104 protein-coding genes and 1 pseudogene (1 of these 105 cut by a window edge) are annotated in these 113,685 nt (G+C 72.7%); 54 read left to right on the top strand and 51 right to left on the bottom strand.

The features are described from left to right. Nucleotides 1-167: 167 nt before the first annotated feature. Both IO39_RS09585 and IO39_RS55995 read left to right on the top strand, forming a co-directional pair. Complete coding sequence (locus IO39_RS09585; RefSeq protein ID WP_043619166.1) at nt 168-671, top strand: hypothetical protein; 504 nt, start codon at nt 168-170, stop codon at nt 669-671. A gap of 82 nt (nt 672-753) precedes the next feature. After that, nucleotides 754-903, top strand: a complete 150-nt coding sequence (locus IO39_RS55995) for a hypothetical protein (RefSeq protein ID WP_169789038.1) — start codon at nt 754-756, stop codon at nt 901-903. An 87-nt stretch (nt 904-990) separates the two neighbouring features. Here the strand turns inward: IO39_RS55995 and IO39_RS09580 are convergent, their stop codons facing one another. From IO39_RS09580 to IO39_RS09555, 6 genes are read right to left on the bottom strand one after another with little or no spacing between them, the layout of a single operon-like run. Then, nucleotides 991-1,932 carry a fumarylacetoacetate hydrolase family protein gene (locus tag IO39_RS09580; RefSeq protein ID WP_043619163.1) on the bottom strand — a complete coding sequence of 314 codons (942 nt, stop codon included), beginning with the start codon at nt 1,930-1,932 and terminating at the stop codon, nt 991-993. Next, nucleotides 1,932-2,864, bottom strand: a complete 933-nt coding sequence (locus IO39_RS09575) for a VOC family protein (RefSeq protein WP_043619160.1) — start codon at nt 2,862-2,864, stop codon at nt 1,932-1,934. The genes IO39_RS09580 and IO39_RS09575 overlap by 1 nt, the downstream gene beginning before the upstream one ends. Further along, complete coding sequence (locus IO39_RS09570; RefSeq protein WP_043619157.1) at nt 2,861-3,850, bottom strand: amidohydrolase family protein; 990 nt, start codon at nt 3,848-3,850, stop codon at nt 2,861-2,863. Before IO39_RS09570 ends, IO39_RS09575 begins: the two co-directional genes overlap by 4 nt. Further along, entirely contained in the window at nt 3,847-4,959 is a 1,113-nt protein-coding gene (locus tag IO39_RS09565; RefSeq protein ID WP_043619156.1) for an FAD-dependent monooxygenase, read from the bottom strand. The genes IO39_RS09570 and IO39_RS09565 overlap by 4 nt, the downstream gene beginning before the upstream one ends. Before the next feature lie 7 nt (nt 4,960-4,966). Beyond that, a complete protein-coding gene (locus tag IO39_RS09560) occupies nt 4,967-5,905 on the bottom strand; it encodes a cyclase family protein (RefSeq protein WP_043619154.1) in 939 nt (312 codons plus the stop codon). After that, nucleotides 5,895-6,857: a fumarylacetoacetate hydrolase family protein gene (locus tag IO39_RS09555; protein ID WP_043619152.1), complete on the bottom strand. Its 963-nt coding sequence runs from the start codon at nt 6,855-6,857 to the stop codon at nt 5,895-5,897. The genes IO39_RS09560 and IO39_RS09555 overlap by 11 nt, the downstream gene beginning before the upstream one ends. 98 nt (nt 6,858-6,955) lie before the next feature. Here IO39_RS09555 and IO39_RS09550 point away from each other — a divergent pair, with 98 nt between their 5' ends. After that, on the top strand, nt 6,956-7,867 hold the full coding sequence (locus IO39_RS09550) for a LysR family transcriptional regulator (RefSeq protein ID WP_043619151.1): 912 nt from the start codon (nt 6,956-6,958) through the stop codon (nt 7,865-7,867). A gap of 40 nt (nt 7,868-7,907) precedes the next feature. On the opposite strand, the gene IO39_RS09545 is transcribed toward IO39_RS09550, so the two are convergent. The 6 genes from IO39_RS09545 to IO39_RS09520 form a co-directional block, all read right to left on the bottom strand. After that, complete coding sequence (locus tag IO39_RS09545) at nt 7,908-9,608, bottom strand: ABC transporter ATP-binding protein (protein WP_043619452.1); 1,701 nt, start codon at nt 9,606-9,608, stop codon at nt 7,908-7,910. A 21-nt stretch (nt 9,609-9,629) separates the two neighbouring features. Next, nucleotides 9,630-11,531 (bottom strand): ABC transporter ATP-binding protein, encoded by a 1,902-nt coding sequence (locus IO39_RS09540; RefSeq protein ID WP_043619149.1) that lies wholly within the window; start codon nt 11,529-11,531, stop codon nt 9,630-9,632. Nucleotides 11,532-11,577: 46 nt separating this feature from the next. Further along, entirely contained in the window at nt 11,578-12,633 is a 1,056-nt protein-coding gene (locus tag IO39_RS09535) for an iron-siderophore ABC transporter substrate-binding protein (RefSeq protein WP_043619146.1), read from the bottom strand. Nucleotides 12,634-12,737: 104 nt separating this feature from the next. Beyond that, nucleotides 12,738-13,613 (bottom strand): ABC transporter ATP-binding protein, encoded by an 876-nt coding sequence (locus IO39_RS09530; protein WP_052422650.1) that lies wholly within the window; start codon nt 13,611-13,613, stop codon nt 12,738-12,740. Nucleotides 13,614-13,637: 24 nt separating this feature from the next. After that, entirely contained in the window at nt 13,638-14,714 is a 1,077-nt protein-coding gene (locus IO39_RS09525; RefSeq protein ID WP_043619143.1) for a FecCD family ABC transporter permease, read from the bottom strand. Further along, nucleotides 14,711-15,784, bottom strand: a complete 1,074-nt coding sequence (locus IO39_RS09520) for a FecCD family ABC transporter permease (protein WP_043619140.1) — start codon at nt 15,782-15,784, stop codon at nt 14,711-14,713. Before IO39_RS09520 ends, IO39_RS09525 begins: the two co-directional genes overlap by 4 nt. 431 nt (nt 15,785-16,215) lie before the next feature. Here IO39_RS09520 and IO39_RS09515 point away from each other — a divergent pair, with 431 nt between their 5' ends. Together IO39_RS09515 and IO39_RS09510 are read left to right on the top strand one after the other, a co-directional pair. Next, nucleotides 16,216-18,177, top strand: coding sequence for a rhamnogalacturonan lyase family protein (locus tag IO39_RS09515; protein ID WP_052422649.1), 1,962 nt, complete (start codon nt 16,216-16,218; stop codon nt 18,175-18,177). A gap of 832 nt (nt 18,178-19,009) precedes the next feature. Beyond that, entirely contained in the window at nt 19,010-20,461 is a 1,452-nt protein-coding gene (locus tag IO39_RS09510) for an MDR family MFS transporter (RefSeq protein ID WP_245641881.1), read from the top strand. 419 nt (nt 20,462-20,880) lie between these two features. Here IO39_RS09510 and IO39_RS09505 read toward each other — a convergent pair whose 3' ends face one another. Continuing rightward, nucleotides 20,881-21,657 carry a DUF8094 domain-containing protein gene (locus IO39_RS09505; RefSeq protein WP_157548100.1) on the bottom strand — a complete coding sequence of 259 codons (777 nt, stop codon included), beginning with the start codon at nt 21,655-21,657 and terminating at the stop codon, nt 20,881-20,883. 820 nt (nt 21,658-22,477) lie between these two features. On the opposite strand from IO39_RS09505, the gene IO39_RS54245 reads away from it, so the two are divergent. Further along, nucleotides 22,478-22,831: a hypothetical protein gene (locus IO39_RS54245; protein WP_157548098.1), complete on the top strand. Its 354-nt coding sequence runs from the start codon at nt 22,478-22,480 to the stop codon at nt 22,829-22,831. A gap of 66 nt (nt 22,832-22,897) precedes the next feature. On the opposite strand, the gene IO39_RS09500 is transcribed toward IO39_RS54245, so the two are convergent. The 3 genes from IO39_RS09500 to IO39_RS09490 form a co-directional block, all read right to left on the bottom strand. After that, nucleotides 22,898-24,454: a sensor histidine kinase gene (locus tag IO39_RS09500; protein WP_169789037.1), complete on the bottom strand. Its 1,557-nt coding sequence runs from the start codon at nt 24,452-24,454 to the stop codon at nt 22,898-22,900. Nucleotides 24,455-24,921: 467 nt separating this feature from the next. Beyond that, nucleotides 24,922-27,639, bottom strand: coding sequence for an ABC transporter permease (locus IO39_RS50420; RefSeq protein ID WP_052422647.1), 2,718 nt, complete (start codon nt 27,637-27,639; stop codon nt 24,922-24,924). 7 nt (nt 27,640-27,646) lie between these two features. Further along, nucleotides 27,647-28,378 (bottom strand): ABC transporter ATP-binding protein, encoded by a 732-nt coding sequence (locus tag IO39_RS09490; protein ID WP_245641880.1) that lies wholly within the window; start codon nt 28,376-28,378, stop codon nt 27,647-27,649. 477 nt (nt 28,379-28,855) lie between these two features. On the opposite strand from IO39_RS09490, the gene IO39_RS09485 reads away from it, so the two are divergent. Then, complete coding sequence (locus IO39_RS09485; protein ID WP_043619132.1) at nt 28,856-29,479, top strand: haloacid dehalogenase-like hydrolase; 624 nt, start codon at nt 28,856-28,858, stop codon at nt 29,477-29,479. Nucleotides 29,480-29,490: 11 nt separating this feature from the next. On the opposite strand, the gene IO39_RS09480 is transcribed toward IO39_RS09485, so the two are convergent. From IO39_RS09480 to IO39_RS09450, 10 genes are all read right to left on the bottom strand, one after another. Then, on the bottom strand, nt 29,491-30,156 hold the full coding sequence (locus IO39_RS09480) for a response regulator transcription factor (protein ID WP_043619131.1): 666 nt from the start codon (nt 30,154-30,156) through the stop codon (nt 29,491-29,493). A gap of 96 nt (nt 30,157-30,252) precedes the next feature. After that, nucleotides 30,253-31,065 (bottom strand): ABC transporter permease, encoded by an 813-nt coding sequence (locus tag IO39_RS09475; protein WP_245641879.1) that lies wholly within the window; start codon nt 31,063-31,065, stop codon nt 30,253-30,255. 70 nt (nt 31,066-31,135) lie between these two features. Next, complete coding sequence (locus IO39_RS09470; protein ID WP_043619129.1) at nt 31,136-32,008, bottom strand: ABC transporter ATP-binding protein; 873 nt, start codon at nt 32,006-32,008, stop codon at nt 31,136-31,138. A gap of 352 nt (nt 32,009-32,360) precedes the next feature. Continuing rightward, entirely contained in the window at nt 32,361-32,492 is a 132-nt protein-coding gene (locus IO39_RS58825; protein WP_281200064.1) for a hypothetical protein, read from the bottom strand. A 47-nt stretch (nt 32,493-32,539) separates the two neighbouring features. Then, nucleotides 32,540-32,662: a lasso RiPP family leader peptide-containing protein gene (locus IO39_RS54240; protein ID WP_157548094.1), complete on the bottom strand. Its 123-nt coding sequence runs from the start codon at nt 32,660-32,662 to the stop codon at nt 32,540-32,542. Between the two features lie 46 nt (nt 32,663-32,708). After that, nucleotides 32,709-32,831: a hypothetical protein gene (locus IO39_RS58820; RefSeq protein WP_281200063.1), complete on the bottom strand. Its 123-nt coding sequence runs from the start codon at nt 32,829-32,831 to the stop codon at nt 32,709-32,711. Beyond that, the gene (locus IO39_RS09465) at nt 32,828-33,313 is read right to left on the bottom strand and encodes a lasso peptide biosynthesis B2 protein (protein ID WP_052422646.1); all 486 of its coding nucleotides are present in this window, start codon (nt 33,311-33,313) and stop codon (nt 32,828-32,830) included. The genes IO39_RS58820 and IO39_RS09465 overlap by 4 nt, the downstream gene beginning before the upstream one ends. Then, nucleotides 33,310-33,567 carry a lasso peptide biosynthesis PqqD family chaperone gene (locus tag IO39_RS09460; RefSeq protein ID WP_043619128.1) on the bottom strand — a complete coding sequence of 86 codons (258 nt, stop codon included), beginning with the start codon at nt 33,565-33,567 and terminating at the stop codon, nt 33,310-33,312. Before IO39_RS09460 ends, IO39_RS09465 begins: the two co-directional genes overlap by 4 nt. Further along, nucleotides 33,564-35,423, bottom strand: a complete 1,860-nt coding sequence (locus IO39_RS09455) for an asparagine synthase-related protein (protein ID WP_052422645.1) — start codon at nt 35,421-35,423, stop codon at nt 33,564-33,566. The genes IO39_RS09460 and IO39_RS09455 overlap by 4 nt, the downstream gene beginning before the upstream one ends. A 462-nt stretch (nt 35,424-35,885) precedes the next feature. Then, nucleotides 35,886-36,071, bottom strand: a complete 186-nt coding sequence (locus IO39_RS09450; RefSeq protein WP_043619127.1) for a DUF4236 domain-containing protein — start codon at nt 36,069-36,071, stop codon at nt 35,886-35,888. Nucleotides 36,072-36,216: 145 nt separating this feature from the next. Between IO39_RS09450 and IO39_RS09445 the strand changes: the two genes are divergently transcribed. Beyond that, complete coding sequence (locus IO39_RS09445) at nt 36,217-37,011, top strand: histidine phosphatase family protein (protein ID WP_084772602.1); 795 nt, start codon at nt 36,217-36,219, stop codon at nt 37,009-37,011. Here IO39_RS09445 and IO39_RS09440 read toward each other — a convergent pair. Beyond that, nucleotides 36,910-37,479 (bottom strand): NUDIX hydrolase, encoded by a 570-nt coding sequence (locus tag IO39_RS09440; RefSeq protein ID WP_043619126.1) that lies wholly within the window; start codon nt 37,477-37,479, stop codon nt 36,910-36,912. The two genes, IO39_RS09445 and IO39_RS09440, sit on opposite strands and share 102 nt — an antisense overlap. Before the next feature lie 110 nt (nt 37,480-37,589). Continuing rightward, nucleotides 37,590-38,624 (bottom strand): LacI family DNA-binding transcriptional regulator, encoded by a 1,035-nt coding sequence (locus IO39_RS09435; RefSeq protein WP_084772563.1) that lies wholly within the window; start codon nt 38,622-38,624, stop codon nt 37,590-37,592. A 229-nt stretch (nt 38,625-38,853) separates the two neighbouring features. Between IO39_RS09435 and IO39_RS09430 the strand changes: the two genes are divergently transcribed. Genes IO39_RS09430 through IO39_RS09415 form a run of 4 tightly spaced genes read left to right on the top strand, consistent with a single transcriptional unit; the run spans nt 38,854 to nt 44,487 of the window. Then, nucleotides 38,854-40,158 (top strand): ABC transporter substrate-binding protein, encoded by a 1,305-nt coding sequence (locus IO39_RS09430; RefSeq protein WP_211266952.1) that lies wholly within the window; start codon nt 38,854-38,856, stop codon nt 40,156-40,158. Further along, nucleotides 40,152-41,090: a carbohydrate ABC transporter permease gene (locus IO39_RS09425; RefSeq protein WP_211266951.1), complete on the top strand. Its 939-nt coding sequence runs from the start codon at nt 40,152-40,154 to the stop codon at nt 41,088-41,090. The genes IO39_RS09430 and IO39_RS09425 overlap by 7 nt, the downstream gene beginning before the upstream one ends. After that, the gene (locus IO39_RS09420; protein WP_043619124.1) at nt 41,087-41,914 is read left to right on the top strand and encodes a carbohydrate ABC transporter permease; all 828 of its coding nucleotides are present in this window, start codon (nt 41,087-41,089) and stop codon (nt 41,912-41,914) included. The genes IO39_RS09425 and IO39_RS09420 overlap by 4 nt, the downstream gene beginning before the upstream one ends. Nucleotides 41,915-41,922: 8 nt before the next feature. Beyond that, entirely contained in the window at nt 41,923-44,487 is a 2,565-nt protein-coding gene (locus IO39_RS09415; protein ID WP_043619121.1) for an alpha-L-rhamnosidase, read from the top strand. Between the two features lie 5 nt (nt 44,488-44,492). On the opposite strand, the gene IO39_RS09410 is transcribed toward IO39_RS09415, so the two are convergent. The 6 genes from IO39_RS09410 to IO39_RS09385 all read right to left on the bottom strand — a co-directional run bounded on the left by IO39_RS09410 (nt 44,493) and on the right by IO39_RS09385 (nt 49,839). Continuing rightward, nucleotides 44,493-45,644: a SagB/ThcOx family dehydrogenase gene (locus tag IO39_RS09410; RefSeq protein ID WP_157548092.1), complete on the bottom strand. Its 1,152-nt coding sequence runs from the start codon at nt 45,642-45,644 to the stop codon at nt 44,493-44,495. Nucleotides 45,645-45,754: 110 nt separating this feature from the next. Beyond that, nucleotides 45,755-46,786, bottom strand: a complete 1,032-nt coding sequence (locus IO39_RS09405; protein WP_052422643.1) for an ABC transporter ATP-binding protein — start codon at nt 46,784-46,786, stop codon at nt 45,755-45,757. Then, nucleotides 46,783-47,634, bottom strand: a complete 852-nt coding sequence (locus tag IO39_RS09400; protein ID WP_052422642.1) for an ABC transporter permease — start codon at nt 47,632-47,634, stop codon at nt 46,783-46,785. The genes IO39_RS09405 and IO39_RS09400 overlap by 4 nt, the downstream gene beginning before the upstream one ends. 5 nt (nt 47,635-47,639) lie before the next feature. After that, complete coding sequence (gene modA / locus IO39_RS09395) at nt 47,640-48,440, bottom strand: molybdate ABC transporter substrate-binding protein (RefSeq protein ID WP_439331471.1); 801 nt, start codon at nt 48,438-48,440, stop codon at nt 47,640-47,642. A 13-nt stretch (nt 48,441-48,453) separates the two neighbouring features. Beyond that, complete coding sequence (locus IO39_RS09390) at nt 48,454-48,867, bottom strand: TOBE domain-containing protein (RefSeq protein ID WP_052422641.1); 414 nt, start codon at nt 48,865-48,867, stop codon at nt 48,454-48,456. 99 nt (nt 48,868-48,966) lie between these two features. Next, nucleotides 48,967-49,839, bottom strand: a complete 873-nt coding sequence (locus tag IO39_RS09385; RefSeq protein WP_043619112.1) for a LysR family transcriptional regulator — start codon at nt 49,837-49,839, stop codon at nt 48,967-48,969. Nucleotides 49,840-49,918: 79 nt separating this feature from the next. Here IO39_RS09385 and IO39_RS09380 point away from each other — a divergent pair, with 79 nt between their 5' ends. The 4 genes from IO39_RS09380 to IO39_RS09365 all read left to right on the top strand — a co-directional run bounded on the left by IO39_RS09380 (nt 49,919) and on the right by IO39_RS09365 (nt 54,499). Continuing rightward, complete coding sequence (locus tag IO39_RS09380) at nt 49,919-51,148, top strand: MFS transporter (RefSeq protein WP_052422669.1); 1,230 nt, start codon at nt 49,919-49,921, stop codon at nt 51,146-51,148. Next, on the top strand, nt 51,148-52,044 hold the full coding sequence (locus IO39_RS09375) for an SDR family oxidoreductase (RefSeq protein ID WP_245641877.1): 897 nt from the start codon (nt 51,148-51,150) through the stop codon (nt 52,042-52,044). The genes IO39_RS09380 and IO39_RS09375 overlap by 1 nt, the downstream gene beginning before the upstream one ends. Nucleotides 52,045-52,258: 214 nt before the next feature. Further along, nucleotides 52,259-53,059: a substrate-binding periplasmic protein gene (locus IO39_RS09370; protein WP_052422668.1), complete on the top strand. Its 801-nt coding sequence runs from the start codon at nt 52,259-52,261 to the stop codon at nt 53,057-53,059. A 111-nt stretch (nt 53,060-53,170) separates the two neighbouring features. Further along, nucleotides 53,171-54,499 (top strand): PP2C family protein-serine/threonine phosphatase, encoded by a 1,329-nt coding sequence (locus IO39_RS09365; protein WP_052422640.1) that lies wholly within the window; start codon nt 53,171-53,173, stop codon nt 54,497-54,499. 16 nt (nt 54,500-54,515) lie between these two features. Here IO39_RS09365 and IO39_RS09360 read toward each other — a convergent pair whose 3' ends face one another. Beyond that, nucleotides 54,516-54,836: a hypothetical protein gene (locus tag IO39_RS09360; protein ID WP_043619109.1), complete on the bottom strand. Its 321-nt coding sequence runs from the start codon at nt 54,834-54,836 to the stop codon at nt 54,516-54,518. 29 nt (nt 54,837-54,865) lie between these two features. Further along, a complete protein-coding gene (locus IO39_RS50415; RefSeq protein WP_084772561.1) occupies nt 54,866-56,317 on the bottom strand; it encodes a serine/threonine-protein kinase in 1,452 nt (483 codons plus the stop codon). A gap of 348 nt (nt 56,318-56,665) precedes the next feature. Between IO39_RS50415 and IO39_RS09350 the strand changes: the two genes are divergently transcribed. Then, nucleotides 56,666-57,043: a hypothetical protein gene (locus IO39_RS09350; protein ID WP_157548090.1), complete on the top strand. Its 378-nt coding sequence runs from the start codon at nt 56,666-56,668 to the stop codon at nt 57,041-57,043. 163 nt (nt 57,044-57,206) lie between these two features. Further along, the gene (locus IO39_RS09345; protein ID WP_043619103.1) at nt 57,207-57,815 is read left to right on the top strand and encodes a dihydrofolate reductase family protein; all 609 of its coding nucleotides are present in this window, start codon (nt 57,207-57,209) and stop codon (nt 57,813-57,815) included. An 82-nt stretch (nt 57,816-57,897) separates the two neighbouring features. Here IO39_RS09345 and IO39_RS09340 read toward each other — a convergent pair whose 3' ends face one another. Then, nucleotides 57,898-60,615: an exo-rhamnogalacturonan lyase family protein gene (locus IO39_RS09340; protein ID WP_043619101.1), complete on the bottom strand. Its 2,718-nt coding sequence runs from the start codon at nt 60,613-60,615 to the stop codon at nt 57,898-57,900. Nucleotides 60,616-60,853: 238 nt separating this feature from the next. Between IO39_RS09340 and IO39_RS09335 the strand changes: the two genes are divergently transcribed. From IO39_RS09335 to IO39_RS09325, 3 genes are all read left to right on the top strand, one after another. Next, entirely contained in the window at nt 60,854-61,423 is a 570-nt protein-coding gene (locus tag IO39_RS09335) for a TetR/AcrR family transcriptional regulator (RefSeq protein ID WP_043619403.1), read from the top strand. A gap of 202 nt (nt 61,424-61,625) precedes the next feature. Next, nucleotides 61,626-62,813 carry an SGNH/GDSL hydrolase family protein gene (locus tag IO39_RS09330; protein ID WP_043619096.1) on the top strand — a complete coding sequence of 396 codons (1,188 nt, stop codon included), beginning with the start codon at nt 61,626-61,628 and terminating at the stop codon, nt 62,811-62,813. 184 nt (nt 62,814-62,997) lie between these two features. Then, the gene (locus IO39_RS09325; RefSeq protein WP_157548088.1) at nt 62,998-63,456 is read left to right on the top strand and encodes a hypothetical protein; all 459 of its coding nucleotides are present in this window, start codon (nt 62,998-63,000) and stop codon (nt 63,454-63,456) included. Here the strand turns inward: IO39_RS09325 and IO39_RS09320 are convergent. After that, a complete protein-coding gene (locus tag IO39_RS09320; RefSeq protein WP_043619090.1) occupies nt 63,416-64,441 on the bottom strand; it encodes a rhodanese-like domain-containing protein in 1,026 nt (341 codons plus the stop codon). The genes IO39_RS09325 and IO39_RS09320 overlap by 41 nt on opposite strands. Before the next feature lie 118 nt (nt 64,442-64,559). On the opposite strand from IO39_RS09320, the gene IO39_RS58815 reads away from it, so the two are divergent. The 5 genes from IO39_RS58815 to IO39_RS09300 all read left to right on the top strand — a co-directional run bounded on the left by IO39_RS58815 (nt 64,560) and on the right by IO39_RS09300 (nt 68,166). After that, on the top strand, nt 64,560-65,219 hold the full coding sequence (locus IO39_RS58815) for a methyltransferase family protein (protein WP_052422638.1): 660 nt from the start codon (nt 64,560-64,562) through the stop codon (nt 65,217-65,219). Beyond that, nucleotides 65,195-65,620 (top strand): methyltransferase, encoded by a 426-nt coding sequence (locus IO39_RS58810; protein ID WP_052422637.1) that lies wholly within the window; start codon nt 65,195-65,197, stop codon nt 65,618-65,620. Before IO39_RS58815 ends, IO39_RS58810 begins: the two co-directional genes overlap by 25 nt. Nucleotides 65,621-65,856: 236 nt before the next feature. After that, nucleotides 65,857-66,357, top strand: a complete 501-nt coding sequence (locus tag IO39_RS54225) for a hypothetical protein (RefSeq protein ID WP_043619087.1) — start codon at nt 65,857-65,859, stop codon at nt 66,355-66,357. An 82-nt stretch (nt 66,358-66,439) separates the two neighbouring features. Next, nucleotides 66,440-66,901: a GbsR/MarR family transcriptional regulator gene (locus IO39_RS09305; protein WP_043619085.1), complete on the top strand. Its 462-nt coding sequence runs from the start codon at nt 66,440-66,442 to the stop codon at nt 66,899-66,901. Nucleotides 66,902-66,963: 62 nt separating this feature from the next. Then, nucleotides 66,964-68,166, top strand: coding sequence for a cytochrome P450 (locus IO39_RS09300; protein WP_043619082.1), 1,203 nt, complete (start codon nt 66,964-66,966; stop codon nt 68,164-68,166). A gap of 78 nt (nt 68,167-68,244) precedes the next feature. On the opposite strand, the gene IO39_RS09295 is transcribed toward IO39_RS09300, so the two are convergent. Beyond that, nucleotides 68,245-69,774, bottom strand: a complete 1,530-nt coding sequence (locus IO39_RS09295; protein WP_043619080.1) for an alpha-N-arabinofuranosidase — start codon at nt 69,772-69,774, stop codon at nt 68,245-68,247. Between the two features lie 290 nt (nt 69,775-70,064). After that, nucleotides 70,065-70,709, bottom strand: a complete 645-nt coding sequence (locus IO39_RS09290; RefSeq protein ID WP_043619077.1) for a TetR/AcrR family transcriptional regulator — start codon at nt 70,707-70,709, stop codon at nt 70,065-70,067. 149 nt (nt 70,710-70,858) lie between these two features. Here IO39_RS09290 and IO39_RS09285 point away from each other — a divergent pair, with 149 nt between their 5' ends. Continuing rightward, entirely contained in the window at nt 70,859-72,394 is a 1,536-nt protein-coding gene (locus tag IO39_RS09285) for an MDR family MFS transporter (RefSeq protein ID WP_084772546.1), read from the top strand. Nucleotides 72,395-72,488: 94 nt separating this feature from the next. On the opposite strand, the gene IO39_RS09280 is transcribed toward IO39_RS09285, so the two are convergent. The 3 genes from IO39_RS09280 to IO39_RS09270 all read right to left on the bottom strand — a co-directional run bounded on the left by IO39_RS09280 (nt 72,489) and on the right by IO39_RS09270 (nt 74,158). After that, nucleotides 72,489-73,016, bottom strand: a complete 528-nt coding sequence (locus IO39_RS09280) for a hypothetical protein (RefSeq protein WP_043619074.1) — start codon at nt 73,014-73,016, stop codon at nt 72,489-72,491. 106 nt (nt 73,017-73,122) lie between these two features. After that, entirely contained in the window at nt 73,123-73,476 is a 354-nt protein-coding gene (locus tag IO39_RS09275; RefSeq protein WP_043619072.1) for an arsenate reductase family protein, read from the bottom strand. 85 nt (nt 73,477-73,561) lie between these two features. Further along, nucleotides 73,562-74,158 (bottom strand): TetR/AcrR family transcriptional regulator, encoded by a 597-nt coding sequence (locus IO39_RS09270; RefSeq protein WP_043619069.1) that lies wholly within the window; start codon nt 74,156-74,158, stop codon nt 73,562-73,564. Nucleotides 74,159-74,239: 81 nt separating this feature from the next. Here IO39_RS09270 and IO39_RS09265 point away from each other — a divergent pair, with 81 nt between their 5' ends. The 6 genes from IO39_RS09265 to IO39_RS09240 all read left to right on the top strand — a co-directional run bounded on the left by IO39_RS09265 (nt 74,240) and on the right by IO39_RS09240 (nt 81,042). After that, complete coding sequence (locus IO39_RS09265) at nt 74,240-75,430, top strand: DUF418 domain-containing protein (RefSeq protein WP_043619067.1); 1,191 nt, start codon at nt 74,240-74,242, stop codon at nt 75,428-75,430. Nucleotides 75,431-75,591: 161 nt separating this feature from the next. After that, entirely contained in the window at nt 75,592-77,331 is a 1,740-nt protein-coding gene (locus IO39_RS09260; protein ID WP_043619065.1) for an HAL/PAL/TAL family ammonia-lyase, read from the top strand. A 151-nt stretch (nt 77,332-77,482) separates the two neighbouring features. Then, nucleotides 77,483-78,469, top strand: a complete 987-nt coding sequence (locus tag IO39_RS09255) for a glycosyltransferase (RefSeq protein WP_245641876.1) — start codon at nt 77,483-77,485, stop codon at nt 78,467-78,469. 429 nt (nt 78,470-78,898) lie between these two features. Continuing rightward, nucleotides 78,899-79,384: a hypothetical protein gene (locus IO39_RS09250; RefSeq protein ID WP_043619393.1), complete on the top strand. Its 486-nt coding sequence runs from the start codon at nt 78,899-78,901 to the stop codon at nt 79,382-79,384. Nucleotides 79,385-79,459: 75 nt separating this feature from the next. Continuing rightward, a complete protein-coding gene (locus IO39_RS09245; protein WP_043619063.1) occupies nt 79,460-79,738 on the top strand; it encodes a recombinase family protein in 279 nt (92 codons plus the stop codon). A 419-nt stretch (nt 79,739-80,157) separates the two neighbouring features. Then, nucleotides 80,158-81,042, top strand: coding sequence for an arginase family protein (locus IO39_RS09240; protein ID WP_043619061.1), 885 nt, complete (start codon nt 80,158-80,160; stop codon nt 81,040-81,042). Between the two features lie 629 nt (nt 81,043-81,671). Here the strand turns inward: IO39_RS09240 and IO39_RS09230 are convergent. Continuing rightward, nucleotides 81,672-82,130 carry a hypothetical protein gene (locus IO39_RS09230; RefSeq protein ID WP_043619055.1) on the bottom strand — a complete coding sequence of 153 codons (459 nt, stop codon included), beginning with the start codon at nt 82,128-82,130 and terminating at the stop codon, nt 81,672-81,674. 1,115 nt (nt 82,131-83,245) lie between these two features. Continuing rightward, the gene (locus tag IO39_RS09225) at nt 83,246-83,989 is read right to left on the bottom strand and encodes a TetR/AcrR family transcriptional regulator (protein ID WP_043619391.1); all 744 of its coding nucleotides are present in this window, start codon (nt 83,987-83,989) and stop codon (nt 83,246-83,248) included. Between the two features lie 86 nt (nt 83,990-84,075). Between IO39_RS09225 and IO39_RS09220 the strand changes: the two genes are divergently transcribed. From IO39_RS09220 to IO39_RS09205, 4 genes are read left to right on the top strand one after another with little or no spacing between them, the layout of a single operon-like run. Further along, entirely contained in the window at nt 84,076-85,569 is a 1,494-nt protein-coding gene (locus IO39_RS09220; protein WP_043619051.1) for an MDR family MFS transporter, read from the top strand. A 24-nt stretch (nt 85,570-85,593) separates the two neighbouring features. After that, entirely contained in the window at nt 85,594-86,214 is a 621-nt protein-coding gene (locus IO39_RS09215) for a DsbA family protein (protein ID WP_211266949.1), read from the top strand. After that, nucleotides 86,204-86,791 (top strand): NADPH-dependent FMN reductase, encoded by a 588-nt coding sequence (locus IO39_RS09210; protein WP_043619046.1) that lies wholly within the window; start codon nt 86,204-86,206, stop codon nt 86,789-86,791. The genes IO39_RS09215 and IO39_RS09210 overlap by 11 nt, the downstream gene beginning before the upstream one ends. 17 nt (nt 86,792-86,808) lie before the next feature. After that, nucleotides 86,809-87,558 carry an SDR family oxidoreductase gene (locus tag IO39_RS09205; RefSeq protein ID WP_043619388.1) on the top strand — a complete coding sequence of 250 codons (750 nt, stop codon included), beginning with the start codon at nt 86,809-86,811 and terminating at the stop codon, nt 87,556-87,558. Nucleotides 87,559-87,809: 251 nt separating this feature from the next. On the opposite strand, the pseudogene IO39_RS57550 reads toward IO39_RS09205, so the two are convergent. Next, a pseudogene (locus tag IO39_RS57550) lies at nt 87,810-88,372 on the bottom strand (Tn3 family transposase). Continuing rightward, nucleotides 88,300-88,704, bottom strand: coding sequence for a Tn3 family transposase (locus IO39_RS59610; protein WP_052422630.1), 405 nt, complete (start codon nt 88,702-88,704; stop codon nt 88,300-88,302). The pseudogene IO39_RS57550 and the gene IO39_RS59610 overlap by 73 nt, the downstream one beginning before the upstream one ends. A gap of 439 nt (nt 88,705-89,143) precedes the next feature. Between IO39_RS59610 and IO39_RS09195 the strand changes: the two genes are divergently transcribed. After that, nucleotides 89,144-89,509: a hypothetical protein gene (locus IO39_RS09195; RefSeq protein ID WP_211266948.1), complete on the top strand. Its 366-nt coding sequence runs from the start codon at nt 89,144-89,146 to the stop codon at nt 89,507-89,509. Between the two features lie 430 nt (nt 89,510-89,939). Beyond that, complete coding sequence (locus IO39_RS09190) at nt 89,940-90,386, top strand: hypothetical protein (protein ID WP_043619040.1); 447 nt, start codon at nt 89,940-89,942, stop codon at nt 90,384-90,386. Nucleotides 90,387-90,648: 262 nt separating this feature from the next. Here IO39_RS09190 and IO39_RS54205 read toward each other — a convergent pair whose 3' ends face one another. Next, nucleotides 90,649-90,819 (bottom strand): hypothetical protein, encoded by a 171-nt coding sequence (locus IO39_RS54205; protein WP_157548076.1) that lies wholly within the window; start codon nt 90,817-90,819, stop codon nt 90,649-90,651. A gap of 415 nt (nt 90,820-91,234) precedes the next feature. On the opposite strand from IO39_RS54205, the gene IO39_RS09180 reads away from it, so the two are divergent. From IO39_RS09180 to IO39_RS09155, 6 genes are read left to right on the top strand one after another with little or no spacing between them, the layout of a single operon-like run. Continuing rightward, on the top strand, nt 91,235-93,466 hold the full coding sequence (locus IO39_RS09180) for a vWA domain-containing protein (protein ID WP_052422629.1): 2,232 nt from the start codon (nt 91,235-91,237) through the stop codon (nt 93,464-93,466). Between the two features lie 9 nt (nt 93,467-93,475). After that, entirely contained in the window at nt 93,476-96,589 is a 3,114-nt protein-coding gene (locus tag IO39_RS09175) for a tubulin-like doman-containing protein (protein WP_043619034.1), read from the top strand. A gap of 2 nt (nt 96,590-96,591) precedes the next feature. Continuing rightward, nucleotides 96,592-98,430: a hypothetical protein gene (locus IO39_RS09170; protein WP_043619031.1), complete on the top strand. Its 1,839-nt coding sequence runs from the start codon at nt 96,592-96,594 to the stop codon at nt 98,428-98,430. Then, complete coding sequence (locus IO39_RS54200; protein WP_043619028.1) at nt 98,420-99,406, top strand: protein kinase family protein; 987 nt, start codon at nt 98,420-98,422, stop codon at nt 99,404-99,406. The genes IO39_RS09170 and IO39_RS54200 overlap by 11 nt, the downstream gene beginning before the upstream one ends. Then, complete coding sequence (locus IO39_RS09160; RefSeq protein ID WP_157548074.1) at nt 99,403-100,407, top strand: hypothetical protein; 1,005 nt, start codon at nt 99,403-99,405, stop codon at nt 100,405-100,407. Before IO39_RS54200 ends, IO39_RS09160 begins: the two co-directional genes overlap by 4 nt. Further along, nucleotides 100,407-101,993: a hypothetical protein gene (locus IO39_RS09155; protein ID WP_157548072.1), complete on the top strand. Its 1,587-nt coding sequence runs from the start codon at nt 100,407-100,409 to the stop codon at nt 101,991-101,993. The genes IO39_RS09160 and IO39_RS09155 overlap by 1 nt, the downstream gene beginning before the upstream one ends. Nucleotides 101,994-102,095: 102 nt before the next feature. On the opposite strand, the gene IO39_RS09150 is transcribed toward IO39_RS09155, so the two are convergent. Beyond that, nucleotides 102,096-103,277 (bottom strand): aminotransferase class I/II-fold pyridoxal phosphate-dependent enzyme, encoded by a 1,182-nt coding sequence (locus tag IO39_RS09150; RefSeq protein WP_169789035.1) that lies wholly within the window; start codon nt 103,275-103,277, stop codon nt 102,096-102,098. A 247-nt stretch (nt 103,278-103,524) separates the two neighbouring features. Between IO39_RS09150 and IO39_RS09145 the strand changes: the two genes are divergently transcribed. The 6 genes from IO39_RS09145 (at nt 103,525) to IO39_RS09120 (ending at nt 110,397) form a co-directional block, all read left to right on the top strand. Next, the gene (locus IO39_RS09145; protein WP_084772535.1) at nt 103,525-104,700 is read left to right on the top strand and encodes an acyl-CoA dehydrogenase family protein; all 1,176 of its coding nucleotides are present in this window, start codon (nt 103,525-103,527) and stop codon (nt 104,698-104,700) included. Between the two features lie 225 nt (nt 104,701-104,925). Then, nucleotides 104,926-107,664, top strand: coding sequence for a sensor histidine kinase (locus tag IO39_RS09140; protein WP_043619019.1), 2,739 nt, complete (start codon nt 104,926-104,928; stop codon nt 107,662-107,664). Beyond that, nucleotides 107,657-108,082, top strand: coding sequence for a roadblock/LC7 domain-containing protein (locus IO39_RS09135; RefSeq protein WP_043619016.1), 426 nt, complete (start codon nt 107,657-107,659; stop codon nt 108,080-108,082). The genes IO39_RS09140 and IO39_RS09135 overlap by 8 nt, the downstream gene beginning before the upstream one ends. After that, the gene (locus tag IO39_RS09130; protein ID WP_043619013.1) at nt 108,079-108,429 is read left to right on the top strand and encodes a DUF742 domain-containing protein; all 351 of its coding nucleotides are present in this window, start codon (nt 108,079-108,081) and stop codon (nt 108,427-108,429) included. The genes IO39_RS09135 and IO39_RS09130 overlap by 4 nt, the downstream gene beginning before the upstream one ends. Continuing rightward, a complete protein-coding gene (locus tag IO39_RS09125) occupies nt 108,410-108,991 on the top strand; it encodes a GTP-binding protein (RefSeq protein WP_043619011.1) in 582 nt (193 codons plus the stop codon). Before IO39_RS09130 ends, IO39_RS09125 begins: the two co-directional genes overlap by 20 nt. A gap of 236 nt (nt 108,992-109,227) precedes the next feature. Further along, a complete protein-coding gene (locus tag IO39_RS09120) occupies nt 109,228-110,397 on the top strand; it encodes a serine hydrolase domain-containing protein (protein ID WP_043619009.1) in 1,170 nt (389 codons plus the stop codon). Between the two features lie 89 nt (nt 110,398-110,486). Here the strand turns inward: IO39_RS09120 and IO39_RS09115 are convergent, their stop codons facing one another. Both IO39_RS09115 and IO39_RS09110 read right to left on the bottom strand, forming a co-directional pair. Then, nucleotides 110,487-110,957, bottom strand: a complete 471-nt coding sequence (locus IO39_RS09115) for a proteasome activator (protein ID WP_043619376.1) — start codon at nt 110,955-110,957, stop codon at nt 110,487-110,489. Between the two features lie 105 nt (nt 110,958-111,062). Beyond that, entirely contained in the window at nt 111,063-111,920 is an 858-nt protein-coding gene (locus IO39_RS09110; RefSeq protein ID WP_245641875.1) for a PaaX family transcriptional regulator, read from the bottom strand. 245 nt (nt 111,921-112,165) lie between these two features. On the opposite strand from IO39_RS09110, the gene IO39_RS09105 reads away from it, so the two are divergent. From IO39_RS09105 to IO39_RS09095, 3 genes are all read left to right on the top strand, one after another. After that, nucleotides 112,166-113,062 carry an amidohydrolase family protein gene (locus IO39_RS09105; protein ID WP_281200062.1) on the top strand — a complete coding sequence of 299 codons (897 nt, stop codon included), beginning with the start codon at nt 112,166-112,168 and terminating at the stop codon, nt 113,060-113,062. Continuing rightward, nucleotides 113,059-113,517, top strand: coding sequence for a MaoC family dehydratase (locus IO39_RS09100; protein ID WP_043619001.1), 459 nt, complete (start codon nt 113,059-113,061; stop codon nt 113,515-113,517). Before IO39_RS09105 ends, IO39_RS09100 begins: the two co-directional genes overlap by 4 nt. Before the next feature lie 71 nt (nt 113,518-113,588). Then, on the top strand, nt 113,589-113,685 hold the beginning of the coding sequence (locus tag IO39_RS09095; RefSeq protein WP_211266947.1) for a LacI family DNA-binding transcriptional regulator. 998 nt of this gene lie beyond the right edge of the window; 97 of the gene's 1,095 nt are visible here — the first part of the coding sequence; the start codon lies at nt 113,589-113,591; its stop codon lies beyond the right edge, outside the window.

The raw sequence follows: 113,685 nt of genomic DNA, 5'->3' as shown, positions 1-113,685 counted from the left end.
ACCCCTTTCTGGGCTTTCGGGGGATTTTGCGGAGATCGCGCGTGGGGTCGTCGTACGGCAGGATCTTCCCCGCAGGGCCGAAAGTGATCCACGCGGCCGGCTCCGGCGTATCACCGGACGGGCCGCGGCGGAGACGGATTCGTCACGACCACTGAGGAGACAACCCCATGAGAAGGACGCTCGTCGCGCTGATGACCGGTGGAGCGCTGCTGGCCGCCCCCGCGCTCGCCGCCACTCCCGCGCTCGCCGCCACCGCGAAGCCCACCACGCTGGGGCCGCACGGCTACGGCTCGGTCCGGCTGGGCATGAGCGCCGCGAAGGCGAAGGCCACCGGGAAGATCGTGCTCAAGCAGGGCGGCACGGGGGCGTGTTCCGGCTGGAACCTCAAGGCCCATCCGGCCGGGAAGGGCGCGGTGGGCCTGTACATCTCGCGCAAGGTCGGCGTGGCCGTGATCTTCGCGCAGAAGGGCATGAAGACGCCGCAGGGCATCGGCCTGGGGTCGTCGGCGCAACGGGTCAAGAAGGCGTACCCGAAGCTGAAGGAATCTCCCTCCGGGATCCTGCACGTCGCCGTGCCCGGGAACTCCAAGGCCTACTACGCCTTCATCCTGGACAAGGGCAAGGTCAGCGAGCTGGCCTTCGGGCTCGACACGCAGGACTGCGTCAACTGACGGGAGGAAACTCGCGACGGCCGCCCGGATCGGGCGCCCGTCAGGGCTTTTGGCGACGGGCGCATCGGGTAGGGGCATGCCCATGGCCACACTCATGGATCGGGTGCGCGCGTATCTGCGCAGCCCCAAAGGCAGAGCGAACATGGAGAAGGCGAAACAACTCGCCCGCGACCCCCGCAACCAGCAGAAGGCCCGGCGGCTCCTGGAGCGCTTCCGGGGCCGGCGCCACTGACCGGACCGCGTCCCGGCGCCACCGACCGGGCCGGATCGCCTCCCGGTGTCACCGACACCGGGGCCGGATCGTGTCCCGGCCCGCCTGTCAGGGGCGGTGCCGGGGGCGGGGCCGGGCCTTCGGGACCGGCGCCGGCCGCACGCCTTCGACGACGGTGTTGCGGACGGAGCCGATGCCCTCGACGGTCAGCTCGACCACGTCGCCCGGCTCCAGCGGCGGCGGGTCCGGCCGGCCGCGGCGGCCCCACAGCTCCGCCAGGCAGCCGCCGTTGCCGCAGGTGCCGGAGCCGAGCACGTCACCGGGCCGGACCCAGGTGCCGCGTGAGGCGTAGGCGACCAGGTCCTCGAACGGCCAGCTCATGTTGGACAGCAGGTCGCGGCCCACCTCCTCGCCGTTGACCGCGGCCGTGAGCGCCAGGCGCAGGAACCCGTCGCCGTCCCGGCGCTCCGCCAGCTCGTCGGCGGTGACCAGCCACGGGCCGAGCGTGGTGGCGCTGTCCTTGCCCTTGGCCGGGCCGAGGTTGACCCGCATCTCGCGGGACTGGAGGTCGCGGGCCGACCAGTCGTTCATGATCAGGTAGCCGGCGATGTGCTCGCGGGCCCGCTCGGGCGTCAGGTCGCGGCCCGCCCTGCCGATCACGGCGGCGACCTCCAGCTCGAAGTCGAAGGCCCGGCAGCCGGGCGGCACCGGCACGTCGTCGTACGGCCCGACGACGGCGTAGGGGTTGGTGAAGTAGAAGGCGGGGGCGTCGTACCAGGCGTCCGGCACGCCGCCGCGGCCGTCCACGCTCTTGCGCACCCCTTCGACGTGCTCCTCGAAGGCGACGAAGTCGCGGACGGTGGGCGGCGCGAACGGGGCCAGCAGCCGCACCTCCGGCAGCGGCACCGGCTCCCCCGCCGGCTCCGGGGTGAAGCCCGGGGCGAGCTCCGGGAGCAGGGCGAGCAGGTCGCCGCGTACCGGGGTGATCGTGTCGCCCGCCACGAGGCCGGTACGGGTGCGGCCGTCGTGGCGGTAGGTGGCCAGGCGCATCAGACGGGCGGGGCGACGAACACGCCGCGGTCGACGTCGTTGAAGGACTCCTTGGCGACCAGCTCGTTCATGGGGTTGGCGGTGCCCCACTGGTCGGTGACCTCGGGCCGGGAGAAGTCGTAGACGTGCGGATGCCAGGCGTCCTCGTCCAGCTCCTCCAGCTCCGTGGTGTATTCGACGGTGTTGCCGTGCGGGTCCAGGAAGTAGGAGAAGGTGTTGTCGCCGGCGAGATGACGGCCGGGACCCCAGATCATCCTGACCCCGGCGCGCAGCAGCCTGCCCGTGCCGTACATGTACTCGTCGAGGCCGCGCAGCTCGAAGCTGATGTGGTGCAGGCTGGCGTGCGGGCCGCGGGCGATGGCCATGCTGTGGTGCTGCGGGTTGCAGCGCATGAAGTGCATGACCTGGCCCATGCGGGGGTGGGCCAGGGTGTCGGACAGGGCGAAGCCGAGGTGGGTCTCGTACCAGAGGCGGGTGGCGTCGATGTCGGGGGCGTTGAGCACGACGTGCGACAGCCGGACGGGAACCGCTTCCTTGGCCTCCAGCCTGCGGTGCGCGCGGACGGCGACGTCGGCGGAGATCTCGACCGTGCGGCCGTCGAGGTCGAAGAGGCGGAAGCCGTAGCCACCGCCGGGGGTGTCCAGCTTGCCGGGCTCGCAGATCAGCCGGACGCCGGCGGCGCGCAGCCGCTCGGCCAGCGCGTCCACGTCGCCGGGGGTCGCCGCGCCGAAGGAGATCAGGTCGAGCCTCTTCTCCTCGGCCTTGCGCAGGCGGATGATGTACTGCTCGGGCGAGCCTTCCGCGGCCAGGAACGAGATCCCGCTGTCGTCGGCCACCTCGGTCAGGCCCCAGACGCCGGCGTAGAAGTCGCGTTGCTTGTCGTAGTCGGGCACGGCCAGGTCCACGTGCCGCAGATGCGTGATGAGTCTCATGCGGGTTCCTTCAGATCGAACAGTCGGACGGCGTTGCCGCCCCTGATGGGGGTGTCCGCGAGCCCGGCCGCGCGCAGCGCGGCGAGCGGGTCGGGGTCGCCCATGTCGAAGGGGAAGTCGGAGCCGAGCAGCACCCGTTCCGGCCCGGCGACGCGAACCAGCTCGCGCAGGGCGGCCGGGTCGTGGGTGAGGGAGTCGAAGTGCAGGTCGCGCAGGTAGCTGCTCGGCTCGCGGGCGCAGGCGCGGGCGTCGGGCCGCACCCGCCAGCCGTGGTCGGCCCGGCCCAGGCAGTACGGCAGGTAGCCGCCGCCGTGCGCGGCCAGCAGCTTCAGGCCCGGATGCCGGTCGAGCACGCCGGAGAAGATCAGGTGGGCCAGCGCGACCGCGTTCTCGACCGGCTGGCCGACGAGGTTCGACAGGTAGAACCGGTCCAGCCGCTCGTCCAGCGTGCAGCCGAAGGGGTGCAGGAAGATGACCGCGCCCGTCTCGGCGGCCCGCGCCCAGAACGGCTCGTAGGCCGGGTCGGACAGCTCGCGGCCGGGGGCGTGGGAGGAGATCTCCACGCCCTTCAGCCCGCGATCGAGAGCCTCGTCCAGGGCCGCGACCAGCAGCGCCGGATGCTGGAGCGGGGCCAGGCCCAGGCCGTGCAGCCGCTCCGGCGCCTGCGCGACGTGCCCGGCCACGCCCTCGGCGGCCAGCCGGCACACCTCCGTGGCGAGCTCCGGGCCGGCCCAGTAGTGGTAATGGGAGGGCGACGGGCTGACGATCTGCACGTCCACGCCCGCCGCGTCCATCGCCGCCAGCCGGTCGGCGGCCCGCGTGAGCAGGCCCATCCGCTCGCCGATCATCGCGCCCGACACGGCGAGGGCGTCGGGGCCGTTGCGGCGCGCCTCCAGCTCCCGGTGCGCGGCGTGCCCGGGACGCCCGGCCACCGCCCGCTCGATCGCGGGCAGCAGCACGTGCGCGTGCACGTCCACGGTGGTCATGGGCGTTCGCTCACCATCGCGGCGACGCGTCCCATGAGGCCGGGCACGTCAGCGTCGCGCGCGCCGTCGAGCTGCCGGCGGGCGAGCTGGACCGACGCCTCGACCACGGCCTTCACCCGGTCATGGCGGCGGTCCATGAAGGCGTCGAACAGGTCCTGGTCGAGCCGGTCGGCGGCGAGCAGCAGCTCGGCCAGGACGGCGGCGTCCTCCAGGCACTGCGCGGCGCCCTGGGCGAGGGTGGGCGGGCAGGCGTGCGCGGCGTCGCCGATCAGCACGACCCGGCCGCGGTTCCACGGGCGGTCCACGAGCAGCGACTCGAACCAGGTGTAGTTGATCCGGGCCGGGTCGGTGATGTCGGCGCGGATCTCGTCCCAGACGCCGCCGTACCCCTCGGCGAGCGCCCGCATGTGGGCGGCCTTGTCGCCGACGTCCTCCCTGGGCCTGGCCCGCTCGACGAGGTAGGCGTACATGGTGCCGGCGCTGGTCGGGCAGTAGCCGGCGATGAAGCAGGGGCCGCCGTAGACCAGGTCGGTGCGCTCGACGTCCTTGGGGCGGCGGGTGTGGACGCGCCAGATGCCCATGCCGGTCGGCTCGGGCGCCGCCTCGACGCCGATCAGGCCGCGCACGTGCGAGCGGATGCCGTCCGCGCCGACGACCAGGTCGAACCGCCCGGTGGCGCCGTCGGAGAAGGTCACCTCGCCGGTGTCCGACACGGCCTGCACCGTCAGGCCGTACCTGACGCGGGCTCCGGCGTCGCGCACGGCGGCGGCCAGGATCTCGGCCAGTTCGGGCCGGTTCATGCCGAGCGTGGCGGGCAGGTCGGGCCCGCCGGTGCGGGCGTCGGGGATCTCGGCGAGCAGCGTGCCGTCGGGGGCGCGCAGCCCGAGCGCGTCGAACGCGAACCCGGCCGCGCTCATCCTCTCCCACACGCCCAGGTCGCGCAGCACCCGCAGGGCGTTGCCCTGCAGCGTGATGCCCGAGCCGAGCGCGGTGGGCGCCGGTTCGAGCTCCGCGACGTCCACGGTGACGCCGGCGCGGCCCAGCAGGACGGCCAGGGCCGAGCCGGCGATGCCGCCGCCGACGATGAGGACTTTCCCTACTGCGGGCATGCTCGCCTCACTTGATGGCCAGGGGGTTGACGGGGGATCCCACCGCGCCGGTGATCGGCAGCGGCGGGGCGGTGAGGAAGAACTCGTACACGCCGTCGGCGGCGCAGTCGGCGGCCAGCGCGTCCAGGTCCCACATCTCGCCGACCAGCAGGCCCAGGTGCGGGATGACGACCTGGTGCAGCGGCTGGAAGGCGTTCGCGAACTCGTTGGGGCGCACCTCGAAGCCCCACGTGTCGGTGGCGACGGCGGCGATCTCGGTGCGGTGCAGCCAGCCCGCGCTCCAGAACGACAGGCCCGGCGCGGGGCCGCCGGCGTAGTCGCCCCAGCCCTCGCGCCTGGCCCTGGCCAGCCGGCCGGTGCGCACGCACACCAGGTCGCCGCGGCGGATCTCGACGCCGTGCGCCGCGGCGGTGGCGGTCAGGTGCTCCTCGGTGATGGCGAAGCCGTCGGGCAGCTCGCCGTACACCGCCGCCACGTCCAGCAGCACCCCGCGCCCGGCCACCGGGGCGGCCAGGTGCTCGATGCCGGTGACCCGGTCGCCCTCGCTGGTGACCACCTTGTCGGCGGGGCGGCCGTTCCACGCCTTGCCGTGGTCGAAGATGTGGCCGAGGCCGTCCCACTGGGTGGAGCACTGCAGCGGCATCGCGATCACGTCGTCCGCGCCGCCGAACCCGTGCGGGAAGCCCTGGTCGCCGTGGACGGCGTCGAGGCCGGTGTCGGTCATTGTGTGGACCGGGTTCGTACGCCGCCGCCACCCCTTCTGCGGCCCGTCGGCGTCGAAGCGCTGCGACAGCGAGAACGTCACGCCCCGCCGGACCAGCGCGGCGGCGGCACGGCGCTCGGCCGGGCCGATGAAGTTGACCGTGCCCAGCACGTCGTCCGCGCCCCAGCGGCCCCAGTTGGAGTATTTCGCCGCCGCCTCGGCGATGGCCCGCTCAGCGTTCATCGCGGCACCTGTTGCGCTGCGCGCCGAGGCCGGTGATCGTGCCCTCCATGACGTCGCCGTCGCGCAGCAGCCGCCCGTGGTGCAGGCCGTTGCCCGCCGGGCTGCCGGTCAGCACCAGGTCGCCGGGCAGCAGCTCGACGGTCCGGGACACGTAGGACACCAGCCGCGCCACGTCGAAGATCATGTCCTTGGTCGACTCGTCCTGCATGACCTCGCCGTTCAGCCTGAGCGTCACCTGCAGGTCGCCCGGGTCGCCGACGAAGGCCGCCGGCACCAGGTACGGGCCCAGCGGCGTGAACGTGGGCGCGCCCTTGGCCCGCAGCCAGTCGGTGCCGATCTCCGGCATGTCACGCCGGAACACCACCTCCCGCGCGGTGACGTCGTTGGCGATCGTGTAGGCCGCGACATGATCGAGAGCATTTTCCGGATCCATCCGGAACGCCGGACGGCCGATCACCGCCGCCAGCTCCAGCTCCCAGTCCGGCTTCGTGCACCACGACGGGATGACCACGTCGTCGTACGGCCCGGTGACCGAGGACGGCAGCCCGATGAACACGTACGGCCGGTCCTCGGCCGCGCGCCGGTCCATCATCGCCGCGACCTCGGCCCGCACCTGCCCGGCGGGCCGCCCGCCGGCCGGCTCGTGCGCCACGGCCAGGTCGATGACGTGCGTGCGGTAGTTGGCGCCCGACTGGAAGATCTGCCGGGGCTCGACCGGCGCGTGCACGCGCAGCTCCGCCAGCGGGAGCCACTCGCCCGCCGTGCTCGCGGCGGCGGCGTGCAGCAGCGGCAGCACGTCGTCCCAGCGTTCGAGCAGCGCCCGGGTCGTGGGGGCGTGGACGCTCAGGTCGAGGACCCGGTCACCGGTGACCAGGCCGGGGAAGGCGGGGCCGGAGCCGGCCGAGAAGGTGCCGAGCGCGAAGGGGCCGGCGAGGGGCGGGGATGTTTCCACGAGGTTTCCTCCGATGGGATGCCTTAACCTTGAGCCATCCCGGGAGATCTGGGAAATCGATTCTTTGGATCGCCGTCATCCATGAGCTGGATACCCTCGTGAACCTCGCCACCCTCGACCTCAACCTGCTCGTTTCCCTGCGCGCCCTGCTGGAGGAGCGCAACGTCACCAGGGCGGGCCTGCGCGTCGGGCTGAGCCAGCCCGCGATGAGCGCCGCCCTGGCCCGGCTGCGCCGCCACTTCGCCGACGAGCTGCTCGTCAGGCAGGGCAACCACTACGAGCTGACCCCGCTCGGCACCGCGCTGCGCGCCCCCGTCGCCAACGCCTGCGCCGTGCTGGAGCGGCTGTTCACCAGCCGCGCCGACTTCCGGCCCGCCACCGAGCAGCGCGACTTCACGCTGCTCTCCTCCGACTACGCCATCGCCGTCTTCGGCACCGCGCTCAGCCGGGCGCTGCACGAGGCGGCGCCCGGCGTCCGGCTGCACTTCCGGCACGTGCCGCGCGACCTGGTGGAGAGCCCCGAGGTGCTACTGTCCGGCGTGGACGGCATGCTCATGCCGCACGGCGTGATCTCCGGGATGCCCGCGGTCGAGCTCTACCGCGACGAGTGGGTGTGCCTGGTCGCCGACGACCATCCCGACGTCGGCGACGCCGTCACCCTCGACGACCTGGCCCGCCTGCCGTGGGTGGTCTACCAGCGCACCTTCGACGCGCCGGTGACCCGCCAGCTCACCATGCTCGGCCTGGAGCCGTACGTGGAGGTGTCCGTGCAGAGCTTCCAGCTCCTGCCGGGCCTGGTGGCCGGCACCCGGCGGGTCGCGCTCATCCAGCGGCGGCTGGCCGACCTGCTGCGCGACCTGGCCCCCGTCCGCGCGCTGCCCTGCCCCTTCGAGGCCGTGCCGCTGCGGGAGGCCCTGTGGTGGCACCCGGTGCACACCCACGACGCCGCCCACATCTGGCTGCGCGAGACCGCCGCCCGCGTGGCCGCCGCCCTTCCCGGGCTCGCCTGACCCTCCTCCCCGGCGGCGCGCGCCACGCTCCGCCGGCGGGTCAGCGGGCCACGGCCAGGCGGTAGTTCTCGTCGGCGCCGAGGAGGTTCCGGTGCGTGTCCTGGGCGGTGACGACGCCGCCGTCCAGGACGAGGACGCGGTCGGCGACGTCCAGGAAGGCCGGACCGGCGGTGATGACGACGGTGGTGCGGCCCCGGCGCAACGCGGCGAGGTTGCGCGCGATGAGCTGCTCGGTGACGGCGTCCACCGCCGTCGTCGGGTCGTGCAGCACGAGGACGTCGCTGTCGGCGGCGAGGGCGCGGGCCAGGGACAGCCGCTGGCGCTGCCCGCCGGAGAGGTTCGCGCCGCGGTCGCGGACGCCGTGGTCGAGCCCCTCGGGGTGCAGGGCGACGACGTCGGCCAGCATCGACGCCTCGACGGCCTCGGGGACCAGCCGGCCGGTGCCGGAGGGATCGACGTTCGTGCGCAGGGTGCCCGCGAAGATCTCGCCGTCGTACGGGTTGACCAGCAGGTGCTCGCGTACCGCCTCGATGGACAGGTCCGCCGCCGCCCGGCCGCCGATGCGCATCACGCCCTCGTACGCGGCGGGCGGGACGTTCATGGCCAGCACCGCCGCGAGGTCGGCCGCCACGCGCGGCTGGTAGGCGGCGATCGCCACGAACTCGCCGGCCCGCACCCGGAACGTCAGCCCGCGCAGCGACCCGTACCGGACGCCGTCCAGTTCGAGGTCTCCCCCGGGGGACGGGCGGTCCCGCCCCGGGGTCATCACCGGCGGCGCGGCCAGCACCAGGGCCATCCCCTGCGCCGAGGCGCGCGCGGTCATCACGTACTTCGGCATCTCGGAGAACAGCTTGAGCGGCTCCATGACGAACTGCGCCAGCCCCACGGCCATGACGAGCTCCCCGATGGTGATCCGCCCCTGGAAGGCCAGCCATCCCGCCGTCAGCGTCACGGCGGTGGCGAGGATCGCGTTCATGGCCAGGGCGGCGCCCTCGTACGCGCCGTTCACCCGGGCGACGGTGATCGCCTGGTTCCGCGCCTCCGCGCTGACCCTCCGGTAGGACCGGAACGCCGCGTGGTTGCCGCCGAAGCCGTGCAGCGGGCGCAGGCCGGTGATCAGGTCGGCGACCTTCGCGCCCGCCCGCGCCACCCGCGCCTGCTGCTCGCGGGTGCTGGTGCCGATCCGCCGGGACATGACGCTCAGGACCGACAGGATGGCCACGGTGCCCACGATCACCAGCAGGCCGAGCCTGAGGTCGGCCAGGCCCAGCGCCACCGCCGCGATCGCGACCGCGACCAGCGAGCTGACCAGGAGCGGCACGACCTCGATGATGTCGGCGGTCTGGTCGGCGTCCTCGGTGGCGATGGTCAGCACCTCGCCGGACTTGAGATCGACGTCCCTGGCCACCGGCTGGAGCCCGTGGTCCGCGACCTGCACCCGCCAGCGGTGCGCCTCGGTCGTGTTGGCCTTCTGCAGGATGCGCATGCCGAACCGCCACGACAACGACACGACCGTGATGATCACGGCGAGGGCGGCGATCGACAGGCCGAGCGCGGGCAGGCTCCGCTCTCGCATGGTGTGCTCGACGATCAGGCCGAGCGCGATCGGGAAGGCGGTTTCGCCCGCCTGGTACAGGCCCATGAGCAGGGTGCCGGCGGCCATGGCGCCGACGTTGCGCCGCAGCGCGGTGCGGAGGATGGCGGAGCCGGTACGGGGGCCCCGCGGGTCAGGAGTCGTCATCGCGTTCATCCGCCCTCGCGTTCATCCGCCCTCGCGCCAGGCCCGCCACAGCCGCGCGTACCGGCCGCCCAGGCCCACGAGCTCCTCATGGGTCCCCTGCTCCACGACGCGCCCGGCGTCCAGCACGGCGATCCGGTCGGCCGCCACGGCCTGGGTCAGCCGGTGCGCGACGAACAGCGTCGTACGTCCCCGGCACGCGGCCGCCACGGCCCGTTCCAGCTCGGCGGCGCCCTGGCTGCCCGCCTCCGCGGTCGACTCGTCCAGCACCACGACCGGCGCGCGGCTCAGCGCCAGCCGGGCCAGCGCGACCTGGGCGGCCTTGGTGGTGTCGAGGCGCTCGCCGCCCTCGCCGACCATGGTGCGCAGCCCGTCGGGCAGCGCGCGGGCCCACTCCTCGGCGCCGACCGTGCGCAGCGCCTCCCACAGCTCGTCGTCGCCCGCCTGCGGCGCGGCCAGCCGCAGGTCATCGGCGAGCGGGCCGGAGAACACGTGCGTCTCCTGGGTCAGGATGCTCACCAGGGCGCGCGCCCCGGCCTCGTCCAGGCCGGCGAGATCGGTCGTGCCGATGCGCACCGTCCCCGCCTGCGGGGCGCCGATGCCGGCGATCAGCGCGGCCAGGGTGCTCTTGCCCGCGCCCGTCGCGCCCACCAGCGCCAGCGAGCCGCCGGCCGGGATCGTCAGGTCGACGTCGATGAGAACCGGCCGCTCGGACCCCGGATACCCGAACGTCAGCCCCTCGACCGTCACGGGATAGGCCACGCCGCCCACCGCCCCGGCCGCGGCGCCGTCCACCGGCCGCGCGCCCGCGGACCCGGCGTCGGCGTCGGCGTCGGCGTCGGCGGGCCGCTCCCGTCCGGTTCCGGGGGCGACGCTGCCCACCAGGCGCTCCTCCGCGGCCTCGCCCAGCACCCCGACCAGCCGGGTCAGGCTCGCGCCCGACTTCTGCGCCTCGTCGAAGGTGAACATGATCGCGCCCAGCGGGTTGAACAGCCGGTGGAACAGCAGCGGGGCGGCCGACACCTCGCCCAGGGTGGCGGCGCCGGCCTCCAGCAGCGCGTACCCCACCACGATGATCAGGACGAGCCCGATGAACTCGGCGCGGTTCTCCCTGCCGACGAACCGGCCGAAGAACCGGAACACCTCGATGCCCAGCTCCCGCACCCGCCACGACTCGGCGGAGACCCTCTCGCGGAAGGCCCCCTCCAGCCGGTACGCGCGAACGGTGTCGATCCCGTTCAGCCCGCTGATCAGCGCCTGCGCGCGGTCGGCCTGGGCCGCCCGCTGCCGCCGGTAGAGCGGGGCGGAGCGGGGCAGGTACCACCGCAGGGCCAGCGCGTACGCCGGCAGCGCCCCCGCCCCCGCCAGCCCGAGCCGCCAGTCCAGCCCGAACATGCCGGCCGTGGCGATGACGACCAGCACCCCGGCGGAGAAGACCGTGGGGACGGCCGTGCGGATGCCCTTCGACAGCACGGCCACGTCGTCGCCGACCCTGGACAGCACGTCCCCCCGGCCGACCTGCTCGATCCGCGCGCTCGGCAGGCCGAGCACCGCCCGGACGGCCGCCTCCCGCAGCCGCGCGAGCAGCTCCGCGCCCAGCCGCCCGATCAGGTACGCCGAGGCGGCGGCCGCCCCCGCGCCGAGCAGCGCGGCGGCCACCATCAGCGCCCCGACCGTGACCAGGACGGAGGGCGGCTCGCCCTGGACCACGCCGTCGACCACCCGGCCGAGCAGCAGCACCGGCAGCACCTGGAGCGCCGCCCCGGCCACCGAGGTGAGCGCGGTGGCGCCGGTCAGCCAGGGCGCCTGGCGGAAGTGCGCGGCGACCCAGCGGCCGGCCTCGCGCCCGGTCGCCGTGCGCAGGACGCCGGGGGCGGTGCGGGCGCCGGCTGTGGTGCCGGCTGTGGTGCCGGTGGTGGTGCTCACGTCCGGGTCAGGGCGGGCCGGGGGCGGGACGGGGTCATCGGGAGGGTCAGCCGACCGACTTGACGAGCTCATCGATCGCGTACGGCAGGGACAGCAGGGTGCCCTGGGACATGGCCGCGCCGACCGCCGGCCCCTCGCTGTCGAGGAGGTAGGAGACCTTCCCCTCCTTGACCGCGGGCAGGTTGGCGAACAGCTCGAACTTCTTCAGCGCCTCCTGGTCGGCCTGGTCGTTGATGACGAAGATGCGGTCGACGTCGATGAGGTCGATGCGCTCGGGGGACAGCACGGTGTAGAACTTACCGCCCGCGATCTTGTCGATCTCCGTCGCACCCTTGAAGCCGATGCCCGACACGAGCCGCCCGCGCACGTCCGTGGTGGTGAACGGCGCCACCGAGTCCTTGTACCAGGACAGCGCGACGGCGGTCTGCTCCGCGAACTCGGGGTGCGCCTTCCGGGCGGCGTCGAGCTTGTCCTGGATGCCCTGCACGAGCTTGGCGCCCTCGGCCTCCTTGCCGAGCGCCTTGGCGATGTGCACCGCGTTGTCCTGCCAGGGCGCGCTGAACGGCTCCTTCTCGGCCTTGGTGCGGCCCACGGTCGGGGCGATCTTGGAGAGCTTGTCGTAGGCGGCCTGGTCGATCTCGGAGTAGACCGCGATGATCAGGTCGGGGCGCAGCGCGGCGATCTTCTCGTAGTTGGGGCCGGAGTCGCCGTTGTTCATGATGACCTCGGGACGGGTGTCGCCCCACTTGTCCTTCACCCACGGCCACTGCGTGTTGATGTCGGGAACCTGGCCCGGCGGGTTCGGGTACTGGTCGACCATGCCGACCGGCTTGACGCCGAGCGCCAGGATGGCCTGGTCGTCGGTGTAGCCGACGGAGACGACCCGCTCCGGGGCCTTGGTGATCTGCGTGGAGCCGAAGGCGTGCTCCACGGTGACGGGGAACGCGCCGGTCGCGGCGCCCGTGCCGCCGGCACTCGGCTGTCGCTGCTCCACCGGGTCGGAGCCGCAACCCGCGAGAAGCCCGGCGCCGAGGGTGGCGGCGGACAGGATCGCCGCCAGCCGCCGCCGGGACTTCGTCAGTGTCGTTCGATGGAGGAGCATCCGAAATCCCTTGTTCCGCGCTGTCCGCTACAAACCCGTATGAAGGCAGGCGAACCCTAACACAGAGAAGTAAGGGTAGACTAACCTAACTTCGTCTGCCCTCGTCAGACCGCGCCCGCCCCTCCCCGCGCGTCCGATCCAGCTTGTACGCCGCCCCCGTCGCGTACGTGGGCGCGGCCGATCGGCACGATGAGCGGCCGGTCGCCCACCGGGTCGTCCACCACCTTGGCCCGCAGCCCGAACGCCTCGTGCAGCAGCTCGGCCGTGATCACGTCCCGCGGGTGGCCCTGCGCCAGGATCGCCCCCGCCTTCATCACGATGAGGTTGTCGCTGTAGCGGGTGGCCAGGTTGAGGTCGTGCAGCACCATGACCACGGTGTGCCCCGACTCGTGCAGGTCGTCCACCAGGTCGAGCACGTCGACCGCGTGCGCCAGGTCCAGGTACGTGGTCGGCTCGTCCAGCAGCAGCAGGTCGGTGCCCTGGGCCAGGGTCATCGAGATCCACACGCGCTGGCGCTGCCCGCCCGACAGCGCGTCCACCGGCCGGTCGGCCAGGTCGGACACCCCGGTCATGGCCAGCGCCCGCTCCACCACCGCGGCGTCGTCCGACGACCACTGCCGCAGCCAGCTCTGGTGCGGGTGGCGGCCCTGGGCGACCAGGTCGGCCACCGTCAGTCCCTCCGGCGCGACCGGCGCCTGCGGCAGCAGGCCGAGCTTCTTGGCCACGTCCTTGCTCTTCAGGCCGGCGATGTCGGCGCCGTCCAGCACGACCGTGCCCTTGACCGGCTTGAGCAGCCGCGACAGGGTCCGCAGCAGGGTCGACTTGCCGCAGCCGTTGGGGCCGATGATCGTGGTGACCACGCCGGGCGGGATGACGACGTCGAGACCGTCGATGACGGTACGCGCGCCGTATCCGACCGTCACGCCCTCGGCTGCCAGCCGGGGGGCGCCGCCGGCTGCGGTGATGTGCTGTGCGACCACAAGACCCACTTTACTTAGGTGTGCCTAACCTTGACGTCGGCCGCGGAGGTTGGCGCGTACCAGCAGATAGACCAGGAAGGGGCCGCCGATCGCGGCGGTGACCACGCCGACCGGCAGGGTGATCGGCAGCGCGGCGCGCGCCACCAGGTCCGCGCCGATCAGCAGCAGCGCGCCCACCAGGCCGGAGGCCACCAGCGGGGGCGTGGGGCGCCGCGCCAGGCGCATCGCCACCTGCGGCGCCACGAGCGCGACGAACGGCACCGGGCCGGCCGCGCTCACCGCCACCCCGGCCAGCAGCACCGCGCACAACAGCAGGACCGCGCGCACCCGCGTGTACCGGACCCCCAGGCCCGCCGCCACCTCGTCGCCGAAGCGCATCGGCTTGAACGGGAAGGCGGCGCAGGCGACCACGGCCACGAGGGCGAGCGAGCACCACAGCGCCACCTGGACCTCGTGCCACGACCGGCCGTCCAGCGAGCCGACCAGCCACGCCTGGGCCCGCGCCACGTCCCTGATGTCGGCCGTGACCAGCAGCCAGGCGGTGATCGCCTCCATCACGGCGCTCACCGAGATGCCGATGAGGATGAGCCGGAAGCCGTCGATCCCGCGCCGCCAGGCCAGGAAGTACACCAGCAGGCCCGTGCCCAGCCCGCCCGCCAGCGCCGCCGCGGACAGGCCCACGGCGCTGACGACCGCCGCGGCGGCCCCGCCCGACACGGTCACCAGGAACACCGCGACCGCGCTCGCGCCGCCGGTGATGCCGAGGATGTCCGGGCTGGCCAGCGGGTTGCGCGCGACGGACTGCGTGATCGCCCCCGACACGCCCAGCGCGACGCCCACCACGAGCCCGGCCAGGGCGCGCGGCATGCGCAGGTCCATGATGACGAACGCGTCCACCCGCTCGCCCCGGCCGAAGATCGTGGCGACCACCTGGGGCAGCCCGATGGGGAAGTCCCCGACGCCGATCGACAGGCAGAACAGCAGGAAGGTCGCCGCCGCCAGGAAGAGCGTGACGGCGACGAGCCAGGGCCGCCACACGAACGACAGGCGGCCCAGCCGCACGCCCGGCGGCACCGAGGACTTGACGTTCGTCGCGTTCATGCCTTCCTGAACTTTCCGCGCCAGACCAGGGCCGCGAAGAACGGGGCGCCGAGGAGGGCGACGACCACGCCCGCGTCCAGCTCGCCCGGGCGCACCACCACGCGCCCCACGATGTCGCAGACCAGCAGGACGACCGCGCCCAGCAGCCCCGCGTACGGCACCAGCCAGCGGTGGTCGGGCCCGGTCACGTACCGGGCGATGTGGGCCACCATGAGCCCGAGGAACGCGATGGGGCCGCACGCCGCCGTCGCCGCGCCCGCCAGCAGGGTGATGGCGACGACGCCGACGGCCCGGCTCAGCGCGACGTTCACGCCGAGGCCCCGGGCGACGTCGTCGCCCAGGTTGAGCAGGTTGACGGTGGGCAGGGTGGTCATCGCCAGCACCAGCCCGACGGCGACGAACGCGGTCACCGGCCAGATCACGTCGAACCCGACGCCGGCCACGGAGCCCGCGTTCCAGAAGCGCAGCGCGTTCAGCGCCGTCTGGTCCGCGAGCGCGACCGCCGTCGTCATCGCCGCCAGGAACACCGCGATGCCCTGCCCGGCCAGGGCGAGCGTCAGCGGGTTGCCGGCGCCCCTGCCGATGCTGGCCAGCCCGAACACGACCGCGCCCGCGGCCGCCGCGCCCAGGAAGGCGAACCAGACGTACTGGAACGGGCTGGCGAACCCGAACAGGACGATCACCAGGACCACCGCGAACGAGGCCCCGGAGTTCACCCCCAGCAGGCCCGTGTCGGCGATCGGGTTGCGCGTGTACCCCTGGATCAGCGCGCCGCCGACCCCCAGGGCGACGCCCGCCACGATCGCGAGCATGGTGCGGGGCACCCGCACGGTCTGCACGATGAGCCGGATCTCGGTGAGCCGCTGGTCGGCGCCCGGCGCGGCGAACAGGCCGTGCCAGACCTCGCCGGGGCCCAGGGCGCGCGCGCCGACGGCCAGCGACACCGCGGCGGCGGCCACGAGGACCGCCAGGAGCACGCCCAGGCCCACGGCCCGCCGCCGGCGGACGTCGGTGGCGGCGGTGGCGGCGGTGGCGGCGGTGGCGGGGCGCGTTTCGGCGGCCGTGGCCATCAGGACGCCCGCCCGCCGGGCAGTACCGCGACCGTCACGCTTCCTCCGGAACTCGGGCCTCAAAATGAGGAGAGCCTAACCTAAACGCCCAAACCCCGGACCAGCCCGGCCACCCGGTGGATAAACCGTTTACAGCAGCGACGCCACGGAGGCGTCCCAGCCTTCGATCTCCCGACATTTGTCCTGATCAGCCGAGGCCCCTTGCACCGGAGACCAGCCGTCGGCGCTATCGCACTGCAACCGCATCCATGCGGAGAACTCCACCTTGACAGGGGATGCTGCGCATGTTGCGATTCCTCCCGTAGTAAACGGTTCAACTCATGGCCGTTTCATCGATGTTTCGCCCATCCGACTGGAGCCCCCCTATGGCGATGACGTCCCGGCGTACCCCTCCTGTTGAGTCCCGAAGCACACCCGGCAAGAACCGCGCCATGAGAGCGCTGACGCTCTGCGTGCTGACCAGCCTGGCCATCGGCCCGGCGGCGGGCCCGGCGGCGGCCGCCCCCGTGACACAGCCGCAGCCGGCACGGGCCGAGACCGCCGGTCACGGTCACGGCAACGGCAACGGCAACGGCAACGGCCACGGCCACGGCGGGGACGGGCGGCTGATGGAGCGGCTCGACCGCGGCGTGGTGGCCGTGCGGTCGGGCGAGAAGGAGGTGCTGGTCAGCTGGCGCCTGCTCGGGCTCGACCCGCAGGGCATCGGCTTCGACGTCGAACGGTCCACCGACGGCGGGCCGTACCGCAAGCTCAACCGCAGGGTGCTGACCAAGGGCACCAACTACGTCGACACCACCGCCGACCTCGGCAGGACCAACCGCTACCGGGTACGCCCGGTGCTCGACCGCCGCCCGCAGCCGCCGAGCCGGCCGTTCACCCTGACGGCGGGCCACGCGACAGAGCCGGCGGTCCGCGTACCGCTGCGCGAGGGCGGGCGGATCAAGTTCGTCTGGGTCGGCGACCTCGACGGCGACGGCGCCTACGACTACGTGCTGGACCGCCAGACCGCTCCCCAGAAGCTGGAGGCCTACCGCAGCGACGGCAGGTTCCTGTGGGAGGTCGACCTGGGCCCCAACAGCGTGAACCAGAACAACATCGAGGGCGGCTCGGCCACCGTCGACGTCGGCCACAACGACGGCGTCACGGTCTACGACCTCGACGGCGACGGCCGGGCCGAGGTGGCCGTCCGGGTCGCCGACGGCGTCACGTTCGGCGACGGCAGCAAGCACACCGAGACCGACGACGTGCGCCAGTCGATCGCCATCCTCGACGGCCGTACCGGCGCGCCCAGGGCGACGGCCCCGGTGCCCGGCGACTACCTCGCCGACGGCCCCATGTACGCCCGCTTCGGCGTCGGCTACCTGGACGGGAAGACGCCGAGCCTGGTCGCGTACATGAAGAACCGGATCGGCAACGGCGGCTTCAACCTCATGTACACCGCGTGGACGTTCGACGGCCGCGCGCTGAACCAGCAGTGGAAGTTCCTGCGCGGCGACCAGGACCTGCCCGACGGCCACAACACCCGCATCGTGGACGTGGACGGCGACGGCAAGGACGAGGTCGGCGAGATCGGGTTCGTCCTCAACGGTGACGGCACCCTGCGCTACAGCCTCGCCCCGCACGGGATCATCCACGGCGACCGCTGGTTCATCGCCGACATCGACCCCGCCAGGCCGGGCCTGGAGGGGTACGGCATCCAGCAGGACCACCCCGGCGGGCTGCTCGACTACTACTACGACGCCGCCACCGGCGCCATGATCTGGCAGCACCGCACCACCGAACCCGGCGCCGACGCCGGCCGCGGCATGGTCGCCGACATCGACCCCCGCTTCCCCGGCATGGAGGTCTGGTCCATCAACGGCGAGGTCAACTACGAGCAGGGCAGGCCCACCGGCCTCTACAACGCCGCGACCAACCGGCTCGCCGAGCCCGACACCAGCAAGCAGCCGTGGCCGCACATGGGCGTGTGGTGGGACGGCGACCCGCTGCGCGAGCTGTTCAACTCCGACCCCTTCCCCGAGCGGCGCGACGCCCGCATCGAGAAGTGGGACCCCGCCAACCCGACCCCGCCGGCCACGCTCCCCCGCGTGGTGACCACCTCGGAGTACGGCGCGGTGACCGCTCTGGGCAACTCCGTCTACCCGCACCTGATCGGCGACATCCTCGGCGACTGGCGCGAGGAGGTGGTGCTGACCAACGCCACGTACGACGAGCTGATCATCTTCACCACCGACCGGCCGACCGACACCCGGCTCTACACCCTGGCCCACAACCCGGCCTACCGTAACGGCCTGACCCTCAAGGGCTACCTGCAGTCCGGCAACGTCGACTACTTCCTCGGCCACGGCATGACCACGCCGTCCCGCCCGAACATCCGCTACGCCGGCCGCTGACCCCCTCCGCCGCGGGGCCTCGACCCACGTCCGGCGCCCCGCGGCGTCCTCACGCCCGCTTCCGTACCGAACGCCTGACACCGTCAGAGGGCCAGCGCCGCCATGAAGGCCATGCTGGCCGCCATCCCGGCGGAACACGCGTCCTGGCCGAGCACCCGCCGGTCCCCGCCACCCCCGTCCAGTACCCCGGATGAGCCTCGCGCAGGTCCAGCCCAGCCCGATGACCAGCGCCACCGCACCCAGCGACCCGCCTCCGTGCGGATGCCCGGCCGAGGCGCCGCCGAGAGCGGACCCGGCGAAAGCACAGCCCGTACGGCTGTGACACCCAAACGCACTCCCTCCTTCACCACCCACACCCCGGCCCTCCTTCACCACCCACACCCCGACCCCCTTCACCGCCGCATTCCGGCCCCTTCACCACCCACACCCCGGCCCCCTTCACCGCGGCATTGCGGCCCCCTTCACCACCCACACCCCGGCCCCCTTCACCGCGGCATTGCGGCCCCCTTCACCGCCGCATTGCGGCCCCCTTCACCGCCGCACCCGCGCGATCGCTACCAACGGCCGAAGGTGACGGAGCTCGGCCGCTCACTCAACCCACCACTCAACCCGTGCAACCCGGCCAACGCATGAAACCCATGGGCCACGCCACCCGTTCACTTAGCGTGAAAATCAGGTGACATTTCGCATCACTTGCCGCAATGTGGGGAGCAGGCGATGAGTTCTGTCAGTGGTCCCGGTCAGTCTGTACATGACCGCGACTTCTTCTGAGACCCGAGTCCATGACGCCGGCCTTGACCGCGTTCCGCCCGACAATCCCGATCGAGGTGCCGTGCACAGCCCACAACTCGATGCGAATGCCAGGCCCGCGGCCGTCACGCCGGGGCGCACGCCGGCCGTGATCCGGCTGCTCGTGCTCGCCACGTTCGTGGTGATCCTCAACGAGACCATCATGATCAACGCGATCCCCGAGCTGATGGCCGCGATGCGCATCAGCGAGCAGACCGCGCAGTGGCTCTCGACCGCCTTCATGCTGACCATGGCCGCGGTCATCCCGATCACCGGCTGGTTCCTGCAACGGGTGCCCACCCGCCGCGCCTACTCGGTCGCGATGGGCCTGTTCCTGCTCGGCACGGCGGTGGCCATCGTCGCTCCGTCGTTCGAGGTGCTGCTGGGCGCGCGCATCATCCAGGCGTCCGGCACGGCCGTGATGATGCCGCTGCTGATGACCACGCTGATGCAGGTGGTGCCCGAGGAGGACCGCGGCCGGGTGATGGGCAACGTCACCCTGGCGATCTCGGTCGCGCCCGCGATGGGCCCGGCGGTCTCGGGAGTGCTCCTCCAGGTCGGGCCGTGGCGGCTGCTGTTCGCCGTGGTGCTGCCCATCGCCGCCCTGATCACGTGGCGCGGCCTGAAGCGGCTCGAGAACATCGGCGAGCCCCGGTCGAGCAGCATCGACTGGCTGAGTGTGGTGACGGCGGCGGCCGGCTTCGGCGGGCTGGTCTACGGGCTGAGCCGGTTCGAGGGCGGCGACGCGGGCGTGGCCGCCGCGATCGTGGCGGCCGGTCTGATCACCATCGCCGTCTTCGTGCTGCGCCAGTTGTCGTTGCAGAAGCGCGGGGTGCCGCTGCTCGACCTGCGCACCCTGCGCCACCGTACCTACACGGTCGCGCTGGTCATGATGTCGGTGGCGTTCATGGCGATGCTCGGCTCGATGATCCTGCTACCGCTCTACCTGCAGAGCGTGCGCCAGCTCAACGCCCTGGAGACCGGGCTCCTCGTGATGCCGGGCGGCCTGGCGATGGGTTTGCTCGGTCCGGCCGTCGGCCGCCTGTTCGACCAGTACGGCGGCCGCGTGCTCGTCATCCCCGGCGCGATCGGGATCATGCTGGCGCTCACCGGATTCACCCAGGTCTCGATGACCATGCCGTACTGGCAGATCCTCGGCCTGCACGCGCTGCTGATGGTGAGCCTGGCCCTGACGTTCACGCCGGTGTTCACCCTCGGGCTCGGCGCGGTCCCTCCGCGGCTCTACTCCCACGGCAGCTCGATCCTGAGCACGTTGCAGCAGGTCTCGGCGGCCTTCGGCACCGCGCTCGTGGTCACCGTGATGAGCGTGCGCGCCGACGCGCTCCGGTCCACGGGCCTCACCGACACGCTCGCCGCGCTGGGCGGCATGCGACTGGCCTTCGTCATCGGCGCGGTGCTGTCGGTGGCCGTGGTCGCCACCGCCCTGCTGCTTCCGGCACGGGCAGCCAGAACCATCGAACCGGGCCCGGCGTAACGCGGGCACGGCGGGACGTACCCGTCCAACCGAACCCGGCGCAAGAACGGCAGGGCGGCCCACCCACGCAACCGAACCCGGCGTAAGAACGGCAAGGCGGCACACAGTCCACCCAACGGAACCCTGTGCAAGAACGGCAAGGCGGCCCATAGCCCACTCAACCGAACCAGCGTGACAACGACGCAGCAAGGCGCCGCCCACCGATCCCCGCCCTGTCCAGACGCCGGCACAGCCAAACGCGCGCTCAATCCGGACCAGCGTGACAACGACGCAGCAGAACGCCGCCCTCCACACCGAACCCAACCAGGCACCACCCGGGGTGCCGAACCCAGACCAGGCACCACCCGCGAACCGAGCGCAACCAGCCGGCGGCCAGGCGGGGGCCGCCGGCTGGCCAAGGGCGTTGGCCGGGTCGCCGGCTAGGAGAACCAGTTGGCGCCCAGTTCCTGAATGGTCTTGCTGCCCTTGGGCACCAGCAGCGCCTCGCTCAGCACCTGGTTGACGCTCTTGGAGTCATTGATCATGGCGAAGAGGAAGAACGAGCCGCCGTCCGCCGTACGGAAGCCGAAGACCGAGCCATGTCCGGCGAACCTGACGTACAACCCCTTGTACACCTCGGGAAACGCCTTACGGCTAAAGCTGTTCTTGGCCAGCCGGTAGCCGGAGGCGCCCTCCTTCTTCTCGTTGTTCCAGAAGTTCAGGTACTCCTTGGCCACGGCGCGGGCCATGTCGTTGTCCATGTCCGTGACGTAACCGTCGGCGTCGAGCTGCGGCCTGGGCATCCGCTGCCCCCAGTGGATGGGAGCAGCGACGGCCAGCCGGAAGGACTCCCCGGGCGTGCGAAGAAACGCGAGCACGTGCGGACGTGAGTGCCCCTTGGTGTCCTTGTAAGTGGCCTGCGCGATGAACCAGTCACCGAACGAAGGCTGCTGCTCGGGCCTGGGCAGGTAGACCACCGGGGTGCCGGTCGGGTTGATCGGCTTGTGCCCCGGCTCCCACCCGAAGTCCTCGTGGTTGCGTTCGAGCACGCCCTCGTGCAACGCCCCCTCGACGAACAGCGCGTCGAGCCGGGAGTCCTCTCTCCACCACTTGCGCTTCTTGATCGTCGCGTTGTACTTGCGCACCCAATCCCGCATGGTCTGCCGCGCCCGCCCGGCCGTCAGCGCCTCCCTCGTACCGGAAGGAATAGGCGCCACACTCGCGGACGGCACGGCAGTCGCAGACGGAACCGCACCCGTAGACGGAACCGCACCCGTAGACGGAACCGCGCTCGCCGACGGAACAGCGCTGCCGGACGGAACAGCGCTGGCGGACGGATCCCCGCTCGGCGACGGCGACGCGGATTGTGACAGCGGAGGCCGTGGAGGCACACCGGGAGGCCAGTTGACCAGCGGAGGCACCACCCCGCACGCGGACAGGCTCAGCACGAGAGCCACGATCAACAGCGTTCCACGCACGAGCGACGACTCCCCCAGACCGAACATAAAGACAACCAATGAAGAACATATCCGGCACCACCCCACCATCTCCCCCAGACCCACACACCTCCCTCACCACAGCAGCCCCCACCCAGGCCTCACGCAACAGCAACCCCAGCACGCCGAGCCCATCACCATCACCCCAGACACCCAGCACCTCAAACCAGCACCGGCCCAAAGCCGCCACCACCCGAGAACCCGCCCCACCCCCAGAACCCGCACCACCTCGAAGCCCCCACCGCCCCAGAACCGGCGTCGCCCCAGAACCCCACCGCCCCCACCACCCCAGCGCCCGCACTGCCCCCAGAGCCCGCACCCTCCCAGAGCCGCACCACCCCCCAAAGCCGCACCACCCCAGGCCCCCACCACCCCAAGGCAGGCCGGAATGTAGGGCGGCGCTACGACCGTGGAGGTGTGCGCTTAGGGCGCGAGGGGCTGCCGCCACCGACGGGCCGCAAACTCTGACCTTGCCCTGTAGCAAGCCGGCAACGCCCTCGAACGCGCCCAGAAAACAAGGAATCATCCTCAGCATCAGATCGTGAGTTTTCCTGCCATCCCGAAAGCCGCCCGGAATAATGAAGGGGTGATCATTAGCACAACCCCGGAACACGGCAAATGGTTCGAACACGCGCTGGAATGGGAAACTGACCTAGAACACGGCAAACGTCCAGCACGCTGCATGATCACCCAAGTTGCCGAGCCCGTCCGAACGCTACTTCCCCAGGTGTGCTACCGGCGCATCGACGACCACGAGAATAATCACCCCAGCAGTATCGATATCGACCTGTTCCACCATCTCATACGGCGCTGGCTGACCCCCGAGGAATCCGAGCAAGCCGATCAACAAGCCAAATTCCGCCAATCCTCTCGAATCACCACAGACACCCACTAATAACCCCTCCTTGTCGGCGATCCCATCGCCGACAAGGACCCACCCTCTCCCCTGCCACAACCCCTCTCACTTCGGACTCGTCGAAGAGGACACGGATCGCGGCTGCCCAAAGCCGTCCCCGGTCTGAGCATCGAACGGCAAGACCGCGACGACCTCAAACCCTCCTCCAACCCGCGCACCACTCCGAAGAGATCCGCCATAGGCGGCAACCCGCTCCCGCATCCCCACGAGCCCATGCCCGCCGGCCATCCCCCCGGCCATGCCCGGAGCCGAATCCCCAGCCGCCCCATAGGCCCCGCCGCTGAAACCCCCACCAGCGACACTGTCCCCGCCACCAGCTACTCCCCCAAAACCGCCACCCCCTCCGCCGAACGCCCCGCTGCCCCCGCCACCGGACCCACCATCCACCACGCCACCAAGACCACCACCGCCCACGCCACCGGACGCAGCACCAGATGCAGCACCCGCAACACCGCCGAACGCACCGCCGAACAGACCGCCGGTCTCGCCCCCTGCGACGCCGCCGGCCTCGTCACCTGGGACGCCGCCGGATGAAAGGATCGGGCCACGGCCGTTGTCGGAGATGCGTGCCTCCAGTTCGCCGTTCCCGTACCGCAACACCACCCGCACCCAGCTCACTCCGGGCCCGGCGTGCTTGCGGGTGTTGGTCAGTGCCTCCTGCACGATGCGGTACACCGCGAGCTCCATACCGGCCGGCAGCTCCCGTGGAACCCCTTGCACCGTGAGCTCGACGGGCAGGCCCGAGCTCCGGGCCTCCTCCACCAGCTGACCGAGCTGCGCCACCCCTGGTTGCGGAGCGTACGGGTGGGCCACGGCCTCGCCGTTGCGCAGCACGCCCAGCATGTGCCGCATCTCGGTCAGCGCGGCGCGCCCTGTCTCACCGATCGTCAGCAGTGCCTGCTCGGCACGGTCGGGCTTGCTGCGCAGGCAGTGCGCGGCTCCGGCGGCCTGCACGACGATGACACTGAGGCTGTGGGAGACCACATCATGCATCTCCCTGGCGATACGGGCCCGCTCGGCGGCCGCGGCGAGCTGGGCCTGGTGGGCGCGCTCCCGCTCCAGGCGTACGGCGTGCTCTTGCAGGCTCGCCAGGTAAGCGCGGCGGGTGCCGATGGTGCACCCCCAGATCCACACGGAGGCGATGAAGATCGTGTGAACGACGACCGTGTTGGTGAACAGATCCAGTCCCGCCCCTGCCGTCAGGGCCGGCCCCCAGCGCAGGAAGCCGAGAACGACGCCGAGCACCATCAACGCGGCCGCCGCCACGGACACCCGCCGCTCGCACCGCGAGGCGACGTTGTAGAGCCCGAAGAAGAGCAGGTAGTTGCCCGGCATCGGCAACACGCCGCACAGCCACTGGACGAAGCACGTGAACGCGATGGCCGCGAAGCTCAGCGCGGGACGATCCCGCCGCCATACGTACGGCAAGCACAACCCCACGGACAACGCCACAGCGAGGTAGGGCAGCTCCGCCGCCGTGGCCACCGGAAAGTTGTACAGAAACGCCCCAAGGGCCACCGCACCATCGACGACCCACGGACACCCCCGCACCCATGCCAGCACCCCACCCTGTACACCCTGCACGTTCTGCACGTTCTGCATCTCCTGCAAGCCCCTCATGCCCCCGCCCGCTCCACACCGCCGGCGCGTCCCGCAAGGCCCGCCGGGCAGCAGTACCCGTGCCTCGCAGGTCTCGACCCGCTTCTGCATGCCGGGCACGCCCCGCGGACTGGACAGGCACACGAACCCCGCACTTCCCAGGTCCCGGCAGGCCCCCGTCGCACGACCCGCACCCCCTGTGTGCTCCGTATGCTGCACAGCCTTCTGAGCCGAACAGGCCACGCATGCCTCGTACGCCTTGGAGGCCCCTGCATGTCCTCACCCTAGGTAATCAGCCGACGCCGTACCCGTACGTCCGGCACCTCCGTGACAGACCGAGGCGAACGCCCAGCAGCCCACGGGACCCGGGCCGTGCCGATTGCCGCGGGCCGTGCCGATTGCCGCGGGCCGTGGCGGTGTCAGGGGGTGTGGTTTCGGGATGCGGGTGCGCCCGGGGCGGGAGGTGGTGGTCATTCGCTTGCCAGGGCGGAGACCACCGAGGCGCGGGCGGCGCGGCGGGCGGGGAGGACTGAGGCCAGCAGGCCGGCCAGGACGGCCACGGCTATGAGGCCGGCCAGGTGCAGGGCGGACACGTCGAGGACGATGCCGAAGGACGGGCCGAGCATCGAGGTGAGCCCGACCCAGCCGAAGAGCGTGCCGAGCCCCGCCCCGAGCAGTGAGCCGACGGCTGCCAGCAGTGCCGCCTCGACGGCGAGCGTGGCGCGCAACTGGCCGCGGGTCAGCCCGAGCGCGCGCAGCAGCGCCGACTCTCGGGTGCGCTCGTGGACGGACAGGGCCAGAGTGTTGGCGATCCCGACGACGGCGATGAGGACGGCCACGGCGAGCAGCGCGGTGACGACGAGCAGCAGCGTGTCGAGCAGTTCGCTGTAGGTGGCCTGGGTCTTGGCGGTGCCCGTGACCGTGACGCTGCTGCCGGTCGTGGCCCGGTCGATGGCGGCGCCTATCGCGAGGAGGTCGGCGTCGGGCTCCGCCTGGGCGTACACCCCTCCGATGGTCGCGTCGGGGTAGAGGCGGTCCAGGTCTTGGTGGGTGAGGTAGACGACGGCCGCCGACCCCTTCGTCGGGAAGATGGAGGTGATGGTGAGGCCCCTTGCCTGTCCACCACCATCCCCAATGCCGTTGCCGATTCCAGTGGTCTCTCGGTCGCCCTCGCCGTTTCCGGTGCCGTCTTGGTTGCCGGTGGCGTTGCCGGGGCCGTGTTGGTTGCCGGTGGCGTTGCCGGGGCCGTGTTGGTTGCCGGTGCTGGGGGCGGTGGCGGTGGCGGGGTCGCTGGAGTCTTGGTCGCCCTTGCCGCTACCGGTGCCGTCTTGGTGGCCGGTGTGGGTGGCGGGGGGGAGGTGCAGGGTGTCGCCTGGGGTTATGCGCAGGGTGCGGGCGAGTGGCTGGGTGATCACCGCTTGGCCTGGGCGGAGCCCGCAGATGCTGGGGAGCTGGGAGGTCACGGCGGCGAGCTGGTGCGGATCGACGCCGCTGATCGCGATCTTCTGACCGTTCAGGGACGTCGTGGTGCCGCGGACGATGGCGATGTCAGACAAGCCCGGGATGCCGCGAATGTCTTCGACGAGTGCGGGCGGGATGTTGCCCTCTCCGGAGCGGACCATGAAGTCGACCGGGAACTCCTCGTCCATCTGCGCGGTCACCGTCGCCTGCAGCGAGGCGGCGCCCACGCTCATTATGGTCATCAGGGTCACCCCGACGAGCAGCGCCGAGGCGGTGGCCGTGGCGCGCCGTGGGTTGCGTACGGCGTTGACGGCGGCCAGGCGGCCCGGTGCGCCGAGCCAGCGGCCCAGCGTGGCGCCCACCAGCCGGACCAGCGGCGGGATCAGCGCCGGGCCGGCGAGCAGGATGCCGAGGAAGGTCAGCACCCCGCCGGCGAACGCGGCGATGAACCCGGCCGTGTCCGTGCGCACCAGGGTGCCGACGGCCATGCCGGCGACGCCGGTGAGCAGGGCCGCCATCGCGAGGACGGAGCGGGTGCGCCCCCCGCGCCGGGTCGGGATGCCCTGGTCGCGCAGCGCGGCGACGGGCGGGATGCGGGTGGCGGCGCGGGCCGGCAGCAGGGCGGCGCCGATCGTGACGGCGAGGCCGACGGCGACGGGCACCACCACGGCGGTGGCCGAGAGCGCGACCGCGCCGAACGGGAAGCCCTCGAACGTCGCGCTCAGCGCGGCCCCCACCCCGTAGGCGAGCCCGAACCCGGTGAGCACCCCCACCACGGACGCCGCGAGGCCGAGCGCGGCGGACTCGGCCAGCATGGAACGGAACACCTGCCCGCGGGTCACCCCGACGCAACGCAGCAGCGCCATCTCCCTGGTGCGCTGGACGAGCAGGATGCTGAACGTGTTGGCGATCACGATGCCCGCCACGAACAGCGCGATCCCGGCGAAGGCGAGCAGCCCCGCCGTCACCCCCGCGGTCAGCCCGCCCGAGGAGACCTCCTGCTGGGCCTGCTCCTCGGCGGTACGCACCACGTAGGGGCGGCCGACCACCCGGTCGATGCGGGCGGCCAGCTCCGCCGGAGGCAGCTCGCCCGCGGCCACGGCCAGGACCGAGGCGACCTTGACCTCGTCGGTGAGCTCCCGCAGTTGCTCGTCGGTCACGCCGAGGAACGCGCCCGACGAGTAGCGGGGTGCGGAGCCGGGGTCCACGAGACCCACGACGCGCAGCTTGCGCGTCTCCCGCTCACGATCGACGACGCCCTCCCAGTGGAGCGGGACGCCGACGGTGTCGCCGATGCCGACCCCGCCGCGCTGGGCGGCGTCGTGGCCGAGGACCGTCTCGCCGGGCCGGGACGCCAACCGGCCCTGGACCACCTTCGGCCAGCCCACGGTGGAGCCGGGCGCGATGCTGACGATCGTCGCGGGCTCGAACCTGTCGCCGGAGCGCAGCGCGGCATCCCAGACGGCGCGCCGCTCGGCGTGGACGACGCCAGGGACGCGCCGCACGGCGGAGAGCACGTCGCCGGGCATGTCCCGGTCGCCTGGCGCGGTCACCACGGCGCCCGCCCGGCCGAGATCCTGGCTGAACGCGCCGAGGAGGGAGCTGCGCATGGCGTCGGTGAACACGAACGTGCCCGCGACGAACGCCGTGGCGAGCACGATGGCGGCCGACGACAGCAGCAGCCGGCCCAGGTGGGCGCGCAGGCTCGCGAGGGTGATGCTCAGCATGGTGCGGTCACCTCTCCAGCGTCTTCAGCGCCTCGAGCACCCGCTCGACGGTCGGTTCGGTCATCTCGTCCGTGCGCCGGCCGTCACGCAGGAACACCACCCGGTCGGCATAGCTCGCCGCGGCGGCGTCGTGGGTGACCATCACCACGGTCTGGCCCAGCTCGTGCACGGACATGCGCAGGAACGACAGCACCTCTCCGCTAGACCGGGAGTCGAGGTTGCCCGTCGGCTCGTCGGCGAACACGACGTCGGGGCGGGTGATCAGGGCCCGCGCGCACGCGACCCGCTGCTGCTGCCCCCCGGACAGCTCGCTCGGCAGGTGCCCGAGACGGTCGCGCAGGCCCAGCGTGTCGATCACCCGGTCGCGCCAGGCCGGATCGGCGCCGCGCCGGCCGGCGATGTCGAGCGGAAGGGTGATGTTCTGGGCCGCGGTGAGCGTGGGCAGCAGGTTGAACGCCTGGAACACGAAGCCCACCCGCTGCCGCCGCAGCAGCGTCATCTGCTTGTCGCCGAGGCCGACCAGCTCGGTGTCGCCGAGGAGCACCGAGCCCGACGTGACCGTGTCGAGGCCGGCGAGGCAGTGCATCAGCGTCGACTTGCCCGACCCGGACGGGCCCATGATCGCGGTGAAGGTGCCGGAGGCGAAGGCGACCGACACCTGTCTCAGGGCCGTGACGGAGGTCTCGCCGGCGCCGTAGACCTTGACCAGTTCGCGCGCGGAGACGGCCCACGTGCGCATGTCCTGACTGTCGGGGCGTGCTGTGACCGACACCATGCCTCCTTCCGGCACCCGTGGGCGCCCGCTCGGTGTGCTCGCTCTCGGGCGTCGGCCCGGTTGCGGTTCACACGATTGCGCAGGTCGGCGGGGTGGCGCGTCGCCCCCAGGTCTGCTCTTTTTCGTAGAACTCGCGGTGGACGACCGGGTGGGTGTACGACTCAGGTCGGACGGCCCCAGGTCCCCGCTCCCGCCCGGCCTCCATGGTCAGGACCGGCTTCGGCGCGAAGAGGCCGGTTTCAGCGCGAAGACTTCAGCAGCCTCGGCGCGAAGAGGGCGGCTTGGGCGCGAAGAGGGCGGCTTCACACCCAAATGGCGATCTCGAAGAGAGTCCCAAAAGACCTCACGCGTGGCGGGAAGCCCAAGCCCGACGCCTCATGTACAAGATCCCGACGCGAACGTGCACACTTGTCAGCTGTGCCAACTCTGCATGTCTTCGATATGGACGGAACTCTGCTGAGCGGAACGACGGCCAGCCTCCAGATCGCCCGGCATCTCGGATCGACGCGGGAGCTGGTCGAGCTGGAAGCCGGGTTCGCGGTCGGCGCGATCGACACCCGGGCTTTCGCGGCCGCCATCCATGAGCTGTGGCGAGACCTGACTCCGTCAGTGGTCGCGGCCGCGTTCGCCGGCAGTCCATGGCTGACCGGGATCCGTGAGGCCTGCGCGGACATCCGTGAGCGTGGTGAACGATCCGTGGTGATCACCATGTCGCCCGACTTCTTCGCCCGGCACCTCCTTGAGCTCGGCTTCGACGACGTGGTGGCCTCCCGGTTCCCGCCGCCGCCCTTCCTGGAGCCGCTGGATCCGGCGAACATCCTCACCCCCCGCGACAAGGTCCGCATCGTGCAGGACATGTGCGAGCGGTACGGCCTTTCGCCCGTGCAGTGCGTCGCCTACGGCGACTCGATGTCCGACGCTCCGCTCTTCCGCCGGCTGACCAGGACAGTGGCGGTGAACGCCGATCACCACCTCGCCGACCTGGCCGCTCTCAGCTACCGCGGCGACAACCTGGCCGAGGCGTACGCACTTGGCCGGGCACTCCTCACCCGCGACCCCTCCTGATCGATGCGTGGTCAGGAGTCGCGGACGCTGACCAGGCCCGTCTCGTACGCGAACACCACCGCCTGCACCCGGTTGCTCAGATCGAGCTTCGCCAGGATGCGCCCCATGTGCGTCTTGACCGTGGCCTCGGACACGTGGAGCAGCTCGCCGATCTCCAGGTTCGACAACCCGCGCGCCACCAGCGCCAGCACCTCGCGCTCACGCGGGGTGAGCCCGCCGAGCGCGGCCGGGACGGGCGGGCCGTCGCCGGTGGGCAGGTGACCGGCGACGCGGTCGAGCAGCCGCCGCGTCGTGCTGGGCGCGACGACCGCGTCACCGCTGTGCACGGCGCGGATCGCCGACAGCAGGTCCGGCGGCGGGGCGTCCTTGAGCAGGAAGCCGCTGGCGCCCGCTTTCAGCGCCGCGTACGCGTACTCGTCCAGGTCGAAGGTGGTCAGGATCAGTACGCGCGGCCCGCCCTCCATGGCGCGGATGCGGCGGGTCGCCTCCACGCCGTCCATCCGTGGCATCCGGACGTCCATGAGCACGACGTCGGCCGCCACCGTGGACAGCAGCTCCAGCGCGGCGGCGCCGTCGGCCGCCTCGCCGACCACCTCGATGTCGGGCCGTTCGTCGAGGATCATGCGGAAGCCCGCGCGCACCAGCTCCTGATCGTCGACGAGCACCACGCGGATCACGTCGCTGAGCTCCTTGTTCGGCGTCTCAATGCCGGCACTTTCCCGCGGCTCATCCTAGGCACACCGGCCCCCGAACCGGCGTCCGCCACTCACGACTCACGACTCGCGCCTCGCCATCCGGCGCAGCACGATCGGCGCGATCACGAACCCGGCGACCGCCCACGCCCCGAGCACGCCCACCGTCTCCAGGTGCCGCCAGGACGCGCCGATCTCGGCCTCGGACAGCTCGCCCGGCAGGATCGCCGAGCGCATCCCGAGCCCGATCCAGTACATCGGGAACGCCTGCCCGATCCACTGCCCCCATGCGGGCAGCGCGGCCAGCGGATGGAACACCCCCGAGACCGCCACCAGCCCCATCAGCAGCAGCGTGACGAAGCGGAAGTCGCGCGGGTTGGTGAACAGCGCGCCGATGATCGCCCCGAGCGGCAGCGTCGCGGCCATGCCGAGCGCCAGCACCCCGGCCAGCGTCAGCCACGACGACAGCGCGCCCAGCCGCAGGTCGTCGAAGAGGAACCCCGCCGGTACGAGCACGATCAGCAGCGTGGCCACGCTCATCGCGGCCTGCCCGGCCACCTTGCCGACGAGGTAGCCCAGCACCCCGTTCGGCGTCGCCTTGGCGCGCAGCAGGGTGCCGTCGTCGCGCTCCATGATCAGCGTCATGGCCAGGCCCATGAGTCCGGTGAAGACGATGTTCATCGCCAGGACGCCGGGGATCGCCCAGGTGCCGAGCGACAGGCCGGAGCCCGCGACCGTGGTGCCGCTCAGGAAGTGCAGCAGGGCCAGCGCGATGACCGGGAACAACACGTAGCCGAAGACCTGCCCGGCGTTGTGCCGGAACTCGATCCGGCCGCGCGCCAGACCCGCGCGCACCGCGACCATCCGGGCGTTCACCGGCTCGCCTCCGTCCACGGGCCGCACCGCTCGAAGCGGGCGTTCACGATCACATCCGCCCGCGCGCCACGCCGTCCGATGTGGGCGTTCACGGGCTCACGTCCGTCCACGAGGTACGCCGCCCGGACTCGAACTCGCGCACCATGGTCAGGTAGACGTCCTCCAGCCGCGCCCGGCGCACCTCCAGGTCGCTGACGGCCTCGCCGTGCCGGGCGAACAGCTCCCGGACGTAGCCGGTGGCGTCCTCGACCGTGTGCGCGTGCGACCGCCCGTCACAGGTGAACCGGACCTCCGAACGGCCCGCCACCCGCGCCGCCAGCTCGGCGGCGGTGCCCTCGATCGCGATCCGCCCGCCCAGCAGGATGAGGATGCGGTGGGCGAGCTTCTCCGCCTCGTCCAGGTCGTGGGTGGTCAGCACGATCGTGGTGTCCTCCTGGTCGCGCAGCCCGCACACCAGGTCGTGGAACTCCCTGCGGGCCTGCGGGTCGAAGCCGACGGTCGGCTCGTCGAGGAAGAGCAGCTCCGGCCGGCCCACGAGGCCGATGGCCACGTCGAGCCGGCGTCGCTGCCCGCCGGAGAGCTTGGCGAGCGCGGTGTTCGCCTGTCCGGTCAGCCCGACGCGGGCGATCAGCTCGTCGGGGTCGTGGGGGCCGGGCCGGCCGGGGCCGGTGTAGGGGGTGTAGTGGCGTGCGAGGTAGGCGAGCAGTTCGCGGACCCGCCATCGGCGGTGGTCGCGCCAGGACTGCAGCACGATGCCCAGCCGCGCGCGCCACGCCTCGTCGCCGTGCTCGGGGTCGGCCCCCAGCACGCGTACGTGGCCGGCGGAGCGTTTCCTGAGCCCTTCGAGGATCTCGATGGTGGTGGTCTTGCCGGCGCCGTTCGGCCCGAGCAGGGCCACCACTTCGCCGCGGCGGATGCTCAGGTCCACGCCCCGCAGCACCTCGGCGCCGCCGTAGCGCATGCACAGCCCGCGGGTCTCGACGACCGGCCCGCCCGCCGCACCCGGCTCCCCGCCGCCGGCCGTCTCTCGGGCCGCGCCAAGAGACGCCTCACCGGACGCGCCGGAAGTCGCCCCACGGGACACCTCCTCGGACACGCCGGAAGGCGCCTCACGAGACACCTCCTCGGACGTCTCACAAGGCGCCTCGCCGGACGCCTCGCCGGACGCCTCGCCGGATGACCGGCGGCCTCTCCCTATCCGCGACATCTCACCTGCGAAGCCTTCCGTGGGTCGTCGGCGGTGCCGGGCTTGTCGTGGGGCCGACGCGGGCCGCCCCCACGACAAGCCCGTTCACCTACTGCTCACCCGCCCTTCACGCGGGGCAGGAGTAGTCGTTGAACGGCAGCCAGGTCTCCTCGCACGGGCCGACGAACTCGCCGGTCTCCGTGCCGAAGCCACCCAGCTCGGTGATGGCCGGGGACTCGTACACGATGTGGTCGCGCATCTTGCACCTCCTCTCCTCATAGCTGGTGCGGTGTCGAACGGCCGGATTCACGGCCGGTCGGCGATCGGCCACGAGGGCTCGTACTCGTCGCCGAGCCCCACGCCGGTCTCTGCGGCGAAGTCGCCCAGCTCGGTGATGGCCGGGGACTCGTACGCGATGTGGTCGCGCATCTTGCACCTCCTCTCCTCATTGCCGGTGCGGTGAGAACGGCCGGATTCACGGCCGTCCGGTCATCGGCCACGAGGGCTCGAACTGGTCGCCGACGTCCATGCCGGTCTCTGCGGCGAAGTCGCCCAGCTCGGTGACGGACGGGGCGTTGTACGGGTGGTCGGCGGTCAATCCACACCTCCTCTCCTCCGGTCGCCTTGCGTTTCCCCGGGGCTGGTGGCGGGCCGGCGGTGCGCCGGGCCGGCGGGCACGGTGAAGAACGTGCGGTAGCAGGAGCTGTCCACGGGCTCGTCGACCATCCGGCCGTCGGCCTCGACCCACGCGTGCGCGGCGAACGGCGGCGCGGCGATCACCCCGACGCACCAGGTCGGCCACGTGCCGCGGGACCTGCACAGCAGCAGCACCGCGATCGAGCGGGTGAGGCACGCCGTGCGCCCGCGGCAGCGCGGGCTCGACGTGAGGATCTCGTCGCGCGCCCGCTTGGCCTCCGCGTATCCCGCGGGGCGGGCGCCGGCGGCCAGCCTGGCGAGCCTGCGGCGCAGCCGCCGCGGGGGCATCCGGCCGAGCAGGCCCGCCACGGGCACGATCAGCCCGATGAGCAGCCTGGTGGCCGGACCCGGCCGCACGGGCGCCTCGGGCAGCACCGCGCTCATCGCAGCATCCCCAGGTCGCGCAGGTGGCGAAGGAGCGTCTCGGCGTCGGTGCGGGCGGTGCCGCCGTCGATGCCGAACTCGGCCACGAGCCGCTCGGCCGCCTGTTCGGCGCCGCCGCCCTGCTCGACCACGTCGAGCACGAGCCCGGCCGCCCGGTTGGCGTGCCAGTAGCGTCCTTCGGTCTCGTCGAGGAGCACGTCGCCGTAGTCGGTGCGTACGCGCGAGATGCCGTCTTTGATGGAGAAGGTGGTCATCGTCCCCGTCCTTGTCCGCAGGCGCCGGCCGGACCGGCCGCCGTGACCTGATTGCGCAGGAACACCGCCATGTTCACGGCCTCGAAGACGTGGGCCGGCGGCATGGCCTTGGCGTCGGGCCGCAGCGCCGCCGCCAGTCCGTCCGGATCGACCAGCCCCGAGGCCGGCAGCCCGGACTCCTCGAAGAGCGCGAGGAGCTCCCCGTGGTGGTCGGCGATGCCGCGCACGGCCTGGGCCGACCCGCCGACCTTCGAGGTGCGGCGGAGGAACTCCGCCGGCAGCAGGCCCGTCATGGCGGCCTTCATCAGCGGCTTCCACTCGACCGGGGTGTCGCGCTCCTCGCGCCGCACGGCGAGCACGGCCTCGGCGACGTGGTCGTCGAGCAGCGGCGCGTCGTACGCGACGCCGAACGGGGGCCCGAGCTGGCCGAGGCCGCGCGCGATCCTGGCGCCCTCGCGCAGCAGGAACAGCTCCAGGTGGGCGGCGCGGTCAGGCCCGAGAGGCGTGGCGGCGCCGGCGGTCTCGCGGAAGGCCGCGGCCACCATGGCGCGGGCGTCGGCCGACAACCACGGCGGCAGCCGGGGCGGGGTGGACCAGTCGCTGATGCGCGGGATCTCGGACCTGGGCGCGCCGGCCAGCGCCCGGGCGATGTTCCTGCGCAGCCAGGTGGGGTATGAGCTGCCGTCGAGCAGCTCGCGCAGCGTGGCGGCGATGCCCAGGCCCTCGGGGGCGTGCACGGCGCGCGCCCTGCGCCAGCCGGCCAGCGGGCGGGCGCGGAACAGCGAGTGCTCCCACGGGCCCAGGCCGCGCAGCAGGTGGTCGCCGCCGACGCCGTTCAGGTGGGCCGTGATGCCCCTGGCCACGTCGTCGCCGAGCATGCACGCGACCCTCGGGCCCGCCATCGCGGCCTGGGAGGGCAGGTCGAACCGGGTGCGCACGTCGAGCAGGCCCCCGAAGAAGCCGGGCAGCCCGTCGCTCGACTGGACGAGGTGCTCGCGCACCCCCGGCATGGCCGGCAGGGCCCTGCGCGCCCAGGCGAGGTCCTCCTTGCCGCCGGGGTCGTCGTTGTACATCGTCCTGGCGAGCACGCCGCCGGGTCCGCGCGCGGCGAAGTAGCACAACGGCGTGGAGTCCATGCCGCCGGACAGGTCGCAGGTGATCGGGCCGCCGGAGGCGGTGCGGGCCCCGACCGCGGCCTCCAGCGCGTCGCGCAGCCCGGCGGCGCCCTCGGCCCGCGACGATCGCGGCTCGGGGCGGCGCCACCAGGTGCCGCGGCTCCAGCCACGGCCGTCGCGCTCCAGCGTGAGGTAGTCGCCCGGGGCGACGGGCGCCACCTCGCGCCACGGCGGGGCCTCCGGGAACGGATGCGGGAGCGAGCGCACCAGCCGCAGCGCCAGTGCCGTCTCGTCCATCGGCGCGCCGGCCAGCTCGGCCAGCACGTCCGCCCGGTCGCAGGCCACGCGCACGCCGTCGACGAGCGCGTGGAAGATCCGGTGCACGCCCATGGCGGTGCCCTGGACGTAGACCCGGCCGTCGAGCGAGCCGGCCACGCAGTAGGCGCCGGCGAACCGCGCCGACACCTCCGTCGCGTCGCCCACCGACCTGACCTCGTCGCTCACCCGGGCGAGCCGCTCGGGGGCGACCGCGAACGAGCCCAGCAGCGCCAGCCGCCGGGGCCCTTCGTCGTGCACCAGCACGTGGGCGGCGGGCAGGCACGCCAGCAGCCAGGGGCGACCCGAGGGATGGCGGCCGACCACGTCGGCGCGCGCCAGGAGCCGGTCGGCGACCGGGCCGGCCGCGTCGTGGTCGGGCAAGGCCACGAAGAACCACGCCCCGGCTCCGCCCCTCGATCGCATGATGTCCTCCCGCGTGTCGCCGGCCCGGGCGAAACGACTCCCCGGATCCCTGATCTCGATTGCGGGATCCACCCTTGACCACCAGCGAGGATCACGCTGAGTGCAAAGCTAATCACGGGGAGTGGACACGTCAAGGTAGATCAACTGAGCGCGTCCGAGAAGGTTCACCGCCCCGCAATATCGCGATAGAGGCGGTGATCAGCGACTTTATGGGGAGCCGGGAAGCAGCGTGAGGATTTGTCGTGGGTTGCGGATGCCCTCATCCCCACCCGATCACGGCTTTCCGGACTGACCACTCCAGAACAGGCCGATCGTGGACGACGCCGGACCGTTCCCGGCCGATCCGGGACGGCCGGTCCGGGACGGCGCCGGACGTTCTCGCGCCGATCCCGGACGCGCCGCTCCCGGATGGGCCGAACCCGGACGGGCGATCGGGCCCGCGCGGGGGCCGCGGCCCCCGCGTCAGCGGCTGCGGAGGGTCTTGCGCCAGTGGAAGCCGCCGGGCAGGTTGACCGAGAGCGTACGGCGGCCGTCCGCCGTACGCGTCACGCGGAAGAGCCGGTTGCCCCAGCTGTGGCCCACGCCGCGCCGGGAGAGGTTCAGCCGGAACGGGCCCATCTTCATGGATTTGCGATAGCTCCACCCCATATCGGGTTCCTCCTTGTCGTCGCGAAGGACTTCCCGCTACCCGCACGGCGCGCGACATATCGGGTTTCATCATCGGCGTGGCATTGCACGGTCAACGGTGCGCCAAGGAGACGCGGAAGAAGCGGGGGCGTTAGGTTCGGTGGTCGTGCAGCCTGACAGTGACAAGCCGACCGACGACACGCCGACCGGCAAGCCGACCGACAAGCCGACCGACAAGGCCACCGACAAGGCCACCGACAAGGCGGCCGACAAGCCGGTCGAATACCGGCAGGGCCGGTTCCGTACGCCGCCGGGAGCCACCGAGCTCCTCCTGGTCCGGCACGGCGAGTCGGAGCCCGCGCGCCCCGACCGGCCGTTCCCCCTGGTGGACGGCCAGGGCGATCCGGGGCTCGCGCCCGAGGGGCGGGAGCAGGCGGAGCGGGTGGGCCTGCGGCTCGCCGCGGAGCGCATCGACGCGATCTACGTCAGCTCGCTGCGGCGCACGGCGCAGACCGCCGCGCCGCTCGCCGCGCGGCTCGGGCTGACGCCGGTGGTCGAGCCCGGGCTGCGGGAGGTGCACCTGGGCGAGTGGGAGGGCGGGCTGTTCCGCCGCATGGTCGCGGAGGGGCACCCGACGGCGCGGCGGATGTCGGCCGAGGAGCGCTGGGACGTGATCCCGGGCGCGGAGCCCGCCGCGGCCTTCTCCGAACGGGTGCGCAAGGTGCTCGCCGGGCTGGCCGCGGCCCATCCCGGCCAGCGGGTCGTGGTGGTCACCCACGGCGGGGTGATCGCCGAGGCGCTGGCGGCGGCGACGGGGTCGCGGCCGTTCGCGTTCCTCGGGGCCGACAACGCCTCGGTGTCACATCTGGTGCTGACCGACGCCCGGTGGGTCCTGCGCCGCTTCAACGACACCGCGCACCTCGACCCGGCCTTCTCCACCACGTCCGCCCCGCTCACCTGACGCGCCGGCCGCGCCGCCGCCGGCGGACTCGATCAGCAGGCGGTGCGACTCCAGCAGGCCCTCGGGGAGGTCGTCGGGAGCGCACCAGCGGGCCTCCAGGATCTCCATGGGGTTCAGCCGCAGGGCGCCGCCCCCGCAGTGCCGGGCCGCGTACGCGACCTCGACCCTGAGCCGGAACCCGCTGCGCAGCCGCACCAGCTCGCCCACGCTCACCTCCAGCCCGGTCTCCTCGCGCACCTCGCGGGCGAGCGCCTGCTCGAAGGTCTCGCCCCGCTTGACGCCGCCCGTCGGCAGGCCCCACGGCCGGCGCGCGTCCCAGAAGCGGTGCCGCAGCAGCAGCACGTTGCCCTCGCGGTCGCGGACGACGCCGGTCACCCCGACGATGAACTTGGCCTGGGACAGATAGAGCAGCCGCCAGCGCATCGATCCGCGGAGACCGAGCCAGAGCCGGGCGAGCAGCCTCTTCACCGGCGTCCCTTCGGAAGTGATCGAATATCGGGCCGTTGCAGCGTACCGGCTGTCGCCCGCGCCGCCGCCGCCGGCGGGCGGCGGGCGGCGGCCTCAGGAGGCAACGGGGGTCACGGGGTCTTGGGCGGGGCCGTGGAGCGGCGGGGCACGAGGGTCGGGGTGACGGAGAAGCGCACCGCGGAGGTGCGGCCGCCGATGCGTTCGAGCAGCAGCCGCCCCGCGGTCTTGCCCATGAGGGCGCCGTCCTGGTCGACGCTGGTCAGCGCGATGTGCGCGAATCCGACCACCCGCGCGTTGTCGTAGCCCGCCACGGAGATGTCGCCGGGGACGGTCAGGCCCGCCTCGTGGATGGCGGCGAGCGCGCCGAAGGCGGCCTGGTCGGCGCCGGCGAAGATGGCGGTGGGGCGCGGGTCGCGGGCCAGCAGCTCGCGGGTGCCCTCGTAGCCGCCCTCCTCGGTGTAGGAGGTGGCGGCGACGGCGATGTGCTCGGCCAGGCCGTGCTCGGTCATCACCCGCTCGTAGGTGGTGGCCCTGACGGTCTGCAGCAGCACGCTGGAGCGGCCCCCGACGTCGTCGGTGATGTGCGCGATGCGGCGGTGGCCGAGCGCGATCAGGTGCTCGACCACCAGCGCGGCGCCGATCTCGTCGTCGTCGAGCACGCAGTCGTACAGGGCCGAGCGGTCGTGGCGGCCGAGCACCACGAGCGGGGTGTCGCCGGCCATCTTCTCCAGCTGCGACTTGGAGCAGAGCGGGGCGACCCAGAGGATGCCGTCGACCTGCCGGTCCACCAGCGCGTCGCTCGCGCGTCGCTCGGCGGCGGGGCCGCGGCCCCCGCTCTGGACCATGATCGCCTGGTAGCCGCTGCCGGAGATCTCCTCGGTCAGGCCGTCGAGGATGTCGGCGAAGAACGGGTTTCTGATGTGCGGCAGCAGCACCCCGATGGTGAAGGTGCGCCCGCGCATGGCCCGCGCCGCGTTGTGCGGGCGGTAGCCGAGCTCGTCGATGGCGGCCCGCACCTTGGCGCGCATGGCCTCGCTGACGCCGTAGGCGTTCTGCAGCACCTTCGACACGGCGGTGGTGGACACCTGGGCGTGCTTGGCCACGTCGGTGATTGTCACTCTGCGCTGCCGATCTCGCGTGACCATGTGCCGCCTCTCCTGGACTCGTTGCCGCCCCATTGTACGAGCTCAGCGCTCCCCCACCGTGGGGAACGTTACCCATCGCCTAGGTCAGACCTCCGTCGAAGGCCAGGTCGAGAAGAATTACGGTTGGGGACCGTTCCCCAGAGACCCCCTTGACGCCCTGCCAGGTAACGCCTACGTTAACTGCCACTGGGGGACGCTTAAAACGATTCAACGAACCCGGAGGGGCGTTGTGAAGACCTCGCACCGCATGACCGGAGCGGCCCTGGCCGTTCTGGTGACGGCGGCCCTGACCTCCTGCGGCTCGGGCTCAGGCCCGGAGTCCGGCAGCGGCACCGTCACCTTGGAGTTCCTCGTCGACAACAGCCAGGCCACCATGGACACGGCGAAGGCCCTCGCGGACGCCTTCATGCAGGCCAACCCGACCATCACGATCGAGACCGAGACGCGGCCCGGAGGCAGCGAGGGCGACAACATCGTCAAGACCCGGCTCTCGACGGGCGACATGTCGGATGTGTTCTGGTACAACTCCGGGTCGCTGCTCCAGGCGCTCAACCCGGCCCAGACCATGGTCGACCTCACCGGCGACCCGGTGCTGGCCAACGTGCAGAAGGACTTCCTGCCGGTGGTGAGCCAGGCCGGCAAGGCGTACGGCGTGCCCGCCGGCACCGCCATGGGCGGCGGCATCCTCTACAACCGCAAGGTCTACGACCAGCTCGGCCTGAAGCCCCCCAAGACGTGGGCGGAGTTCATGGCCAACAACGACAAGATCAAGGCCGCCGGGATCACGCCCGTGATCGGGACGTTCAAGGACACCTGGACCTCGCAGCTGTTCGTGCTGGGCGACTTCTACAACGTGCAGGCGGCGGTGCCGGCCTTCGCGCAGGACTACACCGCGAACAAGGCCAAGTTCGCCACCACACCGGCCGCGCTGGCGGGCTTCGAGCACCTGGCCGAGATCCACGCCAAGGGCCACATGCAGGAGGGCTTCGGCTCGGCCACCAACGACCAGGGCATGAAGATGCTGGTCGAGGGGAAGGGCGCGCACTATCCGATGCTCAGCGCCCAGCTCCCGCCGCTGGTGTCCAGCATGCCGCAGGCCGCCACCGACGTCGGCTTCTTCGGCATCCCCGGCGCCGACGCGGCCAGGAACGGCGCGACGATCTGGGAGCCGCCCGGCATCTACATCGCCAGGACCAGCGAGCACGTGGCCGAGGCCAAGAAGTTCCTCGCCTTCGTCGCCTCCCCGGCCGCGGCCGACGCGGTGAACAAGGTCGTGCAGCCGGCCGGGCCGTACCGGATCACGGGGGCGAAGCTGCCCGAGGACGCCATCCAGGTCGCCAAGGACCTCCAGGTGTACGTGGACGAGGGGCGCACGGCGCCGGCGCTGGAGTTCGTCTCGCCGGTCAAGGGCCCGTCGCTGGAGCAGATCACGGTCGCCGTCGGATCGGGCCTGACCCCGGCCGCCGAGGGCGCCGCGCAGTACGACAAGGACGTGGCGAAGCAGGCCAAGCAGCTGGGGCTCGCGGGGTGGTGACCAGGCAGGACGCCGGGCCCCGCACGGGGTCCGGCCCGGGACCCGGGCCCGGTCACGCCCGCGCCTCCCGCCGCCGCCGCGGCTCGGCCTACCCGTACGCGCTGTACCTGCCGGCCGCCGTCGTCTACCTGGTGATCTTCCTGGTGCCGACGGTCATGGCGTTCTACTTCGCGCTGACCCGCTGGACCCTGTTCGACAGCGAGTTCGTCGGCCTGCAGAACTTCCGCGACTTCCTGGCCGAGCAGAACCTGCGCATCGGCTTCCAGAACACCCTCGTCTACGCGGTCGTCACCAGCGGCCTGAAGGTCGTGCTCGGGCTGCTGCTCGGCGTGCTGCTCACCTCGAAGCTGAAGCTGCGCGGCTTCCTGCGCTCGGTGGTGTTCTTTCCCGTGCTGGTCTCCACGGTCGCGGTCGGCATCACCTTCAGCGTGCTGCTCAAGCCCGACACCGGGCTGGTCAACCAGGCCCTGGCCGTGGTGGGCGTCGACGGCGGCGACTGGCTCGGCGACGCCACCACCGCGCTGCTGTCGGTGGCGCTGGTGGACGTGTGGAAGGGCGTGGGCCTGGCCACCGTCATCTACATCGCCGGCATCATGTCGATCCCCTCGGAGTACTACCAGGCCGTCGCGGTCGACGGCGGGGGCGCCTGGCACCGCTTCCGGCACGTCACGCTGCCGCTGAGCTGGCCGGCCACCTACTCGGTGATCATCCTGTCGTTCATCGGCGGGCTGCGCTCGTTCGACCTCATCTGGACGATGACCCGCGGCGGCCCCGGCTTCACCAGCGACACCATCGCCTCGATCATCTACAAGCAGTATCAAGCCGGTTTCTTCGGCCTGTCCACCGCGGGCAACGTGCTGCTCTTCCTCATCGTCACGGCCATCGCCGTGCCCCTCAACCACTACCTCGGCAAGAGGCAGGTCACCGCATGAGAGCACTTCGCAGGCTCGGCGCGGAAACGGTCGCGCTGGTCCTGGCCACCGTGATCTTCCTGGTCCCGTTCGCGTTCATGCTGCTGACCGCCGTCAAGGACCGGACGCAGGCCACGGACCTGGACTTCTCCTGGCCGACGAGCTGGCCGGTGGTGGAGAACTTCCTGGCCGTGGTCGAGGCCCGCGACTATGTGCTGCTGCGGGCCTACGTCAACAGCACCATCCTGACCGTCGCGTCGGTGGCGCTGATCGTGGTCTTCGCCTCGATGGCCGCGTTCGTGCTGCAGCGCCGGCCCGGCAAGGTCGCCAAGCTGGCCGACTTCCTGGTGCTGTCGGGGCTGATCATCCCGCCCGCCGTGGTGCCGACCATCTGGCTGCTGCAGGCGCTGGGCCTGTTCAAGACCCTGCCCGGGCTCATCCTGGCCGAGGTGGCCTTCAACCTGTCGTTCGCGATGCTGTTGTTCCGGGCGTTCATCGCGGCCATCCCCCGCGAGCTGGACGAGGCCGCGCAGATCGACGGCTGCGGCGGCCTGCGGTTGTTCTTCCGGGTGATCTTCCCGCTGCTGCGGCCGGTCACCATCACCGTCATCCTCACCAGCTCGGTGGCCATCTTCAACGACTTCGTCAACCCGCTCTACCTGCTGCCCGGCGACGAGAACGCCACCGTGCAGGTCACCCTCTACAACTTCCAGAGCCAGTACAACACCCAGTGGAACCTGCTGTTCATGGACATCGTGCTCATCACGATCCCGCCGCTGCTGCTGTTCGTCTTCTTCAACCGCAAGATCGTCGCCGGCATGACCGCCGGCGCCATCAAGGGCTAAGGAGCACCTTGCTTAACGTCACCGCTCCCACGTTCGAGCACCACCGGGACCCCCTCGGCGTGGGAGAACCCGCCCCTCGCCTGTCGTGGACCGTCGCCACCGACACCCCCGGCTGGCTGCAGCGGGCGTACGAGATCGAGCTCGGCGACGGCACCGCCACGGGCCCCGTCGAATCGGCCGAATCGGTGCTCGTGCCCTGGCCGGGCCCGGAGCTGGGCTCGCGCGAGCGGCGCGGCGCCCGGGTGCGCGTGCACGGCGCCGACGGCTCGGTGAGCGACTGGAGCCCCTGGTCGTACGTGGAGGCCGGGCTGCTGCGCGCGGCCGACTGGCAGGCGGGGGCGGCCGCGCCCCCGGTGGAGCTGCTCGGCGCCCCCGACGGCCCCGCGCTGCTGCTGCGCCGCGGCTTCACCCTGCGCGGCCCGGTCGAGCGGGCCCGCTTGTACGTCACGGCGCACGGCACGTACGAGATCGAGCTCAACGGCCGGGTGGTCGGCGACGACGTGCTCGCCCCCGGCTGGAGCAGCTACCACCACCGCCTGCGCTACCGCACCCACGACGTCACCGGCCTGCTGCGCGAGGGCGGCAACGCCATCGGCGCCACCCTGGCCGACGGCTGGTACCGGGGCCGCCTCGGCTTCCTCGGCGGCAAGACCGGCATCTACGGCGACCGCACCGCCCTCATCGCCCAGCTGGAGATCACCTACGCCGACGGCGGCACCGACGTCGTGACCACCGACGGCACGTGGCGCTGCGCGCGCGGCCCGGTCACCGCGGCCGGCCTGTACGACGGCGAGCACCACGACGCCCGCCTCCTGCCCGCGGGCTGGTCGGAGCCCGGCTTCGACGACTCCGCCTGGCTGCCCGCCGACGCGCTCGGCCACGACGCCGCGCTGCTCGTCGCGCCCACCGGCCCGCCCGTGCGCCGCGCGGAGACGCTCGGCCCCGTCGAGGTGCTGACCGGCCCGAACGGGGAGACCATCCTCGACTTCGGCCAGAACATCGCCGGCCGCCTGCGCATCCGCGTCCAGGGCCCGGCCGGCCACACCGTCACCCTGCGCCACGCCGAGGTGCTGGAGAACGGCGCGCTCGGCGTGCGGCCCCTGCGCGCCGCCGCCGCCTGCGACCGGTACACGCTGCGCGGCGACGGCGAGCCCGAGGAGTGGGAGCCGCGCTTCACCACGCACGGCTTCCGCTACGCGCAGATCGACGACTGGCCCGGCGAGCTGGACCCCTCCGACGTGCGGGCCGTCGTGTGCCACACCGACCTGCGGCCCATCGGCGACTTCGACTGCTCCGACCCGCTGCTCAACCGGCTGCACGACAACGTCCGGTGGAGCATGCGCGGCAACTACGTGGACCTGCCCACCGACTGCCCGCAGCGCGACGAGCGGCTGGGCTGGACCGGCGACATCCAGGTGTTCGCGCCCACCGCCGCCTTCCTCTACGACTGCGCGGGCCCGCTGGCGTCGTGGCTCGCCGACCTGGCCGCCGAGCAGGCCGAGCACGGCACCGTCCCGCACTACGTGCCGTGGGTGCAGCTGCCGATGGCGTTCGAGACCTCGCCGACCGCCGCGTGGGGCGACGCCGCCGTGCTCGTCCCGTGGGTGCTCTACCAGCGCACCGGCGACCTCGGCCTGCTGTCCGCCCAGTACGCGAGCATGACCGCCTGGGTGGACCAGATCGCCTCCATCGCCGGCGCCGGCCACCTGTGGGACGAGGGCTTCCAGTTCGGCGACTGGCTCGACCCCGCCGCTCCCCCGGACGACCCCGGCAGGGCCCGCACCGACCACGCGCTGGTCGCCACCGCCTACCACGCCTGGTCGGCCGGCGTCGTGGCCGAGACGGCGGCGCTGCTCGGCCACTCCTCGGACGCGGCGCGTTACGCGGAGCTGGCCGCGCGGGTGCGCGCGGCCTTCCGGCGCGAGTTCGTCACCCCGTCGGGACGGCTGGCCTGCGACACCCAGACCGCCTACGCCCTGGCCCTCTGCCTGGACCTGCTGGACGGGCCCGAGCAGCGGGAGCGGGCCGGGCGGCGGCTGGTGCAGCTCGTCGCCGCCGACGGCCACCGCATCGGCACCGGTTTCGTCGGCACGCCGCTCATCTGCGACGCGCTCTGCTCGGTCGGCGCGTACGACACCGCCTACCGGCTCCTCACCCAGCGCGAGTGCCCCTCGTGGCTGTATCCGGTGACGATGGGCGCCACCACGATCTGGGAGCGCTGGGACAGCATGCTGCCGGACGGCACGATCAACCCCGGCGAGATGACCTCCTTCAACCACTACGCGCTCGGCGCGGTGGCCGACTTCCTGCACCGCACGGTCGCCGGTCTCGCCCCGGACGCGCCGGGTTACCGCCGCCTGCGCGTCGCGCCCCGCCCCGGTGGCGGGCTGACCCGCGCCTCGGCCCGCCTCGACACGCCGTACGGGCCGGCCGCGGTGTCCTGGAGCACGGACGGCGAGACGCTCACGGTCTCCGCCACCGTGCCGCCGGGCACGACGGCGGTGGTGGACCTGCCGGGCGCCGAGCCGCGTGAGGTGGGCTCGGGCAGCCACGAGTTCACGGTGCCCGCCTGACCCGGCTATGAGCCCTCCGGCGCCGCGGCCGCCCTCGTGCCGGGCGGGCCGGCCGCCCGGCCGGCGGTCGCGGCGGCGGTGCGCGGATGCCCGGCGCCCAGCACCGACAGCGGGGTGTGGCCGCTGCCGTCCAGGCCGAGGCGGCCGGCGACGGCGCCGTCGTGGAAGGCGCCGGTCTGCCGGGGGCCCAGGCCCAGCGCGGCGGCCGTGAGGGCGAAGAGCTGCCCCAGGTGGCCGGCGTCCAGCAGGCAGACCCGGTGGGCGCGGGCCAGGCGGTGCCGGGCGCGGGCGCGCTCGACCACCGCGGCCAGGACGACGAGGAACGCCGCCTGCCCCGCCCACTCCTGGCCGGCGCACAGGTGGACGGCCTCGGCGCCGGTGAATCCCTCGCCGAGCAGCGCCAGGCTGTGGTCGCGGGCGTCGTAGCGGTAGACGCCGGCGGGCACGCCGCTGACGTTCCAGACCGCCAGGTAGGGGTCGAGCTCCTGCCGCGCGCCGGCGTGGCACGAAGGCGCGCCGGGGTGGCCGGCCGGGCCGAAACACGTGGCCAGCAGCGCGGCGAGGGTGGTCAGGGCGACGGGGCCGGAGGCGAGGTCCCCGCGGGCGGCGCCCAGGCGGAGCACCTCCCCGAACGGCGTGGCCAGCTCGGCGGGGCGGCGCGGCAGCAGGATGCGGGCGGCGTGCGGCCGCCCGGCGAACGGCGCCGGCCCCTCCCCGGCCCCCGGGGACCGCGCCCGCCGCTGGGTCTGCGCCGTTGCGGTGTCCGGAAAGGCGGTGACAGTGTCCGGAAAGGCGGTGACAGTGTCCGGGAAGGCCGTGACGGTGTCCGGGAAGACAGCGGCTGTCTCGGGGAAGGCGGTGGCGGTGCGGGGGAAGAAGGGATCCTCGGCCTCCCAGGAGCCCCACTCCTCGGCGGCCCGGGCGTCCCGCTCGGCCTCCTCGCCGCCCTCGGCGAGCAGGATGCCGTGCTCGCGCAGCAGGGTGATGGTGCCGTCGTCGGCGTCCTCCTGGGGCGGGGCGGTCCAGTCCTCGTACGCGGCCAGCAGCGCGGCGGCGGTCGCGGGCAGGGTGACGGCTTCGCCGCCGGGGTACGGGCGGGCGACGAACGTGCCGTCGTGCCAGTAGCAGACCAGACAGCGGCGGCGGCGAAGACGCATCGGGAACTCCACCTTTCTGCTGGGATGGGAAGGCCGTTACGTCATGATGCCACTACTCTCAGTAACTCTAAGGCTACACACAGCTACCCTCCGTCACATGGGGCCGGCCGTCACGCCGCGTAGGCGTGCGTCTCGGTGGCCTTGACCGAGACCCAGATCCGCTGGCCGGCGCTCAGGTCGAGATCGGCGACAGCGGCAGGGGTGATGTCGGCGAAGGCGGTGACGGGGCCGTCGAGGTGCACCCGGACGTTGTCACCGTGGCGTTCGATGCCCTCGATGCGCGCCTGCCACAGGTTGCGCGGGCTGCCGTCGGGCCTGCTGCGGTAGAGCGCCACGGCGGCGGGCGGGAAGGCCACGAACGCGGGCCCTTCGAGCTGCTCGCAGGTGTGCAGCGCCAGCTCCCCCACGGTGACCCGGCTCCCGTCGGCCACCCCCCGATACAGGTTGAGGCCGACGAGACGGGCCACGTAGTCGGTGCGCGGGCGGCGGGCGACCTCGGCCGGGGTGCCCTGCTGGACCACGGCGCCGCCCTCGATGACGATCAACCGGTCGGCCAGCACCATGGCGTCGAGGGGATCGTGGGTGACCAGCACGGTGGCGCCGTCGAAGTCGGCCAGGTGGCGGCGCAGCTGGGAGCGGATCTCCAGCCGGGTGTGAGCGTCGAGCGCGGCCAGCGGCTCGTCCAGCAGCAGCAGCTCGGGCCGTACGGCCAGCGCGCGGGCGAGCGCCACCCGCTGGGCCTGCCCGCCGGACAGCTCGCGCGGCCGGGCGGCGGCGCGGTCGGCCAGGCCCACCCGCTCCAGCAGGACGGCGGCGGCGCGGCGCGCCTCGGCCCTGGGCACGCCCTGGCAGCGCGGCCCGAAGGCCACGTTGTCGAGCGCCGACAGGTGGGGGAAGAGCAGGTAGTCCTGAAAGACCATGCCGATCGGCCGGCCCTCGGCGGGCAGGGTGTGCAGCGGCCTGCCGCGCAGGCTGATCCGCCCGCCGGACATGGGCGTGAGGCCGGCCAGCGCGCGCAGCGCCGTGGTCTTGCCCGCGCCGTTGGGCCCGAGCAGCGCCACCACCTCCCCGGGGGCGACCCGCAGCGCGACGTCGAGGGTGAAGGCGGGCCTGGCGACCACCAGCCGGGCGTCGAGGGTCACGGCGCGCTCACCCACCGGTCGCGCAGGCTGGCCAGGATGACCACCGAGACGGCCAGCAGCACCAGGCTGAGCACGATCGCCGCCTCCGGCTCGGTCTCCAGCGCCAGGTAGACCGCCAGGGGCATGGTGCGGGTCGTGCCGGGGAAGTTGCCCGCGAACGTGATCGTCGCCCCGAACTCGCCCAGCGCCCGCGCCCAGCAGAGCACCGCCCCCGCCACCACGCCCGGCATGACCATGGGCAGCGTCACCCGCCGGAACACCGTCCACCGCGAGGCCCCGAGCGTCGCGGCGGCCTCCTCGAAACGCTGGTCGGCGCCGCGCAGCGCGCCCTCCACGCTGATCACCAGGAAGGGCATCGCGACGAAGGCCTCGGCGATGACCACGCCCGCCGTCGTGAACGGCAGCGTGACCCCGAACGTGGCCTCCAGCCACTGCCCGGCCAGGCCGCGGCGGCCCAGCACCAGCAGCAGCGCCACGCCCCCGACGACCGGCGGCAGCACCAGCGGCACGGTGACCAGGGCGCGCACCAGGCGCCGCCCCGGGAACTCGACCCGGGCCAGCAGCCAGGCCAGCGGCACGCCGAACAGCAGGCACACGGCGGTGGCGATGGTGGCGGACACCAGCGACAGCCGCAGCGCCTCCAGCACGTGCGGCTCGGCCAGCCGCTGGAGCAGCGTGGACCAGGGGGCGCGGACCAGCAGCCCGGCCAGCGGCAGGATCAGGAAGGCCAGCCCCGCCAGCGCGGGCACGACCAGCATCCACGGCGGCCGGCCGGTGACCTCGCGGCCTCGGGCCGTCCGCCCGCGCGGGCCCGGCACGTCGAGCTGTTCGGGTGCGGTGGAGCTCATGCGGATCAGGGGGCCTCGAATCCGGCCTTGGTCAGCACGCCGGCGCCCTGCGGCGACAACACCAGCTCGACGAAGCGCCGGGCCAGGTCACCGGCGGGCGCGCCGGTGACGGTGGCGATCGGGTAGTCGTTGACCGCCCGGCCGGCCTCGGGGAAGTCGATGCCGCGCACCTCGCCGCCGGCCGCGAGCACGTCGGTCCGGTAGACCAGGGCGGCGTCCACCTCGCCCAGCCGCACCTTGGTGAGGGTGGCCTTGACGTCCTGCTCCAGCGTCACGGGCGTGACGGTCAGGCCGGCGGCGGCCAGCGCCTTGACCGCCGCGGCGCCGCACGGCACCTGCTCGGCGCAGAGCGCCACCTTCACCCCGGGCGCCGCCAGGTCCTTCAGCCCGCTCACCTTGGCCGGGCCGCCGGCGGGCACCGCGATCTGCAGCCTGTTGCGCGTGAACGTGGTCGGCGAGCCCGCCAGCCCCGCGTCGGTGACCGTCTTCATCGTGGCCGGGCTCGCCGCGGCGAACACGTCGGCCGGCGCGCCCTGGGTGATCTGCTGGGCCAGCGTGGCGCTGGAGCCGAAGTTGAACCGCACCGTCGTGCCCGGATGTGCGGCCTCGAACCTCCTGCCCAGCTCGGTGAAGGTGCCGGTCAGCGAGGCCGCCGCGAACACCGTCACCTGCTTCGCGCCGCCGCCGCCGGACGCCGGCGGCGACGCGGCGGACGGGCCCGCCCCGCCGGAGCCGCAGCCGGCCAGGCCCGCCAGGGCGAGCGCGACGGGCGCGGCGATCGCCCACCGGGAAAGACGCCTGAACACCAAGGGGAGCTCCTCACGACTGGCCGGCCACGCGCTCGTGGCCCGGAATCTCCACGACGACGTTGGTGGACTTGATCACGGCGACCGCGACCACCCCCGGCTCCAGCCCCAGCTCGTCGGCGGCCTGCCGGCTCATCAGCGACACCACCCTGAACGGCCCCGCGGCGATCTCCACCTGGGCCATCACCGCGTCGCGCAGCACCTCGGTCACGATCCCGCGGAAGCGGTTGCGGGCCGACGAGCGGCCGCCGTCGGCGCCCGCGCCGACCTGCGCGCGGGCGAAGGCCGCCAGGTCGGCGCCGTTGACCAGCCGGTGGCCGTGCTCGTCGCGCTCGGCCGCGAGGCGGCCCGCGTCGACCCAGCGGCGGACGGTGTCGGAGCTGACCCCGAGCAGCGCCGCGGCCTCGCTGATCCGGAACGTCGTCACAATCCCTCACCCTACCTCGCACCTGCGAGCCCGAGCACCCGGCTCCCCTCGCGTGAGCGGCCCCCATCCGGGCCTGCCCCTGGCATTCACGAGACCGCCTCAGGCCGGGAGGTCCAGGCCGGACAGGAAGGCCGCGGCGGCGGGTGACGGCGGGAAGCGGCTCCAGACCAGGTACTCCATGCGGGCGGGCGCGTCGCGCAGCCGCAGCACGTGCAGGTCGGGAAGCTCCCGCACGAACGCCGCGGGCAACATCCCGACACCCAGGTCCTGCCGGATCAGGCGGGCCATGAAGTCCACGGTCGTCACCTCGAAGGCGACCTCGCGCCGGACCCCGGCCGCCTCGAAGGCCTGGTCGGACTGCGCCCGCGCGGCGGAGCCCGGAGGGAAGTCGACGAACGGCTCGTCCGACAGGTCGTGCAGGTCCAGCTGCGCCGCGCGGGCCAGCGGATGGGCGGGCGACACCACGGCCACGAGCTCGCCCCGGGCCAGCTCGCGGCCGCTGACGCCCTTGGGGCGCGCGTCCACCGGCAGGCCCAGGAAGGCGACGTCGAGGGTGCCCTGCCGGACGCGTTCGGCCAGCTCCTCGCTCGCCCCCGAGCGCAGGGTGATCCGCACGTGCGGGTGCCGCCGGTGGAAGCGTTTCAGCTCGCTGGGCAGATCGACCGCCACGACGGTGGGGATGGCGCCGAGGGCGAGCCGGCCCCGGATCTCGCCGGTGGCCGCCGCCACCTCGGCGCGGGCGCGCTCCGCGGCGTCGAGCGCCTGCCGCGCCGCCGGGAGGAACGCCTCGCCCGCCGGGGTCAGCCGCACCCGCCGGCTGGTGCGGTCGAACAACCGCGCGCCCAGCTCGCGTTCGAGGCGGGCGATCTGGTGGCTCAGCGCGGACTGGACGACCAGGCACTGCTCGGCGGCGCGGGTGAAGTTGCCCGTCTCGGCGACGGCGACGACGTAGCGCATCTGCTGCAGTTCCATGGATCAATCGTGGATCACGATCGTTCTCATGACAAACATGCGTTGGACTCATTGATCGTCCATGGCCGAGGCTGGGCGCATGACGGTGTTGCGAACTCCTGCCGAGAGCGGCCTGCCCCGGGGCCTGCTCCTGCTCATGTCGGTGGCGACGGGGCTGGCGGTCTCGGGCAACTACTTCGCGCAGCCGCTGCTCGACCTCATCGCCCGGGAGCTGGCGATCGAGCCCCCGCTGGCGGCGCTGGTGGTGACGGCCGCGCAGGGCGGGTACGCGCTGGGGCTGATCCTGCTGGTGCCGCTCGGCGACCTGATCGAGCGGCGCCGGCTGGCCGTGGCGCTCTACGCGGCGACCGCGCTGTTCCTGCTGGTGTCGGCCGCCGCGCCCAACGGCGCGGTGCTGCTGGCCGGCACCACGCTGACCGCGCTGACCTCGGTGGCGGCGCAGGTGGTGGTGCCGTTCGCGGCGACGCTGGCCCGCCCGGAGGAGCGCGGCCGGGTGGTCGGCACGGTGATGACCGGGCTGATGCTGGGCCTGCTGCTGGCGCGCACCGCGTCGGGGGCGCTGTCGGAGCTGGGCGGCTGGCGGACGGTCTACTGGGTGAGCGCGATCCTCATGGCGCTGATGGCGGTGCTGCTGCGGATCTTCCTGCCCCGGCTCGGCGGGGACGGCCGGCGACTGTCCTATCCGGCGCTGCTGCGCTCGACGGCGGGGATGTTCCGGCACGAGCCGCTGCTGCGGTGGCGGGCCGGCATCGCCGCCCTGAGCCTGGCCTCGTTCAGCGTGTTGTGGACGGCGCTGACCTTTCTGCTGTCGGGGGCGCCGTACCACTGGGGGGAGCCGGCGATCGGGCTGGTCGGGCTGCTCGGCGTGGCGGGCGCGCTGACCGCCACGGTGGCGGGGCGGCTGGCCGACCGCGGGCACGTCCAGCTCGTGACCGGGGCCGGGACGGCGCTGCTGGCGCTGTCCTGGGCGGCGAGCGCCGCGGGGGCGGGCTCCCTGGCCTGGCTGCTCATCGGCGTGGTCGTGCTGGACCTGGCCCACCAGGCGGTGCTCAACAGCAGCCAGAACGTCGTCTACGCGCTGCGGCCCGAGGCCCGTAACCGCATCAACTCCGCCTTCTCGACCGCCCTGTTCCTCGGCGGCGCGGCGGGGTCCGCGCTGACCTCGGCGGCCTGGGCGGTGGGCGGCTGGACCGCCGTGTGCCTCCTGGGCGCCGCCCTGGCCGCCGGGACCGTCGTGCTCTGGGTCCTGGAGCGCGTCACCGTCAACCGGGCGGCGGGCCGGGCCCGCCGTCCGTACGCGACCACCTGATGAGAACGAACGTGTCACGCACCGTGCTGATCACCGGGGCCACCGGGACCGTGTCCACCGCGCTGCTGGACGAGCTGCGCGGGGCCGGACTGCGGCTGCGGGCCCTCGTCCGCGAGGAGTCCGCCGCGCGCCGCCTGAAGGGGCAGGTCGCCGAGGCGGTCGTCGGCGACCTCGGCGAGCCCGCGTCGCTGCCGCCCGCCTTCGACGGCGTGCAGGACGTGTGGCTGCTCACGCCGAACGGGCCGCGCGCCCCCGAGCACCACATGAACGCCCTGTGGGCGGCCCGCCGGGCCGGCGTGGAGCGCGTCGTGCGCCTGTCCGTGGTCGGGGCGGCGCACGACGCGCCGAACCGCAGCGGCAGGCTGCACGCGCTGTCCGACCGGGAGATCGAGGCGTCCGGGCTGCGCTGGACGATCCTGCGCCCGCACTGGTTCATGCAGAACCTGCTGAACGAGGCCGGCGACGTCGCCGCCACCGGCACGTTCTCGCTGAACCTGGCCGCGGCGCGGATCGGCATGATCGACGTGCGCGACATCGCCGCGTGCGCCGCCCGCGTGCTCCGCGACGACCCGGACCGGCACCACGGCCGGATCCACACCCTCACCGGGCCGCGCTCGCTGTCGCTGGAGGAGGTCGCCGGCGAGCTGGGGCGCGCCGTGGGCAGGCCCGTCACGTACCGGCCGGTGGGCGACGACGTCAAGCGCGCGGCGCTGCTGGGGTACGGCGTGCCGGCGTGGATCGTGGACATGCTGGAGGAGTACGCGCGGGCGTACGCGGACGGCTGGGGCGACTTCACCACCGGCACGGTCGCCGAGCTGCTCGGCCGGCCGGCGCGCGACATCGCCGACTTCGCCCGCGACCACGCCTCCGCTTTCGCCCCGGCCGACGCCGGCTGAGCCGCCGCCCGGCCGGTCCCAGTGGCCGGTCCCAGTGGCCGGGGTCGCCGCGGCCGGGGGCGCCTCGGTGTCCTCTTGCGGAGACGCCGGGTCCATGGTCATGCTCGATCTGCCAGCCCGAGTCGATCCCTCCGGAGGCGCGGTGCCCGTCGATGATCGCCGGCAGGTCGTGACGGTGACGGGGCCCAGCCGGCTCCGGCCGGGGAGGGCGCCGGTGGGACGGCTGCTGATCTGCCTGCTGGTGCTGCTCACCGGCTGCGGCACCGGGCGGGCGGAGTCCTTCATGGACAAGGACGAGGTGGTCGTCGCCCTGCGCTCCGACGTCCCGCTGATCAGCTTCGCGGGGCGGCAGGGCGGCTATGACGGGTTCAACGTCGAGGTGGCCGAATACCTGCTGTCCCGGCTGGGCAAGCGGATCCGCTGGCTCGAGATCCAGGCCGGCGACCAGCTCAGCGTCCTCACGCGGAAGCGGGCCGACCTGGTCTTCGCGCACATGTCGATCACGGCGGAGCGGAAGAAGGTGATCGACTTCGCCGGGCCGTACCACGTGGACTTCCAGGACATCGCGGTGCGGCCGGCCGACAAGGAGGCCGTCCGCGACGTCCGCGACCTGGCGGGCCGCAGGATCTGCTGGGTGCGCGGCACGAACATCGCCCAGCGGATCATCGACGAGCGCGGGGTGAAGGCGACCGCCGTCGAGGCGCCGGACTACGACCTGTGCCTGAAGATGATCCAGGACGGCAGGATCGACGCCATCTCCACCAACGCCCAGATCCTGGCGGGCCTGCTCACCAGGCCGGGCGTGGACCTGCACCTGGTCGGCGCGACGTTCAACGAGCAGCGCACGTCGATCGGGGTGCGCAAGGGCGACGTCGCCGGGTGCGAGGCGCTCAACCGGGCCATCACCGCGATGTACCAGGACGGCACGGCGCGCAGGCTGCTGGACAAGTGGTTCGGCGCCTCGGGCATCGACCTGTCGGTGGTGGCGGTCCCCCAGTTCGAGGGCTGCTCCTGAGCCCGGCCCCGGGCCGGCGTCGGTCACGCCGTGTCACCGGCGCGTGTCACCGGCACGTGTCACCCGGACGGCGGCGGGGCATGAGGGGGGAGGGGCGTCTCGGGGGGTGAGGTGGGCGAGGAGCGTGAGGGCGGCGGGATCAGTGGCGAGCTGGGGCAACTGGGCGCCGAGGACCTGCAGCGGCTGCAGGCCGGCCTGAGGCAGATCCGCGACCTGCACGACCGGATGGAGCGCCTGCTGGAGGCGGTCCTGGCGATCAGTTCGGAGCTGGAGCTGAACGCCGCGCTCCGCACCATCGTGGAGGTCTCCGCCGACCTGGTGGACGCCCGCTACGGTGCCCTGGGCGTGCTGAACGAGGAGGGCCAGTTCTCCGACCTGTTCACGTGCGGGGTCTCGCAGGAGGTCTACGACGCCATCGGGCGCATGCCGACCACCCACGGCCTGCTCGGCGAGCTGGTGGCCCACCCCCGGCCGATGCGCGTGGACGACCTGACCGCCCACCCCGAGTTCCGCGACTTCCCCGAGGGCCACCCGGTGATGCGGACGCTGCTGGGCACGCCGCTCCTGGTGCGCGGCACGGTCTACGGCAACATGTACTTCGCCGACAAACGTTCCGGCGGCCCGTTCACCGGCGACGACGAGCGCATCATCGCGGCGCTGGCGAGCGCGGCCAGCGTGGCCATCGAGAACGCCCGCCTCTACGACCGGATCAGGCGCAGCACCGAGGAGTTCCAGCGCAGCCTGCTCCCCGAGCTGCCCGACCTGCCCGGCCTGCACTCCTGCGTGCGCTACCGCCCCTCCAGCTCCGTCCCCAACATCGGCGGCGACTGGTACGACGCGATCGTCCTGCCCGACGGCGCCCCCTGCCTGATGGTCGGCGACGTGATGGGCCACGACCTGCGCTCGGCCACCGTCATGAGCCAGATCAGCAACATGTTGCGGGTGCTCGCCTACGAGCACTGCGAGCCGCCCTCCCGCATCCTGACCCGGCTGGACGAGGTGCTGCACGGCCTGCACGGCGGCCCGATGGCCACCGTGCTGCTGGCCCGGCTGGAGGAGCGCACCGGCGAGGGCTGGCGGATGCGGTGGGCCAGCGCCGGGCATCCGCCGCCGCTGCTGGTGGCCGCCGAGGGCCCCGCCCGCTACCTGACCGTCAACGGCGGCCACCCGCTCGGCGTCGCCCCCGAGCTGCCGCGCCCCGACCACGAGCAGGTCATCCCCACCGGATCGACGCTGCTGGTCTACACCGACGGGCTCGTGGAGGACCGCGCGCACGACCTCGGCCAGGGGCTGGCGAGCCTCGCCCGTACCGCCGCCGAGCTGCGGCACCTGCCCGTCGAGGAGCTGTGCGACCGGTTGCTCTGCCATCGTGGCGGCGGCGACTTCGCCGACGACGTGGCGCTGCTCGCCGTCCGCCTGGCCGCGCCCGGCGACGGCTGACGGGGCCCTCGCGCCGTCACCATTCGTCCTCGTCGTCCTCGTCGTCGTGGAAGAGACCCCAGGCCGAGTACGCGAGCACGGCGAACCCGACCGCGCAGATCGACACGATGAACGCCTCCCTGCTCACGGTGAGCGCCACCAGGCACACGGCTCCCGAGACGATGCCGATCGCGATGATGACGCCGTTCCTGGTGACGCGCGGGCGCGCCGGCGCGGGCGGGGCCGGCGGGGCCACCGCCGCCGCGGGAAGCGGCTCCCACAGGCAGCCGCACTCGGGGCACTGCCACGGCCGCCGGTCGTCGCCGTACGCCGGGCGGGCGCACTCGTGAGGGGTCAAGGGGGGTGTCCTTCCGGGACGGGAGGCGGCTACAGGCCCTGGCCCAGGGCGACGATCAGCGAGATCAGCGCGATGGGTCCCATGACGGCCACCGACACCACGAGCGAGCGGTGCCCGGGCAGGAGGCGGGCCAGGAGGCCGGCGGCGGTGCCGCGGATCTGCCCCGCGCCCGGCACCACGAACAGCCCCAGCGTGAACGCGCCCGCCGCCAGGGCCTCGGCGTGGCTGGCGGTCAGCCGGACGGCCAGGTGCAGCAGGCCCGCGACGACGAAGCCGAACGCCAGCGACAGGAGGATGTGCCCCATCGCCATGAGCGCCTCCCTGGACCCGTCGCGCCGGGCCTCGCCGAAGAAGTGCCCGCCGGCGCGCAGGGCCAGGGCGATCGCCGCCGCCGCCAGGCCGCCGGGGACCGGCATGAGGATGGTCAGCGCGATCAGCGTGACGAGCATGAGCACCCCGACGAACCCGCTGCCGGCCACGAACCGCCGCAGGTCGAAGGGCTCCTTGGGCGCCGGGGGCGGCGCCGGGCTGGGCGGCGCGGGCCGGTCGGCGTGCAGGGTCGGCGCGGGCACGTAGGGCGGCGGCCGCTCCTCCTGGCGCCTGTGGCCGTACTCGACCGGCGGGAGCAGGTCGGAGACGCTGTCCATCATCAGCGTACGGGGCCCGCGCTGCGGGCCGCGGGGCGACGGGTCGAGCGCCCTGGCCATCCGCAGCAGCTCCCGCGCCCCCGGCCGGGCCGCCGGGTCGACCTGCATGGCCCGGCTCAGCCAGTCGCGCAGCCACCCGGGCGCCCGGTCGATCTGCGAGCGCCCCTCCATGGTGTTGAAGCAGATGGCCTCGAACGTCCCCGTGCCGAACGGCGGCAGCCCCGTCGCCGCGAAGAACACCGTCGAGGCCAGCGCGTGCACGTCGGCCGCCTGGGTGATCTGCGAGTTGCGGATGATCTCCGGCGCGAGATAGCCCGGCGTGCCGACGAACATGCCGGTCTGGGTCAGCCGGGCCGCGTCCACCAGGTGCGCGATGCCGAAGTCGATGACCAGCGGCTCGCCGCCGACCATCATGACGTTGGACGGCTTGAGGTCGCGGTGGATCACGCCGGCCGCGTGGATGTCCACCAGCGCCTGGCACAACCCCTGGGCGAGCCTGATGACCTCGTGCGCCTGCAGCGGGCCCCCGCTCAGCACGGTGTCCTCCAGCGTGCGGCCGGGCGCGAACCTGGTCACCACGTAGGGCCGGTCACCGGCCAGCTCGGCGTCGATCACCTCCGCGACGAACGGGCTGCGCACCCGGCGCATCGTCTCCACCTCGCGGAACAACCGGTCGCGCGCCTTGAGGTCGGCGGCCACGTGCGGGTGCAGCACCTTGATCGCGACCTCGCGGCCCGCGTCGTCGACGCCGAGGTGGGCGACGCCCATGCCGCCTTCGCCGATCTTCCTGATCACCCGGTAAGGGCCGAGATGCTCCTGCGTCTGAGCGCTCATTCCCGACGTCATCCTCCGTGTTTCCCCCGCTTGGCCGTGCTCGCGTCGCGCACCGGCGGGGCCATTGTCCCGCAGTGCTCCCCCGAGATGCACAGTAAGCGAAGATCCGGCCGAATGCGCCGCAAGTGCCGCTCCCACCCCTTCTCCGCAGGCCCCTTCCCGGAGCGGCCGGCGGGGTTCGTCCCGCCGGGCGGCAGTGCCGGTGTCATGGCAGGTGAGGCGGGTCCCGCGTGATCGGATGGCGGCGGCGACAGGATTCTGTCACTCTGCGTTGTCGATCGACTACTCGTTGCTGTTGAGTGAGGTGTCTGCCACTCGCAGGCGTTCCCGAACAGCAAGGAGTGAACCATGAGAACCCTCCTCCGCAGAGCCGCCGTAGTGCTGGCCGCGACCACCACCACGGCCGCGGCCGCGGCCGGGCTGGCCCTGCCCGCCTCCGCCGCCCCCGCCGCGCCCGCCGCCCAGGCCGCCGCCCCCTGGCCCTGTCCCAGGATCATCGGGGTGTGCGCCCAGACCGCGGACGGCGCGCTCCGGATGCTCCTCCACCGTGAGGAATACCTTGCGCCGCCGGTCGTGCGGGCCGCGAACAACACCCCCGAATCGTGGTGCTTCTTCGCGGAGCCGGGCTTCAACGGAGACCGCCGCGCGGTCGCGCCCTGGGAGACCGTCCTCGACTTCGGCTTCGACGTCTACTCGGCCTCCCCCGGCCGGTGCGGCCGGGCGTGAGCCTCCGGCCGCCCGCCTGACCCGCGGCCGTCGCGGCCGTGCGCCGCCGGGTCCCCGTCACGGGGGTCCGGCGGCACCCTTTCCGGCGCCGGGCGCGATGAGTTCTCGCCGCCTGCGCGGTCATACCATCGACGTCCCCGTACCGACGGAGAGGAACCCCGCCATGCCGAAGGTCATCGCCGACATCACCATGTCCCTGGACGGCTACGTGACCGGCCCCGGCGCCGACGCCGAGCACGGGCTCGGTGACGCCGAGGAGCTGCACGCCTGGGTGACCGACCGCGACGCGCTCGACGCCGAGATCCTCCGGGAGACGACCGCGGCGACCGGCGCCGTGGTGATGGGCAAGCGGCTGTTCGAGGTCATCGACGGCCCGCTCGGCTGGACCAAGGACATGGGGTACGGCGCCGACCAGGCCGGCGCGCCCCCGTTCTTCGTCGTCACCCACCACCCGCCCCGGCACGTCCGGCTGGCGGAGGAGCTGGGCCTGCGCTTCACCTTCGTCGGCGACCTGGCCTCCGCCGTGGAGCGGGCGCGGGCCGCGGCGACCACGGGCGACGTCGTGATCATGGGCGGTGGCGACGTCATCGGGCAGGCCCTGCACCAGGGACTGCCCGACGAGCTGCGCCTGCACCTCGCCCCGATGCTGCTCGGCGGCGGCACCCCGCTCTTCAAGCCCGGCACCCGGCAGCTGTACCGGCAGCGCGAGGTCCGGCCCTCGGCCAACGCCGTCCACCTCGTCTACGAGCGGCTGACCGGCCCGGCCCGCTAGGAGATCGATCCCGCCCGGACGGCCGCGCCGGTGGTGGTTCCCGGCGGGACGGCCGCCCGCACGAGGGCGGCCGTCCCGGGGTTCAGAGGTGCTCGCCGATCAGCGCGAGGCACTGGAAGGCGGCCAGGCCGAACTGGGCGCTGGCGTTCGTCGACAGGTCCGCCTCGTCGACGGGGTTGAGCACGGCGGGCCCCTCGACGCGTTTCGAGGTGAAGGCGTGGCCGTCGGGGTAGCCGGCGTGCCCGGTGCGCAACTCCTGCCAGGCGCGCCTGGCCAGGGCCTGGTCGCCCAGTTGCCGGGCCGCGTACGCGGTGGCCCGCGAGTACGCCTGGCGCAGGTTGAGGTTGCCCCAGTCCGCGCCGGTGGCCGCGCGCTGCTCGTCCTTGGTGGCGTTGTAGAGGCGGCAGAACTCCACCCACTTGGCCTTGACGGCCGCGTCGTCGATCAGGTCGATCAGCTCGGTCATGACCTCGATGAGGCCGAAGACGGAGCTGAGGCTGCCGATGCTCACCGAGCGTTCCGTCATGGGCGCGTAGCGGCCGTCGGCCAGGTTGTAGGTGACGCCGCCCTGCACCCACCCGTTGGGCAGCGCCGCGATCGTGGTGGCCCCGTTGACGAGCTTCGTGCGGGCGATCGGGTCGCCGTTGCGCTCCCACTCGGTGAGCCAGGCCATCGCCAGGGCGCTCCAGTCGGTGGTCTGCCCGACGCCCAGCGCCTTGGGGTCCGGGTCGAACGGCTGCCCACCGTTGATCTTGCGGCCGGGGTCGAGCACGAGGAAGGTGCGGTCGGAGTCGATGAGGTCGTGCAGCACGTCGCCGATGCGCTCGTCGGCGGTCAGGAAGTAGTGGAAGCGCTTGTAGCCGGCGTTGCTGATGCGCACCTGCTTGGCGCTGTCGGCCCAGTGCAGGATGCCGTGCCGGGTGCCCAGGCCGCGCCACTTGCCGAGGTGGTACATGTCCACCTCGCTGGTGTGGCGGGTCATCGCCTCGGCGAAGCGGAACGCCTTGGCGTCGCCGCTGCGCAGGTAGTGGTACCAGAGCCACAGGTCGGTCGACAGCTCGGAGTTGTCCCAGGCGTAGCCGCCGACGTCGTAGCGCCACACGTGGCGGTCGGCGTCGTAGCTGTGCATGATGTCGCCGTAGTCCCAGAAGCCGTACCAGGAGCGCTGGTCGACCTGCTCGCGGTGGTAGGCGTGCATGAGGTCGAGCTTGTCCTCCAGCGCGGCCTTGGCCGGGACCGAGCGGTCCACCGGGGCCCAGGAGCCGAAGACGCCGGCCGCGTGGTTGTGCTGCGGCGGGCTGATGAGCAGCGGCGGGGTGGCGTTGGCGGCGGCGAGCGCGGCGAAGCGCCCGGCGGTGGGGGTGGCCTCCAGGGCCCAGAAGGTCAGCTCGGTGGTGCGGGCGATGCCGTACGGGGTGCCGAAGCCGGGCTCGTAGTCCTCGTAGGTGATCTCCAGGGCGTCGAGCTGCTCGGGGTAGGTGTCCTGGCCCAGGCCGTCGTGGTAGAAGCGCAGGTCCATCGCCCCGGCGCGGGGCGACCACATCCACACCGTGGCGCGCGCCTCGTCCGTGGCGGCGCCGGAGATCTCCAGCTCGGTCGGGTGCAGCTGCCAGAAGTTGCGCATGCCGAAGGCCAGCCCGCCGGTCGGGCCGCCGAGATAGGCCAGGCCGGAGGCGCGGCGGCCGCCGTCCACCCTGATCCACGAGTGGCCCGGCTTGGTGCGCTTGTGGATCTCGAAGCCGTGCGCGTTGAGCTGGCGCAGGCTGTAGTCGCCCCAGGCCGGGATCCACTGCAGGCGGGTGGTGACGCGCTGGTCCCAGGTGGCGGGATCGGGGGTGGCCCGGCCCTCGTACTGGGCCTGCCGGACCGCCTTGCCGGGGTCGCGGCGCAGGCCGGTGATGCCGCGTACGGCTTCGGCCAGCACGCCGTCGCCCTCGCCGGCGAAGCGCACGTGCCGGTCGTGCGGCTCGCCGCGCATCGGCACGGCGAACTGCACGCCGAGGCCGTTGACGAAGTCCTTGCTCTCGTTGCCGTCGTAGACGAAGGTGTGCACGACCCGCAGGGCGTCGGAGCCGGCGTACAGGTAGAAGCGCACGGTGAACGGCAGCCACTCGCGCCGGCCCTTCTTGTGCTTGCCCTCCACCTTGACGACCGCCCGCACGGGGCCGCTCTGCTCGACCCGCACGGAGGAGACGCGGCCGGTGAACTCCTCGCTCCTGCCGGGCTCCTCGGCCTTGTCCTGCCGGGAGGCGATCAGCCGGCCGTCCTTGGCGACGACCGTCGAGCCCCGCGCGATCGACGTGACGACGTGCTCGCCGGAGCGGGCGAAGGCGACGGTGATCACGCCGGTGTCCACGGTGATCCGGCCGCCGTCGGTCCTGACGGTGACGGGCGCGGCGGGCGCCGCCGCGGCGCCGGCGCCGAGCCGGTACGTCTCCGCGCGCGGCGCGGCGCCGCTGACCGCGTGGGCCGTCCACTTGACGGACCCGTCCGGCCACCAGCCGATCGGCCACGACTGCACCGGCACCTGCGCGCCCGCCTCCGTGGTCAGCGAGAACTGCTGGTCGGGCGCGAACGCGCCGCGCGGCCAGGGCACGCCCCACGTCGTGCCGCCGGCCAGCTCGGCGGGCGCGCCGCCCTCCAGCCAGCGCAACGAGACCGGGTCGTGCCCGGCCGGCGCGACCGGAGCCGTCGCGGGCACGCTCTGCTCGGCGGCGGCGGCCGGGCTCGCGCGGAAGGGCAGCGCCGCCGCGGCGCCGGCCGTGGAGGCGAGCATGGTACGTCGGCTGATGTGAGCCACGGGGGGTCAACTCCTTGTACGCCGGGACACGGGGGGTGTGAAGACGTCACCCGACGGAAACCCCGAAGGGTTTAACCGTTTACACAGATGGGATAGGACCACGAGCCTGCTTTCAAGTCAAGATCTGAGCCATCGGAGACCCTCTTCCTCGAATACGCTTACAACCTGAATAGGTGGCCGATTTGCCTAAAGCCATTAGGGAAAAGTACGTTGTCTTCAGGCAACGGGAAGGGTGGTCATGGCACGAGCGGGATTGACGGCGGAGCGCCTCACCAGGGCGGGAGCCGAGCTGGCCGACGAGGTCGGCTTCGCACAGGTGACCGTGTCGGCGCTGGCCAGGCGGTTCGACGTCAAGGTCGCCAGCCTCTACTCCCACGTGAAGAGCTCCCACGACCTCAAGACCAGGATCGCCCTGCTCGCCCTGGAGGAGCTGGCCGACCGGGCCGCAGACGCGGTGGCGGGCCGGGCCGGCAAGGACGCGCTGGTCGCGCTGGCCGACGTCTACCGCGACTACGCCCGCGAGCATCCGGGCCGTTACGCGGCCGCCCAGTACAGGCTCGACACCGAGACGGCCAGGGCCAGCGCCGGCGTCCGGCACGCCCAGCTCACCCGCGCGATCCTGCGCGGCTACGACCTGACCGAGCCCGACCAGACCCACGCGGTGCGGCTGCTGGGCAGCGTGTTCCACGGTTACGTGTCGCTGGAGCTGGGCGGCGGGTTCAGCCACAGCGCCCCCGACACCCAGGAGACCTGGATCAGGACCCTGGACGCCCTCGACACCCTCCTGCGCAACTGGCCCGCCCCCTGACCCCACCGCGCCGCCCGGCCCCGCCCCCTTGACCGCACCGCATCCCACCCAGTCCGCCGGCGCCACCCCCTGGCCCCACCGCACCGCGCCCCTGACCCACCGCCCCCCAACCCACCGTCCCCGATCCCACCGCGCCACGCCCTGACCCCATCGCACCCTGCCCCTGGCCGGGCCGGTGGGCACGTATTTCTGGAAGAGCACCATGCAGAACGACTGGATCACCACGCCCATCACCGCCGGCCTGCTGCGCGGCGCCCTCGACCTGGAGCGCACCGAGCGCGGGGTGCTGCCGCACCGGCTGCCCGCCCGGGCCCGCGCGCAGTGCGCCGACCCGCAGCTGGTCATGGCCGAGTCCCAGCCCACCGGCGTACGCCTGGCCTTCCGCACCCGGGCCACCGCCGTCGAGCTGGACGCGCTGCGCACCAGCCGCGTCTTCCGGGGCGCGCCGCCCCGCCCCGACGGCGTGTACGACCTGCTCCTCGACGGCCGCCTGACCGCCCAGGCCGGCGTGAGCGGCGGCGACACCATCACCGTCGACCTGGCCACCGGCGCCGCCGAGCACCGTCCCGGCCCGCCCGGCACCGTGCGCTTCACCGGCCTGCCCGACCGGGTCAAGGACGTCGAGATCTGGCTCCCGCACAACGAGACCACCGAGCTGATCGCCCTGCGCACGAACGCCGCCGTCGAGCCCGTCCCGGACCGGGGCCGCCCGGTGTGGCTGCACCACGGCAGCTCGATCAGCCACGGCTCCGACGCCGCGAGCCCCACCACCACCTGGCCGGCCCGCGCCGCCGCGCTGGCCGGCGTGGAGCTGATCAACCTCGGCCTGCGCGGCAGCGCCCTGCTCGACCCCTTCACCGCCCGCGCCATCCGCGACACCCCCGCCGACCTGATCAGCCTGAAGCTCGGCATCAACGTGGTCAACGCCGACCTGATGCGCCTGCGCGCGTTCGGCCCCGCCGTGCACGGCTTCCTCGACACCGTCCGCGACGGCCACCCGGACACGCCGCTGCTGGTCGTCTCCCCGATCTACTGCCCCATCCACGAGGACACGCCGGGCCCCGGCGCCTTCGACCTCGACGCGCTGCGCGAGGGGCGGGTGCGCTTCCGTGCCACCGGTGACCCGGCGGAACGGGCCGCGGGGAAGCTGACGCTCACGGTGATCAGGCAGGAGCTGGCCCGCATCGTGGCGCAGCGCTCGGCCGAGGACCCGAACCTGCACTACCTCGACGGCCTCGGCCTCTACGGCGAGGCGGACTTCGCCGAGTTCCCGCTGCCCGACCTGCTCCACCCGGACGCCGCCACGCACCTGCGCATCGGCGACCGCTTCGCCGCCCTGGCCTTCGGCGCGGACGGCCCGTTCTCCGGCAGCAGGACCGTGACGGGGTGACGGCGGGGTGACGGCGGGGTGACGGCGGGGTGACGGCGAGGTGACGGCGGGCCGCTCTCTCCCCGATGCCCCGGTGGGACGATTCGGACAAGAGGGGCATCGTGCTGTAACGGCGGACACAGGCAGGCGGCCGAACGCCGTTCAGGATGGGGGCGGATCTTCCCGCACGACGAAAGGTGAAAACGTGCGTCTGCTCGCCGGGTTGACGATGACCGCCGCGCTCGCCGCCGGACTCCTGACCGCCCCGCCCGCCCTGGCCGCCCAGGCGGCCGAGAGCTTCTCCGCCGACTCGGGCGACTCGTGCCGCCGCGGGTTCACCGAGGGCACGCTCGAACGGTACGACGGGCCGGTCATCCGGCCGGCCATCCTCGTCGAGGGCCTGGTGTCCGACGAAGCGCTCCCGACCGTCTGCCAGCCCGACGGCATGCACACCCGGGCCACCTTCAGCGGCTACCGGGGCGCCGAACGGGTGGACACCGAGGCGTACAAGGTGGACGACGAGCAGAGCAAGTTCTCCTTCACCCTGTCCGACTCCACGGGCGTGCGCACCATCGACCGGGTGGTCGTGCAGGTGTGCCGCTTCAGCAACACGCCCATCGGGATCAGCTACTGCGGCAAGGCGCAGGAGTACAAGATCCCGTAACCGGCACGATCGGGTTGCCCGCGTAGTCCAGGACGACCCGGTCGCCCACCGGCTCCGCGAGCGAGACCGGATACTCGCCGAAGAGCGCGTACGCCGCCATGACGCACCCGCCGATCCCGTCCCCGGGATCGGTCACCTTCATGCCCACCACCACGCTCGTCGCGGACTCCACCGCGACGGCCTCCAGCACCGCAGGGCGGTCTCCGGGGCAGGCGCGCGGCACCTGGGCGGACACGGTGAGCGTCCGGCCCCCGTCCTTCAGCCCGACGCCGGGCAGGAAGGGCGAGGAGCGCAGCTCGCCCAGCCGCCAGAACGTCTCAGGCGCCGGCGCCGGCCAGGTCACGCTGCCGCCCGTGCCGAGGGCGAACCGCCAAGCCGGCAGCGCCGCCTTCCCCCGGTCGGTGAGGAAGGTGGCCGTGGTCAGCGCGGCCCCGGTGATCGTCGCGGGCCGGGACGGCGAGGGGCCCCGCGCCGCCCGCGCCATCGCCTCGAACGCGACCGCCGCGGAGACCACCGGCACGGTGGCCGCCCGGGTGGCGGGCGCAGCGACGGGCCCGGCCGCCGAGCCGGGCGCGGACGCCGAGCCGGGCGCGGACGCCGAGCCGGGCGCGGACATCAAGTCGGGCGCGGGCACCGAGCCGGGCGCGGGCACCGAGCCGGGCGCGGGCACCGAGCCGGGCGCGGGCACCGAGCCGGTCGGGGGGCCGTCGGGGAGGTCGGCCCGCATCGGTTCCGGCGCGTCGGCGGGCAGGTCCACGGCCGCCCGGAACGGGCCGGCCGGCTTCGCCTCCGCGCTGCGCAGCGGCAGCTCGTCCAGCACGACCAGGGGGCGCGGGTCGCGCCCGGCGGGGAAGTCCCGCCACCCCCGCACCGCCGCCTCGTCGACGGTCCTGGGCATGCCGAGAAGCGGGTCATCCCCGGCCCCGGTCGCCGCCCCGCAGGCGGTCGCCAGGAGTGACACGGCGATGAGCAGGCTCCGGCGCACGAAACCCAGTAGACCTCTCCCAGGGACCCGGGGCAATCAGCTCCACGCGGCGACAAGAAGAACAGGTCAGCAAAAATCATGGCCTGACACCTTCAGCGCCGAATGTCATAGTGAGTGCATGTCGTACGCCGACATCGACCGCCTGCTCCGCGAAGCCCGCGAGGCCTCGGGCGACAGGACGCCCGCCGACTACGTACACCGCCTGCTGATCAGCTCCTGGGACTCCCAGATCATCGTCATCGTCGCCCGGCTGCGCATCGCCGACGAGCTCGCCGCGGGGCCGCGCGCCGCCCGGGACGTGGCCGCGGCCGTCGGCGCCGACCCGGACGCCATGCTGCGCCTGCTGCGGGCCGCCGCCACGATCGGCATCATGACGGAGACCGAGCCGGACCACTACGCGCTGACGGCCGCGGGCGAATGCCTGCGCTCCGACTCCCCCACCGCCATGCGCGAGCTGGCCATCGCCTACGGCTCCCCCCAGGCGTGGCAGATGATCGGGGCCTTCGAGGAGTCGCTGCGCACCGGCCGGTCCAACGCCGAGACGGTGCTGGGCCGCTCGTTCTGGGAGCACCTCGCCGCCCATCCCGAGCAGGCCGAGCACTTCTCGCTGGCCATGGGCGAGCAGTCGGCCCGCACCTCCGCCGGCGTCGCGGCGGCCGTGGACCCCTCGGCGTACACGCGGATCGTCGACGTCGGCGGCGCGTACGGCGCGCTGCTCACCGCCCTGCTGGAGAAGGCGCCGCGGCGACCGGCGTGCTGCTCGACCGGCCGTCCGTGATCGAGGGGGCCCGCCGCCACCTGAGCGACTCGCCCTTCGCCGGCCGGATCGAGCTGGTCGGCGGCGACTTCCTGACGGAGGTGCCCAAGGGCGGCGACCTCTACCTGCTCAAGTGGATCCTGCACGGCTGGGACGACGAGCAGGCCGCCCGCATCCTCGCCGCCTGCCGGCGCGCCGCGGCGCCGGAAGCCCGGCTGCTGGTGATCGAGATGCTCCTGCCCGAGCCGTGGGCGCCGTCGCAGGCGCACCTGTACGACCTGGCCATGCTCGTGCTGTTCGGCGCCCGTGAGCGCACGTTGTCGCAGTACCGCGACCTCCTGCGCGCCGCCGGTTGGGAGCTGGAGTCGGTCACCCCGGTCTCCGGCGACTACAACGTGCTCCAGGCCGTCACCGCCCCCTGACCGCGCGGCGCCCCCCGTGCCCACGATGAGCCGGCGCGCGAAGCGCCCCCGCAGCGTGCCCCCGTCAGCGTGCCCCCGTCGGCGTGCCCCCGTCGGCGTGCCCCCGTCGGCGTGCCCCCGTCAGCGTGCAGGGTGGGCCGGGGCGGCACGCGCGGGTCCGGCAGGGGACGTAGGGTCCACATCAGCGACCAGTTCCCCGGCCGCCTCACCGCGGCCCCTGCGAGATGGAAGCGTGCATGACCGTCACTCCCGAGCAGTTGCGCGCCCTCGCGACCCGCGCCGAGGCGCTCACCGCCGAGGTCTGGACGCTGTGCGGAAACGTCCAGACCGGCCCGGCCGAACCCGGCGCGGACGCGTCCGCCCCCGCCGCGCCCGACCCGCTCGTGTCTGCCAGGCAGGCCGCGGGCCTGCTGGCGCGGGCCGCCGAGGAGCTGCAGCTCGCCGCCGCCGACCTGGCCAGGCTCCAGGTGCGGCCGTGCGGCCTGCCGTGGGGCGTGTGCCCGGAGCACGGCAACACGCTCTCCTCCCAGGCGGGCGTCTCGACGTGCCGCGTGTGCGGCCGTACGTGGGACCATGACCGGCTCCGCCGGCCGTGCCACGAGCCGGCGACGTGGAAGGTGATCGACCGGGCGGGGACGGTCACGAGGATGTGCGACGGACACGTCCTGGGCGCCCGCGCCGCCGCCGGCAACGCCACCTTCGTCCGCCTCGACCAGGAGGCCGGCTCCCAGCCCTGACCGGCGCGGCCCTTCCCTCCGCCGGGTTCGGGGCGTACATTTCGTCAAGTACGTACTTGACGATCGTTGCGGAGCTGACGCGGTGAACGATCAGGAGAGCGAGTTCGTCGACCGGATGGGCCTGCTCATGGAGCGGCTGGGCGGGACGCGCACCATGGGCCGCCTCTACGCGTGGCTCATGATCTGCGACCCGCCCCACCAGTCGCTCACCGGCCTGGCGGCCGACCTGGGCGTGAGCAAGACCGCGGTCAGCACCGTCGCCAGGCAGCTGGAGCTGAGCGGCATGATCGAGCGGGTGCCCACGCCCGCCCGCGGCCACCACTACCGGGTGACCGGCGGCGGCTGGGCATACGTCTTGCAGGTGCAGCTCGCCGCCCTGCGGCAGAGCCTGGAGACGCTCGACTTCGGGCTGTCGGTCGTCGGCGAGGAGCGGCCCGCGCAGCGGGCGCGGCTGGCGGAGACCCGTGACTTCTTCGCCTTCACCTTGCAGGACGCCGACGGCATGCTCCAGCGCTGGCGGGAACACCGCGAGCGATCGTCCTGACGTATGTCTCGATCCTTTCGAGGAGCGCGACACCAGAGGGATTCCCAACCCAAGGAGTGGCGATGGCCGACATCGTCGAACGGTACGACATCCCCGTACAACACTTCTGGCTGCACGGGCCGCGATCCGGCCCGCAGGTCGAGCACGATCCCCAGACCGGAATGTGGAACGTCTACGGCTACGCCGAGCTGCACGAGGTGCTCGGCGACCCGGCGACCTTCTCCTCCGACACCATGCGCGTGGCCCCGAAGGAGCTGATGCCCGACGCCGAGGGGCTGTCCCTGGAGGGCTTCATCACCCAGATCGACCCGCCCGAGCACGGCAAGCTGCGCAAGCTGGTCAGCAGCGCCTTCACCCGCAAGGTCGTCGCGGACCTGGAGCCGCGCATCGCCGAGCTGACCGGCGAGCTGCTCGACGCGGCGCGCGAGCGCGAGCGGTTCGAGCTGGTGCGGGACCTGGCCTATCCGCTGCCCGTCATCGTCATCGCCGAGCTGCTCGGGGTGCCGAGCGGCGATCGCGCCCTGTTCAAGGAGTGGGCGGACGCGCTGTTCCAGCGCGACTCCAAGACCCTGTTCGAGGACGCCGAGAAGCGCAGGGCCCAGACCGAGGTCACGCTCAAGGCGTGGCGGGAGATGGCCGCCTACCTCGCCGGCCACGCCGCCGAACGCCGCCGGCGGCCCCGCGCCGACCTGCTCACCAGGCTGGTCGAGGCCGAGGTGGACGGCGAGCGCCTGCCCGACGAGCAGGTGGTCAACTTCGCGATGGTGCTGCTGCTGGCCGGGCACATCACCACGACGATGCTGCTCGGCAACACGGTGCTCTGCCTCGACGCGTATCCCGAGCGGCAGGACGCGGTGCGCGCCGACCGGGAATCGGTCCCGGCCGTGATCGAGGAGTCGCTGCGCTTCCTGACCCCGTTCGCCGTGCTGGGGCGCGCCACCACGCGCGAGGTCGAGCTGGGCGGGGTGACGATCCCGGCCGACCAGCTGGTCATGTGCTGGCCGGCGGTGGCCAACCGGGACCCCCGGCAGTTCCCCGACCCGGAGGTCTTCGATCCGGGCCGCGACCCCAACCCGCACCTCGGGTTCGGCCGCGGCATCCACTTCTGCCTGGGCGCTCCCCTGGCCCGGTTGGAGGGGCGGGTGGCGCTGAACCTGCTGCTCGACCGGTTCGAGCGCCTGCGCACCGATCCGGCGGACCCGGTGGCGTTCATCCCGACGCCGTCCCTGACCGGGGTGAGCCGCCTTCCGCTGCTGCCGAAGTAGCGGCTCCCGCCCGGGCGTGCCCGATCAGGCCGGGTCACCGGCCTGATCGGGCCGGGGCACGCGCCCCCGCGTGTCCGTTCAGGCCAGGTCGCCCGTCACGGTGACGAAGGAGTGGGCGGGCAGGTGCACCCGCAGCCCGGTGGCCGTGGCGGTGACCTGGTCGTGGGCGCGCGGCGCGACCGTCTCGGGCGCGTCGGGGGTGTTGTGGTCCTGCAGCCGGCCGGCGGTGAGGATGCGGGCGCGCACGCCGGTCAGGGCGCCGCCGCGCAGGTCCAGCTCGACGTCGGCCGGCCGGTCGGCGTCGAGGTTGGACAGGGAGACGAGCACGCGGCCGTCCTTGCGGCTGGCCGACAGCGAGACGGTCGTGAGCGTGTCCGTCCCGACCTCGCGCGCGGGCGGCGCGGCGAGCAGGTCCACGCGCAGCGAGTCGGCGTCGTGGTGGCCCTTGTTCATCTCGAACACGTGGTAGGTGGGGGTGAGCACCAGGGCCTTGGTGTCGGGGTCGGTGAGGATCATGGCCTGCAGCACGTTCACGGTCTGGGCGATGTTGGCCATGACGAGCCGGTCGGCGTGCCGGTGGAAGACATCGAAGTGCACGCTCGCGACCAGCGCGTCGCGCAGGGTGTTCTGCTGGTAGAGGAAGCCGGGGTTGGTGCCGGGCTCGACGTTCCACCAGGTGCCCCACTCGTCCAGGACCAGGCCCACGTTCTTGCCGGGGTCGTAGCAGTCCATGACGTTGGAGTGGCCGGTGATCAGCTCGTCCACGTACGCGGCCTTGACCATCGTGCGGTAGTAGTCGTCGAGGTCGAACACCGTGGCGTCGCCCTTGTCCTGCCAGGTGCCGGGAACCGTGTAGTAGTGGAACGACAGCGCCTGCATGAACGCCGCCGGCCGGTAGGCGCAGCCCAGCTCGCCGAGCATCTTCATGAGCGTCTCGGTCCAGGCGTAGTCGCCGGAGTTCGCCCCGGCGGCGATGCGGTAGAGCTTGTTGTCGCCGTGGTCGCGGCTGTAGGTGCCGAACTTGCGGGCCTCGGCCGCATACTGCTCGGCGGTCATGTTGCCGCCGCAGCCCCACGCCTCGTTGCCCAGCCCCCAGAAGCGCACCCGCCACGGCTCCTCGCGCCCGTTGGCCTTGCGCAGCCGCACCATCGGCGAGTCGCCCTCGCGGGTGAGGTACTCCACCCACTCGCTCATCTCCCGCACGGTGCCGGAGCCGACGTTGCCGCTGATGTACGGCTCCGCCCCCAGCAGCTCGCACAGCGCCATGAACTCGTGCGTGCCGAAGTGGTTGTTCTCCTCGACGTTGCCCCAGTGGGTGTTGACCATCGCGGGCCGCCGCTCCTTGGGCCCGATGCCGTCCATCCAGTGGTATTCGTCGGCGAAGCAACCGCCCGGCCAGCGCAGGTTGGGGATGTTCAGCGCCTTGAGCGCCGCCACGACGTCCAGCCGGATGCCGCCCTCGTGCGGCAGGTCGCTGTCCTCGCCCACGTAGAACCCGCCGTAGATGCACCGCCCCAGGTGCTCGGCGAAGTGACCGTAAAGGTGCCGGCTGATCACCGGCCCCTTGACGTCGAGGTTGATCACGGCGGGCACGACTGTGGTGCTCATCTCTACCTACCTTGGCTTCAGGCGCGATCGTCGATCAGGCGAAGGAAACTGTATCGATACAACATCCTCTGTCAAGGGAGGGAGAACACCTGACGGAAACCGCGCATCCGCTGTACGGCGCCGCGCGCATCGGCCAGCATGGACGGTGTCCACGGCCGAGGGGAGACGCCCGTGCCGACCAGACTGTCCTACTCCGACGCGGTCAAGCTGCTGGGCGGCCCGCACAGCGGGCTGGTCGCGGCGCTGGACAAGCTGACCGCTCCGGCCGGACCCGCGCCCGTGGGCGGCGGTCAGGCGAAGGGGCGGGCGATCTGGTCGAGGGCCAGGGCGACGAGCTCGTGCAGGTCGCGCGTCTCGTCCTCGGCGCACCACCACTGGGTGCCCACGCGCAGCGCGGCCAGGAACGCGGCCGTGATGAGCTGCGGCTCGACACTGGCCGCCCCTCCCCCGGCCTGCCCGGCCGCCCCTCCCCCGGCCTGCCCGGTCGCCCCGGAGCCCGGCGTCACCCGCTCGGCCACCGCCCGGCTCAGCTCGCGCTCCAGCCTGACGCGGCCGGCCATCTGCCTGGCCAGTAGGCTCGGGTGGCGCAGGGCGAGGCGGGCGCGCAGGTGCCACTCCCTGTCGGCGGGGCCGGTCTCGGCGTAGAGGCCCTCCAGCGCGGCGCGCAGCGCCTGCCACGCCGTCCGGCCGGGCGGCTCCTCGCGGACCCGCCTGACCAGGGTGTTCAGGAGCTGCTCGTCGCCGTACAGCAGCGCGTCCTCCTTGCCGTCGAAGTAGTTGGAGAACGTGCGCCGCGAGATGTTGGCGGCGTCGGCGATGGCCTCGACGGTGACGTTGTCGAGGCCGTGCTCGACGGCCAGCCGCAGCGTGGCCTCGTGCACCGCCTGGCGCGTCTCGGCCTTCTTGCGCTCACGCAGACCTGCTGTGGTGCTCATGATGCGGCCAGCTTACCCAATGGGAATAAATGCTCAAAGCGCAAAGTTGCCCAATGAGCATGTAAGGTGTCCGGGTTGCATCCCTTCCATCCCTGAAACGGAGGTTGCGCGTGAGTGCACAGCCGGCAGCGCCGTCCACGGCGGAGCCGATGACCCACCGCCAAGTCCTCGAAGCTCTCAGCGGCCTGCTGCTCGTCCTGTTCGTCGCCATGATCAGCGGCACCATCGTCTCGGTGGCGCTGCCGCAGATCATCGGCGCGCTGGAGGGCAGCCAGTCGCAGTACACCTGGGTCGTCACGGCGTCACTGCTGGCCTCGACCGCCTCGACGCCCATCTGGGGCAAGCTCGCCGACCTGTTCAACAAGAAGCTGCTGCTCCAGATCGCCATCGTGATCTTCATGGTCAGCTCGCTGGCCTGCGGGCTGGCGCAGAACACCGGCCAGCTCATCGCCTTCCGCGCCGTACAGGGCCTGGGCATGGGCGCGCTGCAGATCCTCGCGCAGGTCATCATCGCCGCGATGATCTCCCCGAAGGAGCGCGGCCGCTACAACGGCTACCTCGGCGCGGTCATGGCCGTGGCCACCGTCGGCGGCCCGCTGCTCGGCGGCCTCATCGCCGACACCTCCTGGCTCGGCTGGCGCTGGTGCTTCTTCGTCGCGGTGCCCTTCACCATCGCCGCCTTCGCGCTGCTGGCCAAGACGCTGCGCCTGCCGACCGTGCGGCGCACCGACGTGAGCATCGACTACTGGGGCGCCACGCTCATCGCCGCCGGCGTCAGCGTCCTGCTCCTGTGGGTCACGTTCGTGGGCAACTCCTTCGACTGGCTGTCCTGGCAGACCGCGGCCATGGCCGGCGGCGGCGTGCTGCTGCTCGCCGTGGCGACCTGGGTCGAGTCGCGGGTCAAGGAGCCGGTCGTGCCGCTGCACGTCATCAGCCGGCGCACGCCCGCCCTGGCCATCCTGGCCAGCCTCGCCGTCGGCATGGCCATGTTCGGCGGCTCGGTCTTCCTCGGCCAGTACTTCCAGATCGGCCGGGGCTACGGCCCCACCGCCGCCGGGCTGCTGACCATCCCCATGATGGTGGGCGTCCTGCTGTCGTCCACGATCAGCGGCAGGATGGTCTCCAACAGCGGCCGCACCAAGCCCTACATCCTCGTCGGCCTGGTCGTCCTGCTGGCGGGCTTCGCCGGGCTGGCCACCATCGACCACGAGACCTCGCTGGTGCTGATCTCGGCGTACATGCTGGCCGTGGGCGTCGGCGTGGGCATGTCGATGCAGAACCTCGTGCTGGTCATCCAGAACACCGTCCCGCTCAGCGAGATCGGCGCCGCCAGCGGCGCGGTGACCTTCTTCCGCTCGCTCGGCGGCACGGTCGGCGTCTCGGTGCTCGGCGCGGTGCTCGCCAACCGGGTCGCGACCAGCATCACGGAGGGCCTGGCCAGGGCCGGCATCCTCGCCGGTGGCGACGCGGCGACCGGCAGCCTGAACATCGCCGCCCTCCCCGAGCCCGTCAAGGAGATCGTCCGGGCCGCGTACGGCGACGCGACCGGCCACATCTTCCTCATCTCGGCGGCCATCGCCGTCGTGGGCCTCGTCGCCGCGGCCTTCCTCAAGCCGGCCCGCCTCCGCGACAGCCTCGACCTGCCGGAGCAGGCCCCCAGGCAGGAGGCCGTCAGCACCGCCTGACCACCGCCTGAGCACCGACTGAGCACCGCCTGAGCCGGCGGCCGCGTGCTGCGGCTGCCGTGTCAGCCGGCGGCCGTGTCAGCCGGCGACCGTGTCAGCCGGCGGCCGTGTCGCCCGCCTCGCCGACCGCCCGGCGGGCGGTGAAGAGCAGACGCTCGAACGGGCGCCCCACGTAGCCCATCGCCCGCGGCCCGGCCGGAATGGTGGCGGGGGCCGGACGGTAGTGCAGGAAGGTGTAGCCGAGGCGCCAGGCCAGCAGCCCGTCCGTGGCGATCTGGTCACCCACGATCATCCCCGGCCGCGGGAGGCCGCGATAGTGCCGCGACCGGAACGGCTTGCCCGCGTCGGCGACGTAGCGGATCTCCAGGCCCGCCCTGGCCGGCGCGGCGGCGGGGCGGCGGCTGGAGTTGGTGGCGAAGGCCACCGCCCGCACGGACGGCATCGCCGCCATGTCGTCGAGCACGCGCGCCACCCCCGACTCCAGATCCGCGGCGCCGTTGCGCCAGTAGCTCACCAGGGGCTCCACGTCGAAGATCACGCAGGCCGGGCTCTCGTCGGCGACGTGGCGCAGGACCTCGGCCCACGACGTGATCTGCTGGGTGTGCACGCGACTGACCCACATGGCACCATCTTCCGGAATCCGCCGCGCCTCCGGCAGGTTCTCCGGAGATAGGTCACCCTCTCAGCAGCTTCTCCGGAGACCGTCCCTCGCCTCGAAGGCGGGCCGCTCACAACACCGAGCGCACGGCCTCTTCGGAGCGGCCGATCACGGCCGAGCCGTCGTCGGCCGTGATGATCGGCCGCTGGATCAGGATCGGGTTCTGCGCCAGCGCCCTGATCCACCTGTCGCGGGAGGCCGCGTCGCGCGGCCAGTCCGCCAGGCCCAGCTCCGCCGCGCGCGCCTCGCCGGTGCGCGTGATGTCCCACGGTTCGAGGCCGAGCCTGCCCAGCACCTCACGGAGTTCGGGCTCGCTCGGCGGATCCTCCAGGTAGTGGCGCACGGTGTACTTGGCGGCCTCGGCGTCCAGGATGGACAGGGCCGAGCGGCACTTCGAGCACGCGGGATTGATCCAGATCTCCATGACCCATGACCGTACCGGTAACGGAGCTTTCCTCTGGGAGATCCGATCACGGTCTACCGGAACGTGATCATCCGCCGCCGCGCCGTCACCTCTCGCCGAGTCCGAGCGCCGGCAGGATCGCCTGGTCGACGATGTCCGCCAGGTCGTCGTCGCCGGGCGGGGGCCCCGCGTCGATCAGCCGTTTGAGCACCAGCGCCTCGCCGATGTCGAGCACGACCCTGGTGAGCCGCCGGGCGGGGAAGTGGCCGCGCTCGGCGTAGTGCCGCAGCACGGTGGCGGTGAACGTGCCGCCGCGGCCGGCGAAGACCTTTTCGTACAGGGGCTCGGAGATCATCTCGTAGCCCTTGGGATCGGTGAGGCTGATCGCGACCGCCCGGCCGGCCGGGCTGCGCGCCCACTCGACCATCAGGCGCAGCGCCCGGATCAGGTCGCCGCGCAGGTCGTCGGAGCCGGGTGTCGGCTCCTCGACCGGATGCGCGTGGTAGAGCGCGTCGACGAGCACCTCGACGGGGTCCGACCAGCGGCGGTACAGCGTCGTGCGGGGCGTCGCCGCCCGCCTGGCGATGCCCTCCATGGTCAGCCGCCCGACGCCGGCCTCCGCCACCTCCTCCAGCACCGCGGCGTGGATCGCCTTGATCAGCTCCTCGCCGCGCCGCCGCGTCCGGCCGCCGCCCTCACTCATCGCGTCTCCTCTTTAGCCACAGTCATGTATCTTATCCGGGAACCTAAGCTACACCCATGTATCTAATTCCTGGGGAGTCTCATGTCCACATCCGCCCCCGCGCCCGTCTCCGCGCCGGGCCGCGCCCGGCACGCCACACCGCTCGCCGGGCGATCCCTCGCCCCCGACCTCGCGCGCGGCTTCATGCTGCTGCTCATCGCGGTGGCGCACGCGCACATGTACCTGTCGGGCCACCCCTCGGGTTTCCGCGGCTACACGCTGGACGGCACCGCGCTCGACCGGGTCGTGGCCGGGGTCCAGATCCTCCTCGTGGACGGCCGGGCGCTGCCGATGTTCGCGGCGCTGTTCGGCTACGGGCTGGTCCAGCTCGCCGCCCGGCAGGTCGCCGGCGGCGCGAGCTGGCCCGAGACGCGGCGGGTGCTGCGGCGGCGCAGCCGGTGGCTGCTGGCCTTCGGGTTCTGCCACGCGCTCCTGCTCTTCTTCGGCGACATCCTGGGCGCCTACGGCCTGGTCGGGCTGCTGTTCATCGGCTTCATCCGGCGCAGCGACCGGGCGCTGGCCTGGGCGGCCGGCGTCGGGGCCGTCCTGCACGTCGTCGTGGTCGCGCTGCTCGGGGTGCTCACCGTGACCGCCGAGAAGGGCGACACGCCCGCGGCCATGGCCGATCCCCTCGAGGCCGCGATGATGCGGATGATCGGCTGGTCCGGGATGACGCCCACGTACTTCCTGGTGAGCGTCGTGCCGGCGTTCATGCTCGGCATCTGGGCGGCGCACCGTCGGCTGCTGGAGGAGCCCGGGGCGCACCCGGCCCTGCTGGCGCGGATCGCCGGCGTGGGCACGGCGATCGCGGTCGCCGGCGCGGTGCCGATGACGCTGATCGACACCCGGCTGTGGACGGCTTCCGACGCGGTCTCCGTGTCCGCGTACGCGCTGCACAGCGTCACCGGCATCGCCGGCGGGCTGGCCTACGCCGCGCTGGTCGGGCTCGTGGTGGCCCGCTGGGAGCGCGGCAGGCGGCGGCACGGCGTGGTGGCCCGGGCGCTGGCCGCGTGCGGGCAGTGGTCGCTCACGTGCTACCTGCTCCAGTCGGTGGTGTTCGTCCTGCTGTTCGCGCCCTACCTGGGCGGCCTGTCCACCCGGGTCGGCGACGCCGCCGCCTCCGGCATCGCCGTGCTCACCTGGCTGGGCACCGTGGTCCTCGCCGCCGTGCTGTCGCGTACGGGCCGGCGCGGCCCCGCGGAGACCGCGCTGCGGCGCCTGACCTACCGCTGAGCCGCCCCCCGCGCCCCCCGCCCCTGGAAGCGGTCGAGATCGGGTCAGCAATCCGTCCCGTGCCGCCGCGCGTCGCGGGACGGCCCGCCCGCCCTCGCTATAACGATGGCGACGTTGATCCGCGCGGTCGATCTGCGTGGCAGGGCCGGGAGGGCGGGCGCATGACGAGACTCGGACGGGCGGCCACCGGCCTGGGCCTGATCGCCGCCCTGTGCACGACGGGCCAGGCGGCGGCGGAACCGGGCGCGTCGCGGCAGGCCGCCGCGCCCGGCCGGCCCGGCGGGTCGCCGGCGGTCGCGGCGTCCGCGGCCGCGGCGCCGGAGGTGTTGCGGCTGGTGCTGGACGGGGATTCCCTCTCGCTGCGGGACGCCTTCGCGATCCTCGACGGGCGTCCCGTCTCCGCGGTGCTCGCGCCCGAGGCCCGCGCCACCATGGCCAGGACGCGGGCGGGCGCGCTGGCGGCCCTGGACGACCAGCGGGTGTACGGCTGGAACCAGGCGCTGGGGCCGCTCAAGGACCGCCCGCTCTCCCTGGCCGACGCGGAGCGCTTCCAGCGCAACGTCCTGCGCTCCCACGCCGCGGGCGTCGGCGAGCCGCTGCCGGACGACGTGGTGCGGCTGGCCCTGATCATCAAGGCCAACCAGCTCGCCAGGGGCCGGATGGGCGTCCGGCCGGAGGTGCCGCAGCGGCTGCTGGACCTGGTCAACGCCGGGGTCGTGCCGCGGATGCCGCAGGTCGGCTCGCTCGGCACCGGCGATCTGCAACCGCAGGCGGCGGCCGGGCTCGCGGCGATCGGCGAGGACGCGCCCGTGCGGTATCGGGGCCAGGAGGGGCCCGCCTCCCTGATGTTGCCGCGGGCCGGGCTGGCCAGGGACTTCACCCTCCAGGCCGGGGAGGCGCTGCCGATCGTCAGCGGCAGCACGGTGGTGGCCGCCACGCTCCTGCACGCCGTGCACCGGGCCACGGCTCTGGCCGACCAGGCGGAGGCCGCCCTCGCCCTGTTCATGGAGGCGATCAGGGCCGAGCGGGGCTCGCTCGACGCGCGTACGCACCGGGAGCGCCGCATCCCCGAGCAGGACGCGGTCGCGGCGCGGCTGCGCGCGATGGTGGCGGGCTCGCGCTGGATGACGGAGGAGGGCCGCAGGCGGCTCGACCCGGCGAACTACGAGCCGCGCGTGCAGGACGCGGTGTCGGTACGGGCCGCGCCGCACATCCTGGCCGGCCTGCGGCACGCGCTCGCCGAGACCCGCACGGCGCTGGTGCGCGAGGCCAACTCCGCCACCTCCAACCCGCTGGTCTTCCGGCGCGAGGAGGGGCCGGGCTACGAGTTCGTCATGGGCGGCAACTGGGACGCCTCCGTCATGGGGCACCTCGCCGACACGCTGAACGCCGAGATCACCGACGTGGGCGTGCTGTCGCAGGAGCTGTCGGGGCGGCTGCTGTCGCCCCGGTGGAGCTACGGCCTGCCGGCGAACCTGGCCGGCGGGGAGGCCGGCCTGAACTCCGGGATGGTCCAGGTGCAGACCGTGGCCGCCGCGCTGGTCCCCGAGATGCAGGTCAGGGCCACCCCGGCGGGCACGCTGTCCCGGCCGGTCAAGGACGGGCAGGAGGACCACAACACGATGGCGATGGCCTCGGTCCGGCACCTGCACGAGAACCTCGACCGGCTGGAGGTCGTCCTGGCCGTGCAGTACCTGATGGCGGCGCAGGGCATCGACCTCATCGCGCCGCGGATGGCGCCCCTGCCGCTCGGCGCGGCCACCCGGGGGCTGCTGGCCGAGCTGCGCAGGCACGTCCCGCCGCTGGGCGACGACCGCTACCAGACCCCCGACCTGGAGCGGGTCGTCCAGCTGGTGCGCGAGCGGCGGCTGATCGCCGCTCCGGCGGCCGGCCGGCCGTGACGGGCCCGGTTTCCCGCCCCCTTCCTGAACGCATCCTGACAGGTCCGGCCTGCGGAAACACCCGGTGACCTGGGGGGTCCCAGGTTTTTCCCAGGTAAGGGTCCTACGGTAAAGGCGCTCATGACCGGGGCCGAAACCAGGGGAGGGCTGCATGGACGCGAGCGGCGGGGGTGGTGTGCCCCGGGTGCGGGGCAACGACTATCGCGTGCTGGAGCCGCCGGAGCACTTCACCCCGGAGCTGCGGGTGAGCGTGATCATCCCGGCGTACGGCGGGCAGGACAAGCTGGATCTGGTGTTGCAGGGGCTGGCGCGGCAGACGTACCCGGCCGGGCTGACCGAGATCATCGTGGTCGACAACGGCAGCTCTCCCCCGCTGCGGCTGCCCGGGGGCTCGGCGGCCCGCCTGATCGTCTGCGACCGGCCGGGCCGGGCCGCCGCGCGCAACGCCGGGCTGGCCGCGGCGACCGGCGACGTCATCCACTGGCTGGACTCCGACGTCGTGCTCACGCCGGGCGCCGTCGAGGCGCACATGCGCTGGCACCACGCCGCGCCCTACCTCTCCGTCACCGGCTACCTCCGCTTCACCCCGGCCCCGCTGCCCGCCGTCCTGCCGGAGGACCTGGAGGCGGCCTTCGAGCCCGCCGAGCCGCACGCCTGGCTGGCCGGGATGGTGGAGCGGACCGACGGGCTGACCGCCAACCCGGTGCGCCCGTTCAGCCTGCACGTGGGCGGCGCCACCTCGGTCAACGCCGCGCTCGTACGCGCCGCCGGGCCGATGGACGAGGAGCTGGTCCTGGGCCAGGACACCGAGCGCATCCGGCTGATCACCAGCATTCTCGACCCGGCCGAGGTCACCGCCGAAGAGCTGGCCCGTTGCTCCCATGATCGCTGGGAGGCCGAAACCGGCATCGATCAGCTGAAGACGCACCTGCGCGGGCCGGGCCGGATCCTCCGCTCCCGCACCCCAGAGCCGGCCTGCCAGGAAATCTGGGCCTACCTCTTGACCCACTGGGCGTTATGCACGCTGATCTGCGCCGCCGCCACCACGGCCGGGCTCGACCCCGACCGGATCAAGTTCCTGGGCACCGTCTGCATCGTGCGCCGCTCGGTCACCGGCCCCGCGGCCTTTTCCCCCTGAGCCACCCAACGCCTCCTGGACCCGGGCCCTCCACCACGTCGCGCACCGACGGAACACGAACCCGCAGCGCCGCCACCGCTCCTTCCCGCGAGCCGTCAAACGCTCCCGCAAGAGCAGCTACCGCGAGCGACGCCCCTCCGACAAGGGCATCCGATACGCAGGACCGCCGACCGTAGCGCTATTGCCCACACCATCGGTCGCGCGAGCCAAGCCATGATCATGTCTTATCTAAACGGCATTGAACCATCGAGGCAGGGCTGAAGCGTTCTCATGTTGTAAGACCGAGTAGCTGAAGGCCGTCGGTGGGGTGGCCCCGGGTGACCTGCTCAGCTGCTGAGGTCGGCCGGCAGCGAACCATTCACCGGTGGGCGGCATCAAAAGGAGGGACTTTCAACTAACTACTGGAGAAACAAGGCTATGAGGATGAACATGGCTTCACTGGTAGCGGCGCTGGCGGTCGCCGGCGCGACGCTGGTGATCGCCAGCCCGGCCGGAGCCGCCACCGCCACGTCGGGCACTTTCGGCCCGCACGGCTATGGCGGCATCAAGCTGGGGATGACCGCCAAGCAGGCCAAGGCCACCGGCAAGATTGTGCTCAAATGGCGCGACTACTGCTCCGGCTGGGACTACAAGGCCCATCGCAACGCTCGCCACGAGGTTGGGCTCTACATTTCGAAGAAGCGTGGCGTCGCCGTCATCTTCGCGCCGGCCGGGGTGCGCACCCCCAAGGGCATCGGTGCTGGCTCAACCCTCCGCCAGATCAAGAAGGCCTACTCCGGGGTCAAGGAGCAACCGAGCGGCTACTACGTCACCGCGCCCGGCAACCGAGAGGCGGACTACTACTTCGGCCTCAACCGGCAGGGCAAGGTCGAGCAACTCGGCCTCGTCCTCAAGACCCAGGACTGCGTGAACTGACTTCCCTCCGGCCGCGAGCCTGTCTGAGCCGCTGTCGGCGACCGATCTCAACCTTCTCTGGTCAGAGAGTTGAGAATGGTCGGAGAGCCGTCCTTTCGAGGACGGCCCTCCCCGATCTGGATCGAGCTCCCCCGCCCGGTCGCGGCCGATGCCGGGCCGGCCGGCCATGCGCGAATCGGCTACGCCCGCGCCTCCACCGTCCGCCAGTCCCTCGACACCCGGCTCGACGCGCTCAAGGCCGCCGGCGTCACCCGCGTCTTCGCCGAGAAGATCTCCACCCGTGTCACGGTGCGTCCCGAGCTCGCACGGTCCACCCGGTCCTCATCCGGCAAGCGACGGGCCCTCCGGTACTGATGGAGGACCGAACTTTGGCGCTGCAGAGTCCTTAACAGCGCGGCGGCGGCCGCCGCCAAGGCCCGACCACCTTCTCGCGGAACTCGCGCCAACCGTCTGTCCCTTGACTGACCTGGGGCCAAGAGGACGTCACCATGGACACGGGACCCACAATCATGCTGTGGGTCCCGTGTCCCAGAACCGGAAAGAATCGTAACACCCCAGATAAAAGGGCTTTCGTCGATCATTTGAAACCCGGCGCCGAAGCCATCGCCAAGGTCACCGAGGCCCTGGCGCCCCGCCGCCGTACCGACTGACCAACTGAATGGCGGCTCATTGGAGCTGTAGGATTTCCGGGCCATTACTACTGGGACCCACGACCCCCCCATCACCGGAAACAGGCGGTGACTAAGCCTTCCCGGCGGGGGAAGAGCCGATGGATGACAGCCACTCCACCACGCTTCGGCCTCTTGGGCGTCCCCTCCAGTGCGGCTGCTCACTGGCCAGGACAGGAGAAGGCGCCGCAAGCCCTGCGACGGGCAGGGCTCACCGAGCGGCTGCCGGTGCGTGACTACGGCGATCTCCCCAAGATCCGTATGCGTCCCGAACCAGACCGTCATCCGCAGAACCTGGGGCTGACCATCGAGGTGGCACGGGCCGTGGCCGAACGCACCTCTCATATCGTCGACGATGGGCTCATTCCCCTGGTGATCGGCGGGGACTGCACGGTCGAGCTGGGCGTCGTCTCCGGCGCGTTGGCCGCCGGCACAGATCCCGCACTCGTATACGTCGATGGCGGGGTGGACCTGCGCACGCCTGAAACCGCCCCCACGGGCATTCTCGACTCGATGGGCGCCGCCCACCTGCTCGACCTGCCAGGCGCCGCGCCTGAACTCGCCGGGCTCGGCCCGCGCAGGCCGCTGCTCGCGCCGGATGCGATCGTCTTTCTTGGCTACGAACAGACCGACAATGCGAGGGAACGGGAGATGTTCGACTCGCTCAGCTGCGTCAAGCTGCCCGCCACCGAGGTACGGGGCAGGGCCGTCGCCGCAGCCGCGCAGGCATGCCGGGATCTGGACGGCTTCCTCGTGCACTTCGACGTGGACGTGATCGATTTCGTTGACCTGCCGCTCGCCGATGTGCCGCAGTACCACGGCGGGCTGAGCTTCCAGGAGGCGATGGAGGTGCTGGCCGTTCTGGCCGCCGCCCCGGGCTTTGCCGGGCTGACCGTCACCGAGTGCAACCCCGACCATGGCAACGAATCCGGCGGTGATCTCACGCGGTTCGTAGACGGTCTGACGTACGCGCTGGGCGCGGCTGCTTGACAACAGGGGCCTGGTAGTAATAGCCGTGAATCCCACGATGCTACCGCTGACCTGCGGAGGCTCCTGGGAGACACGATCACGGGGCGGCGGGGGCAGCTTCCGTCCACGCAGGCCAGATCCGTACTCGTTGGATCTTCCGCGAGCCTACCAGTCCAGTCCGGAACCCCTCTGAGGAACAACCTCGCGTGGCCACACAAAGTGGCGACGGTTACTCAGTGTTACTTTGCGGCTGGTGACGCGGACCCGAGCGGGGCCCACGAACACCGGGGCGTCGGGCTCGACGGCGGCGGCCAACGCGGCCAGTTCGGCGGCGGTGGCGATGAGATGGGGCCGACCAGCCGGATGGTCGGCCGCGTGGTCGTCAGTCATGAGCGGCTCGTTTCGGTGCCGATCCACACATTGCAGTGGGCGCACCAGTCGCGGGCGATGGCCAGGTCAGGGAAGGTCCGGTACGGCCCCCAGATCTTCTTGGGCCAGCGCCGTTCGTGCTCGAACGTCGGCCCGTTCCGGCAGGATGACGAACCCGTCGTGACCTAGAACCGGCGCGCCTGCAGGGCGACCAGCTCGGCCAGCGCCGCGGCGAACGGACCGGCCGCTACGCTTGTTTGCGTCTTCTGGTGGCACCCTCGCTACGGCTGCTGGGGAGGGATGTACCACTTGGTGTAGTAGCTGCGGTACTCGCCATCCACCAGGATGAACGCTTCCCCTCGGAACTTGGCGACGGGCCACCCTAGCCCGTACGTCTCGCAGCCGTCGTAGGCGACGTGAGTGCGGTCGCCAGTGCCAAGGAGGTCCAGATGTATGTGGGTGCTGAGGAAAATGGACTGCCGACGGTAGTTGCACACCGCGACCGTGTAGTTGGTGTAGGTTGAGCGCTCCAGCCGGACGCTGCCTACTACCTCTCCGTTGTAGTACATATTGAACTGTGCCCAGTTGCCTTCGTCCACGTGGCACCATCGCCAGCCCACGGATGTCCTCCCTTGGCAGCCGTCCGCACTGGCCGGGGCAGCGGTGACCGCACCCAGGGTCGTGCCCAGGAGCAGGGCGGACAGGATTGTGATGGCGCGGCTGCCGAACCTCTTGCGCATCGATTCACCTTCTCCCGGACCCGTTGGGCGGGTCGTTGTCCTGTGATTGTGTTTTCTGGTGCACGCGTCCACGATCCACATCACCCGGCGAACGTCGCAACGGACTTCGATCCAGATCGAATAGTGCTGGACAACGCCCCTTCTCCACCGGCGCGAGCGGCTGACCGGCGCCCGTCAGGGGGCACTCCAGCAGTGCCGCCCCGCCTGTACTCGGTGACACTTCGATGGTGGGCGTGTCCAGTCACTGACCGTACAGACCCGCACAGGAAAGGGCCCGGAACGGTGAGTGGTCCGTCGGGTAGCCCGGTCTCGAGCGCTTCACGGATTTCCGCTCGGTCGGAGCTGCGCATCGGGCGGCGGCCGAGCCAGTTGGGCCAGCCGTCCTGACGTTGAGGAACGGTGTAGTCAGGCGCGGCCAGGTCGGGCATGCTCCAGCGCGCGGCGGCCCAGGTGGTGAAGGAGCGCAGCGCGGAGCGGTGGCGGTTCCAGGTACGGGGGCCGCGTTCCCCCACGCCGTGGCGAACACCGCTGCCGTCTGCTCGGCCGTCAGGTCGGCCAGCAGCACGCCGTCGCCGAGCTCGGTGCACAGGCGGGCCAGTGTCTGGCGGTAGGAGCGCAGGGTGTCGGCGTCCAGGTCCCGGCGGTTCAGGAAACGCGGTGGCGGCGTCGGCCAGCGTCGGGCCGCCGGTGAGCGGCAGGACCTTGGCCGTGGTCACGGCGTTCGGTGGCCTTTGGCGTCGCGGAGGATGGACGTGATGTCCAGGAGCGCGTTCATCGCCGCGGCGAGCTCGCCGAAAGGCCGCCAGTGGGCCTGCGGCGCGCTGCGGCCGGGGTAAGGCTTGGCGCGGGTTCGGGGATCACCGGCGGGCTCCATATGACAGGGAACGCGTTGTCTTCGACCCTAGAGGCGCGAGGCGGAACCGCTGGCCGGAATGAGTGAAGGATCTTGTATGTGACAGGGAATGGGCTCTTCCCTGTCACATCGGGCTACGGCGCGCGGCGGACGCTCAGTCGTCGTCGCCTTGCTCATCCTCCTCCCAGCCTCGTTCTTGTCGGCGGCCAATTGAGCCCGGCGATCGAGCTGCTCCTTCGCAGGAGCGTTGCCGGCTTCCTGTTCAACGAGGACGGAGTGATGGGATGAGCGCGGCGATGGCGTCGAGGATGCGATCAAGTCCATGCCGGAAGCGTTCCTCGGGGGCGAGGTGGGCGGTGCGGGAGTCGAGAACCGATCGGTTGAACAGGGGGAAGGCGCCGGATTCGACGACCTGGCGGACGTACGGTCCCATGTAGTCCCGCTTCCAGCGCTCGGGGTCCAGGCCGGTGCGGCGGGCCTCCTCCAGCCAGCCGATCTCGCGGCGGATCGCGCTGTGTACGTAGTCGTTCAGCATGCCGACGAAGCCGGTGATGTCGTCGATGTCGAGCCCGGTCCCGTTGAAGGCGCTGAGTGCGAACTCGTGCACGCGCAGCAGGTTGGGGCCCAGCGTGGGCCGGCTGGTGAGCAGCGCGATCAGCCAGGGGTGGCGTAGGCCGGCGGCGCGGGTCTGCCGGGCCAGCAGCGTCAGGTCGCCGCGCCAGTCACCGGACGGGCCGTCGGGGAGCTCGATCTCGCTCATCGCCAGGTCGATCATGAGGTCGAACAGGTCGTCGCGCCGGGGTACGTAGCGGTAGAGCGACATGGCGCCGGTGCCCAGCTCGCCCGCGATCCGCCGCATGGTCGCGGCCTCCACTCCTTCGGCGTCGGCGATCTGGACGGCCGTTCGGGTGATCTGCTCACGGCTGTAGCCGGGGCGCCGTCCTGGGCCGGAGCGCTCGTGCGCCTCGGGCTGCATCCAGATGCTTGTGGGTTCCTCGTCGGCCATGCGCATCCCTCCCCTTCCATTTGCGTACATGGTACCTGAATGACTATGGTCCATTTCACGTACGAAGTACGCGAAATGGAGGACGTGTGGATCGATCTCTTCGTGTGGGCGTGATCGGCGTGATGCTGGGCATGATCACAGCCCCGTTGGACGGCATGATGCTCGGGCCCGCGTTGCCGATGATCGTGAAAGACCTCGGCGGGCTGGAGTACTTCTCCTGGGTGGCGACGGCCTATCTGATCTGCATGGCCGCCTCGACACCGATCTGGGGGAAGCTCGGCGACCTGTACGGCCGCAAGGTCGTCTACATGGCCGCGATCGCGATCTTCCTGCTGGGCTCCGGGCTGTCGGGAGCCGCGCAGGACATGATCCAGCTCGTCGGCTTCCGCATGGTCCAGGGACTGGGCGCGGGCGGCCTGATGACCGGGGCATTGGCCTTGATCGGCGAGCTGGTGCCGCCCCGGCACAGCGGCAAGCTCATGGGGCTGTTCGGGGTCATGATGCCGATCGCCTTCATCGCCGGGCCGCTGCTCGGCGGCCTGTTCGCCGACGTGGGCTGGCGGTGGGCGTTCTTCGTCAACCTGCCCGTCGGCGCGGCCGCCCTGCTGCTCATCGGCGCCGCCATACGGCTGGAGCCGCGCCGGACCAGGGCGCGCATCGACTATCCCGGAGCGCTGCTGCTGACAGTGGTCCTGGTCGCACTCAGCCTGGTCGCCGGCTGGGGTGGCACCCAGTACGACTGGGGATCGGCCCCGATCCTCGCCCTGATCCTCGTCGGGCTGGTGGCCCTGGCCGCCCTACTGCTGGTGGAACGGCGCGCGGCCGAGCCGATCGTCCCGCTACGCCTGTTCGCCGACCGCAACTTCACCCTCGCCCAGGTCATCCGCTTCCTCGGCGGCGTCGGCATGGTGGTGGCGGCCACCTTCCTGCCCCAGTACATGCAGCTGGTCCACGGCGCCTCACCGATCGCCAGCGGCCTGCTGATCCTGCCCGCCATGCTCGGCATGGTCGCCGTGCTGATCGGCACCGGCAGGCTCATCAGCCGCACCGGCCGCTACCGGATCTACCCGATCCTCGGCGGCGCCACCGTGACGGCCGGCATGCTCGCGCTGCTCCTCCTGCGGCCCGGCGTCGACCTGGCGCTCGCCTCCGCCCTGACGCTGATCGGCGGCATCGGGGTCGGCCTGCTGATGCAGTCCACCACGATCATCACCATCAACAGCGCCGCGCCACGCGACATGGGAGCGGCCAGCGGTTCGGTCACGCTCTGGCACACCATGGGCGCCTCCCTGGGCATGGCCGCTCTGGGCGCCCTGTACACCGCCCGCCTGCAGGACACCCTCATCGACCGCCTCGGCGCGGAGACCGCCACCCGGGTCGCCCTGACGCCCGAGGCGCTCGGCGGGCTCACGCCCGCTGCGCGGGAGGCGGTTCGCCTCGCCGTCTCCGACGGCATCCATGCCATGGCCCTCGGCGCCGCCGCGCTGGGCGCCCTCGCCTTCGTGCTGGCCTGGTTCATCCGCGAGGTCCCCTTGCGCGATGGCGCCCCGTCGGCCGAGCCCGCCACCGCGGCCGCATGACAGGGGACACTCATGCCACAGCCTGTGAAAGTCCAGCTCGTGATGGACGTCATCTGCGTACACTCCTACCTCGGCTACACCCGCTTCACCCGCGCCGCGGACCGGCTCAGGGCCGAGGGCCTGCCGGTGGCGGTGGAGTTCCTGCCCTTCGAGCTCGCCCCGGGCGCCCCGGCCGACGGGCGCCCGCTGCTGGCGGTCCTGGAACAGACCTTCGGCCCGCAAGCGGCCGCCGGCGCGCTCGCCTTCGCCGAACACGCGGCCGGTGAGGGCCTGCGGCTGGAGTACGGCAAGGCGATCGCCACCGGCACCTTCGACGCCCACCGCCTCATCGCCGACGCCGCGCACCAGGGCAAGGCCGAGCCCATGGCGGAGCGCCTGTTCCGCGCCCACTTCACCGATGGGCTGCATATCGGCGACCCCGCCACGCTCGCCCGGCTGGCCGCCGAGGTCGGCATCACCACCGGCCACGTGCCTGCCGCCGAGCTGCGCGCCCGGCTCGCCCGCGTACGTCGCCTCGGCATCACCGGCGTACCGGTCTTCCTCATCGAGAACCTGGCCTCGCTCACCGGCCCCCAGACCGAGACAACCTTGCTGGCGGTCCTGCGACAGGCCGCCATCCTGAAGGGAGAACACCGTGATCACTGACCCGCTGAGGCTGGCCGTCATTGTCGGCAGCGTCCGCGACGGCCGCTTCGGCCCGACCGTGGCCGGCTGGTTCGCCGGCCTGGCCACGTCCCGCCCGGACCTCGACGTCGACGTGATCGACCTGGCCGAGGTGCCGATCGGCGGGGCGGCCCCGTCGATGTCCGCGCCCGCGCCGGTGCTGGAGGCCCTGGGCGGGCTGACCCCGCGGCTGACGGCCGCCGACGCGTTCGTGGTGGTGACGCCCGAGTACAACCACAGCTACCCGGCCGGCCTGAAGAACGTCATCGACTGGCACAACCAGCAGTTCCACGCCAAACCGGTGGCGTTCGTCTCCTATGGCGGCATCTCCGGAGGTCTGCGCGCGGTGGAGCACCTGCGTGCCGTCTTCTCCGAGCTGCACGCCGTCACCACCCGCGACACCGTCAGCTTCCACGGCGCCTGGGAGTGCTTCGACGGCGACGGACAACCGAAGGACCCGGTCGGCCCGGCCGCGGCCGCCAAGACCCTGCTGGACCAGGTGACCTGGTGGGCGCGCATCCTGCGTGACGCCAAGGCCATCACCCCCTACACCGCATGAAGCAGAAAGGCATGATCATGACGACATTGACCGGCAAGACGGCGCTGGTGACCGGCGCGAGCCGGGGCATCGGCCGCGCGATCGCCACCCGGCTGGCCCGCGAAGGCGCCCGGGTCGCCGTGCACTACGGCGGCAACCACGCCGCCGCCAAGGACACCGTCGCCGCCATCGAAGCGGCCGGTGGGCGCGCCTTCGCCGTCCAGGCCGAGCTGGGCGCGCCCGGCGACGCCGAAGCCCTGTGGACCGCCTTCGACGCACACGCCGACGGGCTGGACATCCTGGTCAACAACGCGGGCATCCTCGGCGGCCAGAGCGAGATCGACGGCGTCACCCGGGAGGGCCTTGAGCACCTGTTCGCGGTCAACACCACCGCCCCGTTCCTCATCACCCAGCAAGCCCTGCCACGGCTGCGCGACGGCGGGCGGATCATCACCGTGGGCACCATGCTGACCCGCGGGGCGGCCATGCCCAGGGCGATCGACTACGCCATGTCCAAGGCCGCACTCGACGTCATGACCGTCGCCCTGGCCAAGCAGCTCGGGCCGCGCGGCATCACCGTCAACCTCGTCGCCCCCGGCGTCATCGACACCGACATGCACCAAGGACGCCTGGTCGGCGAGGCCCTGGCCTGGCTGTCGTCACAGACGCCCCTCGGCCGGCTCGGCACGCCACAGGACGTGGCCGACACCGTCGCCTTCCTGGCCTCCGACGACAGCCGCTACATCACCGGGCACCGGCTCGACGTCTCAGGCGGGACGACCATGTAGACCCACGCCACCGAGCGGCCCCATGCTCGTCTGCTCGCTCCGACTCGGCGAGCAGACGAGCGCCTATCGCGCTGAGCTCTGAGAAAACCGGCATCTGAACGCCGGAGTACGGATCACCGTGGCCGGTCCGGACGGTTCATCCCCCGCTCAAGCAGCCTCCGATCGCTCCTCCATCACGACACTCGGCCCCGGAAGCACACTGTCGAAACCCCCACTTCAGGCGCGATTTGGCGGCTCATCATCCATCGGCCTCACTCCTCCTCATCGGAGCCGGCGTTCGGATCATGCAGCTCGCGCAGCCCGCCGCTCAGCTCAGGGCGATTGAACGGGTAGAACCCGTGGAAGTTGATGTGCTCGAACAGCAGAGATGATAGGCGGGCGCGGATCTCTGGCGTTACCTCGCCGCCCTTGATGCCCAGTTCGCCGGCCTCCAGGCGCTTCACGGCCGCGTCGATATACAGCGAATTCCACCAGACGATCGCATTGATCCCCAGCCCCAAGGCTCCTACCTGGTCCTCCATGCCGCGTTCATGGCCGCGCACCAACCGGCCCAGGTTGCCGAAGAACACTCGCCGGGCCGGCGTGTGACGGGACTCGCCCACATTCAGTGCGCCCCGATCATTCTGCGATAGTCCTCCACATGCAGCACCTGCAGCAGGTGGAGCGACTTGAAGATGCGGCCGTAGTGGGCGAAGGCGTTGCCCAGGCCGGTCAGCCGGCCGTCGGCGGTCATCATCTTGATCAGGTCGTAGGCGCGGACCTGGTTGGTCGACAGCGACCCGGCCACCCGGGCCATATCGTCCCAGTGCTGCACGATCGCGGGAATCGACACGCGGCGCAGCCCCGGGCTGTTGAGTCGCCCCAGCCGTTGGTGGCGCGCGTCCCGGTGGTCAGGCCACCCTCCAGCATGGCCGTGTCGATCCACCACAGCTGGGTGTCGGAGATGTCGGCGTGCCGGGGCGCGAACTGATACCCGCACATCGCGAACATGCCGTACACCAGGTCGCTGTAGCTGTCCGTGCCGGTCACCACCACCTCGGGCTGCTCGGCGGCGTCCAGACGGTGGATGGCGTCCAGGTCGTGCACTCCTGGGACGTCGCCAAGACGCTGGGTCTCACCGTGGAATTCGAATCGGACGTGCTCCACGCCGCGTTGATCGTGGCGCAGGCCGTTCCTCAAGGCGAAGCCCGCCGCACGCGGTTACCGTGGGACCAGCGGCCGACGCGCCGGCCCGCTTCCGAGCCCGGCTCCCACGCAGCCCGGCGAAGAGGACAAGGTCCTGTGAGGATCGCGCGAGGCAAGGACACTCCGCTGGTCTGGTGACTCTGGCGGGGTGGCGTGGGCACCCCGGCCGAAGGGACCTGACCATGGTGAAGAACTCCGGGCTGAAGTCCAAGATCCGCGCGCGGATGGACGCTACCGGCGAGCCGTACAGTGTCGCCGCCCGCCACGTGAAAGCCGAGATGGCCGCGCAGGCCCCGACGCGGGACGGGCTCGGCCGGGATGACCGGTTCGGCGGCCATGAGTTCGAGTACGAGCCCGGACCGACCTGTTCCGCTGCACCGAGTGCGGGGTCTACGAGGTGGTGGCCCGCGACACGGACGGACCGATCAAGCCGTGCACCGGCCTGGCCGGCGGTGACACCGAACGGGTCTACCTGCTGCTGACGGAGAACCCGGCGCTGGGCTACTACAACCTGGCGACGGTGGTCCGCCTTACCGGTCTCGGCCGGGCGCCGCGGTTCTCGTCGCGGGACGGCAAGCAGCTGGTGGAGTCGGCTCCCAGCGTCGTCGCCGAGCTGGTCCGCCGGATCGGCCTGATGACGGTCACCGTCGAAGGGCGCCAGGTGCCGGTCGTCTCCGCGATCGAGCCCCTCACCGCTGAGGCCGGTCGGGCCGTCATTGCGGAGAACTACGCGGCCTACGTCGCCGAGTACGGCGAGCCTGCGTAGTCGGGAGCGGAGAAAGCATCACCGGCCCACCTGCTCGATGGCCGGTGGCGAGGATCGAGCGCGGACCAGTTCCTCCAACGCCACGTTGGAGACTCCGTCGTCTGCCCCGAGTGTGGGAGCAGGGACAGTATCGCCAACATCGACGTGTCCGTACGGCGCAGCATGCGGACGGGCGCGGCGGGATGGCCGTGCGTGGCGCGGGCCAGTCTCACGGTGCCGCAACCCTACCGCTCTCCGGAAAAGCATTGTTTGCCTGCCCGGCGAGGGCTGCCGAACAACTCCGCCGTCCCGAATCCTGGTGGCGCAGGGCTCCGACGGGCACGCGGATCACGGGGGCCGCGTCCCGCGGAAGTCGGAGTATCGGGTGAGCGGCACAGCCGCAGTCAAGCCACCCGCGCCATCCCCGGCCCATCAGGAAAGGCAGGCGCCCATGCGGCTCGCAAACATCCCACTCGCACTCACCCTCACCACCGGTCTGACCCTGGCGGCGGCCGGACCGGCCGGCGCGGCCCCGGCGCACAGCGAGGTCTCCGGCCAGGCGGGCGCGGCGGCGATGGCCCAGTGGTCCACTCAGCGGCACGAGGCGGTGGGCCCGCGCAAGGGATACATCGGCACCTCGCCCTGGAAGCGGCTCGCGGGTGTCCGCGTGATGCAGGTCAAGGCACGCTGCTGGGGCAACGACTCGCACATCGTGGTCAGACTCCACTACGTGCGCCGTTACGGGGCCGGCAACAAGGTCGCCAAGTCCGGCAGGTGGGCCTGCAACGGCAGGTACGGCATCGTCCGCATCCACAACGCCGGGCACCCGGAGTACTACGCGTCCTTCAACCTCGACAAGAAGCACACCGTCGAGTACTGGGTGCAGAACTACAAGTAGCCCGCGCGCTCCCCGCCGCGTTCCGGCCTGCGCCCAGGCCGGGATGCGCGCGGGGGCGGGCGGACGACTTCTCCAAGCCTGTCCGAGACGCTGTTGGACACCCTGACCTCGGGGATTGGCTGGTTACAGCTGGTGTTCGGCGTCCTGGCCATCTTCTGCCTGATCGCCGGGTCGGCTCTCGTCTGGGGGAACAGCGAAGACAGCTCGGGCGTGCCTGCGAAGCCGGTACCCGCCGGCAGCTCCCGCCAGGCCGCCATGGTGGTCAGGCCGAGCTCGGGATAAGCGCGGATGAGGAAGTCGCAGTGTGCCTGGGCTTGGCCTGACCGCCGTCCCGGCGGCAGATCGCGGCGGTGGCGGCGGCCGGGTCGACGGTGATCTCCCGCAGGGCCCCGTCGACGGTGGAGATGAGCAGAGCCGTGCGGGTGAAGGCCACGGCCGGCGTGTACTCGGTGTCGTAGCTGATCGGTGCGGCGATCCGCTGATACCTCCGCCGAGACGGGGTGGACCTCGCTCGTGGCCGTCCTCATGATCATCTACGGCCGCCTCGACGCCACGGACTTCTGACCCGGCCGCGCCCTTCCCACCGGGGGCGGGCGGCTCACATTTGGGACGCGAACCCGCGCATGCCTAAAAGGCTGTCATATCGGTTAATATGCCACATTTACCGCGCATTTGACAGGACCGGTATCCGAACGTCCAGCTCCCGCCTTAAGATCCCTGCATGCGGGGCACGTACCTCCTTTTACGGACATGCTTAATCTGACAGGCGTCGTTACCCAAACTGCCGCTGAAACTTATCGGGGCCGCTCTCCGTTCTGCGGATAAGAAAACGGCAACTGTGAGGAAATGTGCGCGTCACTTCATCCTTCAGGTCCCTCTTCGCGCTGATCACGACCACTGCCGTGGTGTTCGTCCCGACCGCCGCGCACGCCGCTCCCCCGTCCGACGTCAAGCCCGTCCGCGTCGTCATCCTGGTGGACGAGTCGGGCAGCCTGTCGGGGCAGGACGTCTCCCGCGAGCGGGCCGCGGCCCAGCTCATCGCGCTCAGCGAGCTGTCGCCGCGGTCGCAGGTGGCCGTCGTGGGGTTCGGCAGCTCCAACGGGCCCGGCCAGTCGGCCGTGGACATCGTGTGCCCGCTGACCGGGGTGGAGACGGCGCAGGACCGCGAGTCGCTGAGCCGGTGCGTGGAGAAGCTGCGCCGCCGCGAGGCCCACGAGGGCAACGACACCGACCACGCCGCCGCGCTGGAGCAGGCACTCGACATCATGAACGAGCCCGACGACCAGCAGCGGGCGAAGATCGTGTTCCTGCTGACCGACGGCGTGCTCGACGTCGCCCGCAGCCCTCAATACGGCGCCGACCCCCGCGACCGCAACGCCAACGCCAGGAGGCAGATCGCCGGCACCCTGGGCGACGCCCGCGAGGGCCGCGTGCAGATCTGGCCGCTGGGCTTCGGCTCCGCCGACCAGGCCGGCCTGAAGGCGTTCGCCGACGGGGGCTGGCGGGAGCCCTGCGGCACCCTGGAGTCGGCCAGGCCGCGGGCCCGCGTCGTGGCCGGCTCGGCCGACGTGGAGCGCTCCCTGCTGGAGGCCTTCGCGTACGCCAGATGCGCCGGCATCGGCGAGTCGGTGACCGACTCGCTCGACGCGGGCGCCACCGTCGACTTACACGTCACCATCCCGGCCGTGGCCACCGACGGCTCCATCGTGGTGGTCAAGCGCGACCGGCGTATCCGGGTCGGCTACTTCGACCCCGAGGGCAGGCCCGTGCCCAAGCAGGGCGAGCAGCACGGCTCCACCTTCCAGGGCGCCGGCGAGTCCGGGCCGGTGGAGTCGCTGCGCATCCGCAACCCGGTGCCCGGCCAGTGGCGGATCCGGCTGGAGTCCCCGCCGGGCGTCGCCCGCCAGGACGTCAGCGCGACCGTCGTCTGGCAGGGCGCGCTGCGGGCCTCGATCTCCCTGAGCAACCCCCGCCCCCGTCCCGGCGAGCAGGTGGACGTGCGGCTGCGCCTGCAGACCAGGAGCGGCACGATCAGCGACCCCGCCGAGCTGAAGGGCCTGCGCTTCAGCGCCGGGCTGTCCGGCGAGGGCGTCCCGCCGCTGCCGATCGCCCTGGGCGACACGGGCGAGGGGCCCGACCGGGAGCGGGGCGACGGCGAGTTCTCCGGCCGCGTCACCGTCCCGCCCGGCGCCACCGGCGCGCTGTCCTTCCTGGGCCGGGTGACCGGCACGGGCATGGCCGGCGACGCCCGCGTCTACGAGACCAGGATCGCCGGGCCCGCCGACCGGGTGCGCGCCCAGGTCCGGCTGGCGCGCGCCACCGTCGAGCCGGGCGGCGAGGTCGCCGGGGCCGTGTCGGTCACCAGCGACGCCGGGCCCGCCCGGCTCGCCCTGCGGCTTCTCGACGCGCCCGCCACCGTGCGGCTGTCGGCCGGGGAGCTCCAGGCGCCCGCGGGGCACTCGGAGCACGCCTTCACGCTGCATGTCGCCGCCGGCGCGGCCGGGGGCCGGGTCAGCGGCACGGTGCAGGTGCTCGGCCCGGACGGGCAGCTCGTGGCCGACGGGTTCGTCGACGTGGACGTGCGGCCGCCGACGCCGTGGTGGCAGCGGGCGCTGCAGGCCCTGGTGATCGTCCTCGCGGTCGTGGCGGTGGCGCTGCCGTTCCTGCTGGCCAGGCGGCGCGCGCGGCGGCGGGCGGCCGACCCGAGCGACCTGACGCTGCACCTGTTCGAGCGGCCGGGCGAGCCCTATGTCAGCCGGCTCCAGGCGCCGCTGGGCGAGGGGCCGGAGTTCACCTTCGAGGTCGCCAACGGCCTGCTGGTGCGCACGTACGGCACCGGCTACGCGGTGCGCCGCGGCCAGGGCAGGACCGTGCTGGTGCGCGACCCGCAGGGGCGGGAGCTCGACCCGCTCGTCCCCGGCCGGCCGATCGCCCTGCCCAACGGCCTGTGGCTGGGCGTGGACGACGGGCGCGCCAGGGGCGCCGGCGACGGCGGGGACGCCGGCCCGCCCGTGTACGGCTCGCCCGAGCCGTCCCAGAGCAGGACCCACCGACCGATGCCAGGCGACGACCTGTTGTAAGGGGGGCACATGAGGATCTTCGATCCGATGATGTTCGTGGGGCTCGGCGGCACCGGCTGCCGGGTCGGGGTGGAGCTGGAACGCCGGCTGCGTGACGAGCTGTGCGGTCCCGACGGAATGGACCTGATCAGAAACTTCAGCTGGCAGAACTACCAGCCCTACGAGCTGCCCTCCTGCCTGCAGTTCGTCTACGTCGACCTCAACGAGGCGGAGCTGAACCGCACCCGCCGCCGCGTGGTGCCGACCGAGCGGGAGCTGCCGGCGGCCGGCCGCACCGCGCACCTCATCCACGACGTGGTGCCGAAGTTCGACTCCTACCCGGAGGTGGCCCGCAGCCTGCGGGCCACGCTGGGCGACCACGTCAAGGACTGGCTGCCGCCGCGCGAGCAGGAGCCGCTGGTCGCGCCGCTGATGCGGGGCGCGGGGCAGCTCCCGACGGTGGCCAGGGCGGCGCTGTTCGAGCGCATGCGGCACGGGCCGGGGCCGGTGGTGCAGGGCATCGAGGACGCCATCGGCGCGATCGCCAACTCGGGCAGCGAGCTGGCCGCGCTCGGCGGCCGGCTGCGGCGCACCTGCGACGTGTTCGTGGCCTTCTCGGTGGCGGGCGGCACCGGCAGCGGCATCTTCTACGACTACCTGCACCTGATCGGCGACGCCTTCGCCCGCAACCACATCAGGGCGCGGATCCACCCGCTGGTCGTCATGCCGTCGGCCTTCGCCGAGGGCATGGGCGGCGGCCGCCGGGCCAGGCTGAACGCCGGCGCGAGCCTGCTCGACCTGTTCCGGCTGGTCGACGACCAGAACGCGCCGCACGCCGGCACGCAGGTGGACGAGCAGGGCATCGTCGGCGAGCTGGGCGTGCGCTACCCCGGCAGGGGCGAGGTGCGCCTGGCCACCGGCACCGTGCAGACCGGGTTCCTGTTCACGATGCCGCCCGGCGTCGAGCGCGACGACCTGCACCGCTCGATCGCCTCGCTGATCGTCTCGCTGGCCGGCACCAGGCCGAGCGGCGCGGGCGAGGCCGCCGGCGGCATGGAGGACCGCGGTGAGCAGTCCTTCGCCGACGACTTCATCAACCGGGCGGTCGAGCGCGAGGTGCCCGCGGCCTCCGGCATCGGCAACCGGGGCGTGTCGACGGCGTTCGTCTCCTCCATGACCGTGCCGGTGGAGGAGCTGGCCGACCTGGTCAGCTCGCGCCTGCTGGCCCGCGCGGTCACCCAGCTCGACGCCGTGCCGCCGGGCGCCGCGGAGAGCAACGTGGACGAGATCCGCCGCATGTTCACCACCACCAACCTCGAACCGCTCAACACCCGCGAGCCGCTGCCGGTGCCGGAGGCGCGCACCGCGACCGGCGCGGCGGAGATCCAGAAGTCGCTGGCCAACCGGATCCGCGCGATGGAGGACAACCTGGCCTCGCTGGAGCGGCAGCTCAGCCGTGCCGTGCCGGCCATGGCGCAGGAGATGGACGTGCGGCGCGGCGTGTTCGAGGGGCTCGGGCACGTCGACCCGTTCCGGCTGCGGCGCGTGGTGGCCGGCCTGCCCGGCGACGTGCACGAGGCCGACCGGCTGGGCTTCGCCGGGCTGCTCGACCACCGCAGGGCGCAGCCGCGCAAGCCGTACGAGAACATGACCGAGGCGCCCCCGCAGCCGCGGGCGATGCGCGACCGGCTGCTGCGCAAGGTGCAGTGGGCCGACCCGGCCGTCCAGGCCTCGCTCCACGACCAGGAGACCTGGTACCTGTGGCGCAGCCAGGCGCTGTGGCACAGGGCGTGGGCCGACCAGATGCCCCGCTGGGAGCCGCGGCGCAAGCAGCTCATCCGCGAGGTGCGCGAGTTCACCCAGGTCTTCGCCGAGCACGCCGACGCCGACCCCGAGCGCTTCGCCCGCCGCGCCGGCGAGCTGTACGAGACCCGCGTCGGCGTCTACCACCTGCTGCCGCCCGAGGGCGCGGAGGCGTTCTACGACGCGGTCGTGCGCCGCTTCGTGGACGTGTTCGTCGCCCGGCAGCTGCTGCGCCCCACCGACGGGGAGGCGGCCGTGGTCAACGCGCTGCTCGGCCCCGAGGGCTGGCGGCACGCCCATGACCTGGCCTGGCGCACCGGCAAGCCGGCCGACGCGCTCGCCTGGGTGCGCGAGCGGCTCAAGCTGGAGGTCAAGAAGCTGTTCAAGGACCGCGACGAGGCCGCCGCGCTGGGCGAGCGGCCGCTGCTGCCCTCGCTGGCCGACATCCTGGCCCAGGCCGCCTCCGGCGCCGGCGACGACCCGCACGTGCGGCAGTTCCGGCTCAAGCTGGCCGACCTGGTGCCGGGCGGCTTCACCCCCGACGGCAGCGGCGACCTGAAGGTGCTGGTCTCCTACCCGGCGCCGGCCAAGGACCCCGACCTGGAGCGGTTCCTGAAGGAGCGCATCGACCTGCCGGGCCTGCCCGACTTCCGCAACATCGACGCCGACTCCGTGACGGTCGTGCAGCTGCGCACCTCGATGAGCGTCACCCAGGTGCGCGAGCTGCGCGAGGTGCTGGCGAGCTGGGCCGAGGCGCTGCACGACGAGCGGCCGCAGGACCACCTGAAGTGGCGCCAGCGGCTCGGCTACGACTTCGGCTACCTGGCCACCACCGAGGAGCACCGGGTGCGCATCCTGCACCGCCTGCTCTGCCTGCTGTGGAACGGGCAGGTCACCGTCGCCGAGGGCGAGCCCGGCTCGCCGCGGCGGATCAGGATCGACGTCGCGGGCGGCTCGATGACGCTCCCGCTCACCGGCTACGGCAAGGCCAGCTCCTGGCCCAGCGTGCTGCGCGCCTACGAGCAGTGGGTGCTCGGCGGCGACGAGGAGTTCCGCGGCCTGGTCAGCGAGCAGCTCATGAACGCCACGCCCGCCGGCCTGGCGAGCGCACTCAGCCCGCCCGACCCGCTCTTCCACCAGGTCACCGGCATGGCCGCCGACCAGCTCGGGCTGCTGGAGATCATGGCGCCCAAGCTGCCGTCGGGCGCGCGCAACCGGGCCGACCAGCTCGTGGCGTTCTGGGCGCACACCCTGCCCGCCGCGCTGGACCTGCCCTTCGAACGGGTCGCCGAGGCCGTCGCCTACAACCTGCGCGACCTGGACGCGCTCGCGAAGGAGTGACCATGGTCGTCGTGTTCGACCTGCGCGAGGACGACGAGCCGCCCCGGCTCGCCGGCCGGGTCCTGGTGGTGGCCGACACCGAACGGCTGGCCGCCGGGCAGCGGGTGCTGCAGGAGGTGTTCAGCTCGCGCCTGGTCAGGTCGGTGCTCGTCGTGGCGGTGGGGCCCGACCCGCGCCTGCCGCCGGCGCTGGACGGCGAGAGCCGCCGGGTGTTGTGGGTGGGCGACCCCCGGGGCATCGTGTGGAACGCCGACACCGGCGAGGCGGCGCACGGGCCCGACGTCAGCTCCGAGTCCATCCTCATCGACCTGCTCACCCAGCCGGAGGTCTTCGACGAGGTGGTGGGCCGCCTGGGCGACATCCCGTACGGCACGGCCTCGCCCGGCTGGCGCATCGTGGCCGGCCGGATCGACCCCGAGGTGCTCTCCCAGGCCTTCGCCGACGTGGCCGAGCGCTTCGGCGCGCCCGTCCAGCAGGACACCGCGGCGTTCACCGCGCCGTCGGCCACCGCGCTGCCGGTGCTGAGCGGCGGCGCCGACCTGCCCGCCGACCTGCTCGACGCGCTCATCCCCGACGGCCCCATGGACCGGCTCCACCGCCACGCCCGCGAGCGGCTCGACCGCGCCGCCCGCGCCCTCGACGAGCTGAGCTACTTCAGCCCGGCCCCGGCCCGCGCCGCGATCCTGGACGAGGTGGTCGCGGCCGGCCGGGAGCTGGCCGGGTTCCGCGACGCCGTGGCGCGGCTGTTCGCGGAGACCGACCACACCGACGAGGACGTCGCCGAGGCGCTGGCCCTGCACGGGGTCAAGTTCGCCACCCCGACCGGCATGGGGCGCGCCGAGATCGCCGGCGAGCTGCGCGCCGACGTGGAGTCGGCCCTGGCCGAGCGCAAGAGCCTGGCGCGGCTGGTCGCGCGGCTGCGCCTGCTGGCCGACCAGAGCGCGCCCATCGGCAGCGCCGCCTTCGCCGGTGACTGCCGCCGCGTCTGTCCCGACGAGCTGCTCAACGCGCTGCACGTGCCCGCGGAGTTCCCGCCCCGGCTGATCGACCGGTTCCTCTACTGGCGGCGCTCGCGGGCGTGGTGGCGCGAGCAGCTCGCGCTCGGCCCGGCCAGGACCGCGCTCGACGGGCTGCGCGCGCTGCTCGAGCGGGTCGCGGCCAGCGAGTGGATGCTGGGCCGGGCGCGTACGCACACCTCCGACGCGGCGCGCACGCTGGCGGCGGCGCTGAGCGAGATCTGCGGGCAGGTCTCGGCGACGCTGACGGACTGGAGCAAGGCCGAGGCGGGCCAGGCCGAGGCCGGCGCGGCGCTGGACGAGGAGGTCACCGTGCGGCTGCGCGACCGCGGCGGCCAGTTGCGCGAGGTCATCGCCGGCGACCTCACCGACGCGGTGACCGGCTGGCTGGAGCCCGGCTGGACCTCCCTGGAACACGGCGACTACCGCGACGTCCAGCTCGGCCTCGAACGCCGGGTGGACGAGACGCTGCGGCAGTACCGCTACCACCTGACCCACCGCGGCGTGCAGGAGCGTCCCGAGTTCGGCACCGCCGACACCGGCCGCCAGGAGCTCGTGGACGCGGTGTGGCGGCAGTCCCAGCAGGTCATGCGGGCGCTGCGGGCCCAGCCGGGCGGCCAGATGCTGCAGCTGTGCGGCGACCGCGACCTGTCGCTGCTGCTGCGGCAGGCGTACGCGGTGCGCTTCGCGCCCAGGGCGGTGCGCGGCCAGGGCAACCCGCCCGGCGTCGTGTGGACGCGGTCGGGCCAGTACGCCGGCACCCTGCGCCTGGTGCCGCTGCGTCCGGGGACGGTGGAGGAGAACTGGAGTGGGGATGGAACCTGAGCCGCTGACCTTCGACTCCCCCGAGGGCGACCCGGTGACCTGGGAGGTGGAGGCGGAGCCGTGGCACGACCCGTTCGAGCGCCGGCTCACGCTCGTCGTGCAGGGCGTCAAGCTCGTGCAGCGGCGGGTGCCGCGCGCGGCGGGACGCGACCGCGAGCACCTCTACGACCTGCTGGAGAACGAGGCCCGCATGGGCGCCAGGCTGCTGACCCGGCTGCGCCGCGCCTACCCGCCCGAGCTGCCCCGGCTGCTCGGCTACAGCCTCGACGAGGAGGAGCCGTTCGTCCTGCTGTCCGACTACCGCGGCGAGCCGGTCAGCCGCTACTTCGGCGCGCTGCTCATCAACGACCAGCGGGCGCTGCAGGTGAGCCTGCTGCGCGCCGTGCGCATCCTGTCGGCCTGCGGCATCGTGCACCGCCGCATCGAGCCCGCCACCGTGCGCTGGGACGGCTCCGCCGTGCAGCTCACCGACCTCAGCCACGCCGCCCTGGCCGGCACCCGCCGCCTGCGGATGGGCCGGCCGCCCTACGCCTGCCCGGCGCAGCGCGAGGGCACCGGCCTGACCGCCACCTCCGACGACCTGTGGAGCGCGGGCATGGTCATCTACCGCACGGTCACCGGCCGCGAGATCACCGGCCTGCCCGACCTGTCCGCCACCCCGGCGCTGCAGCCGCTCAACGACGTCTTCTCCGGCTCGCCCCCGTCGCCGCAGGAGGTGCTGGCGCGGCTGCGCACGCCCGACCCGATGCAGTCCATCCCCGTCGAGCAGGACCTCGCGCTGGAGGAGGGGCGCGCCGCCTTCGACCGGGCGCGCGCGGCCAGGCGCGAGCCGGTCGCCGTGCCGGAGAGCCCGACCCGGGTGCACCCGGTGGCCGAGGAGGAGGAGGATGGCCGGGCGCTGCCCTGGTGGGCCCGCTGGGCGCCGCTGGCCGTGCTGATCGTCCTGCTCGTCGTCCTGTGGGCGGTGACCCGGTGATCCTCTGCCCCATCTGCCTGCACGAGCTCGACTGGAGCGACGAGGAGCTCTACGAGCGCACCCCCGACGGCCGCTACCAGCCGCTCTCCCTCGGCCACGTCACCGGGCCGCGCCGGGAGGACCTGCTGCGCGCCGCCCACGTGCGCTGCCCGGCCCCGGTGTCGGACCCCGGTCTGGAGCACCACCTGCCCTACGACTACATCCGGCACGGCCGTCCCTTGGTGATCGGGCTCGTCGGCGGGCCGGAGACGGGCAAGACCCACCTGCTGGCCTCGATGATCGGCGCCATCGAGCAGGGCGGGCTGCGGCCGTACGGGCTGACCACGGACGCCCTGGACATCGAGCGGCACGCCGAGTACGTCGACTCCTACGTGCATCCGCTGCTCGTCGAGCGGGTCGCGCTGTCGCGCACCACGCACCGGGCCACGACCGAGCCGGTGGACGCGCTGCTCGTCAACGACGGGCGGCACACGACCGCGGTGGCCTTCTTCGACATCGCCGGCGAGCTGCTGCGCAGCGCCACGCACGAGGCGACCAGGTTCGTGCCGGCGATCGGCGGGCTGCTGTTCGTCATCGACGGCTCCAGCCGGTCGGCCCGGATGGGCGACGAGTCCTTCCGCGCCGTGCTCGACCGGCTGCCCAAGAGCGGCGGGCGGCTCGACGTCCCCGCCGCCATCGCCGTCACCAAGTGCGACGCCGTGCGCTTCCAGGCGCCGGTCGACACCTGGCTGTACGCCGAGCCCGACGGCCTCGACCCGGAGGCCGTGCTGGCCGAGAGCCGCGACGTCTACGCCTTCCTGCACCGGCGGGGCGCGCACGCGTGGCTGAGCCCGTACGACAAGTGCCGCAAGTGCACCCTGCACTTCGTCTCGGCGACCGGCGCCGCCGCCGCGGACGGCCGCTTCCGGCGCGGCGTGCGTCCGCGGCGCGTCCTCGAACCCCTGATCTCGCTGTTCGCCATGACCGGCGTCCTGCGGGGCCATCCGGAGGTGGGGCTGTGATGGGACGTTACTCCAGCGTCGACTGGATCCAGTTCGAGTGGGACGAGCGGCGCACCGGCCTCGGGCCCGTGCGCTCCTCCCTGGGCAGCACCGCGAGCTGGTACCACCGGCTCGGGCCCTGGCTCGACCCCGGTCCCTCGGCGGGGGTGAGCGTGTGCCGGCTGCAGGTGGACGGGCGGGTGGTGGTGCTGGCCCGCACGCGAACGGGCGGCTCGGACAGCAGGCGCACGATCCGGGTCCAGGCGTACCTGGGCGGCTCCACCTCGCTGCCCTCGGCCATGCCGAACGTGCGCCAGGCGCTCGCGCTGGCTCCCGGCTGGGCCGCGCGCCTGCCCGCCGGGGAGGAGCCGCTCGACCTGGCCGAGCTGCTGCGGCCCTACGACGAGACGAGCAAGTCGCTCGACCGGGAGGCGCGGGCCCGGGCGGCGGCGCTCGCGCCGATCGTCTCGGAGTGCCTGCGCCGGCCGCTGACGGCGTTGTCGGTGGCCTCGCACGGCGACCCGGTCGTGCAGCTCTGGGGGCTGGTGGACATCCTGGACCTGGCGCTGGGGCACTGTCCCGAGACGTTCTCCACCTACGAGAGCGACGATCTCAAGCAGGGGGCCGAGGTCATCTTCCTGACGCAGTGGCCGGGGCCGTCGTCGCAGGGGGCCCACCGGGCGAGGGTGGACCTGCGGGCGCCCGACCAGGACGACAGGTACGCCGAGATGGCGGCGGCGGTCGTGGACGCGTACGGGCGGGGGCGGCTGGTGCGGCTGCTCAGGGACCTGCGGATCACCGACGACCTGCCGGTGGAGGAGCGCATCAGGCGGCTGTCCGCCCTCACGCGCGACTCTGCCCCGGTCGCGGCCCGTTCCCCGGAGGACATCGGGCGCGCGACCCGTTCCCCGGAGGACATGGGGCGCGCGACCCGGCCCGCGGAGGACATCGGGCGCGCGGCCCGGCCCGCGGAGGACACCTGGGGCTCGCGCTCGCCGGTGGGTCAGGCGCGGGAGCAGCACGCCGCGCCACCGCCGGAGCGGAACGCCAGGCAGGAACCCGAGCCCAGAGCGGAAGCCGCACCCGGTCCCCGGGTGGCGGCCCCGTCCGAGCCCCGCCCGGTGGAGAAACCCGAACCTCGCCGGGGGGAGGGCTCGTTCGATCCCCGCGCGGGAGCCGCGTCCGGAGCGGGAGCCGCGTCCGGAGCGGGGGCGGCAGCAGGGGCGCGGGCGGAAGGGGACGACCGTGCGCGGGAAAGCCGGCCGGAAGCGAGGTCCTATGCCATGCGTGACGTGTTCGAGGAGTTCCGGGCGGACCTGGCCGTGGCGGGCTCCGACAAGGAGATCATGGCGATCCTGCGGGACGTCCGCGTGTGGGCGGCCACCCGGCAGCCGTCCGAGGTGCGCTCCCGGCTGCCGGCCCTGATCCCCGACCTGGAGCGGCTGCTGCCCGACAGCAGGATCAACCCGATCCTGCGCGACCTCCTGGACCCGGACGCCTCGCCCCGGACGGTCAGGTCGAACTGGCTCGATCCCCAGTGGCTGGTCCTGGCCGTGGCGCTGGCGGTGGTGCTCGTCCTCCAGATCGTGCACCTGTTCCTCCCGTGACGGAGGCCGGCCCCGCCGAGGGCGGCAAGCCCGCCGAGAGGTTCAGGCGCGCCGAGGCCCGCTGGGCGGGAAGCGGCTCCTCGCGCCGGCGGGTCGCGTTCGTCAGGAGGGGATGAGGGCGAGGCGGCGGCCGGCGGCGGCGAAGGCGGTGGCGATGCGGTCGAGCTGCGCCTCCGTGTGCAGGGCCGTGGTGCTGACGCGGATCAGCGCCCGCCCCTCGGGCACGCTCGGCGGCACCATGGCGGTGGCGAACACGCCCTCGTCGAACAGCTCCCGCCACAACCGGCAGCACATCACCGTGTCACCGACGTGCACGGGGATGATCGTGGTGCGCGACGCGCCGGTCTCGAAGCCGAGCCCCGCCAGGTCCGCGCGCAGCCGGTCGGCGGCGGCCAGCGCGCGCCGGCGGCGCTCCGGCTCGGTCTCGATGACGTCGAGCGCGGCCAGCGCCGCCGCCGTGCTCGCGGGCGACAGGGCGGCGGAGAAGATCATGGCGCGGGCGTGGTGGCGCAGGTAGACGATGATCTGCCCGGGCCCCGCCACCGCCCCGCCGGTGGTGCCGAAGCACTTGGAGAAGGCCAGGGTGTGCAGGTCGGCCGCCCCTTCCAGGCCGTGGTGCTCGGCGGCGCCGCGGCCGCCCGCGCCGAGCAGGCCGATGTCGTGGGCTCCGTCGAGGGCCAGGCGGGCGCCGTACCGGCGGGCGAGCGCGGCGATGCCGGGCAGGTCGCACAGCGTGCCGGTGGTGGAGAACATGCCCTCGGTGAGGATCAGCCCGGCCGCGCCCGGGTCGCACTCCCGCAGCAGCCGCTCCAGGTGCGCGAGGTCGTTGTGCCGGTAGCGGCGCATGCGGGCGCGCGAGAGCCGGACGGCGTCGATGAGGGAGGCGTGGATGAGCTGATCGGCCAGTACGGCGTCGCGCGGCCCCACCAGCGCGCTGAGCGCGAGGTTGGCCAGGAAGCCGGTCGCGGTCACCATGGCCGCCTCCTGGCCGAGGAAGGCGGCCAGCCGCCCCTCCAGGGTCTCGTGCAGCGCGAGCGACCCGTTGACCAGCCGCGATCCCGAGGTTCCGGTGCCCAGCAGGCGGATCGCCCGGCAGGCGGCCTCCTTCAGCCGGGGGTCGGCCGACAGGCCCAGGTAGTCGTTGGACCCGGCCGACACCAGCACGCGCCCGTCCACGACGACCTCGCCGGTGGCCGGCCGTTCCTGGACGGGCCGGTAGTAGGGGTAGGCGCCCAGCTCCGCCACGGGCTCGAAGTCGTCGTGGAGCCGGCATCTGTCGAACACGTCGAGCATCGCGCATCACTGCCTTTCCCGGACATGCGGACCGTGTGATGCGAAAGTCTGCCGTTCCGGGCGCGCCCGCGTGATCGGTCTCACGGCCCGGCCGTTCCCGACCGCAGGGTTCGCGCCGGCGCGGAGCCGCGGCGGTCCGGGCGCGACGGCTCGCGCCGGGTGTGATCGGCGGGCCGGTTCGTGCCGGGTGTGATCGGCGGGCCGGTTCGTGCCGCTTCCGCTCGGGTAGCCGTGCACCATGTCCGAGCTGCTGACCGGAGATTTCTACGAGTTCGAGAACCTGCTCTCTGACGAGGAGCGCGGCATCCTGCTGCGCGTGCGCGAGTTCCTCAAGGAGAAGGTGGCGCCCATCGCCAACGACTGCTGGGTGCGCGCGGAGTTCCCCGTCGGCCTGGTGAAGGAGTACGCGGAGCTGGGCATCGCCGGCCTGGCCTACCCCGAGTGCCCGGGGCCCAAGCCCAGCGGCCTGCTCAGCGGCTTCCTGGCGCTGGAGATGGCCCACGCCGACCCGTCGATGGCCACGTTCTTCGGCGTGCACACCGGCCTGGCGATGGGCAGCATCGCGGCGTGCGGCTCGGCGGAGCAGCGGGAGCGCTGGCTGCCCGCGATGAGCAGGATGGAGCAGATCGGCGCGTTCGCGCTGACCGAGCCGACCGGCGGCTCGGACGTGTCCGGGGGCCTGCGCACCACGGCCAGGCGCGAGGGCGACACGTGGGTGCTGGACGGCGCCAAGCGCTGGATCGGCAACGGCACCTTCGCCGACCTGATCGTGGTGTGGGCCCGCGACGAGGCGGACGGGCACGTCAAGGGGTTCGTGGTGGAGGGGGACACGCCTGGCTTCACCGCCACGAAGATCGAGGACAAGATGGCGCTGCGCACGGTGCAGAACGCCGACATCACGCTGTCGGGCTGCCGCGTGCCCGAGTCCCACCGGCTGCAGGAGGCCCGTTCCTTCCGCGACACCGCCAAGATCCTGCGCAGGACCCGCAGCGGCGTCGCCTGGCAGGCGGTCGGCATCATGATCGCCGCGTACGAGATCGCGCTGCGCTACGCCAAGGAGCGCGAGCAGTTCGGCCGGCCCATCGGCAAGTTCCAGCTCGTCCAGGACCTGCTGGTCAAGATGCTCGGCAACGCCACCGCCTGCCTGGGCATGGTGGTGCGCCTGGCGCAGCTACAGGACGAGGAGGTCTTCCGCGACGAGCACTCGGCGCTGGCCAAGGCGTACTGCACGACGCGCATGCGGGAGGTCGTGGGCTGGGCCCGCGAGCTGCTGGCGGGCAACGGCATCATCCTCGACTACGACATCGCCCGGTTCGTCGCCGACGCCGAGGCGATCTACTCCTACGAGGGCACCCGGGAGATCAACAGCCTCATCGTCGGGCGGGCGATCACGGGGCTGAGCGCCTTCGTCTGATCACGCGGCGTCACACAGGCGTCATCACGATCACGAACCGTGTGTTGACAAAGAGTCAACACGCGATTCGCATGATTCTTCGCATCCGTACCTTGAAGTACATGTGCCCCATGGGCATAGTGGACGGACCACAGGCGCACCCAGTCGTGGCGGGCAACCTCGGGGGGCGGTAGCAAGGTCACGACTGCCCGGCGCATCCACCACGCGCGGAATGGGACACGAAGGATGAGCTCGCCCCCGCCTCTTCGCACCAAGCTGCTCAGGATCCTCCTGCTTCCGCTGGTCTCCATGGTCGCCCTCTGGGGGTTCATCGCCTACTCCAGCGTGGACGAGATCACCACGGTCTCGCAGATCCAGGACCGGTGGGAGTCGATCGGGGCGCCGGTGCTGGGACTGATCGTGGAGTTACAGCGGGAACGCCAGCTCTCGGCCGAGGCGCCGAACGGCACCGCGGCGTACAAGCCGCTGGCCGAGCAGCGGCGGGTCACCGACGACCACGTCGCCCGGCTGCGCCAGATCATCACCGAGCTGGACTCCGGGGCGGCGGGCGGCGAGCGGCCGGCCAACGTGCAGAGCATGGTGCAGGCCCTGGACGGGCTGCAGTCGCTGCGGGCCTCCGCCGACGGAGGCGTGCTGGCGCCGGCGCTGACGATCATCGAGGCGTACAACAACCTGATCGCCGTGGCGAACCAGCAGTTCACCGACCGCGACGCGATGAGCGACGCCTCGGCCTACCAGTCCGTCCGCGGGATGACGGCCTACAGCACCTCCGCCGAGTACCTGTGGCGCGAGCACGCCGTCCTCACCGCCACGCTGGTGCAGCGCAGCATGACCCCGACCGACCGCGCCGCGTTCGTCGCCGCGATGACCGGCCGCCGGCTCGCCCTGGCCACCGCCGAGCGCGACGCGGGGCCCGAGCTGCGCGCGAGCTACGACCGGCTGGTGTCCAGCGCCGCCTACCGGCGGCTGGTGGCGGTCGAGGACGAGCTGTTCTCGTACGACACCGGCGGCGCCCCGCCCGTCTCGGCCGCCGAGTGGCGCGGCGACGCCGAGGCCGTGCTGGCCCAGATCAACCGTGACACGCAGGCCGAGCTGGCCCGCGCCGCGGCGTCGGGCGAGGCGCAGAAGACCGGGGCGTACTGGCGGATCGGGCTCGTCCTGCTGCTGGGCCTGGCGGCCGTGGTGCTGTCGGTGTGGCTGTCGTACCGGTTCGGCCGCTCGCTGGTCGAGGAGCTCAGGCGGGTGCAGGGCTCGGCGGTGGAGCTGGCCGAGCAGCGGCTGCCCCGGCTGGTCGAGCGGCTGCGCCGCGGCGACGACGTGGACCCCGCCACCGAGGCGCCGGGGCTCGACCCGGTGGCCGAGACCGCCGAGGTGGACCGGGTGGTGAACGCCTTCTCCCTGGTCCGCAGGACGGCCGTCGAGGCCGCGGTCGGCCAGGCGGCCCTGCGCAAGGGCGTCGGCCAGGTCTTCCTCAACCTGGCCCGGCGCAACCAGGCGCTGCTGCACCGCCAGCTCTCGCTGCTGGACACCATGGAGCGCCGGGTGGACGAGCCGGAGGTCCTGGAGGACCTGTTCAAGCTCGACCACCTGACCACCCGCATGCGGCGGCACGCGGAGAACCTCATCATCCTGTCCGGCTCGTCGCCCGCGCGCCGCTGGCGGGACCCGGTGCCGCTGTTCGACGTGGTGCGCGCGGCGGTGCTGGAGGTCGAGGACTACACCCGCGTGACGGTCGCGCCGATGCCGGACGCGCCGATGCTGGTCGGCGCCGCGGTCACCGACGTCATCCACCTGGTCGCCGAGCTGGTCGAGAACGCGACCGTCTTCTCCCCGCCCAACACCACCGTGCAGGTGCGCGGCGTGACCGCGGCCAACGGCCTGGCGCTGGAGGTGGAGGACCGCGGTCTCGGGCTGACCGACGCCGCCCTGGCCGGGCTGAACGCGCGGCTGGCCGACGTGCCGGAGTTCGACCTGGCCGACAGCGACCGGCTCGGGCTGTTCGTGGTGGGGCGGCTCGCGGCCCGGCACGGAATCAAGATCATGCTGCGGCGGTCCCCGTACGACGGGACGACCGCGATCGTGCTGCTGCCCGCCGCCCTGCTCGCCGGCGCCGAGCAGCCCGCCCTGACCGCCGCGCCGTCCGCCGCCGCCAAGGTCGCGGCGCTGAACGGCGGCGCCCACGACTCCGTGAACGGCAGCACGCACGACGCCTCCCCCGCCACGCCGTCCGTTCCGGAACCCGCCACGGCCTCCATTCCGGAACCCGCCACGGCCTCCGTTCCGGAACCCGCCAGGGCGTCCGTTCCGGAACCCGCCACGGAACCTGCCGCCGGGCCCGCCACGGGTCCTGCCGCCGGGCCCGCCGCGGAGAGCGCCGACGAGCCCGCCACCGGTCACGGCACCGGTCACGGCGCCGAGGGTGACACCGGCCAGGACGCCGGCGCCGCGCCGGCGCGCAGTCCCTGGTTCGACGCGGGCCCCATGCCGCCGCTCCCGCCGGCGACCTCCCCGGTGCCCGAGACCGTCCCGCCCTTCGGCGACGCCTCGCCGCTCACCGGCGACTCGCCGTTCACAAGCGGCTCGCCGTTCGGTAACGGCTCGCCGTTCGTCACGGGTTCGGCGTTCGACAGCCCTCCGCCGTTCGAGGCCGCGCCGGCGTTCCGAGGCGGCCCGGCGTTCGAGGGCGGCCCGCCCGCCGGCTGGAGTGTCACGATCCCGGCCCAGGAGGCGGACGCGGATCTCGACGGGCTGCCCATGCGGATTCCGCAGGCCAGCCTGGCCCCCCAGCTCCGTACCGACACGCGCCCGCGGCGGCGCGGCAGCGCGACGCGCTCGCCGGAGGAGCTCGCACAGCTCATGTCGTCCATGCAACGTGGCTGGCAGGAAGGCCGCCGGCAGACGGAGCACGAGCAGATCGACGACGGCGACATGTGGAACGGAAAGGACGACAAACCCGATGCCTGACGCCAGAAGCGAACTGAGCTGGCTGCTCGACGACCTCATCCAGCGGGTGCCCGGCATCCGGCACGCGATCGTGCTGTCCGCCGACGGGCTGTCCATGGGCAGCTCCCGCGGCCTGACCAGGGAGGACGCCGAGCACCTGTCGGCCATCTCCGCCGGCAGCCACAGCCTCGCCATGGGGGCGGGCCGGCACTTCGGGCTGGGCGGCGTACGGCAGACGATCATCGAGATGGAGGAGGGCTTCCTCTTCGTCACCGCCGCCGGCCAGGGCGCCCGGCTGGCCGTGCTCGCCGCGGGCGACGCGGAGCTGGGCATGGTCACGTACGAGATGGCGCTGATGGTCAAGAGGGTCGGCGAGCACCTCTCCGCGAATCCGAGGGGAGCGGCACCGGCACCCGCCTGGAACGGCGCGAGACCATGACCGGGGAGGATCCCGGGCCGCTGATCCGGCTGTACGGGCTGACCGGGGGCAGGGCGCGCCCGCAGGGCGAGTCGTTCGACCTGGTGGCCATCGTCGTGACGGCCGGCGACCCCGCCGAGCCCGCGGACCTGATCCCCGAGCATCGCGCCGTGCTCGCGCTGTGCCGCCGGCCCACGCCGGTGGCCGACGTGGCGGCGCATCTCAGGCTCCCGCTCAACATCACCCGGGTGATCCTGGGCGACCTGCGGCGGGACGGCCTGGTCCGCATCGAACGCCCGCGCCCCATGGCGCAGGCGATCGATGAACGCATCTACAGGGAAGTGCTGGATGGGCTACGCAGCCTTTGAGACCGGGACGGCCACGGTCGCTCCGGCCCTGGCCATCAAGATCCTCATCGCGGGCGGTTTCGGCGTCGGCAAGACGACGATGGTCGGCACGATCAGCGAGATCCGGCCGCTGCACACCGAGGAGCTGCTGAGCGACCGGGGCATCGGGGTGGACGACACCTCGGGCGTGGAGTCCAAGGTCACCACGACCGTCGCGCTGGACTTCGGCCGCATCACCATCCGCGAGGGGTTGTGGCTGTACCTGTTCGGCACGCCGGGGCAGGACCGCTTCTGGTTCATGTGGGACGAGCTGGCGCTGGGCGCGCTCGGGGCCGTCGTCCTGGCCGACACCCGCCGGCTGCAGGACTGCTTCCCGGCGGTGGACTACTTCGAGCAGCGCGAGATCCCGTTCGTGGTGGGCGTCAACTGCTTCGACGGCGCCCGCAGGTACGAGCCGGGCAAGGTACGGCGGGCGCTCGGGCTGGGCGAGCACATCCCGGTCGTGCTGTGCGACGTGCGCGACCGCCGATCGGTCCGGGACGTCCTCACGACGCTGGTGACGTACGCGGTCAAAGGCGCCTAGACCGCTCCAACCCCGGGGACGGAGGCCGGGGGCAGGTTTGCCGCGCCGTCCTCGGGCACCTGGAGACCAGGCGCGCCGGCGCCGTTTCGGCGACCACCTGCGCGGCGTCGGCGCGCCGCCCCGTCACTCTCCGTTTCACCGGCGGCCTGCCGGGTAGCCGGTAGGTCGTCTCGCCGGCGGCTCGGTACCCACCCCCTTCGGTAACCCGCGCGGCGAAGGGGTGTGAGGAGGGGGCCGTGTACGAGATCCACGGGAGGTGCGAGCCCCGCTACGGCCCGGTGCGCGAGGCGTTCGCCCGCAACTTCGACCAGGGCAGGGAGCTGGGCGCCTCCCTGGCCGTCTACCAGCGCGGCCGGCCGGTCGTCGAGCTGTGGGGCGGGTGGGCGGGCGAGGGGGTCGCGTGGCGGTGCGACACGATCGCGCTGCTGGCCTCGGCCACCAAGGGGCTGGTCGCCGCCGCCGCGATGGTGCTGGTCGATCGCGGGCTGCTCGACCTGGACGCGCCGATCGCCGGCTACTGGCCGGAGTTCGCCGCCGCGGGGAAGGCGGACATCCCGCTGCGGTGGGTGCTGGGGCACCGGTCGGGCGTGGTGGCCGTCGATCCGCCGCTCACCCTGGTGGACATCGAGCAGGGCACGGCCGTGAGCCGGGCGCTGGCCGCCGCCAGGCCGGCGTGGCGGCCGGGGCAGGCGCACGGCTACCACTGCCTGACCATGGGCTGGCTGGTGGGCGAGGTCGTGCGCCGGGTCACGGGCATGTCGGTGCGGCGCTTCTTCGCCACCGAGATCGCCGCGCCGCTCGGCCTCGACCTGCACATCGGCCTGCCCGGCGGCGCGGAGCGCAAGGTGGCCGACCTGGTGCCGCCCACGGTGGAGCAGTTGCTCAAGGGCCGCGACGACCCGCGCCTGACGGGCCTGAACCGCGCCATCTGCGACCCCCGCTCCCTGTTCCACCGCTCCACGTTCGGCAGCGTCAGCCTGCTGGGCGACCCGTTCTCGGCGGCGGCCATCCCGCAGGCCGAGATCCCCTCGTTCGGCGGCGCGGGCAACGCGGCCGGGCTCGCCCGCCTGTACGCGGCGCTCATCGGCGAGGTGGACGGCATCCGGCTGCTGCGCCCGGAGACGGCCGACCGGGCCAGGACCGTCGAGGCCAGCGGCATGGACCTGGTCCTGCGCTGCCACACCTCGTACGGCCGCGGCTTCCTGCTCCCCGGCGGTCCGATGTGGCCGGGCGACTGCTCCCCCACGGCGTTCGGCCACCCCGGCGTCACGGGCGTGTTCGCCTACGCCGACCCGGACAACGAGCTGGGCTTCGCGTACGTGCCCAACCGGATGACCGAGCTGATCGAGGGCTGCGACGACCGGGTCAGGCCCCTCATCGAGACCGTCCACCGCTGCGCCGCGTGAACGAGCCGCCCGAACCAGCCGCCCGAACGAGCCGCCCGAACGAGCCGCCCTGAGCCGGCCGGACCGGCCGCCCGGACGGGCCCGCTCGCTCAGAGGTAGGGGCCGCTGCCCCCGGGCGGCGGGGCCGGATGGGGCCGGACGCCGGGCGGCAGGTCCGGCCGGGCCGCCTGCTGGAGGGTCAGCCCGACCCTGATGCCCTGAAAGACCCCTTCCAGCCAGCCGACGAGCTGGCTCTGCAGGATCCTCAGCTCGGCCTGGCTGAGGTCCTCCGACGGATGCGGGAGCAGCCGCTGCAACTCCTCGCGCAGTTCGGGCGCCACCGAGGCGCCGATCTCCTCGACCGCCCGCGTGTGGATGAGCTGGAGCTGGTCGCGGGCGTGCTCGTCCAGCGACAACCCGCGGGCCTCGTCGAGCAGCGAGCGCGCCATGGTGCTCACGCGCAGCAGGCGCGCGGGCTCCCTGACCCGTCCGATCTCGGCCTCCACCGTCGTCTCCGGCGGCTCGGACGGTACGGGACCGCCGGGCCTGTCAGGCTGGTGCGGACCGGGTACTGAAGTCATGTCGCCGTCCTGTCGGTCGTGGTCGCTCGAAAGCGCCGTCATCACGGCCCCTGCCCACGTATCCGCTGCTCACGCCAGAAACGAGATCTTCGCCGGAGGCCCCGGTCACCCCAGGGGCAGCTCGTCCAGGAGGGCGCCGGCCACCTCGCGCGCCGGCCCCTCGTACGCGCGGGCCAGGGTGCGGAAGACCCGCTCGGCCCGGATGGCGGGCCAGTCGCGCGGCAGGTGCTCGGCGGGCAGGTGCGGGTCCTGGCGGACGAGGTGCAGCCAGTCGGTGTGCAGGAGGAGCTGGCGGGCCAGGTCGTCGGGCAGCGCGGCCTGCGGGGCGGGGGTGTCCCAGCGGTCGAGGAAGGCGCGGTGGCGGGCGGCGATGCGCTCGATGTCGAACGCCCGGCGCACGAGGTCGGCCGGCCCGGTCGGCCCGGCCGCGCGGGCGGTCAGCACGGTGACGTGGTCGCCCAGGCCCAGGTCGGCGACGATGGGGCCGACGTCCTTGACGCCGGGGGCGATCCACAGGCCGCTCTGCAGCAGCCCGAAGCCGGCCCAGCCGAGCCGGGAGCGCAGGTCGTGGCGGAGGTCGCGGCGGCTGTCGGGCAGGGAGAAGCCCACGAGCGTCCAGACGCCGTCCCGGTCGCGGTTGACCGCGCCGGTCTCCCAGACCCGCCGCCGGCCGTCCTCCAGCACGTCGGTGGCGCGCGCGGTGAGCCCGAAATACGTCCTGCGCCCCGTACGGTGCCGCGCCAGCAGCCCCCGCCTGGCCATCCGGGTGAGCGTCGAGCGCACCGCCTCCTCCGTCACGCCCAGCCGGGCGAACACGTCGATGACGCTGCCGGCCGAGACGGCGACGTCGCGGCCCAGGACGTGGATGCCGAGGAAGCTGAGCATCAGCGACTGGGGGCGCGGGGACGGGAGCTGCCCGGGGCGGTCGCCCTCGCCCGGCGGTCCTCCGGCCGGGAAAGTCACAGCCCGAGGGTAGACGGACGGGCCATCTTGGGCAAAACTTTGCCGCGAGTCGCATTTTTGCCCCACATTTCCTCCGTGAGGTGACGCCCATGAAGGTGTCCGGCAACGCAGGCATCGCGCGGCAGGCCCCGCCCTCGTGAACGCCGCCACGAAACCCCGGCGAGCGAAGGGCCCGGCCGCCGTGAACCCCGCCGAACGGAAGGCCCGGACGTCGTGAACCCCGCCGAACGGAAGGCCCGGACGTCGTGAACCCCGCCATGAACCCCGCCATGGACCTCGCCGAGCTGACGGCCATCGACGTGCACACCCACGCCGAGATCTCCAGGGACGGGCACACCTCGCTCAGCCCGGAGCTGTTCGGCGCCTCGGCCGGCTACTTCGGCTCCCACGAGCGGCCCTCCATCGACCGGATGGCCGCCTACTACCGGGAGCGGAGGATGGCCGCCGTGGTGTTCACCGTGGACGCCGAGCACGCCACCGGCCATCCGCGCATCTCCAACGAGGAGGTCGCCGAGTCCTGCGCCGCCCATCCCGACGTGCTGATCCCGTTCGGCAGCGTGGACCCGCACAAGGGCCGGGCGGGCGCGCGGGAGGCCCGCCGCCTGGTCACCGAGCACGGGGTGCGGGGCTTCAAGTTCCACCCCAGCCTCCAGGGCTTCGACCCGGACGACCGGATGGCCTACCCGCTGTACGAGGTGATCGAGGAGCTGGGCGCGATCGCGTTGTTCCACACCGGGCAGACCGGCATCGGCGCGGGGGTGCCCGGCGGGGCCGGGATCAGGCTCAGGCACTCCAACCCGATGCTGGTGGACGACGTCGCCGCCGACTTCCCGCACCTGAAGATCATCCTGGCGCATCCGTCGTTCCCCTGGCAGGACGAGGCGCTGGCGGTGGCCACGCACAAGCCGTCGGTGCACATCGACCTGTCCGGCTGGTCGCCGAAGTACTTCCCGCCGCAGCTCGTCCGGTACGCCAACAGCCTGCTGCAGGACAAGGTGCTGTTCGGCTCCGACTATCCCGTGATCACCCCGGACCGGTGGCTGGCCGACTTCGCCGCCCTCGACATCAAGCCCGAGGTCCGCCCCAAGATCCTCAAGGACAACGCCGCCCGCCTGCTCGGACTGAAGGAGACCGCGCCATGACCACCACCGTGAACGGCCTGACGGAGCTGAAGGCCCTGGCCGGCCGCGACCTGGGCCACAGCTCCTGGCTGGAGATCACCCAGGACCGGGTGAACACCTTCGCCGACGCCACCAACGACCACCAGTGGATCCACACGGACGCCGAACGCGCGAAGGACGGCCCGTTCGGCGGCACGATCGCGCACGGCTACCTCACGCTCTCCCTGGTCATCCCGCTGTTCACGGAGCTGCTGCAGGTCCGTGGCGTCACGATGGGCCTCAACTACGGCCTGGACAGGGTGCGCTTCCCCGCCCCGGTCAAGGTGGGCGCCCGGATCAGGCTGGCCGGCACGGTCGTCTCGGTGGAGGACGTGCCGGGCGGCGGCGTGCAGACGGTCATGGACTTCACCGTCGAGATCGACGGCTCCCCCAAACCCGCCTGCGCCGCCCGCGCCATCTACCGCCACTACGCCTGACCCCCGCCAGCCTCCCCGGTCCGGGGGCCGGGAGGCGAGGGATGGTCGAGGGGGCGTCCTACGATGTGATCGTGACTGCGACTCCTCGACGCGCCCCCCGTCCCGCCGCTCGCGGCGGTGCCCGGGGCGGTGCCGCGCCCAGCATCCGGGACGTCGCCGCGGCCGCCG

Origin of the sequence: Nonomuraea candida, assembly GCF_000725485.1 — a bacterium.
Lineage (GTDB): Bacteria > Actinomycetota > Actinomycetes > Streptosporangiales > Streptosporangiaceae > Nonomuraea > Nonomuraea candida.
The sequence above is the reverse complement of the archived record's forward strand: the minus strand, read 5'-3'. Positions and strand labels throughout refer to the sequence as shown.

Excerpts from the sequence above, each read along its gene's own strand:
- IO39_RS09335 (WP_043619403.1), top strand. The coding sequence starts at position 60,854 with ATGGCACGAGCGGGATTGACGGCGGAGCGCCTCACCAGGGCGGGAGCC.
- IO39_RS09575 (WP_043619160.1), bottom strand. The coding sequence starts at position 2,864 with ATGAGACTCATCACGCATCTGCGGCACGTGGACCTGGCCGTGCCCGAC.
- IO39_RS09565 (WP_043619156.1), bottom strand. The coding sequence starts at position 4,959 with ATGCCCGCAGTAGGGAAAGTCCTCATCGTCGGCGGCGGCATCGCCGGC.
- IO39_RS09420 (WP_043619124.1), top strand. The coding sequence starts at position 41,087 with ATGAGAGCACTTCGCAGGCTCGGCGCGGAAACGGTCGCGCTGGTCCTG.
- IO39_RS09350 (WP_157548090.1), top strand. The coding sequence starts at position 56,666 with ATGAGAACCCTCCTCCGCAGAGCCGCCGTAGTGCTGGCCGCGACCACC.
- IO39_RS09525 (WP_043619143.1), bottom strand. The coding sequence starts at position 14,714 with ATGAACGCGACGAACGTCAAGTCCTCGGTGCCGCCGGGCGTGCGGCTG.
- IO39_RS09535 (WP_043619146.1), bottom strand. The coding sequence starts at position 12,633 with ATGCTCCTCCATCGAACGACACTGACGAAGTCCCGGCGGCGGCTGGCG.
- IO39_RS09545 (WP_043619452.1), bottom strand. The coding sequence starts at position 9,608 with ATGACGACTCCTGACCCGCGGGGCCCCCGTACCGGCTCCGCCATCCTC.
- IO39_RS09460 (WP_043619128.1), bottom strand. The coding sequence starts at position 33,567 with ATGACCACCTTCTCCATCAAAGACGGCATCTCGCGCGTACGCACCGAC.
- IO39_RS09515 (WP_052422649.1), top strand. The coding sequence starts at position 16,216 with ATGAGAGCGCTGACGCTCTGCGTGCTGACCAGCCTGGCCATCGGCCCG.
- IO39_RS09500 (WP_169789037.1), bottom strand. The coding sequence starts at position 24,454 with ATGCAGAACGTGCAGAACGTGCAGGGTGTACAGGGTGGGGTGCTGGCA.
- IO39_RS09410 (WP_157548092.1), bottom strand. The coding sequence starts at position 45,644 with ATGCGTCTTCGCCGCCGCCGCTGTCTGGTCTGCTACTGGCACGACGGC.
- IO39_RS09175 (WP_043619034.1), top strand. The coding sequence starts at position 93,476 with ATGAGGATCTTCGATCCGATGATGTTCGTGGGGCTCGGCGGCACCGGC.
- IO39_RS09295 (WP_043619080.1), bottom strand. The coding sequence starts at position 69,774 with ATGAGCACCACAGTCGTGCCCGCCGTGATCAACCTCGACGTCAAGGGG.
- IO39_RS09115 (WP_043619376.1), bottom strand. The coding sequence starts at position 110,957 with ATGACTTCAGTACCCGGTCCGCACCAGCCTGACAGGCCCGGCGGTCCC.
- IO39_RS09240 (WP_043619061.1), top strand. The coding sequence starts at position 80,158 with ATGACAGCCACTCCACCACGCTTCGGCCTCTTGGGCGTCCCCTCCAGT.
- IO39_RS09275 (WP_043619072.1), bottom strand. The coding sequence starts at position 73,476 with ATGGAGATCTGGATCAATCCCGCGTGCTCGAAGTGCCGCTCGGCCCTG.
- IO39_RS50420 (WP_052422647.1), bottom strand. The coding sequence starts at position 27,639 with ATGCTGAGCATCACCCTCGCGAGCCTGCGCGCCCACCTGGGCCGGCTG.
- IO39_RS09255 (WP_245641876.1), top strand. The coding sequence starts at position 77,483 with ATGGACGCGAGCGGCGGGGGTGGTGTGCCCCGGGTGCGGGGCAACGAC.
- IO39_RS54200 (WP_043619028.1), top strand. The coding sequence starts at position 98,420 with ATGGAACCTGAGCCGCTGACCTTCGACTCCCCCGAGGGCGACCCGGTG.
- IO39_RS09190 (WP_043619040.1), top strand. The coding sequence starts at position 89,940 with ATGCGGCTCGCAAACATCCCACTCGCACTCACCCTCACCACCGGTCTG.
- IO39_RS09265 (WP_043619067.1), top strand. The coding sequence starts at position 74,240 with ATGTCCACATCCGCCCCCGCGCCCGTCTCCGCGCCGGGCCGCGCCCGG.
- IO39_RS09520 (WP_043619140.1), bottom strand. The coding sequence starts at position 15,784 with ATGGCCACGGCCGCCGAAACGCGCCCCGCCACCGCCGCCACCGCCGCC.
- IO39_RS58825 (WP_281200064.1), bottom strand. The coding sequence starts at position 32,492 with ATGCGCGACCACATCGTGTACGAGTCCCCGGCCATCACCGAGCTGGGT.
- IO39_RS54225 (WP_043619087.1), top strand. The coding sequence starts at position 65,857 with ATGACCGTCACTCCCGAGCAGTTGCGCGCCCTCGCGACCCGCGCCGAG.
- IO39_RS09455 (WP_052422645.1), bottom strand. The coding sequence starts at position 35,423 with ATGCGATCGAGGGGCGGAGCCGGGGCGTGGTTCTTCGTGGCCTTGCCC.
- IO39_RS09225 (WP_043619391.1), bottom strand. The coding sequence starts at position 83,989 with ATGGCCGACGAGGAACCCACAAGCATCTGGATGCAGCCCGAGGCGCAC.
- IO39_RS09385 (WP_043619112.1), bottom strand. The coding sequence starts at position 49,839 with ATGGAACTGCAGCAGATGCGCTACGTCGTCGCCGTCGCCGAGACGGGC.
- IO39_RS09270 (WP_043619069.1), bottom strand. The coding sequence starts at position 74,158 with ATGAGTGAGGGCGGCGGCCGGACGCGGCGGCGCGGCGAGGAGCTGATC.
- IO39_RS50415 (WP_084772561.1), bottom strand. The coding sequence starts at position 56,317 with ATGAGCGCTCAGACGCAGGAGCATCTCGGCCCTTACCGGGTGATCAGG.
- IO39_RS09490 (WP_245641880.1), bottom strand. The coding sequence starts at position 28,378 with ATGCGCACGTGGGCCGTCTCCGCGCGCGAACTGGTCAAGGTCTACGGC.
- IO39_RS09450 (WP_043619127.1), bottom strand. The coding sequence starts at position 36,071 with ATGGGGTGGAGCTATCGCAAATCCATGAAGATGGGCCCGTTCCGGCTG.
- IO39_RS09170 (WP_043619031.1), top strand. The coding sequence starts at position 96,592 with ATGGTCGTCGTGTTCGACCTGCGCGAGGACGACGAGCCGCCCCGGCTC.
- IO39_RS09585 (WP_043619166.1), top strand. The coding sequence starts at position 168 with ATGAGAAGGACGCTCGTCGCGCTGATGACCGGTGGAGCGCTGCTGGCC.
- IO39_RS09485 (WP_043619132.1), top strand. The coding sequence starts at position 28,856 with ATGGACGGAACTCTGCTGAGCGGAACGACGGCCAGCCTCCAGATCGCC.
- IO39_RS09580 (WP_043619163.1), bottom strand. The coding sequence starts at position 1,932 with ATGCGCCTGGCCACCTACCGCCACGACGGCCGCACCCGTACCGGCCTC.
- IO39_RS54240 (WP_157548094.1), bottom strand. The coding sequence starts at position 32,662 with ATGCGCGACCACATCGCGTACGAGTCCCCGGCCATCACCGAGCTGGGC.
- IO39_RS09130 (WP_043619013.1), top strand. The coding sequence starts at position 108,079 with ATGACCGGGGAGGATCCCGGGCCGCTGATCCGGCTGTACGGGCTGACC.
- IO39_RS09155 (WP_157548072.1), top strand. The coding sequence starts at position 100,407 with ATGGGACGTTACTCCAGCGTCGACTGGATCCAGTTCGAGTGGGACGAG.
- IO39_RS09145 (WP_084772535.1), top strand. The coding sequence starts at position 103,525 with ATGTCCGAGCTGCTGACCGGAGATTTCTACGAGTTCGAGAACCTGCTC.
- IO39_RS09560 (WP_043619154.1), bottom strand. The coding sequence starts at position 5,905 with ATGAACGCTGAGCGGGCCATCGCCGAGGCGGCGGCGAAATACTCCAAC.
- IO39_RS09205 (WP_043619388.1), top strand. The coding sequence starts at position 86,809 with ATGACGACATTGACCGGCAAGACGGCGCTGGTGACCGGCGCGAGCCGG.
- IO39_RS09400 (WP_052422642.1), bottom strand. The coding sequence starts at position 47,634 with ATGAGCTCCACCGCACCCGAACAGCTCGACGTGCCGGGCCCGCGCGGG.
- IO39_RS09140 (WP_043619019.1), top strand. The coding sequence starts at position 104,926 with ATGAGCTCGCCCCCGCCTCTTCGCACCAAGCTGCTCAGGATCCTCCTG.
- IO39_RS09230 (WP_043619055.1), bottom strand. The coding sequence starts at position 82,130 with ATGCGCAAGAGGTTCGGCAGCCGCGCCATCACAATCCTGTCCGCCCTG.
- IO39_RS09285 (WP_084772546.1), top strand. The coding sequence starts at position 70,859 with ATGACCCACCGCCAAGTCCTCGAAGCTCTCAGCGGCCTGCTGCTCGTC.
- IO39_RS09375 (WP_245641877.1), top strand. The coding sequence starts at position 51,148 with ATGAGAACGAACGTGTCACGCACCGTGCTGATCACCGGGGCCACCGGG.
- IO39_RS09260 (WP_043619065.1), top strand. The coding sequence starts at position 75,592 with ATGACGAGACTCGGACGGGCGGCCACCGGCCTGGGCCTGATCGCCGCC.
- IO39_RS09470 (WP_043619129.1), bottom strand. The coding sequence starts at position 32,008 with ATGCGCTACGGCGGCGCCGAGGTGCTGCGGGGCGTGGACCTGAGCATC.
- IO39_RS09300 (WP_043619082.1), top strand. The coding sequence starts at position 66,964 with ATGGCCGACATCGTCGAACGGTACGACATCCCCGTACAACACTTCTGG.
- IO39_RS09280 (WP_043619074.1), bottom strand. The coding sequence starts at position 73,016 with ATGTGGGTCAGTCGCGTGCACACCCAGCAGATCACGTCGTGGGCCGAG.
- IO39_RS09290 (WP_043619077.1), bottom strand. The coding sequence starts at position 70,709 with ATGAGCACCACAGCAGGTCTGCGTGAGCGCAAGAAGGCCGAGACGCGC.
- IO39_RS58815 (WP_052422638.1), top strand. The coding sequence starts at position 64,560 with ATGTCGTACGCCGACATCGACCGCCTGCTCCGCGAAGCCCGCGAGGCC.
- IO39_RS09250 (WP_043619393.1), top strand. The coding sequence starts at position 78,899 with ATGGCTTCACTGGTAGCGGCGCTGGCGGTCGCCGGCGCGACGCTGGTG.
- IO39_RS09465 (WP_052422646.1), bottom strand. The coding sequence starts at position 33,313 with ATGAGCGCGGTGCTGCCCGAGGCGCCCGTGCGGCCGGGTCCGGCCACC.
- IO39_RS09435 (WP_084772563.1), bottom strand. The coding sequence starts at position 38,624 with ATGGTCACGCGAGATCGGCAGCGCAGAGTGACAATCACCGACGTGGCC.
- IO39_RS09100 (WP_043619001.1), top strand. The coding sequence starts at position 113,059 with ATGACCACCACCGTGAACGGCCTGACGGAGCTGAAGGCCCTGGCCGGC.
- IO39_RS09125 (WP_043619011.1), top strand. The coding sequence starts at position 108,410 with ATGGGCTACGCAGCCTTTGAGACCGGGACGGCCACGGTCGCTCCGGCC.
- IO39_RS55995 (WP_169789038.1), top strand. The coding sequence starts at position 754 with ATGGCCACACTCATGGATCGGGTGCGCGCGTATCTGCGCAGCCCCAAA.
- IO39_RS09245 (WP_043619063.1), top strand. The coding sequence starts at position 79,460 with ATGGTCGGAGAGCCGTCCTTTCGAGGACGGCCCTCCCCGATCTGGATC.
- IO39_RS09570 (WP_043619157.1), bottom strand. The coding sequence starts at position 3,850 with ATGACCACCGTGGACGTGCACGCGCACGTGCTGCTGCCCGCGATCGAG.
- IO39_RS09135 (WP_043619016.1), top strand. The coding sequence starts at position 107,657 with ATGCCTGACGCCAGAAGCGAACTGAGCTGGCTGCTCGACGACCTCATC.
- IO39_RS09380 (WP_052422669.1), top strand. The coding sequence starts at position 49,919 with ATGACGGTGTTGCGAACTCCTGCCGAGAGCGGCCTGCCCCGGGGCCTG.
- IO39_RS09330 (WP_043619096.1), top strand. The coding sequence starts at position 61,626 with ATGCAGAACGACTGGATCACCACGCCCATCACCGCCGGCCTGCTGCGC.
- IO39_RS09345 (WP_043619103.1), top strand. The coding sequence starts at position 57,207 with ATGCCGAAGGTCATCGCCGACATCACCATGTCCCTGGACGGCTACGTG.